This window comes from Burkholderia territorii (genome assembly GCF_001718335.1).
Taxonomy (GTDB): Bacteria; Pseudomonadota; Gammaproteobacteria; order Burkholderiales; family Burkholderiaceae; genus Burkholderia; species Burkholderia territorii.
The window spans coordinates 1,709,204-1,824,546 of record NZ_CP013366.1 but is presented as its reverse complement, the minus strand read 5'-3'; the positions used below and the strand labels follow the sequence as shown (position 1 = coordinate 1,824,546).

The window sequence follows — 115,343 nt, the reverse complement described above, 5'->3', positions numbered from 1 at the left end:
CACCGTCATGTCGCGCGTGCCTTCGCCGAGCTCCTTCATCACCGCCGACGTGCCGCCCGGGTAGTACGGCACGCACTCGTTGAGCTGTTTCAGGAACGCCCAGGTCTTGTCCCAGCCGTTGATCGGGTCCTGCGGGTTCTTGTCGCCGAGCACGTACGGCAGCCCCATCAGGAACGTGCGGCCGGGGCCCGAGTTCGCCGGGCGCGCGTAGATCAGCTTGTTCGGATGCGCCTTGCACCACGCGAGCAATTGTTCGAGCGTCTTCGGCGGGTCGCTGACCTTGGCCGGGTTGTATTCGAGCAGCGGGCCGGCCGGCATGTAGGTCACTTCGAGACCGAAGCCCTGCGCGAGGTCCTGCATCTTGCGCGGGCCGGGCGCGTATCTGTCGAGCACGCCGGGAAACGCGCCCGCGCTGTCGGGCAGCAGCTTGAGCCAGAGGTTCTGCTCGATGCCGGCGGCCAGCGCGTCGGTGCCCGTCAGCACCAGGTCGATGTCGGCGCGCCCTGCCGCCTGCATCGCCTTGATCTTGCCCGGCAACTGAGGCGCGGGTGCGTTCGTGAACGTGACGTTCGAGACCAGATTCGGGTTCTTCTCCCTGAACGCCTCGATGGCCTTCTGCGTGAGCTGGAGATTGCCCGCGACATCGACGACATTCAACGACACGGGGGCCGCGACGGCGGCCGTGGCCGTGAGCGTCAGGCCCAGCGCCAGTGCGATCCGGTGGACACGGCGCGCGATCGTGGTGGTGTTCATGTCTCCTCGCTTCGGTCGGTGGATGAGGACCTTTCTTTCGGGAAATCATGACGGCGTTATACGATGTCGGTCAACAAAAAACCAACCTGCACGGGGCGGGAATTTCCCTAACAAAAACCTTCCGTAGGATTCGCACCATTCCATGGAGCCGGTATTCCGGTCATTGGTGAATGTGTTAGGACGTCGTATGTCAACGGAAGGAAAATTAAAGCGGGTCCCCAGGCGGAGGGGCAAATCGCAACATCACCATGGCCTCAGGCCAGGATGGGAAGCGAATCAATGCGCTCCCTCGAGCGATCAAGGTGTGGCAAAAAAGCGAGCGGCTCGATGCGACGTCGTTAGCGGGACAAGGACAATTCCCACACTGCACTGAAATACTCGGCCAGTTCCTCACTGCTTACGCTGCCGTCCGCCACGTCGACCATAAGATCTTCGAGATCGGCGAGGCGAGGAATCGTGATTCCCTGCCGTTCCATATACGTCAATGCGCAGGTGAGACCAGTGCGCTTGTTGGCATCATTGAAGACGTGCCCGCGCGCGATGGCAATCGCGTAGGTCGCGGCAATACCAAACACGTCGTCGAGACCCGCATAGTGAGCGTGATTGGCGACCCGATGCAGGGCGGCTTCGACGCCGCCCCGGCCAGCATGAGCAAATCCGCTCAAGCCGCCAAGGTCCCGGATGATCTCGTCATGAATCGTGATGACGTAATCAAGGTCCAGCAAATCAACGATCCTTCAACGCGATCAGCACATCCCGGTGTTCGGAAATGACTTTTCGGGCAGCGCGAAGCACATCACCTTTTTCGGTTTCCGTTGAAGCCTTCACCTCGTTGGTGGGCCGGATGATCGTACGGGGTTTCAATTCCACCCCGTACAGCGTCTTTCTTTTGGGGGCCATGATAGCTTTCCGACTTAAAAATCATTAGCAATCAGCCACTTGCCTGCACTTGCGGCAAGCGGCCGCGTGTCGATAATCATAGCACCCGAAGCGCCCGAACGAAGGCGGTAATGTCAGCTCGTCAAGCTTTGCCGGTTTTTGCCAAGCGCCGTCACCTCCGCGACCAACCGCTCCGCATCCCGCCACTCACCATACCCCGACGCCGGATTCATATGCCCCACCTCGCCCAGATCGACCAACCGGCTGCCCCACCCTGCCGCCAGCGCTTGTGCGCGCTCGAAGCGCGCGAGCGGATCGTTGCGGCTGGCCGCGACGATGCTCGGAAACGGCAGGCGTTCGCGCGGAACCGGCAGCCAGCCATTGGCCCGGATTGCGTCGATCGGCGGATATGGCGCGGGCATCGGCGTCTCGAGATCGGCGGGCGTGACGAGCAGCGCGCCCTCGATCGCTCGCGTCGTTTGCCGGGCCCAATGCACGGTGATCATCACGCCCGCGCTGTGCGCGACGAGGATCACGGGGCCATCGATCGCGGCCAGCGCCGCATCGAGCGCCGCGACGCGCGCGGCGCGGCTCAGCTTGTCGGCTTCGAGCGGCGCGACGGCGCGTGCGTTCGGCAGGCGCCGTTGCAGATGCGTCTGCCAGTGATCTTCGACGTGATCGCGCAAGCCGGGCACGATCAGGATGGTGGGCGCGGTCGCCAGGGTCATGCTGCCTCCGGGAGGAATCGGTTCAGGAAAGGTGTGACGCGCGCCGTTCGCGTTCGACGCGCGCGAGATCGGCCGCGTAGCTCGCGCGGCCGATCGCGAACAGCACGGCGGCCGCGAGCGGCACGGCGGGAATCCATTGCAGTGCGCCGACGAGGCCGGCGCGATCGGCAACCCACCCCGTCAGCAGCGGGCCCGGCGCCATGCCGAGCAGGTTGTTGGCGAGCGTGAGCGTCGCGAACGCCGATGCGTGGATCGCGGCCGGCGTCAGGTTCGCGACCATCGCGCCCGATGCACCCGATGCACCCGCGCCCACCAGCATGCCCGCGCAGATCAGCGCGAGCTGCAGCGGCCCGGGCGGCAGCCGGAACGCGACCGCGAGACACACGCCCGTCAGCACGCAATACGTGATCGCGGTCAGCCATTTGTGCGCGCCGTCGGCGCGCCCGACGCGGTCGGTGACGATCCCGCAGCCGACCATCCCGACGCCCGACAGCAGCACGAAGCCGGCCGCAAGCACGGCCGCACGGTCCGGCGCCATCGCGTAATAGCGGTTCAGGTAGCTCGGCAACCACGCGAACAGCGCGCCGGGCACGAACAGGTGCAGCCCGCTGCCGACATACGCGCAGATCACCGAACGCGATGCGAACAGCCCGGACATCAGCGCACGCATGTTGCCGCGCAGGCCGCGCGGCGCATCGGCATGCGGCCGGCACGGTTCGAGGCGGCATGCGGCGAGCCGCCGTTCGGTGACCACGCCGCGGTACGCGACGAGCAGCACGATGCCAAGCGCGGCCATCACGCCGAACGACCAGCGCCAGCCGAGATGTGCGCCGACGAGACCGCCGAGCGCCATCCCGAACACGGAGCCGAACGCGCCGCCGGCCATGAACGCGCCGGTCAGCGTCGCGCGCAGGCGCGCCGGAAAGATGCTGAGGATCAGGGCGACGCCGACGCTGCCGTACGCGGCTTCGCCGAGTCCGACAAGCCCGCGCGCCACGAGCATTTCGACGTAGTTGGTCGACAGCGCGCAGCCGAGCGTCGCGACGCTCCACAACGCGGCCATCAACACGATGCTGCGCACGCGGCCGAAGCGGTCGGCGAGCACCGACAGCGGAAACGTCAGCAGCCCGACCAGCAACGCGACGACGCCGGACAGCGAGCCGAGCTGCGTGTCCGACAGCCCCCACGCGTGCTTGAGCAGCGGAAACACGGCATTGAGGACCTGCCGCGACATGTAGTCCGACAGCAGCAGCCCGACGGTCAGCCCGAACACGAGCCAGGCATAGGCCGGCGCGCGCCGCCCGGTGGCCGCCACGGCCTGCAGCGACGGCTCGACGTGATGAATCAGCATGCGTGTCTCCTCCGGCACCGGTGCGGCAACGCGCCGGCGCGGCTTGCGCGGCCCCGCTCCGTTCGTCGGAGCTTGCCTCGCGCACCGCGCGAGGGTGGGTGCCGCGCCACATCGATCGGCAGGCGGCGCCTGTATGCCGCCCGGATGCGCGGTGCGTCAGGCCGCGCGCAGCGGCACGTTCGACTGGCCCGGCCGGCGGTTCGGCGCCATCCCGAGTCGCGCGAGCGTTTCGTCGACGCCGTCGTACTGCACACCGATCCGGTAGATCGCCTTCGCCTCCTTGCCGGTCGCGATGTCGCGGCCGAGTTCGCGGGCGATCCGCACGCACTGCTCGACCTGCTGCACCGACGTCATCCGGTTGCCCTTCTGGTCGATGATCGTGTCCTCGATCCCGCAGCGCGGATGCAATCCCAGCGCCATCGCGACGGTGTTGATCGGCAGCACGTTCTTCATCAGCGATTCGAGCGTGATGCACGCGCCGTCGGGGCAGCGCCGGATGAACTCCATGAAGTTGTACGGATTCGGGCCGTCGAAGCCACCGCCGATGCCGACCCACGTGACGTTCAGCGGCCCGCGATAGACGCCGCGGCGGATGATCCGCTCGAGCGTCTCGAGCGCGTGCATGCCGGTGAGCTGGAAATGCGGCTGGATCCCGGCCGCCTGCAGCCGGCGCAGGTGTTCGTCGACCCAGCCGGGGCCGGCCGGCACGGTCATCTCGCGATACGCGTCCCAGAGCGCGGCCTCGTTGAGCGACGTGCCGGCGATGTCCTTGCGGTTCATCAGCTCGGTGATGTTCATTTGCACGGTGTTGATCGCCACCGTCACCTGATCGGGCTTCGGCGTCAGCTCGGCGAGCATGTGGCGCGTGTCGTCGGACAGCCATTTCGCTTCCGCGCCGTCGCCTTCCGGCGCGAACGAGATCGAGCCGCCGACCTGCAGGATCATGTCGGGCACGGCGTCGCGCAGCCGGCCGAGCAGCTCGTTGAATTTCGACAGCCGCTTGCTGCCCTTGCCGTCGAGCTCGCGCACGTGCAGGTGCAGCACCGTCGCGCCCGCGTTGTAGCAGTCGACGGCCTTCTGCACGTGCTCGTCCATCGTCACGGGAATGTCTTCCGGAAAATCGGCGGGCATCCATTCGGGGCCGTACGGCGCGACCGTGATGACCACCTTGTCCTGGTTTTCCGGGTGCAGCGAATCGTCGAGAAATTGCATGTCGTCCTCCAGATGGAATCGTTGTGTTCGGGGCGTACGGGCGTGCGTCTCCCGTCGCGCCGGGCGGCTCGCCCGGTGCGTCGTGCGTTGTTGCGAATGCGTTACGGCGCGGCCGCGTTCAGAACGGCACGTCGCCGACGATGCCCGCGCGCTCCATCCTGCGCACGCACGGCGGATAGTCCATCACCGCGTAATGCTGCGTGCTGCGGTTGTCCCAGATCGCGACGCTGTTCTTCTTCCAGCGCCAGCGCACCTGGTATTCGGGGATGTACGCCTGGCTGATCAGGTATTGCAGCAACTGGCCGGCGCCGGGATTCGCGTCCTGCCCGAAGCGCACGCGCCCGGGCGTGTGGAAATTCGTGAAATGCGTCGTGAACGCGTTCACGTACAGCACCTTTTCGCCCGTTTCGGGATGCGTGCGCACGACCGGATGCTCGGCGTCCGGATACTGCGCCTTCAACGCAAGGCGCTTGTCGAGCGGCATCGCGGCGCCGAAGCTCGCCTCGATGCTGTGACGCGCGCGCAAGTCCGCGATCTGCTGCTTCACGTGTTCCGGCAGTTGCTCGTACGCGAGCACCATGTTCGCCCACATCGTGTCGCCGCCGACCGCCGGCCCTTCGACACAGCGCAGCACGCACCCGAGCGGCGGCGCCACGCGCCAGCTCGCGTCGCTGTGCCACGCGTTCTCGTAGCGGTCGTTCGGCTGCTCGGGCGACTTGTAGATCCGCACGAGCCCGGGATGCTCGGGATCGCTGCCGGCGACCGGATGATCCTCGAGCTCGCCGAAGCGGCGCGCGAACGCGACGTGCTCGGCACGCGTGATGTCCTGGTCGCGCAGGAACAACACGCGATGGCGCAGCAGCTGCGCGCGGATCTCGGCGAACAGGCCGTCGTCGTGCACGGCGTCGGCGAGGCTCACGTCCAGCAGCTCCGCGCCGATTGCACAGGTCAGGGGTTCGACTCGCATGCGCGTCTCCTCAGACGATGAACACCGACGAGCCGGTGGTCTTGCGCGATTCCAGGTCTCGGTGCGCCTGCGCCGCGTCCTGAAGCGCATAACGCTGGTTGATCTCGATCCGGATGCGGCCGGCCGCGACGTGCGCGAACAGTTCGCCGGCCAGATCGTTCTTCTCGGCCGGATCGGCGATGTAGTCGGCCAGCGCCGGGCGCGTCAGGTACAGCGAGCCCTTCATCGCGAGGCGCTGCGGGTCGAACGGCGGGATCGGGCCCGACGCGGTGCCGACGCAGACCATCAGCCCGCGCCGCTTCAGCGAATCGAGCGAGCCTTCGAAGGTGTCCTTGCCGACACTGTCGAACACGACGTCGACGCCCGCGCCGTCCGTCAGTTCGCGCACGCGCTTCGCGACGTCCTCGCGGCTGTAGTCGATCGTATGGTCGCAGCCGTGCGCGCGGGCGACCTCGGCCTTGTGCTCGCTCGACACGGTGCCGATCACGGTGAGCCCGAGCAGCTTCGCCCATTGCGACACGATGAGCCCGACGCCGCCCGCGGCCGCATGCAGCAGGATCGTGTCGCCCGGCGCGAAGTCGTGGATGCGGCGCAGCAGGTACGCCGACGTCAGTCCGCGCATCGTCATCGCGGCGGCCGTGTCGCATGCGATGCCGGCCGGCAGCTTCACGAGCGGCGCGGCCGGAATCAGCCGTTCCGTGCTGTACGCGCCGAGCGTGTTAAGGAAGCCGGTGTAGGTCACGCGGTCGCCGACGGCGACGTTCGTCACGCCGGGGCCGACGGCCTCGACCACGCCGGCCGCCTCGACGCCGATGCCGGCCGGCAGCGGCACCGGGTACAGGCCGCTGCGGAAGTACGTGTCGGCGAAGTTCAGGCCGACGGCCTCGTGCCGCAGGCGAACCTGCCCGGCGCCCGGCTCGCCGACTTCGACCGCTTCCCAGCGCAGCACGTCGGGGCCGCCGGTTTCGTGGAATCGCACTGCATGTGCCATCTTGTTCTCCGTAAGTATTCAGTCGGATGCGTGTCGCGCATCGTCGGATTCGTCCGCGTCCGGCTTCGCCGCATCTGCGCCGCTCGCCGCGGACGTATCCAGTTCGTTCCAGTCGGCGTCGCTCAAGTAGCGCCGCGCGGCCGGGAAAATCACGCCTTCCATGCGTCCCATCTGCTCGAACGCGCTGCGCGCATACGCGGCGAGCGCGGCATCGAATGCGCCCGACGGCAATCCGTCGGCGGCGAGCCGCGCCAGCGCGTCGAGCGCATGCGCATCGCGGCGCCGCTGGCGCTCGAGTTCGTCCAGTTCGGCCACGGCGCTCTCCGCCCGCATGCGCAACGCGGCGCACAGGCGGGCCTCGGCGGACGCGCCGAAGCGCGCGTTCTGCAGCGCGGCGAGCGACGCCAGCACCGCCAGCGCACCGCCCGCGTCGGCGGTCGGCCGCGTTGCCGCGTCCGGGTCCTTGCTTGCCATCGTCAGCGCCTGCAGCCGCTCGCCGAGCGCGCGGTGCGCCGCGAGACAGCGCGCCATCACGCGTGCCTCGGCCGGTGCACGCCGCGCCGGGCACACGAGCACCGGCACACGACTCGTCGCCAGCAACGAGCGCCGTTGCGCGGCCACGGCGGCATCGGCATCGTGCGGCAGCGCCGCGACGCCGATCAGGTCGCAGCCGAGCTCGCCGGCGAGCTTGGCGGGCGACGTCTCGTTCGCCCCCGGTTGGCCTGCCCCCGGTTGGCCTGCCCCCGGATGGCCGGCCCCCGGATGGCCGGCCCCCGCGATCGCATGGGACAGGCCCTGCGCCCGTGCGGCGGCTTCCACTTTCGCACCGTGTTCCGGCGTCCGCGCTCCGGATAAACGCGAGTTCGGCGCGGCGTCGGACAGCACGAACGTGACCCGCGCGCCGACCGCACGCGCCAGTTCGAGCGCATGGCCGATCGCGTCGATGCCGCCGGGCGCGCCGTCGACCGTCACGAGCAGATGGCGATACATCGCGCCGCTCCGTTTATCCGGCACGCGGTGCGCTGCGTCGCGCGCCGGTCGATACGATGTTCATGGTTCCTCCTCGTGGCATTCGTCGATTGCGTTCGTCACGCATCGGAACCCATGCTATCGACCGGGTGGCGGTGCTGCCCCACTCGTCGCGGGGGGGATTGACGCGCGAACGTGGTTCGGCCGATCCTGTCCCCCACGCTCATCCCGGACGCTGGCCAGCACGGCATCGCCGGACTCCGACTGCTGCCCCGATGGCCCACCCACCCGATCGCGCCGACGCGCCCCCCACCGAACTCGTGCTGAAGACGACCGCGCCGCGCGTGCCGGCGCAGTTGCTCGCGCGTGCGCGGCTGAGCCTCGCCGCGCCGGCGTTCGACGCGCGGCCCGTCACGCTCGTGCAGGCGCCGGCCGGCTACGGCAAGACCTCGCTGCTCGCGCAATGGCGCCGCGAATCCCTGGCGCTCGGCAGCGCGGTCGTATGGCTGTCCGCCGACGAGCGCGACGACGCACCGCGCCTGCTGCAGGGGCTCGTGCAGGCGGTGCGCACCGGGTGCGCGCGGCCCGGCTTCGGGCGCCTGATTCCGGATGGCGCCGCCCGCGCGCTGGAAGGCATGACCGCCTGGCTGGCCGAAGTCGCGCAACTGTCGCTCGACGCGCTGCTGATCGTCGACGATGCGGAGCGCTTGCCGCCCGCCGGCCTCGACGCGCTGACCTACGTGCTGCACAACGCGCCGCAGAACCTGCGCGTGGTCGTCGCGGCCCGGCGCGGCCTCGATCACGCGGCCGGCGATCTGCTCGCCGGCGGCCAGTGCACGCTCGCGGGCCCCGACTGGCTGCGCTTCACGCTCGACGAGACGATCGCGCTGGTCGGCGCGCGCTTCGCGCAGCGAGTCGACGCCGACGCATGCGCGCGGCTGTTCGAGCGCGTCGACGGCTGGCCGCTCGGGCTGCAGCTCGCGATGGCCGCGATGGCGCGCTCGGCCGATCCGCGGCAGGCCGTCGATGCACTCGCCGCGCGGATGGACGGCACCCGCGACCGGCTCGTCGAGCTGCTGCTCGCGAACCTGTCGGCCGACGACACCGCGTTCCTCACGCGCACGAGCGTCGCCGACCGCCTGCATCCGTCGCTGTGCGCCGCCTTGCTCGACGACGCGAGCGCCCCCGCCACGCTCGCGCGGCTCGCGCGCGACACGCCGCTGTTCATCGCATCCGACGATTCCGACTGGTGCCGGCTGCACCCGCTCGTGCGCGATACGTTGCGCGACCGCCTCGCGGCGCGCCCGGACGCCGAGCGCAGCGCGCTGCACGCACGCGCGGCCGCGTGGCTCGACGCGCACGGGATGACGGAAGAAGCCGCGCGCCACGCGTACGCGGCCGGCCAGTTCGACACGGCCTACGCGCTGGCGCAGCGCTGCCTGGAGGACGCGATCAAGCAGGGCCGCATCAACGACGTGCTCGACTGGCTCGCGCTGCTGCCCGATGCCGAGCTCGACAAGCGTCCGACGCTGCGGATCGCGGTCGCGTGGGCGCTGGCGCTCGGCGAGCGCCATGTCGAGGCGCAGCGACAGATCGCCGGCATCCTCGCCGAGCCCGGCACGCCGGCCGCGATGCGCTACGAATGCGCGCTGATCCTCAGCGCGGCGGCCTATTACGCGGATGAAATCGACCGATTCGTCGAGCTGTTCGAACCGTGGGCCGGCTTTACGCCGCCCGCGGCGACATGGCTCGCGCAGATGCACGCGAACCGTCTGGCGGCGCGCGCGATCATCGTCGGCGAACCGGCGCAGGCACGCCGCTTCCAGCAGGCGGCGCCGCGCGGCGAGACGGCGGCCGGATTCGGCTACGTCGCGCGCTGGGGCGAACTGATCACGGGCCTGAGCTATCTGCGCGAAGGCCAGATCCGGCTCGCGGACGACGCGTTGTCGCCCGCGCTCGCCCGCGCGGAAACCGACCTCGGGCGCCGCCATCCGCTGACCTGCATGCTCGCGGCGATGTGCGCGGCGATCGCCTACGAGGCCGACCGCGTCGACCAGGCCGCCGCGCTGCTCGCGAACCGGCTCGACGTGCTCGAGCACGCGGGCACGCCGGACACCGTGCTGCTCGGCTACCGGACGGCCGCGCGCATCGCGCTGCTGCGCGGCGTCGAGCATCGCGCGATCGACCTGCTCGAGGCGCTCGACGCGATGGGTGTCGCGCGCCGGCTGCCGCGCCTGTCGGTCGCGAGTCTCGCCGAGCAGGTGCGCATTCATGCGGCGCGCTATCGCGAGGCGACCTGCCATGCGCTGGTCGAGCGGATCGATGCGATCGCCGCGGCCGAGTTTCCGTCGCACGGGCCGCTGTGGCGGCGCCCCGTCGTGCTGCTGCAGGCGACGGCGCACGCGGGCGCCGCGCTTGCCGCGCGCCGCTGGGACGATGCATGCGCGGCGCTCGACGAGGCAGCGGTGCTGGCACGCGAGATGAGCATGGGACGCGAGCGCATCGAGATCATGGCGCTCAGCGCGTTCGCGCTCGAACAGTCCCGGCACGGCGGCCGGGCGCTGCTCGACGAGGCGATCAACCTGGCCGACATGTTCGGCCTCATGCGCACGCTCGCCGACGCGCATCCGGCCGTCGCCGACTGGGCGCGCCGCATCGGCGACGAGGCACCCGCGGGCGACGGCGCCGTGCGGCCCGCGCAGCCGCAGCCGCGCATCGTGCCGCCCGCGCCGCGCAACCCGGCCAGCCCGCGCGCGGTGCCGAGCGTCGTGCTGACGCCCAAGGAACGCGCGATTCTCGAACTGCTCGCGCGCAACCTGTCGAACAAGGAAATCGCGGTGGCGCTCGCCGTGGGCGAGGAAACCGTGAAGTGGCACCTGAAGAACCTGTTCGGCAAGCTCGACGCCAGCTCGCGCAAGCACGCGGTGCGTCGCGCGCTCGTGCTCGGGCTGCTCGAAAGCGCGCCGTGACCGCTGCCTGCGCGCATCCGTAGCGGCGTTGCGCGTGCCGTTGACGTCGACCTCGTCTTCGCTCCCCGTTCGATTCTCCGCAACCCTGCCCCCCGCGCTTGGGGGGGAGCGGCCGCGCGCCGTTGCGTAACCTTTCCGCACGGCTCGCCCCGGCGTCGCATCGCGCCTTCCTGCCTGCCCGCTGCTTCCCCCGCTTCACCCGCCCGGGCTCGATCCCGTGCGGTCCATTACGATCCTGGAGACTTCGATGAAGACGAAACTGGCCGCGCTCGCGGCGCTTGCCGGCTGTTCGGCGCTCGCGCACGCGCAATCCTCCGTCACGCTGTACGGCGTGGTCGATACGGGCCTGTTGTACCAGAGCACGTCGGCTGCATCGTTCAGCCCGAGCGCGCCGAACACCGGCAAGGTGTTCCGGATGAAGGACGGCGGCATCTATTCGAGTTTCTGGGGCATCAAGGGCAGCGAGGACCTGGGCGGCGGCTACAAGGTCAACTTCAAGCTGCAGGGTTCGTTCGACAGCGGCACCGGCAAGATGCAGCTGAGCGACACGCCGGGCGCCGCGGCGATCTTCAACCAGGTCGCGTCGCTCGGCGTGTCGGGGCCGTTCGGCACGTTCACGGCCGGCCGCCAGATCGTGCCGATGATCTATGCGATGGCCGACACCGACGTGCGCAACGCGCAGTTCTTCGGCAGCGTGCTGACCGCGTGGCTCGGCCTGAACACCGCGGCCGGCTGGCCGGGCACGAGCACCAACGGCGCGATTGGCGCGCTGTACGACAGCAACGCGCTCGTCTATCAGTCGCCGACGTTCGCGGGCGCGTCGATCGCGCTCGAATACGCGCCCGGCGGCGTCGCCGGGCAGTTCCAGGGCGGCACGCGCGAGTCGGTCGTGCTGCGGTATTCGAACTACGGGCTCAATGCGTCGGCCGTCTACTACAACGGCCACGACACGAACCCGGCGCCGGGTGTCGCGCCGACCGGCGTCGACAACAACCGCTTCGTGTACGTCGGCGCGAAATACACGATCCGCGACTTCTCGGTGTCGGCGTCGTACGGCAACGGCCGCAATCCGTCGCATGCGGACAAGGTGAACCTCGACATGCTGTCAGCCGGCATCGGCTATCGCTTCACGCCGGCGCTGCAGATCGCGTCGGCCGTGTACTACCTGAAGGACCGCAACCGCGCCGAGAACCGGTCGACGGCCGTCGTCCTCACCGCCGACTACAGCCTGTCGAAGCGGACGATGGTGTATGCGCAGGTCGGCCACGTGAACAACCGCGGCACGATGGACCAGATGCTCGTGTACGGGCAGCCGGTCGCGCCCGGCGTCGGCACGACCGCCGCGATGCTCGGGCTGCGGCACAACTTCTGACGACACGGCGACGCAGCGGCGCAGCGGCGCAGCGGGCGCGCGGCCGCCGTCTGCAGCGATTGCGGGGATCGGCTACAGTGGGCGTTTTCGGTGCGCTCCGCGCGCCTGTCGACGTGTTCGTCCCGTTCCTGCCGCGGTGTCGGCGGCGCCGGGCGACGCGCGGCAGGACGACGGAGCGCGGATCCTCCACATTGACGAGCGAACCTCCATGCCCGATCTGTCCGCCTTCCCGATCACGAAAAAATGGCCTGCCCGGCATCCCGACCGTCTGCAGTTGTACTCGCTGCCGACGCCCAACGGCGTCAAGGTGTCGATCATGCTCGAGGAAACCGGCCTGCCGTACGAGCCGCACCTCGTGCGCTTCGACACCAATGACCAGCTGTCGCCCGAATTCCTGTCGCTGAACCCGAACAACAAGATCCCGGCGATCATCGATCCGAACGGCCCCGACGGCCGGCCGCTGCCGCTGTTCGAATCCGGCGCGATCCTGATCTATCTCGCGGACAAGACGGGCCAGCTGATTCCGAAGGATCCCGCCGGCCGCTACGAGACGATCCAGTGGGTGATGTTCCAGATGGGCGGCATCGGGCCGATGTTCGGCCAGGTCGGCTTCTTCCACAAGTTCGCGGGCCGCGATTACGAGGACAAGCGTCCGCGCGACCGCTACGTCGCGGAATCGAAGCGCCTGCTCGCCGTGCTCGACGCGCATCTCGCGAATCGCACGTGGATGATGGGCGACACGTACACGATCGCCGACATCGCGATCTTCCCGTGGGTGCGCAACCTCGTCGGCTTCTATGAAGCGGGCGACCTGGTCGGCTTCGGCGAATTCAAGCATGTCGCGCGCGCGCTCGACGCGTTCGTCGCGCGTCCGGCCGTCGCGCGCGGGCTCAACATCCCGGCACGCGACTGAGACGCGCGGCGCGGGGGCGCCCGCTGCCCGGCCCGCCGCGTTGAGCGGCGGGCGATTCTCCCGCTTCCTTCAGGCGGTTCGTTTCTTGTTCGTCGCGTTCGTTCGACGTGACGATTCGGCGTCGCTATTTGTCGGCCGGCGCCGATGCCGCTTTGCCCAACCCCGCCAGCAGCTTTTCCAGCAACGCCGAAAGTTGCGCCTGCTCGTCGTCCGACAGCGCGGCCAGCATCGCGCGCTGATTGTCGACGTGCGCGACCACCGCCTCGTCGATCAGCGCGCGGCCGGCGTCGGTCAACGCGACGAGCGTGCCGCGGCCGTCGGCCGGGTTCGGCCGGCGCTCGACCCACCCGGCCTTCTGCAGCCGGTCGATGCGCGCGGTCATCCCGCCCGACGACATCATCAGCGCGTCGTACAGCGCAGTCGGCGTCAGCGCGAACGGCGCGCCGCTGCGCCGCAGCGTCGCCAGCACGTCGAATTCGCCCGGCTGCATCCCGTAGCGCGCGAACAACGGATTAAGACCGTCGCGTGCGATCACCAGCGCGGCCTCCTGCAGCCGGCCCATCACGAGCATCGACGACGCATCCAGATCCGGACGCTCGACGCGCCATTGCGCGAGCGCATGCGCGGCTCGATCCATTAACCCTCCTCGGTTCACCAGTTATCTTGACGTCGAGATAAATCAGCATTTATCTTGATGTCGAGATACTTTACATGAAAACGCGCGCCACCCCTGACGGAGGTGCCGCGCACCGATACCGAGGGCCGTTCCATGAATCGCTTCACTTCCCCCGGGTGGCGGCTTGCCGCCATCGTGCTGGTCGGACTGAACCTGCGGCCGGCGCTGGCCGCGATCGGTCCGCTGCTCGACATGATCCAGCGCGCGACCGGCATCGGCGACGGCGCGGCGAGCCTGCTGACCACGATCCCGATCCTGCTGATGGGCGTGGGCGCGCTGAACGCGCGGCGGCTGCAACGGATGACGGGCATCGCGGGCGGCGTGTGGCTCGGCGTCGCACTGATCGGCTTCGCCTGCGCGTCGCGCATCGGCGCGCGCCACGCGTGGCTGCTGCTCGCGAGCGCCTGCTGCGCGGGCGTCGGGATCGCGATGGTGCAGGCGTTGCTGCCGGGCTTCGTGAAGGCGCATTTCGCGACGCGGATCGGCGGCGCGATGGGCGTCTATTCGACGGCGATCATGGGTGGTGCGGTGCTCGCGAGTGTCGTCGCGCCGTTCGCCGCAGCCCGCTGGGGCTGGCTGGTCGCGCTCGCGGGCTGGGCGCTGCCGGCCGCGCTCGCGGCGCTCGCGTGGCCGCTGGCGAGCCGTGGCGGCGACGCGCTGGCGTCCGGGCCGACGTCGGGCTCGACGGTGCAGGCGCGGCCTTCGCGCTCGCCGCGCGCGTGGCGGCTCGCGATGTTCTTCGGGATCGCGACGGGCGCCTACACCCTCGTGCTGGCATGGCTGCCGCCGTACTACATGCGGCTCGGCTGGTCGCCGACCGCGGCCGGCGGCTTGCTCGGCGGCGTGACGCTTGCCGAAGTCGTCGCGGGGCTGGCGGTCTCGGCGACGATCGACCGCCTGCCCGATCGCCGGCCGGCGCTGCACGCAGCGATCGCGTCGCTGCTCGCGGGGCTGCTGGTGATGCTGGCCGCACCGCAGGCTCTGGCGTTGCCGGCCGCGCTGCTGCTGGGTGCCGGTATTGGCGCGCTGTTTCCGTTGTCGCTGATCGTCACCGTCGACCATGCGGCGACGCCGGCCGAAGCGGCGTCGTTGACCGGGTTCGTGCAGGGCATCGGCTATCTGATCGCGGGGCTGTTTCCGTTCGCGGCGGGCATCGTGCGCCAGCGCCTGGCCGATCTGTCGCCCGCGTGGGTCGCGATGGCCTGCCTGTGCGTCGTGCTGTTCGTGCTGGCGGCGGGGTTCGCGCCGCGGTTTGCGCGGCACGTGGCGCGCGCGTAGAGCCGGTCAGACGCGGTGCGTAAAGGCGGCGAGGCGTTGACCGGGTCGCGGCCGGCGCGTGGTGCTCCGGTGTTGCCCAGTCACGCCCGATGTCACGGTTGGAGCCGTTCGGCCAACGGTGTTGCCCGGCGGGCTGGTCGGCTCACGACACCATCCGTCGTCCCAAGCAAGGCCTCGAAACGCCACGTGCATTGCGTTTTCCGTGTACGCGCGCTCAGCTCGCGCTCGCATACAGCGTCGAATCCGCGAATCCTTCTGCATCGAGCACGCGGCCGATCAGGATCAGCGCGGTGCGCTCGATCCGCGTGCCCTGCACCTTGTCCACGATGTCGGCCAGCGTGCCGGTCACGCGCTCCTCGTCGGGCCAGCTCGCACGGTAGATCACCGCGACCGGGCATGCGGCCCCGTAGTGCGGCAGCACTTCGTCGACGATTCTCGCGAGATGCCGCACGCCAAGATGGATCGCGAGCGTTGCGCGATGCGCGGCCAGCGCGCCGAGCGCTTCGCCTTCCGGCATGGTCGTCTTGCCGGCGAAGCGCGTGAGGATCACCGTCTGCGCGATACCGGGCAGCGTCAGCTCGACGCCGAGCGTTGCCGCGCAAGCAGCCGTGGCCGTCACCCCCGGCACGATTTCATAGGGAATCCCGAGGGCTTTCAGTCGGCGAATCTGTTCGCCGATCGCGCCGTACAGCGACGGATCGCCTGAATGCACGCGCGCGACGTCCTGGCCTTTCGCATGCGCATCGGCGAGCAGCGCGACGATCGCGTCGAGGTCGAGCTCGGCCGTGTTGACGACCTGCTCCGCGCGATGGCCGTCGAGCACGGCGGGCGGCACGAGCGAACCCGCGTACAGGATCACCGGGCACGTGCGCACGAGACGCTGGCCCTTCACCGTGATCAGCTCGGGGTCGCCGGGGCCCGCGCCGATGAAATACACCGTCATCGAAAAATCTCCGTCAATTCATTGGGCAGCGGCTCGCGCGCCATCACGCGCGCGCGGCCGGGTCGAGCGCATCGAGCAGCGCGGCGGTCGAATCGAACGCGCGATCGACGTCGGGCAACGTCGGCCGGCGCAGCATCACGACCGGCAGCCTGCGTTCGCGCGCGACGTCGAGCTTTGCCTCGGTCGCGGCGCCGCCGCTGTTCTTGCTGACGACGACGTCGATGCCGGCGAGCGCGAACAGTGCGCGCTCGCCGTCGAGCGTGAACGGCCCGCGCGCGGCGATGATCTGCGCGCGCGCGTTGCCGGGATGCGCGTCGAGGCAGCGCACCAGCCAGAACTGGTGCGGCGGGATCTCGTCGAGATGCGCGAACGGTTCGCGGCCGAGCGTGAACAGCGGCCGCCGGAACGGCGCGAGCGCGGCCTCGATGCCGGCCCAGTCGTCGACCATGCGCCAGTCATCGCCGGGCTGCGGCGCCCACGGCGCGCGACGCAGCGCCCACAGCGGCACGCCCGCGTCGCGCGCGGCGGCCGCCGCATTCGCGCTGATTCGCGCGGCATACGGATGTGTCGCATCGATCACGAGGCCGATGCCGGCGCTACGCAGATACGCGGCGAGCCCCGCCGCTCCGCCGAAGCCGCCGACGCGCACTTCGCAGCGCAAGTCGTCGGGCACCTTGCCGAGGCCCGCGAGGCTGTAGACGTGCCGCGGGCCGAGCGCGCGTGCGATCTTCAGCGCGTCTGCGGTGCCGCCGAGCAGCAGGATGCGCGCGCTCATCGTGCGCTCCCGACGAAGCCGCCCTGCCGGTCGATCGCGAACATTTCGACCGCGACCGACGACGGTACGATGTCGCGCGCGACGCGCAGCGCATGCGTGCAGACGATGTCGCCAAGCGGCACGCCGTCGTGCTGCGCGAGCTTCAGCGCTTCCTGGCTGGTATTCGCCGCGCGCATCGCGGCCTGCAGCGCCGCGCTCGCGCCCGCCTCGGCCGCCCACTGCGCAAGCAGCGGCAGGTCGATGCTCGAATGGCGGCTGTGCAGGTCGAGATGGCCTGCCGCGAGCTTGCTCAGCTTGCCGAAGCCGCCGCACATCGACAGGCGGGCGACCGGCGCGCGGCGCAGATGCTTGAGCACCGCGCCGGCGAAATCGCCCATTTCGATCAGCGCCATGTCGGGCAGGCCGTAGTGCGCGCGCATCGCATCCTCGCTCGCGTTGCCGGTGCATGCGGCGATGTGCGAAATCCCGTTCGCGCGCGCGACGTCGATGCCCTGGTGGATCGACGCGATGTACGCCGAGCACGAGAACGGCCGCACGATGCCGGTCGTGCCGAGGATCGACAATCCGCCGACGATGCCCAGACGCGGGTTCATCGTCTTCAACGCGAGCGCCTCGCCACCTTCGACGCCGATCGTCACGTCGAAGCCGCCCGCGTAGCCGAATTCGGCCGCGAGCGCGTCGAGGTGCGTGGTCATCATCTGGCGCGGCACCGGATTGATCGCCGGTTCGCCGACCGGCAGCGTGAGTCCGGCGCGCGTGACGGTGCCGACACCGGGCCCCGCGTGAAAGCGCACGCCGGGCATCGCCGCGAGCGCCACGCGCGCAAAGACGAGCGCGCCGTGCGTGACGTCCGGATCGTCGCCGGCATCCTTGATCGTGCCGGCTTCCGCGCCGTCAGCCGTCGTCCGGCAGAACGCGAGCCGCATCATCACGCGCTGTCCCTTCGGCAGCACGATCTCGACCGCGTCGGCCGCGACGCCCGCGAGCAGCAGGCGCGCGGCCGCAAGCGACGTCGCGGTCGCGCAGCTGCCGGTCGTATAGCCGAAGCGCAGCGGTGCAGGTTGTTCGGGCGTTTCGTCTCGCATCATGCGCAGGCCGCGAGGCCGGTTGCCGTGGCATGCGGCTTGTGCACGTCGTACAGCGTGACGGGCAGCGGCTGCCGCCACGTGTCGAAGCGGCCGAGCGGCTCGGCGTGCGCGAGCGACACGCGCGTGAGCGTGCCGCCGTGCAGGTCGCGCCACGCGGCGAGCGCGAGCTCGCCCTGCAACGTGACGGCGTTCGCGACGAGCCGTCCGCCAGGCTTCAGCGCCGACCAGCACGCGTCGAGCACGCCGGGCGCGGTTGCACCGCCACCTATGAAGATCGCGTCGGGCGTCGCGAGCCCGGCGAGCGCCTCGGGCGCGTGCCCCGCGACGAGTTGCAGCGCCGGCACGCCGAGCGCGTCGCGGTTGTGCTCGATGAAGCGCTGCCGCTCCGCATGCGATTCGATCGCGATCGCCTGGCATGACGGATGCGCGCGCATCCACTCGATGCCGATCGAGCCGCTGCCCGCGCCGACGTCCCACAGCAGTTCGCCGGGCGCGGGCGCGAGGCGTCCGAGCGTCAGCGCGCGCATGTCGCGTTTGGTGAGCTGGCCGTCGTGGCGGTATGCGTCGTCGGGCAGGCCGGGCGTGAGTGCGCGGCGTGGCGCGTCGGGGCCGGCCTGGCAATCGAGCGCAACGAGATTGAGCGCGGCGGTTTCGTCGATGTTCCAGTCCTGCGCGAGGCCGTCGATGCGCCGCTCCAGCGGGCCGCCGAGGTGTTCGAACACGCTGATGCGCGTCGGGCCGAAGCCGCGCGCGGCGAGTTCGGCGGCGACCGTGGCCGGCGTGCGGCCGTCGGCGCTCAGCACGAACAGGCGCCGGCCCGGCAGCAGATGACGCGCGAGCGTCGCGAGCGGCCGGCCGACGAGCGACACCGCACCGACGTCCTGCAACGCCCAGCCGAGCCGCGCGGCCGCGAGCGACAGCGACGACGGCGCGGGCAGCACGCGCCATTCGTCGGGCGATAGTTCACGCACGAGAGTCGCGCCGACGCCGAACAGCATCGGGTCGCCGCTTGCCAGCACGCAGACGGGCGAACCGCGCCGCGCGAGCAGGCCCGACACGTCGAACGGCGAAGGCCATGCTGCGCGTTCGGCCCGCAGCCGTGCGGGCAGCATGTCGAGGTGCCGCTTCGCGCCGACGACACGCGTCGCCTCGAGCAGCGCGCGCCGCGCGCTGCGTCCGAGCCCCGCGTAGCCGTCGTCGCCGATGCCCACTACCGTCAGCCACGCCGTCATGCACCCTTCCCCATCGTCCGGTTCCATCGAGTCGGCGCACGGCGGCCGTGAAAGCGCCGGTGCGGCCGTCCGCATTGCGAAAGTCGGCATGGTACCGTGTTCCTCCACGCGTTTCATCTGCGGGGCCGCCGATGCCCGGCCGCGTAGCGCTTCGGCCGCGGTGCCCGTTCGGCGGTCGCGAAGCGCCGGTGAAATCGGGTATGCTACGGCCGTTCGTTCGCCGGTGCCCTTCGGGGCCGAAGAGGGAACACAGGGCGCGCACCGCGCCGCTGTGGCTGCCCCCGCAACTGTAGACAGCGAGCCGATCTCCCCCTCGTGCCACTGGTTTCACCGGGAAGGCCGGGAGCCGGCGCCGACCTGTCAGCCAGGAGACCTGCCGGCATGAAAGTGCGTGCGTGCCAGTCGGCGTCGGGCGGGGTGTACCGATGCGTTGGCCGCGGCGCGACACTGTCCCCGGTATCCCGTTGAGCTCCGCCCCCGATTCCATTCCTGCGTCGTCGCCCGTCGTGCGCCCGTCGGCTTGCCCGGGGCTCGTGCGCATCGTCGCGGCCGCCGACGGCGGGCTGTGCCGGATCAAGCTGCCCGGCGGCCGGCTCGACGCACGGCAGGCGCGTGCAATTGCCGACGCGGCCCGCGCCTGCGGCTCGGGCGCGATCGACGCGACCAATCGCGCGAATCTGCAACTGCGCGGCATTCGCGACGGCGCGGCCGAGACGCTGGCCGACGCATTGCTCGCCGCGGGCCTGGGCCCGCACGCGAGCACGGGCGATGCCGCCGACGACCGGGCCGCGCTCGCCGCCAGCGACGATATCCGCAACCTGATGCTCAGCCCGCTCGCGGGGCGCGATCCCGACGCACTCGTCGACAGCCGCGCGCTCGCGCTGCCGTTGCTCGACATGCTCACGCACGAGCCGCGTCGCGGCGAGGTGTCGCCGAAGTTCTCGATCCAGCTCGATGGCGGCGAATCGGTCGCGGCGCTCGATCATCCGCACGACATCTGGCTTGCCGCGCGACGCCGCGAAGACGGCGCAATCCGCATCGCCGCGGGCCTCGCCGGCTGCCCGCCGGTCGCGCCCGGCGATCCGCCCGCCTGGTTCGACGTCGCGCCCGACCAGACCGTCGCGCTCGTTCGCGCGCTGCTGCTCGCGTTCCTCGATCTCGCACCGGCCGATGTCACGCGCATGCGTGCGTTGCTCGCAGCCGGCGCCGCACGCGCGCTGCGCGAGCGCGCGCAGCATTACGCGCCCTTCCCGCTCGAGGCCGATCCGGGCTTGTCCGGCTGGCGGCGCAAGCATGCGGACGCGGCGCTGCGTTTCGGCGTACGGCCGTCGCGCGATGCGGATCGCTGCAGCGTCGGCGCGCAGTTCGTGCTCGGCCGGCTCGACGCAATCCAGCTCGAACGGCTCGCGGCACTCGCCGAAGCACACGGCGACGGCACGCTGTCGATGACCCCGTGGCAAGGCGTGTTCGTGCACGGCGTGCGGCACGAGCGCACGCGCGCCGTGCTCGACGCGCTCGCGGCGCTCGGCCTCGTGTGCTCGACCTCCGACCCGCTGGCGGCGCTGGTCGCCTGCACCGGCAGCGCAGGCTGCGCGAAGTCGCGCGCCGATACGAAACACGATGCGCTCGCGCTGGCCGCACGTATCGGCCATCCGGTCGACGTGCACCTGACCGGCTGCGAGCGCCACTGCGCGCTGCCGCACCCCGCCGCGCACACGCTCGTCGCGGTCGCGCCGGCACGCTACGACCTTTACCGGCGCGACGCCGCCGCGGGCCTCGGCGCCCCGCTCGCGCGCCATCTGACGATTGACCAGGCCGCGGCCCGACTGGCGGGCGCGCGGCACAGCCAGGACACCACCGATGCTTGACTACATTCGCGACGGGCAGGAAATCTACCGCCAGTCGTTCGCGACGATCCGCGCCGAGGCCGACCTGTCGCACGTTCCGCCCGATCTCGAGAAGCTCGCGGTGCGCGTGATCCACGCGTGCGGGATGGTCGATGTTGCCTACGACCTGCGCTTCTCGGCCGGCGCGGGCGCGGCGGGCCGCGCGGCGCTCGCGGCCGGCGCGCCGATCCTCTGCGACGCGCGGATGGTCGCCGAAGGCATCACGCGCGCGCGGCTGCCGGCCGGCAATCGCGTGATCTGCACGCTCGGCGAACCGGAAGTGCCCGACCTCGCCCGGCATCTCGGCAACACGCGCTCGGCCGCGGCGCTCGAACTGTGGCGCCCGCATCTGGCCGGCAGCGTCGTCGTGATCGGCAACGCGCCGACCGCGCTGTTCCACCTGCTCGACATGATCGACGCAGGTGCGCCGCGCCCCGCGCTGATCCTCGGTTTTCCGGTCGGCTTCATCGGCGCGGCCGAATCCAAGGCGGCGCTCGACGCCGACAGTCGCGGCGTGCCGTACGTCGCGCTGCTCGGCCGGCGCGGCGGCAGCGCGATGGCCGCGGCCGCCGTCAACGCACTCGCGACGGAGGCGGAATGACGGCCCCGCGCGGACGCCTGTTCGGCGTCGGCGTCGGCCCCGGCGACCCCGAACTGATGACGATCAAGGCGCTGCGCGTACTGCAGGCGGCGCCGGTGGTCGCGTATTTCGTCGCGAAGGGCAAGAAGGGCAATGCGTACGGAATCGTCGAGGCGCACCTGCTCGATGCACAGACGCAACTGCCGCTCGTCTATCCGGTGACGACCGAGGCGCTGCCGCCGCCGCTCTGCTACGAGACCGTGATCGCCGATTTCTACGATACGGCCGCCGAAATCGTCGCGTCACATCTCGACGCCGGGCGCGACGTCGCGGTGATCTGCGAAGGCGATCCGTTCTTCTACGGGTCGTACATGTATCTGCACGATCGCCTCGCGCCGCGCTACGACACCGAGGTGATCCCGGGCGTGTGCGCGATGCTCGGCGGCACCGCCGTGCTCGGCCAGCCGCTCGTCTATCGCAACCAGAGCCTGTCGGTTCTGTCCGGCGTGCTGCCGGAGGACGAATTGCGCACGCGGCTCGCGCAGGCCGACGCGGCCGTCGTGATGAAGCTGGGCCGCAATTTCGACAAGGTGCGCCGCGTGCTCGACGAGCTCGGGCTCGCGAAGCGCGCGCTGTACGTCGAGCGCGCGACGATGGCGGCGCAGCGCATCGTGCCGCTCGACGAAGTCGATCCGATGGCGTCGCCGTACTTCTCATTGCTGGTCGTGCCGGGGGAAAAATGGCAAGGATGACGACTCCGCCCGCGATCGTGATTCTCGGCGCGGGCGCGCTCGATACCGCGCGGCGCATCCAGGCGCGCTATCCGGGCGCCTCGGTGCACGGGCTCGCGTCGCGCGTGGAGGCCGACGTGCCGTTCGACGAACTCGGCGCGCACCTGCGTGAACTGTACGCGCGCGGCCTGCCGATCGTCGCGCTGTGCGCGGCCGGCATCGTGATCCGTTGCGTCGCGCCGGCGCTGGCCGACAAGGGCATCGAGCCGCCCGTGCTCGCGGTCGCGGAAGACGGCTCGGCCGTCGTGCCGCTGCTCGGCGGGCTGACCGGCGTCAACCTGATCGCGCGCGAAATCGCCGAATGCCTCGGCGTCGCACCGGCGATCACGACGAGCGGCGAGCTGCGCTTCGGCGCGTGCGTGCTCAACCCGCCCGACGGCTATGCGCTCGCCGATCTCCAGCAAGGCAAGCGTTTCGTGTCCGACCTGCTCGCGGGCGCGGCCACGCGCATCGACGGCGCGGCGCCGTGGCTCGACGACGTCGCGTTGCCGCGCGACGATGCGGCCGCGCATGCGATCCGCGTGACGCCCGATGCATGGCGCGGCGCGCGCGACGAACTCGTGATCCACCCGCGTAGCGTGGTGGTCGGCATCGACGCGCACGGCGTGCGGGCCGATGCGTCGCCGTCGCTTGCCGAGCGTATCGACGCGCTGCTCGAGATGCACGGTCTCGCTCGACTGGCGCTTGCCGCACTCGTCGCATCGGTTACGTTGCAGGGCGATGCGCGCGTCGAAGCGGCGGCACGGACGCTGGGCGTGCCGCTGCGCTTCGCCGATGTCGGCGGCGATGTCGCCGGCGACCGGGATGTCGATGCCGCTGCCCTGCTGGGCGCTACGCTGCGCGTTGCGCACACGCTGCGCGCAGTATCCGACGGCCTCGCGTGCGCGGTGGCGGCGCAGCCCGTCGACCCGGCGTCGCTCGGCCGTGCACGCGGCCGCCTGACGGTGCTCGGCCTCGGCCCGGGCGATGCGGCGTGGCTCACGCCCGCCGCCCGCACCGCGCTCGCGCAAGCCACCGACATCCTCGGCTACACGACCTACGTGACGATGGCCGGCCCGTTCCGCGCGAACCAGCGCGTGCACGGCACGGACAATCGCGAGGAAATGCAGCGCGCGCGCCATGCGTTCGAACTCGCGGCCGAAGGCCGGCACGTCGCGGTCGTGTCGTCGGGGGATCCCGGGGTGTTCGCGATGGCCGCGGCCGTGCTCGAAGCGCTCGACGAAGCGCGCGACCCGCGATGGGCCGCGGTCGAACTGCGTATCGAACCCGGCGTATCGGCATCGCTCGCAACCGCCGCGCAGGCCGGCGCGCCGCTCGGTCACGATTTCTGCGCGATCTCGCTGTCGGACAACCTGAAGCCGTGGAACGTGATCGAGACACGCCTGCGGCACGCGGCGCAAGCCGATCTCGTGATGGCGTTCTACAACCCGATTTCGCGTGCCCGGCCGTGGCAGCTCGACCGTGCGCTCGACGCGGTGCGCGCGTATCGAGCGGCAGACACCATCGTCGTGCTCGGCCGCGATATCGGCCGGCCCGGCGCGACGCTCGCGACGACGACGCTCGGCGCGCTGCGCAGCGATCAGGTGGACATGCGCACGATGGTGATCGTCGGCTCGTCGACGACGCGGCGTTTCGCGATCGGCGACGGGCGTGAGTGGGTCTACACGCCGCGCTGGTATCGCTGAAGGCGCGTCTCCCGCTATTCGCGTGCCGCGCGGGCCGGCCCGGCGTGGCCCGTTCGCCGGAAGCGGTCCATCGACATGGTGGACCGCTTCAGTGCGCATCGCTTCATCGCCCTGACAGACCACACGCGTCACGCAAGCGGAAAAATCTGCCGCCTCGCGTTTCGATATGCGATCGAATCGGCAAGATCGTTACGTATCGGGAATCGAATAACGAAAAGAACACCTAAGTATTCACGATTCGGCGCGAATCCTCCAAGATGAGCACGCCGCCAGGCGGGCATACCCGATCGCCCGCGAGGCGGCGATACGCAGGCCAGCGTATCCCTCTTCCACTTGGAGAACACAATGAACAACAACGTGTTGCCGCGATTCAACCCGCGCGCGCTCGCCGCGGGCTGCCTGCTCGCCATGGCGAGCGTGTCCCACGGCGCCGGCGTGTATGCGCCGTTCGTCGACGTGACGCTCTACCCGACGCCGCTCGTCGACCGGATCGGCATCCAGCAAGGCATCCAGCAGTTCACGCTGGCGTTCGTGGTCGCGGGCAGCGGCTGCGCGCCATCCTGGGGCGGCGTGCAGCCGATCGGAAACGGCGCGAGCGGCGACCTGCTCGCATCGCTGTCGACGTCGATCGCGAGTTATCGCGCGAAAGGCGGCGAAGTCGCCGTCTCGTTCGGTGGCGCGAACGGCACGCCGCTGATGCAGGCATGCTCGAGCGTCCCCGCGCTGAAGACGGCCTACCAGACCGTGATCGATACCTACGGCCTCACGCATGTCGATTTCGACATCGAAGGCGCATCGCAGCAGGACAGCGCCGCGATTGCCCGCAACTTCCAGGCCGTCGCGCAACTGCAGTCCGACTACGCGGCGAAGGGCAAGCCGCTGCACGTCACGCTGACGCTGCCGACGATGCCGACCGGGCTCACGCAGGATGGCGTGAACGTCGTCAACGCGGCAATCTCGAACAAGGTCGCGTTCGACGCCGTGAACCTGATGACGATGGATTACGGCCCCGCGAACATCGACATGGGCGCGGCCGCGATCAGCGCCGCGCAGGCGCTCTATACGCAACTCGATACGGCGTTCAAGTCGGCGGGCCAGCCGAAAACGGGCACGCAACTGTGGCAGATGGTGGGCGTCACGCCGATGATCGGGATGAACGACGTACAGGGCGAAACCTTCACGCTCGCGAATGCGCAGAGCGTATTGAATGCGGCGGTCGGCAACGGTTACGGATTCTTCGGCAACTGGTCGGTCGGCCGCGATCAGCCGTGCCCGAACAACGGCGCGTATGTCGCGCCGACCTGCTCCGGTGTCGCGCAGCAGCCGTACGCGTTCGCGTCGATCTTCCGCAAGCTCGACGGCAAATGGGGGGCGGGCGTCACGCAGGACCCGAACTACGGCGGCGGCTCGAGCGGCGGCACGCCGCAACCGGGCGCGCCCTGGTCGGCCGGCCAGGTCTATACGGCAGGCGCAACGGTGACTTACCAGGGGACGACGTACCAGGCGCAATGGTGGACGCAGGGCGACGTGCCCGGCCAGGCGGCGGTGTGGAAGCCGGTCGGCGGCGGCACGCCCGTGTGGTCGGCAACGACCGCGTATCAGGGCGGCACGTGCGTCACGTACCAGGGCGCGAAATACTGCGCGAAATGGTGGACGCAGGGCGATAACCCGAGCGCGGGCGGCGTGTGGGTGAAGTCGTGACGTCGCGACGCATCGGCGCGTGACGCGCGGCGGCCGTTCCCGGATGCCGTCGGGCATCGCGGCGAACGGCCGCCGAAGCAGCGGCACCGCGGGCCACGGCCCTGCCCGCCCATCCTGCCGGGAATGCGGCCGCCGGCAAGTGGGGAGGACACCGAACGCAGGCCGGTTGCGGCGCCCGGCCGCGGTTCGCTAAGCTGGCGGAAGGCGCTCATCCGAAAAAGGCGGATCTTTCATGAAACACATGCTGCTCGCGGTCATCGTGCTGGTGTCGACGCTGGGTGTCGCCCGCGCGCAAACCCAGACCTTCCATTTTGGCGAGGGACAATCGCAGCCGCGGGCTGCCGCGCCGACGGCACGACCCGCACCCGCGCGCCCGCACGTGACACCGCCACCGCATCAGCACCGGCGTGCGATCCACAAGCGGCGCCACGGCCGTTCCGGAAAACCGGCGCGCGCGGGGCTGTACACGCACGCGTGATGCGGTGCGCGTTGCGCGCGGCAACGCACGGAACTGTCACGAACGCCCGGTAAGATCGGCGCGGCGGCCTGCATGCCGCCGTGCCCGACGATCGGTCGACAGGCCGGCAGCCCCGGTGAACGCGCATTTCCCTCCACGACTCAGCATTTGTTTTGCCGAACATGAATACCGGGCCGGATACCGTCGTCAGCATCAAGGAACGCGCCACGATCGTGTGCCGCCAGCGCAGCAGCGTGCTGCTGGTCGCCCGTACCGCCGCGCGCTGGTCGCTGCCGGGCGGCACGATCAGGCGCGGCGAGACGCCGCTCGAGGCCGCGCAGCGGGAGCTGGCGGAGGAAACGCGACTGGAGGGGCTCGCGCTCGACTATGCGGTGCAGTTCGGCGGACTCACGAAGCTTCATCACGTGTTCGTGGCCGACGTGCCGCGACACCTGACGCCGCGCGCGAGCAACGAGATCGCGCGTTGCAAGTGGTTCGACGTCGAACGGCTCGAGACGCTGCGCGCGAGCGTGCCGACCCGCAAGATCATCGAACTGCTGCACCTCGACCGCTTTTCCGCGCTGGCGGACGGGCCGCCGCGCTCACGCTGATCCGACCCGGACCGGTCACGCGCGCAGCCACGGACCGGCCTTACGCTCGAGCAAGGCGATCAATTCCGGCTGCATGTACGCGTAGCGGTCCGGAATGTCGAGACAGACGATCTTCTTGTGCTTCAGCCGAGTGCTGTATCTAGCCAGAAGCTTCGCCTTGTGTGTGCGCTCCATCACGAACACGATCTCGGCCCACTCGAGTTGCTCGGCGGACAAACGCGTGTTCGCATCGGGCGCGAGGCCCGCGGAGTCGGCTTCGACACCCGGCCACGCGGCGAACACCGCCTCGGCCGTCGGGCTGCGCAGCCGGTTGCGGCTGCAGATGAACAGCGCCCGTGTCATGCCGGCGCATGGCGGCCGGAACGCCCGCTCAACCGTTCAACCCCGAGGAATCGTGCCGGGCCGCACGTAGGCCAGCATGTGCGGCACGTAGTCGGCCTTGCCGAGCTCGACGCCGTGATGCCGCAGGATCGCGTACGCGGCGATCGCGTGAAAGTAGAACTGCGGCAGCGCCCAGTCGCGCACGTATTGCTCGCCCGTCATGTCGAACGCGGTGCCGTTCGGCAGTTCGAGCGCGATCGGCAGCGCGGCGCCGCCATCGAGCGCGTCGGGCGCGAGTTCGCCGAGAAAGGCGATCGTGCCGGCGACGATCGCCTGCGCGTCGCTCAGCGTGCCGGGCTGCGCGTCGGCATGCCAGCCGGCTTCCCGCAACGCCAGCAGCGCGTCCGGCAGCGGCTCGGCGCGCAGCCGATAGACCGGTTCCATCGCCTGGAAACACGAAAACCGCACCTGGGCGGCAAGCGGATACATATCGGGCGCGAGCTTCAGCGTCAGCAACGCATCGGGCGCGTTGCCGTCGGCCTGCCCGTGCGCGGCGGCCTTGTCGGGCCACGCGGACTGCGCGCGCAGCATCTGCGTGAAGGTCGGAACGAGAAGTTGGGTCGGTGACATGCATGCTCTCCGATGAAGCGTTCGCGCCACGATATCGATGTCGGGGCGAATCCGTATTCTGCCGTAGCCGACGTTTCGACGCGAAACCGGTGACGTATCGCAAGACCGATGCCCGGTGTCACGGTTTGCCGTGGCGTGCCAGGAACCGATCGAATTGCGACGCGAACGCCTTGCCGTCGCGCGCGCTGAACGGGGCAGGCCCTCCCGTATCGATGCCCGCGCTGCGCAGTTGTTCCATCATCGCGCGCGTCGACAGCCGTTCCTCGATGTTCTCGCGGCTGAACCAGTTGCCGCGCGGGTCGAGCGCATGCGCGCCCTTGTCGAGCACGGCGGCGGCCAGCGGGATGTCGGCGGTGATCACGAGATCGCCGGCTTGCGCGAGCTCGACGATGCGCGCATCGGCCACGTCGAAGCCGGCCGGCACCTGCACCGCCTTGATGAACGGCGACGGCGGCGTGCGCAGGAACTGGTTCGCGACGAGCGTCACGCAGATCTCGGCACGACGCGCGGCGCGAAACAGCATGTCCTTGATGACGGCCGGACACGCGTCGGCATCGACGAGTATTTGCATGGCAATCGTTCCGGTAAGCAGAAACGGCGATCATAGCGCGGCACCGCCGATCGCCGCGCACGGGCGGTCAGTCGGGCAGCCCCGGGCACAGTAACGCGGCCGTCGTCCATTGCGCGCCCCATGCGTCGGCTAGCCGCCTGCCCTGCCCGATTCGCACGGCCGCGTCGTCGAAGTCGACGAACGTGACGTGATCGGCGGCAGCCGGTCTCGGCGGCGTTTCGCGGGTGCAACCGTCGGACAGCACCCAAAGCCAGCGCTGTTGATCCGGCGTGCGGCGCGCGGCGCCCGCGAGCAATTGCGCGGCCGCCGCGATGCCGTCCGCGAGCGGTGTGCCGCCGCCGCCGTCCACCGGTTCGAGCCAGCGCGCGTTCCACCAGCGCGGCACGGCCGGGCCGAAGCGCCGCGCGGCACCGTTGCCGCCGAAGCAAATCAGCGCGGTTTCCACGCGGTTGCGCGCGGCCTGATCGAAGTACGCGACGATCAGGCCTTTCGCGAGCGCGAGCCGGTCGTGCGACAGCATCGACGCCGAGCAGTCCAGCACGAAGCAATGCAGTGCGCGCGGTGTGCCGGCTCGCTTGCGGAAGCGCAGATGGCTGGCGTGCAGCGTGCCGCCGCGCTTCGCGGCGAGTGTCGCCGGCCATGCCACGGCCGTGCCGGCACGCACCGTCCCGGGTACGCGCGCGACAGCGCCTGGCTGCCATCGAGGACCGCGAATGGCATTCGCGGCGGCGGCGGCTCGATGGCTCAGCGTTTTTTTAGCGGCAGCGGCACCACGCTCTTCACGTCACGCAATCCGGCCGGCTCGGGCGGCAGGTAGCCCCAGTCGCCTTGCGACGCCGCCGCATCGCCACGTGCGGCGTCCGGCGAACGATCGGGCTGCGGGCTGATGTCCGGCGGCGTTCGGCCGTCGCGGTTGCCGACGCCTTCGGCATTCGACTGCGACGCCCCTGACGGCGGCGGCGCACCGGCATGACGCCGATGCCGCAAAACCGCGTCCGCCACGCGCTCGACGTGCGACACCGTCACCGCTTCGGCTTGCTCCAGCGCCGCGAGCGCGCGCGCGGCGCGCAGCATCACGAGGTCGGCGCGCAGGCCGTCGACTGCCGCGGCGATGCACAGCGCGCTGACGCGCGCGTGAACCGCGTCGTCGAAATCCAGCGCCGGCAACCGTGCCCGCGCCGCGTGGATCGCATCGCCGAGTGCGCGTTGTGCGCTCGCGTGGCGTGCGCGAAACGCGTCCGGGTCGAGATCGAACGCGAGGCGCGCCTTCACGATCTGCTCGCGCTGCGCGGCGTCGAAACAGTTCTCGAGCTCGACCATCAGCCCGAAGCGGTCGAGCAGTTGCGGGCGCAGTTCGCCTTCCTCGGGATTCATCGTGCCGACCAGCACGAAACGCGCGTCGTGCGCATGCGACACGCCATCGCGCTCGACCACGTTCACGCCGCTCGCGGCAACGTCGAGCAGCGTATCGACGAGACCGTCGGCAAGCAGGTTCACCTCGTCGACGTACAGCACGCCGCGATGCGCGCGCGCAAGCAGGCCGGGCCGGAAGCGCACGCCGTTTTCGGCGAGCGCATGGGCGAGATCGAGCGTGCCGGTGACCTGCTCGTCGCTCGCCGACAGCGGCAGCGTGACGAATGCGCCTTCGGGCAGCAGTTCGGCGAGCGCGCGCGCGGCGGTCGATTTCGCGGTGCCGCGCGGCCCGCTGACGAGCACGCCGCCGAGCGACGGGTCGATCGCCGCGAGCAGCAGCGCCTGCTGCAGCGGCTGTTGCGCGACGAGCGCCGCGAACGGGAACACCGCGCGCGCGCGATGCGTCGTCGGATCGGTCATCGCCGTCCTCCTTCCTGAAATTGTTCGCTGTCGAGCCAGACCGCTTCGATGCGCTCGCGATACTCGCCCGGCTGCTGCCAAAGCCCACGCTGAATCGCTTCGACGAAGCGCTCGCAGATGCCGTGCAGCGCCTTCGGGTTGTGTCGTTCGAGGAACGCGCGCGTGTCGTCGTCGAACAGATACGCGTCGGCGACGAGCGCGTACTGGTGATCCGACAGCACGCGCGCGGTCGCGTCATAGCCGTACAGATAGTCGACGGTCGCGGCCATTTCCGCCGCGCCCTTGTAGCCGTGGCGCTTTACGCCGTCGAGCCACTTCGGGTTGACGACGCGCGAGCGGATCACGCGCGCGATTTCCTCGCGCAGCGTGCGCATCTTCGGCGCGACCGGGTTCGCATGGTCGCCGTGGTAGATGCTCGGCTGCTGCCCGGACAGGTGGCGCACGGCAGCCGTCATCCCGCCCTGGAACTGGTAGTAGTCGTTCGAATCGAGGATGTCGTGTTCGCGGCTGTCCTGGTTCTGCACGACGACGTCGATCGTCGCGAGCCGTTCGCCGAACACGTCGGGCGCGGCGTCGCCGGCGCTGTTCTGCGCGTACGCGTGGCCGCCCCACTGGCGGTACGCATCGGCGAGATCGGCGTCGGTCTGCCAGCGGCGCTGGTCGATCAGGTCCTGCAGGCCCGCGCCGTAGCTGCCCGGCCGCGCGCCGAACACGCGCCAGCCGGCACGACGCCGCGCCTCGTCCGGCGCCACGCCCTGCTCGATCCATTTCGCGCGTTCGCGCTCGACGCGCGCGCGGATCGGGTTCAGCGCCTCGGGTTCGTCCAGCGCGGCAACGGCCTGCACGGCCGCGTCGAACAGGTGCATCAGGTTCGGGAAGGCATCGCGGAAGAAGCCCGACACGCGCAGCGTCACGTCGATGCGCGGCCGGTCGAAGATCTCGATCGGCAGGATCTCGAAGTCGGTCACGCGATGGCTGCCGTGCGCCCATTTCGGCCGCACGCCGAGCAGCGCGAACGCCTGCGCGATATCGTCGCCGCCGGTGCGCATCGTGGCCGTCCCCCACACCGACAGCCCGATCGCGCGCGGATAGTCGCCGTGATCCTGCAGATGGCGTTCGATCAGCTGCTGCGCGGATTTCAGCCCGAGCGACCACGCGGCCTGCGTCGGCACCGCGCGCGTATCGACCGAATAGAAGTTGCGGCCCGTCGGCAGCACGTCGGGCCGGCCGCGCGACGGCGAGCCGCTCGGCCCCGGCGGCACGAAACGGCCGTCGAGCCCGCGCAGCAGCTGGCGCAGTTCCTCGCCGCCGCATGCGTCGAGCGCCGGCAGAAGTGTCGAGCGCACGCGTTCGAGCACCGCGAGCGTGCGCGGCCAGTGGCCCGGCGGCGTTGGGCCCGCATCGGCGCCGGTCGCGCCGGAAGCAGCCGCGCACAGCCCGTCGAGCCAGTCCTGGGCGAGTCGTTCGAGCCGCTCGCGCGTGTCGCCGGCATGGCGCCACGGCGACGCGTCGAGCGCCTGCAGAACGGCCGGCCGCGGGCCCGTCCACGGCGCGGCCCAGTCGGCCGCGAGCGGATCGAAATCGTCGCCGAGCGCGAGATCGCGCGCAAGCGCGCCGATCAGTCCAGCGCGTTCGCCCTTGCCGTCGCCGACCGGAAAACGCGCGAGCGCGAGCAGCGTGTCACGCCGCTGACGGTCGGTGGGCGACACGCCGAATACGTGCAGCCCGTCGCGAATCTGCGCTTCCTTCAATTCGCACAGCCACGCGTCGACGCGCGTGAGCAGCGCATCCTCGTCGCCGGCATCGCGCGGCGGCGACACGCTCAGTTCGTCGTGCAGACGGTGTTCGGCGATCGTCGCGAGGATCGTCTTGCGCAGCAGCTTCGCGCGCCGCGCATCGACCATCAGCGCTTCGTAGTATTCGTCGACCTGCCGTTCGAGATCCTGCAGCGGGCCGTAGTTTTCCGCACGCGTGAGCGGCGGCATCAGGTGATCGACGATCACCGCCTGCGCGCGGCGCTTCGCCTGGCTGCCCTCGCCCGGATCGTTGACGATGAACGGATACAGATGCGGCAGCGGCCCGAGCGTCAGGTCCGGCCAGCACGCATCGGACAGCGCGACACTCTTGCCCGGCAGCCATTCGAGGTTGCCGTGCTTGCCGAGGTGAATGACCGCGTCGATGCCGAACGCATCGCGCAGCCAGAAATAGAACGCGAGATACGCGTGCGGCGGCACGAGCTCGGCATCGTGGTAGCTCGCGTAGTCGTTTTCGCCGCGCGAGCGCGACGGCTGGATGCCGACGAACACGTTGCCCGCACGCCAGCCGGCGATCGTGAAGCGCCCCTGCCGCAGCGTCGGGTCCGCTTCGGGCGGGCCCCAGCGCGCGTTCAGCGCGTCGCGCACGGCGGCCGGCAGCCGCGCGAAACGTGCGACGTAATCGGCCAGCGCGAAGCTCTGGAACGCGGGGCGTAACGCGCGCACGGCCGGATCGTTGGTCACGCCTTCGGTGAGCCGCGCGATCAGCGCGTCGCCGTCGGCCGGCAGGTCGGCCACGGCATAGCCGGCATCGCGCAGCGCGGCCAGCACGCGCAGCGCGGACGCCGGCGTGTCGAGCCCGACGCCGTTGCCGATCCGCCCTTCGCTTTGCGGATAGTTCGCGAGGATCAGCGCGATGCGCTTGTCGGCGTTGTCGAGCGTGCGCAGCCGGCACCAGCCGCGCGCGAGCGCCGCGACGAACGCGATCCGCTCGGCATCCGGCTGATAGCGCACGACGTCGACTTCGGTGTGTGGACAACGATACGCGAGCCCCTTGAAACTGACCGCGCGCGTGACGATGCGCCCGTCGACCTCGGGCAACGCGATGTGCATTGCGATGTCGCGCGCGTGCAGCCCCTGGTTGTCGGCCACCCACGCGTCGCGATTGCCGCCGGACAGGATCACCTGCAGCACCGGTGCATCGCCGGCGAGCACGTCGGGCTCCGGGCTGTCGATCGCGCCGGCCGCGAACGCGGTGGTGTTCAGCACGAGCGCGACGCGGTGCGTGTCGCACAGCTGCGTGATGACCTCGCGGCTCACCGCATCCTTCAACGACGTGACCGCGATCGGCAGCGGATTGAGCCCTTCGCGCACGAGCGCATCGGCCAGCGCGTCGAACACGGCGGTGTTCGCGGCTTGCCAGTGCGCGCGATAGAACAGGATCGCGACGACAGGTGCGCCGGGCGTCCAGCGCGAACGCCAGTCGTCGATGCTCGCCGGGTCGCGCACCGGGTGATACAGCGCAGCGGCCGGCAGCGGGCGCGGCGGCTCGGGTTCATCGCCGAAACCGAGCGTATGAAACGCGATGCTGCGCAGCAGCGCTTCGGCGTTGTGCATCCCGCCTTCGCGCAGATAGCGCCACCACAGCCGGCACAGATCCGGCGCGACCGTGCTTTTCGCGACGAGGTTCGGGTCTTCCTGCAGGTCGCCCGAGAACATCGCGAGCTGCTGCCTGCGCTTCGACGCGAGCGACACGGCCTGCTCGATCCCGTACGGCCAGTATGCTTCGCCGCCGAGATGGTCGATCACGACCGTCTTCGCGTGACGCAGCACGTCGTCGACGTAGAAGTCGACCGACGCCGGCTGCCGCAGGAACGTGACGTTCGCAAGCCGCACGCTCGGGAAGCCGGCAGGCAGTTTCGGCACGACGCTGGCCAGCAGCGACAGCGTCGTGTCGGCCGAGCTCAGAATCACGATGTCGGCCGGCTGCTGGTCGATCCGGACGACGCCCTGCGTATCGTCGACGAAGCCGCCCGGCGTGGTGCGCAACAGATGCATCGCGCGTTACGCCTGTTGCAGGTCGGCCGCGCACGCGGCGTCGAACGCGCGCTGCAGCGCGGCCGCGTCGAGGTCCTCGCCGATCAGCACGAAGCGGCTCTCACGCGCCTCGCCGTCCTGCCAGCGGCGGTCGAAGTAGCTGTCGAAGCGCCGGCCGACGCCCTGGATCACCAGACGCATCGGCGCATCGGGCAGCGCGGCGAAGCCTTTCGCGCGGTAGATCGTGTGCGTCTCGACGACACGCTGCAGCGCGGCGATCGTCGCCTCGCGCGTGCCTGCATCGCCCGACACCACCACCGAGTCGAAATCGTCGTGATGATGGTCGTGATCGCCGTCGTCGGCCGAGCCGTGATGGTCGTGCCGCAGATGGATCGTTTCCTCCGACGCCGATTCGAGCCCGAGCAGCATCGCGACGTCCAGTTCGCCGCGGGTGGCGCGCACGATCTTCACCTGCGGCGGGATTTCCTCGCGGATCGCGGCTTCGATTTCGGCAAACTGCGCGTCGGCGACGAGGTCGGCCTTGTTCACGATCACCAGATCGGCGGACGACAGCTGGTCGGCGAACAGTTCGTGCAGCGGCGATTCGTGGTCGAGGTTCGGATCGGCGCGGCGCTGCGCGTCGACGGCCTGCGGGTTCTCGGCGAACTGGCCGCTCGCGGCGGCCGGAGCGTCGACGACGGTCACGACCGCGTCGACCGTGAAGCTGTTGCGGATCGACGGCCAGTTGAACGCCTGCACGAGCGGCTTCGGCAGCGCGAGGCCGGACGTCTCGATCAGCACGTGGTCGATGTCGGCGCGGCGCTCGACGAGCGCTTCCATCACCGGATAGAACTCCTCCTGCACGGTGCAGCACAGGCAGCCGTTCGCGAGCTCGTACAGCTGGCCCGATGCCTCGCCCTGCGCGCCGTCCGTGTCCTCGCAGCCGATGCCGCAGCCCTTGAGGATTTCGCCGTCGATGCCGAGCTCGCCGAATTCGTTGACGATCACCGCGATTCGGCGGCCTGCGGCGTGCTGCAGGATGTGGCGCATCAGCGTGGTCTTGCCGCTGCCGAGAAAGCCCGTGACGATCGTGACGGGAAGCTTGCGTAAGGTCATGGTGGATCCTGTGTCGAATTGGAAGTCAGGCCGAGAGCGTCACGTCGATCTCGTCATAGCGTTTGAGGCGGTAGATCGCGGCCGACACGATCCAGCACGCGAGAAACAGGCCGATCACGACATAGCCGAGCATCCCGAAATGCGATGCGACCATCGTCGAGAAATCCCACACGGGCCCCTGCAGCGACAGCTTGTCCGCGAGCAGCGCGAGCACCTCGATGCCGCCGATCAGCGCGGCCACCAGCACCGACACGAACGTGATCGTCATGTTGTAGTAGATCTTGCGGATCGGCCGCACATACGCCCAGCGGTACGCGCCCATCATCAGGATGCCGTCGGTCGTGTCGACGAGCGTCATGCCCGCGGTGAACAGCACGGGCAGCGCCATCACCGACCAGAACGACAGGCCGCCCTGCACCTGCGTGGCCGAGATGCCGAACAACGCGATTTCGGTCGCGGTATCGAAGCCGAAGCCGAACAGGAAGCCGACCGGATACAGGTGCCAGCTGCGCGACACGAGACGGAACAACGGCCGGAACAGGCGGGCCAGCACGCCGCGCTGGTTCATCAGCATGTCGAGGTCGGCGTCGACAATCGTCTCGCCGCGGCGCGCCGCGCGAAACGTCCGGTAGACGGAAATCAGGATCAGCAGGTTGGCGGCCGCGAGCACGAGCAGGAAGAATGCCGATACGCTCGTGCTGATCACGCCGCCCCAGGTCTTCATGCTCTCGAAGCGCGCGAGCGACGCCGCGGTCAGCGCGACGGCCACCGACATCACGATCACCACCGTCGAATGGCCGAGCGAGAAGAACAGGCCCGCGCCGAGCGGGCTGCGGCCCTCCTGCATCAGCTTGCGCGTGACGTTGTCGATCGCGGCGATGTGGTCGGCGTCGACTGCATGGCGCAGGCCGAACACGTAGGCGAGCAGCGCGGTGCCCAGCAGCACGGGCTGGTCGCGAAACGCGACGAAGGCCCAGATCCACGCGCCGACGTTGAATGCGACGAGCAATGAATAGATCGCGACGATTTTGCCGCGCAGCCCGGATGAGCTGTCGTTGAACAGACGGAAGAACGAGTCGAGCATGATGCTCCTTTGCGAACGGTCGACATGATGAATGCCAACACGGCCGTCGCCGGCCCCGCCTGCACCGCTGGCCGTTCCTTGCCCCCGCCCGCGCACGTGCTGCGGCTGGCGGGTCGGCGGAGGAAGCGGGCAGCGTTCGGGCGTCGGGCGTGGTGCGGCCGTGGACGATGCGCCGCCTCCCCGCGGCGCTGAACCCCACGTTCTGGCCGGTATCCGGGCTGACGAACACGCCGCTTCGCCTTCCCGGATGCGCGGCATCCAGTGGCGGTCGTCCGCATGCGGCAGGCATGCGGCGAAGCGGCGCTGCATCGCGCTGGGCGATGCGTTCGCTTACCGTTGCGGGGGCAGCACAGGTTGGCTCGACTGCGGTGCAGGCAGGCTCCCTGTTTCCCGTTTAACTGCACGCGCCGGAACAGCGCGCGCGAGCACCAAAACGCGTGCGAGTGTAGGCGGCGGTGCGGGGAGCGTCAAGGCAAAACGGGCCGCCGCGGCGCGTGCGGCACGGCCGCGGCATCGTGCCTGGCGTGCTTGCGACGCCCGCGTGGCGGGTTCGCGCGGGCCGGGCGCTGTGCTATCGTATGCGCCGCGTTCGGTGCTCGCATGCGCATTGCGCGCACGCAGTTAAACGGGAAACAGGAGGCGGAAGTCCGCCCGGCCTGTGCTGTCCCCGCAACGGTACGCCGCCCGCGCGCGCGGTTCCCCCCGCACGCGCCCAGGCCGCCCGCGATGCCACTGCCCTTCAACGGGCGGGAAGGCTGCGGCCTGGCAAGCGGCCAGCCCGGATACCGGCCGACGCAAGGGGCGAGCCCGCCGCTCGCCGAAACGCCCGATCCGCGGGGGACGGATGAGGTGCGCTTGCCGCCCGCGTTCGCGCGGGCTTCGCCCGATCCATCATGCCTTGCCTGTCCACCGGCCGCCGCTGCGCCGCTCGCCCTCTCCTTTCCACTGCCACGACACGGTGCGCGCCGTGCCGCGTCCGATGAGCCGCGCGTGGCTCGTCGGCGCCGGCCCCGGCGACGCCGAACTGCTGACGCTGAAGGCCGTGCGCGCGATCGCCGCGGCCGACGTGCTGCTCGTCGACGACCTCGTGAATCCCGACGTGTTGCGCCATGCGCGCGCCGACGCGCGCATCGAGCACGTCGGCAAGCGCGGCGGCCATGCGTCGACGCCGCAGGAAGTGATCGTCGCCGCGATGCTCGCGCACCTGCGCGCGGGCCGCAGCGTCGCACGGCTCAAGGGCGGCGATCCGTTCGTGTTCGGCCGCGGCGGCGAGGAACTGCTTGCGCTCGGCGCGGCGGGTTTCCCGGTCGAGGTCGTGAACGGCATCACGGCCGGCATCGCGGCCCCGGCCGCGCTCGGCATTCCGGTCACGCATCGCGGCGACGCGCAGGGCGTGATCTTCGTCACCGGTCACGGCGCGGGGGCCGACGAGCCCGACTGGCGCGCGCTGGCCGCGACGCGGATGACGATCGTGATCTACATGGGCATACGCCGGCTCGACGCGATCGTTGCCGCGCTGCGCGACGGCGGCGTGCCCGGCGACATGCCGTGCGCGGCGATCGAGAACGCGACGCGTGACGGGCAGCGGCACGTGCTCGCGACGCTCGACACCGTCGTCGAGCGCGTGGGCGCGACCGGTATCGGTTCGCCCGCGATCGTCGTGATCGGCCGCGTCGCGGCGCTCGCCGACGATCTGGCCGTGCGCGCGGCGCTCGGCGGTCGCGCATGATGCGCGTCGCGCTCGGCATCGGTTTTCGCGCGGGCGTGACGGCCGCGCAACTCGATGCCGCGATCCGCGCGGCGCTGGCGCATTACCCGGGCGCCGAACCGGCCGTCGTCGCGACCCTCGCCGACAAGGCGCGGGCCCGGCCGCTGCGCACGCTGTGCGCACGGCGCGGCTGGCCGCTCGTCGCGTTCGACGCGGCGCGGCTCGCGCAATGTGCCGACGCGGCATTGAGCGGCCCGTCGGCTGCCGCGCTCGCGCGTTTCGGCGTCGCGGGCGTGGCCGAGCCGTGCGCGCGGCTCGCGGCGCCGCAGGGCCGGCTGCTTGGTCCCAAATCCATCCTGGGCGGCGTGACGGTCGCGCTCGCCGGCCCGCTCTGAACCCATTGTTTCCCTTTCGACAGGACGATTCCCGATGAAGACCGATGCCGAATCCCATCAGCGGATGGCCGAACGCCGCCGCGCCGGCCATGAAAAGAAGCAGGCTGCCGCCACGCAGGAAAAGGGCCTGCTGATCGTCAACACGGGCAACGGCAAGGGCAAGAGCACGGCCGCGTTCGGCATGGCCGTGCGCGTGCTCGGCCACGGCATGCGGCTCGGCGTGGTGCAGTTCATCAAGGGCGCGCTGCACACGTCCGAGCGCGACTTCCTCGGCGCGGTCGCGCAGTGCGACTTCGTGACGATGGGCGACGGCTATACGTGGAACACGCAGAACCGCGACGCCGACATCGCGACCGCCCGCAAGGGCTGGGACGCGGCACGCCGGATGATCGAGAGCGGCGAGTACCGGATGGTGATCCTCGACGAGCTGAACACCGTGCTGAAGTACGAATACCTGCCGCTCGACGAAGTGCTTGCGACGCTCGTTGGCCGGCCGGATGCGGTGCACGTCGTCGTCACCGGCCGGCATGCGCCCGATGCACTGATCGATGCGGCCGATCTCGTCACCGAAATGCGGCTCGTCAAGCATCCGTACAAGGAGCAAGGCGTGAAGGCGCAGCCGGGCGTGGAGTTCTGAGCGATGCCGGCCTGCCCCGCGCTGTTCGTCAGCGCGCCCGCATCCGGCCAGGGCAAGACGTCGGTGACGGCCGGGCTTGCGCGGCTGCACCGGCGGCTCGGCCGGCGCGTGCGCGTGTTCAAGACCGGGCCCGATTTTCTCGATCCGATGTTGCTCGAACGCGCGAGCGGCGCGCCCGTGCACGCGCTCGATCTCGGCATGGTCGGCGAAGCCGGCTGCCGTGAACTGCTCGCCGATGCCGCGCGCGACGCGGACCTGATCCTGATCGAAGGCGTGATGGGATTGTTCGACGGCACGCCGAGCAGTGCCGATCTCGCAGTCGCGTTCGGCGTGCCGGTCGTCGCGGTGATTGCCGCGAAGTCGATGGCGCAGACGTTCGCGGCGATCGCGTTCGGCCTCGCGCGGTTCCGTCCTGCGGTGCCGTTTCACGGCGTGCTGGCGAACCGCGTCGGGTCGGCACGGCACGCGGAACTGCTGCGGCAGGCGTTGCCCAACGACTTGCGCTGGCTCGGGCACGTGCCGGCCGATGCGGGCATCGCATTGCCGGAGCGCCATCTCGGCCTGCACCAGCCGGCCGACATCGACGACCTCGATGCGCGGCTCGAGCGTGCGGCCGACGTGCTCGCGCAGACGGCGCTCGCCGAATTGCCGCCCGTCGTTTCGTTCGCGGCACCGGACGTGCGCGCCCCGCTGCCGCGTGCGCTCGCCGGCAAGCGGATCGCGATCGCGCGCGATGCGGCGTTCTCGTTCATCTACCCGGCGAATCTGGCGCTGCTCGATGCGCTCGGCGCGCAGCTTCGGTACTTTTCGCCGCTTGCCGACGAATCCGTGCCCGCCGATTGCGATGCGCTGTTCCTGCCGGGCGGCTATCCGGAGCTGCATGCGGCGACGCTCGCGGCGAATGCCGTGACCGCGCGCGCGATTCGCGCGCACGCGGCAGCCGGCCGGCCGATCGTCGCGGAATGCGGCGGAATGGTGTATCTGTGCGAATCGCTGACCGATGTGGACGGTACGACGACGCCGATGCTCGGGCTGCTGTCAGGCCATGCGACGATGCAGCGCCGGTTCGCGGCGCTCGGGATGCAGGCGCTGGACACGCGCACCGGGCCGATGCGCGGTCATACGTTTCACTATTCGCGGCTGGATACGCCGCTGGCGCCGGTGGCGACCGCTGCGCGGCCCGACGGCGCGCGAGGCAGCGGTGAAGCCGTTTATCGCGCGGGCCCGATCGTCGCGACGTACATGCACATGTACTGGCCGTCGAATCCGGAGATGGCGGCCGCGTTGTTCGGCGGCACGGCATTCTGACGACCACCCGCCGGTTGCGGCGATGTCAGGGCTTTTCGCGGCCCGGCGCTTCCGAGCGTGAAGTCCGGATCACGGTGCCATCGGGCGAGAAATGCGCGTTGAACATCGCGTCGCCCGATACGCCGCCCTCGGCCCAGTGCCAGCTCCACACTTCTTCATGACTCAGCGCGTATTGCGCAACCTCGGTCGGCTTGCCGAGCAGTTGGCGCACATCGTCCTTCGACATTCCCGGCACGACCTTCGCGATGTTCGCCGCCGTCAGTGCCTGCGTGATCGACACGAGCCGGCCGTCCGGCCCGAAATCGAGCATGTACGTGCTCGTGCCGTACGGGCCGCGCGGGTACTCGAACCGCTGCGAGCCGTCCTCGCCCTGCCTGACCATCTCGGGCTTGCCAGCCTGACGCAGCACGTCCTCGGTCGTCGAGATGCCCGGCTGCAGATTGCCGAACGCCATCGGATCAGGCTTGATCGCGTTCACCGCGTCGGCCACTTTCTGGTCGTCGCACCCGGCCACCAGAACGCCGACCGCGCAGGCCGTCAGCACGGTCAGAAACTGTTTTCGCATGTCGTCCACACCTGTATTCATCGAGCCGATTCGGCGTCGCGCGCAGCGTAGCACGCGGGTCGTCCCGTCGATGTCAAGGAGCGTCAAATTCGCGTGCATCCTGCGCGCCCGGTTTCACGGCCTGGTTGGCGCGTACCGGGCGGCGACCGCGCCGATGCGCGGCGACGTCACACGAGGAACGTTTCGGCCAGCTTGACCCAGTACGATGCGCCGGTCGGCAATGCGGCGTCGTTGAAGTCGTAACCGGGGTTGTGCACCATGCAGCCGCCCTCCCCGTCGCCGTTGCCGATGATCAGGTAGCAACCGGGCCGTTTCTCGAGCAGGAACGCGAAATCCTCGCTGCCGGTGAGCGGCACCATCCCGTCGATGAGATTCGCTTCGCCGACCCACTCGCGCGCGACGTCGCGTGCGAACGCGGTCATCGCCGCATCGTTGACGAGCACCGGGTAGCGGCGCTGGTAGTCGATCGTCGCGGTCGCGCCGAACACCGCCGCCTGCGCATGGACGACTTCCTTGATACGCGTCTCGAGCAGGTCGCGCACCTCCGGCTTCAGCGCGCGCACGGACAGGCGCATCTGCGCGCGGTCGGGAATCACGTTCGGCGCCTCGCCCGCGTGGATCGCGCCCACCGTGACGATCGCCATGTCGAGCGGCGACACGTTGCGCGACACGATCGTCTGCAGCGCGACGACGATCTGCGCGCACACGACGACCGGGTCGATCGCCCGGTGCGGCACCGCGCCGTGGCCGCCGCGCCCCTGCACGTCGACGATCACGGTGTCCGACGACGCCATGAACGGCCCCGGCAGAAAGCCGAACTTGCCCGTCGGGAAACCCGGCATGTTGTGCATCGCGAAGATCGCGTCACACGGAAACTGCTCGAACAGGCCGTCGTCGAGCATTTTCTTCGCGCCGCCGAGCCCCTCCTCGGCCGGCTGGAAAATCAGGTTCAGCGTGCCGGAAAAGCGGCGCTCGCGCGCCAGGTGCTTCGCGGCCGCGAGCAGCATCGCGGTGTGGCCGTCGTGGCCGCACGCGTGCATCTTGCCGGGGATCGTGCTCTGGTACGGCAGGCCGGTCGATTCGTGGATCGGCAGCGCGTCCATGTCGGCGCGCAGGCCGAGGCGCTGCTTGCCGTCGCCCACCTTCAGCTGCGCAACGACGCCCGTGCCGCCGAGCCCGCGATGCACCGTGTAGCCCCATGCCTGCAATTGCCCGGCGACGAGATCGCTCGTCGCGAATTCCTCGAAACCCAGCTCCGGGTGGGCATGGATGCGATGCCGGATCTCGATCATTTCGTCGGCGAGGCCTGCGGGGATCACGCTGTGCGTCACGGTGTCGTCTCCTGGGTTCCGCGGGGAATGTGCAGGCAAGGATAGTCGGTGGATCGGCAACCGAACAGACAGAAAGTCGTCATGGTGACAACCTCGGGTTGCCGGACGATCGTCGGGCCTACGATGAAGCGTGCTGCGGAGGCAACCAGCCATTCGGCCGACTGCCGGCCGCGCTCGGGATTCGCGACACTCACCTTATGTTCAGTCTCGATTTTTCAGACGGGAGTACCCGTTGATCGCCGTTCGTCATTCCGGAATAATTCCGTCACATCAATGGGTTGAGAGCTCATGTTCATTTTTTGACGCGTGTACATTTTTTGTGTACGCTAACAAAAAAGTGAACAAACCCTCCTCATCGATGCCCAAGAACGCGCCCCTGCCGATGTCCGAACAGCACGTGCTCGACGAAGCCTGTGCCGCGTTCGAACGCACAACCCGCCGCTTCAACGCGCGGCCCGTGCGCATGCCGGCCGCATACAGCGCGCATGCCGACGCGATGATCCGCTTCGGCATAGCCGGGCAGACCGTCGAGATGCCGGCGGTCGTGAGCGTCGGCGTCGAGTCGCTGCAGGGCGCACTCGCCGCGTTACGCCGACGCGCGCGTCCGGCGCGCGCCGAGCGGCCGCTGATGCTGGTCGCACCGTATTTTTCGGCCGAGCTGGCCGCCCGCCTGATCGAGCACGACATCCCGTTCATCGATACTGCCGGCAACGCGTGCCTGATCCAGCCGGAGGCAACGGTGATGATCACCGGCCGGCCCAAACCCGCACGCCCGCCGCGCCGGCAGACATCGCGCGCGACGACGCCCAAGGGGCTCGCCGTGATGTTCGCGCTCGCGACGCAGCCGAGCCTCGTCGCGCAACCGCTGCGGGCGATCGCCGCCGCATCGGGCGTCGCGCTCGGCACGGTCAATCTCGCGATGGACGACCTGATCGCACGCGGTCTCATCGCGCAGCGGCGCAACGGCGAGCGCTCGTTTCCCGACTGGCCGCGCTTCGTGCAGGAATGGGTCGCGCTGTACCCGAGCCGCCTGCGTGCGAAATTGCCGAGCCGGCGGTTTGCCGCGCTCGCGCCCGACTGGTGGCACGGCTTCGATTTCGCGGCCTTCGACGCGCGGCTCGGTGGCGAACCCGCGGCCGACCTGCTCACGCACGACCTGAAGCCGGCCGCGATCACCGTCTATACGCACGGCGCCGCGACGAACCGCCTGCTGCTCCAGGCGCGCCTGCGCCCGGACGAGCGCGGCGACGTCGAGCTGCTCGAAGCATTCTGGCCGCCGTCGGCGGTGCTCGACTGGCGCGAGCAGGACGTGCCGCTCGTGCCGCCGCTGCTGATCTACGCGGATCTCGTCTCGTCCGGAGACAGCCGCAACCTTGCCGCCGCCGAACACATCCATGACCGATACCTCACCCACCCGCCCGCTTGAAGTCGACGCGCGCCGGCCGATCGAGCCGGCAGCGATCGCGTTGCTGCAGGCGGTGCGGGCGGCCTGCGCGCAGCTCGACGCTGCATTCGTCGTCGCCGGCGCGACCGCGCGCGACATCCTGATGTGGCATGTCCACGGCATCCGGCCGGTGCGTGCGACGCGGGACGTCGACGTCGCGGTATGCGCGGTGAGCTGGCCGTTTCACGAACGGCTCGTCGACGCGCTCGTCGCGACCGGGCAATTCGCGCGCGCGCCGAAGCATCGGCAGAAGCTGCTGTTCGACAGCGGGACGCAAGGCTTTCGGACCGAGCTCGACCTCGTGCCGTTCGGGCCGCTCGAGGCGCCGCCGGGCGAAATCGCGTGGCCGCCGGGCGGTGATTTCGTGCTGAACGTGCTCGGCTTTCAGGAGGCGGTCGATTCGGCGCTGGTCGTGTCGATCGCAGCCGACATCGCGGTGCCGGTGGCGAGCCTGCCGGCCCTTGCGCTGTTGAAGTTGCTCGCGTGGAAGGACCGGCGTGCGCGCCAGAACAGCGACGCGTACGACTTGCTGTTCCTGCTCACGCATTTTCATGACGCGGGCAATCGCGAGCGTATCTGGGACGTCGCCCCCGACCTGCTCGAGCAGCACGGCTTCCAGCCCGAGCTGGCCGCGGCCGCGCTGCTGGCGCGCGATGCAACGCGAATTGCGTCGCCGCCAACGCGCGATGCGATTCGCGCGCTGCTATCCGACGCCACGATCTACGCGACGCTCGGGCAGGATCTGCAGGCGCGTGCGTTCGCGCTGCTGCCGGGCGAATTCAGCGATGACGTCGACCGGTATCTCGACGCGTTCCGCGACGCCTTTCTCGCGGATTCGCCCGCTCCTCGCGCGTGACGTGTAGCGCTTGCGAGCGCAACGCCATCGCGTGTTCACGGCCCTAAGCCGAAGCCGTCCAGTCTTCGAGCGACAACCCCGCGACGCGGCTGAATTCGCGTCCATTGTTCGTGACGAGCACGGCACCGGCCGCGATCGCATGGCCGGCGATCGATGCATCGTTCGCGCCGATCGGCGTCCCGCGTGCGGCAAGGTCGGCGCGAATCGCGGCCGTTGCATCGACCGCCGCGGTATCCCACGACAACACGCCGTCCAGTCGTGCGACGAACGCCGCCACGAGATCCGCATGCTTCGGCGACGCCTTTCTGCCGACCGCGCCGAACCGCATTTCGGCATAGGTGATCGACGACACGACGATCCGGTGCTGCGCGTTGACGCACGACTGCAGCCGGGACAACACCGCGGGCGGCCGCTCGCGCATGATGAACGAGCAGATGTTCGTATCGAGCATGTAGAGCGTGGTCACCGGCCCGACTCCGTCGGTGCGTCGCCATCCGTGCCGGACAGGTCGAAACGCCCCGCTTCGACGACAGCAGGGCGCTCGGCGAGGAAGTCGGCATCGGCCAGCGGTTCGCTCGCCAGCGACAGCCATGTCGGCCGCACCGGACGCAGCAGCAGCGTGTCGCCCTCGCGGCGGATTTCGAGTTCCGTCACACCCTCGAACTCCATGTCCTTCGGGATGCGGATTGCCTGGTTACGGGCGTTCTTGAAAATGGAAACGGTGCGCATGAGCCACTCCACGGGAGTACGATGCGCCCATTCTAGGCATATGCTGGCATATGTCAATATCGAGGCATGCGAGCCGGGGACCGCGCTCGATGCCGTGGCGGATTTGCTTGCCATGTCGTCACGACCTGTGTGCGTTGAGGGAGCGGTCCATTCTTCCTCATGCCGCCCGCCCGATCCATATCCCGAACGGCCGATGCGTGCCCCCTTCCCGTCGCGCGAAACACCGACGCCGGCGAATCGACGCATCGACGCTTCGCGCCCGCATCCCGTCACGGCAACCGGAAAGTGTCGAAGAATGTCTCGCGCTCCATCACGGTGAGCGCAGCCCGCTTGTGCGGGAAGTCGAACTCCTTCAGCGTGTAGAACCCGAGCCGGTGCATGTACGCGATATGCCGCACGTGATCGATGCGCGGCTCGCCGACGAGGCGCTGCGTGCGCGGCTCGTCGACGAACATGTAGTGCAGCACCCCGCTCCACCATGCATGCAGCTTGCCCGCGCTCTGGAAGCGTGAATCGCCGATCAGCAGATGCAGCCCGCGGTCGTAGTCGTGCGCGTCGTAGAACGGCGCGAGGCGGTCCTCCTTCGCCCAGTAGAACTCGAAATAGCCGAACGGCGTGTCGTCGAAATAGCCGATCATCGGATGCATGTGCGGATCGGCGAGCCGCTCCGCCAGATAGGCGGCGTGCTCGTCGAGCGTGCCGCGCTGATCCCAGAAATGCGCGACGCGATCGAGGTTCATCCAGTCGCTGAACAGCTGCGCATGCGTATCGATATCGACGGTGCGCAGGCTGAACGTCATCCCGACCTGCGGCATGTAGCGCGCATAGATCTCGCCGGCCGGCGACGGCGGCCGCACCGGATGCCGATGGCCGTTCGTGAGCGTGTAGCGCAGCGGCATCCCGCCCGATGCGGGCGCCTTCAGCCACGGCCGCGGGTTCTGCCAGAACGTCGCGCGCGATGCGGTGAGGCGCAGCCGCTCGCCCGCGATTCGCGCATCGTCGATCACGCCCTCGCGCACCGCCCGCGCGACGTAGGACGCGACAGCCGCCGGATCGGCGTCGCCGAGCGGCACCGACACCGTCGCCGCCTCGTGCCGCGTGTCCGTGTTGAATAGCGCGACGAACGCCTCGAGCAGCGCGGCCGGCGCATCGTCGGGCCGCCACGTGTCGCATGCGTGCTCGATGGCGGGCGTCGACTGCACCTGCGCCCGAGCGGCGCCGTCGAGGGCCGCGGCCACCTCGCCTTCGACGGCGTCCGCCGTGCCGGCCGGTTTCGTGAGCGTGTCGTCCATCACAGTGCTCCCGCGTCGTGGCGGTCGGCGAGGATGTGCAGCCCTCGCTCGAGCGCCGGAAACAGGCTGCGCTGGAAGTTGTTCCAGCGCAGTTCGAGAATCGTGTCGTCCGGTGCGATCGGCGTGTCGAGCACGTCGCAGATCACTTCGCCGGAGTCGATGCCGTTGTCGACGTAGTGGAACGAAGCGCCCGTCATTGTCACGGCTTCGACGCGCGAGGCCGTGCCGGTCGCCCAGTCGATCCGTTCGCCGCGCGCGCCGTGCAGTGCGTCGAGCGTCGCCCATGCACCGCGCCGCTGGTACGGCGAGTCGTCGGCCGTGATGCCGGGGTGGATGTTCGCGATGCGGCGATGAAAGCGTGCGCCGGGGCGCACCAGTTCGTCGAGGATCACGAGCAGGCCGTCGAGCACGACCACGTCGGCGTCGAGTTCGAGCAGGCGTTCGAGCAGGCGGCGTTCGAACGCCTGCTTGCCCGTCACGCGCTCGCGCGCATCGCGCGGCAGGCGGCGATACGTCGACGCAATCGTGCAGAACAGTTCGTCGACGGGCCGCCCCTGCACGGTCAGCCCGTCGGGCAGGATCCACGGGCGGCCGGGCGTGCGCGCGAAGCCGTAGTCGGCGAGCTTCGCGCGGTCGGCCGGCGAGCCTTCGTCGTCGTCGACGATCACGCCCTGGAGCGTATAGCGCTCGCCCAGTGGCGAGTCGTTCAGGCGCTCGACGAGGAATTCGAGCGGCGCCTTCATGTAGCGCGTGCCGCCCTGGTAAGCGACCGGCTGGCCGGCGCGATCGGCCGCACCGTTGCGCAGCGACTGGATGTAGACGAGATTTTTCTTCGGCATGGAGGAGGCGTCGTGAAAGAAGCGGACGGCGGCACCGCGGCCCGCCCGGGCCGGCCCGAAGGCCGGCCGGCGCGCCGCGGCGCGCGGCGTCACCAGTTGTATTTCGCGGTGGCGATCACTGTGCGGTCGGTACCGAAAATGCACACGCTCGTCGACTGGCAACCGCTGATGTAGTGGCGGTTGAACAGGTTCGTCCCGTTCACGGCAAAGCGCCAGTTACGCGTGTCGTAATGCACGCCCGCGTCGAACAGCGTGTAGCTCGATACCGTCAGCGAGTTGTCCGCCGCACCGGCCGACGCACTCTGATAGCGCACGCCGCCGCCCAGGCCGAAGCCGGTCAGCGGCCCGGTGTGCCACGTCCAGTCCGCCCACAGCGACGCCATCTGGCGCGGCCGCGGAATGTCGACCGGCCAGTTGTTCAGCGACGCGTCGTTCGCCTTCACGTTCTTCACGTCCTGGTAGACGTACGACGCGATCAACGACAGGTTGCGCGTGAGCTTGCCGGTCGCGTTCAGCTCGATCCCGCGCGAACGCACTTCGCCGGTCTGCACCGACGTCGTGCCCGACGGATCGAGATTGAGCGGCGTCGACGTGAGCACGTTGGTCTGGTTGATCTGGTAGATCGCCGCGCTCAGCATCAGGTTCTTGCCGGGCGGCTGCCAGCGCAGGCCGGCCTCGATCTGCTTGCCGCGCGTCGGCTGCGGCAGCCCGCCGCCGTACAGGTTCACGCCGATCAGCGGGTTGAACGACGTCGCGTAGCTGACGTACGGCGACAGCCCGTAATCGCCCTGGTACGTGAGGCCCACGCGGCCGGTGAACGCGGTGATGTCGGCCTTCGACTGCGTGCCGCCCTCGCGGTCGTCCATCCGCTGGTTGACCCAGTCCTCGCGCCCGCCGAGCGTCAGCGTCCAGCGGTTCCACTTGACCTGGTCCTGCACGTACAGCCCGAACGTGTTCATCGTCGTGTACGTGTTGGTGCGGTACGTCGTGTTCGGCGGCGAGAACACCGACAGCGTGACCGGCGTGTAGACCGGGTTGTAGATGTTCAGCGTCGGCGCGGCGGCCAGCCATTCGCTGTCGGTCGCGGTCTGCCGGTTGTACTGGAAGCCGAGCAGCAGCGTGTGCTCGAGCGGCCCCGTGCCGAAGCGGCCCTGCAGGTTGTTGTCGATGTCGAAGCGGCTGTAGTTCGTCTGGAACACGCCGGCCCAGCGGTTGATGTCGGTGAGGCTGCCGTCGGCGAAGCCCGCGCCGAACACCGAGCCGTTGTCGAGCGACAGGTGCATCCAGCGCACGTTCTGCCGGAACGTCCACATCGAATTCAGGTTGCGCTCGAACTGGTAGCCGAGCGACCACTGCTTCTTGCGGTAGTAGTTGAAGTTCGGGTCGCCGCCGTAGACGTCCTTGTCGAGCTGCCCGTTCGGATTCGGCAGCACCGTGCCTTGCGCCGGCAGGAAGTTCGACGAGATGTCGCCCCAGTCCTGCAGGTACGTGGCAGACAGCGTCAGCGACGTGTCCGCGTCCGGGCGCCAGCGGAACGACGGCGCGAGCGCGACGCGCTGGTCGTTGTTCGGGCCCGTCAGCGCGTTGCCGTCGCGCGCGACGCCGACGAACCGGTACGCATACTTGCCGTCCGCATCGAGCTTGTCGCCGACGTCGATCATGAACTGCTTGCGCGCGTAGTTGCCGAACTGCACGCCGGCTTCGCGCACGCGCTCGCCGTCGGCCGTCTTGGTCTGCACGTCGATGATCGCGCCCGGGTCGCCGGCGCCGTACAGCACCGACGTCGGCCCGCGCAGCACGGTGATGCTGTCGATCATGTACGGATCGACTCGCCAGCTCGACAGGTTCAGCGTGTTCGGCACCTGCAGGCCGTTTACGTACGCGGTCGGCGTGAAGCCGCGCAACGCCGCGTACCAGTCGGACCGGTTGTCCGAGCCGTACGACGAGAAACCGGGCACGTAGCGCAGTGCCGCGTTCACGTCGGTCGCGCCGGTCATCTCGATCTGCTGCGCGGTGACGACGTTGATCGTCTGCGGGATTTCATTGATCGACGTATCGGTCTTGGTGCCGGTACGGCTGCGCTTCGCGACGAGCCCGACCGTGCCGTCGCCTTCCGAGCCCGCGTTGACGTTGATCGCCGGCAGCGTGCCGACGGCCGGGCCGTTCTGCGCGCCGGCCGGCGCACTGGCCGCCGCGCCGTTGCGCGCATTGTCGGCCGACACCGCGCCCGCGTTCACGGCAGGCGCCGTCTGGGCGTATGCGTGCCCTGCCGCCATCCCGAACGCCACGCTCGCCGCAGCCGCGATCGCACGCACCCGCGTGCCTGTTGCCCACTCCATCTTTCTCTGCTCCACTTTTTCGATGCGGTCTCCGACCGCCTTTTGTCAAAGAGCGAAAGCCATGCGGCCCGCGCTCGCCCCGTGTTGATGTCGTCGTTCATGCAGTGCGCGGGCCGCGTCGTCGGCGGCGGCAGGCGCGATCCCTTCCTCGAGCGACGCGCAGATCTCGTCCGCGCGCCGCGCGAGGACCGACAGCAGCGTGTCGGACAGGCCGTGGCTGTCTTCGCAGCAGCCTTGCAGGTAGATGCGCGGCGCGAAGTGCTCGGGCGTCGCGAGCAGGTAGTCGCGCGTGACTTCGCCGCGCGCGAGCGCATCGCCCAGATGCGGCGCGAGCCCTTCGAGCAGCGCCGAGTGCGTGTCGCGCCGGTAGCCGGTCGCGAGCACGAGCGCATCGAACCGTTCGACGCGTGTCGCGCCGTTCATCCGGTCGCGCAGCGTCAGCTCGATGCGCCCGTCGGCGGCGCGCACCGCGGCCTCGATCGCGCTGTTCGCGAGCAGCGCATGGCGCGGCGTGCCGTCGATGCGCTGCAGGTACAGCATTTCGTAGATCTGCTCGATCAGCGGCCGGTCGACCACCGCGTAGTTGGTGTCGCGATAGCGCTCGAGCAGCGCGCGGCGCGCGTCGTGCGGCTGCGCGTAGACGACGTCGGTGAACTCGGGGCTGAAGATCTCGTTGACGAACGGACTGTCGTCGGCCGGTTTCAATGCGCCCGCGCGCATCACGAGGCTCGCGGCGACGTGCGGGAAGCGGCGCGCGAGGTCGATGAACACCTCGGCCGCGCTCTGCCCCGCGCCGATCACCGCGATACGGCGACGCTCGCCGTGCGGCGCCGCGACCAGCCGGTCGATGTCGGCCAGGTAGGAGGACGAATGGATCACGCGATCGCGGCCGAGCGCGGCGAACGCGTCCGGCACCGCCGGCGTGCCGCCGACGCCGATCGACAGCGCGCGCGTCACCCGCTGGCGCTCGTGGCCACCCGCATCGCGCGACAGCACGCGCAGCGCGTCGATCCGCGCGCCGTCGCCGCGCACGGGCTCGATCGCCGTGACGGTTTCGCTGTAATGGACCTGCTCGGCGAACGCGTCGGCGACCCAGCTCAGATAGTCGTGGAACTCGACGCGGGTCGGATAGAAGTTCTTCAGGTTCACGAATTCGTTCAGCCGACCGCGTTCGAACAGGTAGTTGATGAACGTGTAGCGGCTCTTGGGATCGCGCATCGTGACGAGATCCTTCAGAAACGAGATCTGCATCCGGCAGTCGTCGAGCAGCATGCCGCGATGCCAGCCGAATTCCGGCTGGCGTTCGACGAAGCAATGCGTGAGCGGACGCGTGCCGTTGCGTTCGGCGAGGCGCACGGCCAGCGCCAGGTTCGACGGCCCGAAGCCGACGCCGATCAGGTCGAATACGGTTTCTCTCTGCATGTCTCTCAGCTCCCTTGTCGGTGAAACCGGCCCGTCAGACGTGACGGCCGGAGAAGAAGGTCTCGCGCAACGTGCGCATCCACAGCGGTTGCCCGTCGGCGAGCGGCAGCCGCCGCTGCCGCGCGAAGCCGTGCCGCGCGAGGGTGTCGACGACCCGCGCGCGGCCGGCCGGGACCGCGCAGCCGACCGTTTCGGTGCGCGGATCGTCGAGAAACAGGTAATGCACGACCGACGGCAGCCAGCCCGCCACGCAATGCGGGCCGCGCCAGCGCGATTCGCCGACGAGCATCCGCAGCCCGCGGTCGTAATCGCTCGCGCCGACGTGCGGCGCGAGCGGGTCTTCCTTCAGCCAGAACGCCTCGACGTACACGAACGGTTCGCCGTCGAAGCAGCCGACGAGCGGGCTCACGTGCGGATCGGCATCGGGCGACGTGCCGTCGGCGCCGGGCTGCGTGCCCGGCCAGCCGTCGCGCACGCGCGGCGCGTCGAACCAGTGCGCGACGCGCGCGGCGTCCTCGCCCGGCTGCCAGCCGCGCAGCGTGAAACGCACGCCGAGTGCCGGCAGGTCGCGCGCATACACGTCGCCGCGCGGCGCGGGCGGCCGCCGCGGATGCCGCCGGCCGTCGGTCAGCATCGGCAGCGTCGCGCACGGCAACGGTGTGCCGACGCGCCACAGATCGGCCTGCTGCGCCCAGCCTTCGCGCATGCACAGGCCGCCGTCGGCGAGCACGCCGCTTGCGCGCAGCGCGTCGAGCGCGACCGCCGGCCACGCGGCCGGGTCGAGCCGGATCGCCGCACGGCGCGCGTCGTCGGAAAACGCGGCGGCGAGCGCGGCCAGCACTGCGCGGCGCTGGTCGCCCGGCGCCGCGCGATGGTTGTACGCGACGAGGCGCAGCGTGCCGTCGTCCGCAAGCTGCGCGCGCAGCAGCTGCGCGCCGATGCCGTCGCCCTGCGCGACGCGGATTTCCGCGTCGTCGCGCACGGCGAACAGGCCGTCCGCGAACGCGAGACGGCAGGTGTCCGGCATCGTGAATCCGTCCGGACGCACCTCAGCCAGCATCGCGCACCTCCTCCGTCTCGGCCGACGCATCGAGTCGCGCACCGAGCGCCGCAAGCGTCGGCGACGCGAACACGTCGGCCACCGTCAGCGCATGCCCGGCGCGACAGGCGGCATCGACGAAGCGCACGACGTCGAATGAAGTCGCGCCGGCTTCGAACAAGTCGGCGTCGGCTGCCGGCGCGGCGGTGGCGAACGTGTCGGACCACAGCGCGGCGAGCGCGGCTGCCGCTTGCGGCGCGCGCGATGCCGCCGGGACGTGCGCCGCCGCGCGGCCGGATGCGTCGACTGCGACTTCGACCGCCGCCGACGCCGCGTACCGCGCATCGGGCGCGCCGAGCGCCGCTTCCTGCGCACCGGCGAAACGCGCGACTTCGTCGTGGTAAAGGTCGACGAGCGCGTCGACGAAATCGCCGTCGAGCAATTCATCCGCAAATGAAAATGCGGCGCTCACGCGGCCGTCCGGATGCTCGACCACGTCCAGCTCCAGCGTGAAAACGACGCGATGACGCACGTCGTCGAACTCGGCAAGCGACAGGCCGGCCCAGTCGCGCGCGGCAGCACCCGTCGGGCGCAGGTAGTTGAACATCACCTGGAACAACGGATTGGCGTGCGCGACACGCGGCGCACGCAGCGCGGCGACGACGTCGGCGAACGGCACGTCGGCATGCGCATACGCGGCGAGCGCCGTATCGCGCACCTGTGCGAGCACGTCCGCGCGGCATGCCGCCGCGTCGAGCCGCGTGCGCACGACGACCGAATTGATGAACAGGCCAAGCGCGTCGCGCGCCGCGTCGCCCGTCAGCTCGCGCGTCGATGCCAGCACGCCGACCGGCTGGTCGGCCGCACCGGTCAGACGGAACAGCGCGGTGTTGAGCGCCGCGTGCAGCAGCATCGGCAGCGTCGCGTGCGCGGCCGACGCGGCGTCGCGCGCGGCACGGATCAGCGATGCGTCGAACTCGAACGCGATGCGCGCCGCGCGCCATTGCGGGACGGCCGGTGCATTTGCGCGCAGCGGCAGCACGGGCGGCGGCAGGTCGGCGAGCGCGTCGCGCCAGTACGCGACGCGGGCCGGATGGCACGGCGCGGGCAGCACGAGCGACGTGTTTTCTACCGTCGCCGGGATCGACGCCGAACTGGCTGACGCCGCTTCGCCGCGCACGAACGCGACATAGCGTGCACGCACCGCGTCGAGCCACAGTTCGATCGATTCGCCGTCCGACACGATGTGATGAATCGTCACCGACAGCACGTGCTCGTCGTCGCCGACGCGCAGCACGCGTGCCCGCCACAGCGGCGCATCGGCGGCGAGATCGAACGGCGCGAGCGCATCGGCGTCGGTGAGCGCCGTCGCGCGGGCGAGCGCATCGGGCCGTGCCGACAAGTCGACGAGCGGCAGCGCGACGGGCGCCGCGGCGGCGATCCGCTGGCCCGGCAGCATGCCGTCGCGCGCGACGATCCGTGCACGCAGCGCCGGGTGCGCGGCCGCCACGGCCGAGAACGCCGCGCGCAGCGCATCGACGTCGAGCCGACCGCGCACGCGCAGCGCGACCGGAATGTTGTACGCGGCGCTGTCCGGCTGCGCGCGCCACAGGAACCACAGGCCGAGTTGCGCGGGCGACAGCGGCCATACGCCGTGCGCGTCGGGTTTGACCGTCGCGACGCCCGGAGCCGACGCACCGGCGTGCACGGCGCGCGACGCGTCGGCCACCTGGCGCGCGTATTGCGCGAGCACCGGCGCTTCGAACAGCGCACGCACGGGCACGTCGCGGCCGAGCCGCTCGGCGACGCGCGTGGCGACGCGCACCGCCGCCAGCGAATGGCCGCCGAGTTCGAAGAAGTGATCGCCGCGGCCGACGCGTTCGACGTTCAGCACGTCGCGCCAGATTGCCGCGAGCACGGTTTCATCGCCGTCGTGCGGCGCTTCATATGCGCGTTCGACGCGCGCCGGCGCCGGCAGCCGCGCCCGGTCGACCTTGCTGTTCGCGTTGCGCGGCAGCGCGTCGAGCACGATCAGTTGCGCGGGAACCATGTAGTCCGGCAACGTGCGACGCAGATGCGCATCGAGCGTCGCGGCCTCGACGGGCCGCGCGGCCGACTGCGCGTCGGCGGTCAGTTCGACGTAGGCGACGAGCTGCGCGTGCGCGCCCTGCCCGTGCACGACCGCGCATGCTTCGCGCACCGCATCGTGCGCGGCCAGCTGCGCCTCGATCTCGCCGAGCTCGATGCGCAGCCCGCGCAGCTTCACCTGATGATCGACGCGGCCGATGAAGTCGAACACGCCGTCCGCACGGCGCCGCACGAGGTCACCCGTCCGGTACAGGCGCGCGCCAGGGGCGCCGTACGGATCGGGCACGAAGCGCTCGGCCGTCAGCGCGGGACGATCGAGATAGCCGCGCGCGACGCCGATTCCCTCGCCGCCCAGGTACAGCTCGCCGATCACGCCGACCGGCAGCGGATGCAGCCGTGCGTCGAGCACGTGCGCGGTGCGCGCACCGACCAGTGTGCCGATCGGCAGATACGCGGCGTCGCCGAGCTTCGCGAGATCGTCGCCGGGGCGGAACATCCAGAGCGTCGGCGTGATCACGGTTTCGGTCGGGCCGTAGCCGTTGACCACGCGTACGTTCGGCATCGCGCGGCGCAGCATGGCGAACGCTTCGCGCGACGTCGCCTCGCCGCCGACGGTCAGCGAGCGCAGCGTCGGCGGCGCGCCGTGTGCAAGCGCCCATTCGGCGAGCTGCGCGGCGCACCCGGGCGGCACGTAGGTCATCGTCACGCCGTCGCGGATCATCATCGCGCAGGTCTGCGCGGGCGGCCACAGCACGTCGGCCGTCACCGACACGGCGGCGCCCGACAGGTATTGCGAAAACCAGCCTTCGTGCGCACCGTCGAAGTTGACCGACTGGAACAGCAGGAACACGTCGTTCTCGCCCGCGCCGTAGCGCTCGGCGATCGCCACGCAATGGCGCGCGAACGCCGCGTGATCGACGACCACGCCCTTCGGCTTGCCGGTCGAGCCCGACGTGTAGATCACGTAGGCCGCATGGCCGGGCAGCACGTCCGGCAGCGCGACGTCCGCGGCCTCGCCGAGTGCATCGACTTCGTCCGCGCGCCAGATGCGCAATGCCGGCAGCTGCGGCAGCGATGCGACGCTCGCGCCGTCGGTCAGCACGTGCGCGATGCCGGCATCGCCGACGATTTGCGCGAGGCGCTCGCGCGGATGGGCCGGGTCAAGCGGCACGAACGCGGCGCCGGATTTCAGCACCGCGATCAGCGCAACCAGCAGGTCGACCGAGCGCTGCAGCGCGACGCCAACGCGCATTTCAGGCCGCACACCGGCCGCGACGAGGTTGCGCGCGATGCGTGCCGCGCGCGCGTCGACCTCGCCGCGCGTGAGCGCGCGATCGATGTCGGCGACACCGCGTGCGGCGGGCCGTGCCTGCGCATGCGCGGTGATCCGTGCGTGCACGGGAACGAACGGTTCGGCTTCGGCCGCGCCTGCCGGCGCGTTCCACGCGAACAGTTGCGCGCGTTCGTCGGCCGGCAGCCAGTCGAGATCGCCGACCGGCACATGCGGGCGTACGAGCGCATCGCCGAGCAGCGTGACGAGACGCGCGGCCAGCCGCGCGATCGCGTCGGCATCGAACAGGTCGAGCGCGTAGATGAACGCGGCGTCGAACGTGCCGTCGGGCGTCGCCTCGACGGAAAGCGTCAGGTCGAATTTCGCGGACGGTGTGCCGGACGGCAGCAGCGTCGCCGATGCTGCGCCGAACGCGGGCAGCGCGTGGCGTTCGCCATACGCGGCCATTACCTGGAACAGCGGATGATGACTCGCGCTGCGCGGCACGCCGAGCGCGTCGACGACCTGTTCGAACGGCACGTCCTGATGCATCTGCGCATCGACGAGCGCGCGCTGCGTGCGTGCGACCAGCGACGCGAAGTCGCCGTGCGCGGGCACGTCGACATCGATCGCGAGCGTGTTGACGAAGAAGCCGATCAGCCCGGCCGTTTCCGCGCGTTCGCGGTTCGCGGCGGGCACGCCGACGCAGATCCGCGCATCGCCGGTCGCGCGTGCGAGCAGCGTGTCGAGCGCCGCGAGCAGCACCGCGAATGGCGTCGCGCCCGATGCGGCCGCGAACGCCCGCAGCTGCGCGCCGATGCGTGCGTCGAGCGCAAACACGTGACGCCCGCCGCGTGCGCTGCGGCGGGCGGGTCGTGCAGTCGCACCGGGCAGCGTCAGCACGCCGCGCTGCGGATCGAGCCGCTCGCGCCAGAACGCCAGCTGCCGGTCGCGCTCGCCGGCATCGAGCCAGCGGCGCTGCCACAGCGCATAGTCCGCGTACTGGATCGGCAGCGGCGCGAGCGGCACCGGCGCGCCCGTCGCATACGCGCGATAGAACGCCGCCAGCTCGTCCAGCATCACGCCCGACGACCAGCCGTCCGACACGATGTGGTGAACGGTCAGCGCGAGCCAGTGATGCGTCGCGTCGAAGCGGATCAGGTGCGCCCGCACGAGCGGTGCCACGCCTAGATCGAACGCGTCGGCTTCATCGGCCATTGCGACGCTTTCGGCGCGCGCGACGCGCTGCGCGTCAGGCAGCGCTTCGAGATCGGTCTCCCGCCACGGGCAACGCAACGGCGGATGGATCGTCTGCGCGACGCCGTCGTCCGCTTCGTCGAAGGTCGTGCGCAGTGCTTCGTGGCGCGCGATCAGCGCATCGCACGCGAGCCGCAGCGCATGCGCGTCGAGCGCGCCCGTCAGCGCGAGCCGCTCGGTGATGTGATACGCGTGCGGCGCATCGATCAGCCGCGCATGCAGCCACAGCCGCGTCTGCGCGAACGAGGCCGGCACGCGATTGCTGCGCGGCGTGCGCGGCGGGATCGGCAGCACGCGGAAGTCGATGCCGGCCGCGCCGAGCTTGTCGATGAACACCGCGCGCTGCGCGTCCGGCAGTTGCGCGAAGCGCGTTGCAAGCGCGAGCCAGTCGGGTTGAGCCTTCGTCATCCGGGGTCCTTATTGGGTTTCCAGTTCGCCGAGCAGCGCATCGATCGCGCTCGCCGCGTCGGTCTCGCCGCGTGCCGCGCAGGCGGCGTCGATCGCCTCCGCGCAGCGGGCGAGCGTGCGGGTGTCGAACAGCGTGCGCAGCGGCAGCGCGAGGCCCCAGTGCAGGTTCGCCTGCGCATGCGCCTGCGTCGCGAGCAGCGAGTGGCCGCCGAGCTGGAAGAAATCGTCGTCGCGGCCGATCGCGTCCACGTGCAGCACGCGCTGCCAGATCGCCGCGAGCGCGCGCTGCGTGTCGGTCGCGAGTTCGACGGCCGTCGCCGCGGCGCGCACCGGCGCGGGCAGCGCATGGCGATCGCATTTGCCGTTCGGCGTGACCGGCAGCGCGTCGAGCTCGATCAGCTGCGACGGCACCATGTAGGCCGGCAAGTGCGCGCGCAACGAATCCAGCAACGCGGCGCGGTCGAGCGGCCCCGCGTCGCCACATGCGACATAGCCGACCAGTTGCTCGTCGCGCACGATCACGACGGCGTCATGCACGCCGGGCGCGGCGCGCAGCAGCGCCTCGATCTCGCCCGGTTCGATCCGCTGGCCGCGCAGCTTCACCTGCGTGTCGACGCGGCCGAGGTAGTCGAGCGCGCCGTCGGCGCGACGCCGCGCGAGGTCGCCGGTGCGATACATGCGTGCGCCCGGCACGAACGGATCAGGCACGAAACGCTCGGCGGTCAGCCCCGGGCGGCCGAGATAGCCGCGCGCGAGGCCCGCGCCGGCCAGGTACAGTTCGCCGGTCGCGCCGGCCGGCACGGGCTGCCAGGCCGCGTCGAGCACGTGCAGTTGCAGGTTCGCGATCGGATGGCCGATCGGCACCGCGACGGCGCTCGCGTCGTCGGGGCCGCAGGTCCAGTGCGACACGTCGATCGCGGCTTCGGTCGGCCCGTACAGGTTCACGAGCGTCGCGTTCGGCAGGAGGCGCGCGACCTTCGCGACGAGTTCGGGCGCGAGCGCCTCGCCACTCGCGACGATCAGGCGCACGCTGTCGCATTGCGCGGCGGCCGAAAAATCGTCGAGATACGCGGCGAACGCGGCCAGCATCGACGGCACGAAGTGCAGCACCGTCACGCCATGCGCATGGATCGCGGCCGCGAGGCGGGCCGGATCGCGGTGGTCGCCCGGCGCGGCGATCGCGAGCTTCGCGCCGGTCGCGAGCGGCCACACGAATTCCCACACCGACACGTCGAAGCCGAACGGCGTCTTGTGCAGCACGACGTCGTCGCGCGTCAGCCCGTATGCGTGCTGCATCCACGCGATCCGGTTCGCGAGCGCGCCGTGCGAGTTGCCGGCGCCCTTCGGCTTGCCGGTCGAGCCGGACGTGTAGATCAGGTATGCGAGCTGTGCATCGTGGATGTCGGTTGCAATGTCGATGGCGGTGTCACCCGATTCGTCCGCGAGCAGATCGGCCACTGTCAGAAGCGCGGCCGACGCGTCGTTGCCGAGCGCGGCCTCGACCTGCTCGCGCAGATGCGCGTGCGTAATGACAACCGCGGGCCGCGCATCGCGCAGCAGGTACGCGATGCGCTCGGCCGGATAGTCGGGATCGACCGGCAGATACGCGGCACCGGCCTTCAGCACGCCGACGAGCGCGGTCACCATGTCGAACGAACGCTCGACGCACAGTGCAACCGGCGTGTCGGGCTGCACGCCGCGCCGGCGCAATGCGGCGGCCACGCGTGTCGTGTCCAGGTCGAGCTCGCGATAGGTCGCCCGCTGCACGCAGCCGTCGGCATCCGCGTATTCGAGCGCGATCGCGTCGGGCGTCGTGCGTGCGGCGGCCGCGAATTGCAGGTGCAGCGGCTGCCGTTGCGCATCGGGCCACGTCCGTGCGGTGTCCTGTGCGCGCGCCAGTGCGGCGCGCGTCTCGTCGTCGGCGATCGACAGCTTGCCGAGCAGCGCGTCCGGCATGCGCGCCAACGCGTCGAGCGCACATGCGAACGCGCGGTGCCAGCGTTCGACCTGCTGCGTATCGATACGCGCGGTGTCGTAGCCGTAATCAATCGTGAGTTCGGCACCGCTTTCGATCACGAGCGTCAGCGCGAAGTCCGTGGATTCGATGCTGCGCACGCCGCTCAGTGCGAGTGCGCGCGGATCGGCATCGCGCGCCGTGTCGTCGACCGGATAGTTCTCGAACACGACCAGCGTGTCGAACAGCGCACCGCCGGCGCCGCGCGCCCAGCGCTGGATGTCGGCGAGCGGCGTATGCGCGTGCTCGGCGGCAGCCGCGTTGTCGCGCTGCAGCGCCTGCAGCCAGTCGGACGCGCGCTGATGCGGCGCGGGTGCCGTGATGACCGGCAGCGTATTGATGAAGAGACCGAGCACCGAGTCGGCGTCCGCGAGTGCGTCGGGACGGCCCGCGACGGTCGCACCGAACGCAACGGCCGATTGGTGCGTCATGCGCTGCAACGCGAGCGCCCATGCGCCCTGCACGAGCGTGTTGACGGTCAGCTTCAGCGCGCGCGCCGTCTGCGCGACACGCGTCGTCGCCGCCGTATCGATCGTCGCGCGCCACGTGAGCATTTCCCCCTCCGCACGATCGGCGACGCGCTCGGCGATCAGCGTCGGCGCGTCGAGACGCGCGAGCCGCGCGGTCCAGAAGCGCTCGTCGGCCGCGCGGTCGCGCGTGCCGAGCCATGCGATGAAGTCGCGATAGCGCAGTGCCGGGCGCCGCTCGAACGGCGATACCGCATCGGGATCGCGATAATCGCGCAACACGTCCGCGAGCAGGCGCGCGGTGCTCCAGCCGTCGAGCAGCACGTGGTGACGTGTCCACACGACGCGCCACGCATCGTCGGCGACGCGGATCAGCGTGAGCCGCATCAGCGGCGGCTCGCGCCAGTCGAAGCCGCGCGTGCGGTCGGCCGCGAGCCACGCGTCGAAATCGGCGTCCAGCGTGTCGCCGCGCGTGCGCCAGTCGAACTGTTCGACCGGCATCCGTGCATGACGATGCACGCATTGCAGCGGTGCGGCCTCGTCGGGCATCACGCTGGTGCGCAGGATGTCGTGGCGTGCGACGGATGCGGCGAACGCGGCCGCGAGCCGGTCGGCATCGAGCGCCGTTGCGGTCGCGACGAGCTGGTTCACGTAGCTTGCATGACCAGGCGCGAACAGCGCATGGAACAGGATGCCCTGCTGCATCGGCGACAGCGGATACACGTCGTCGATCGTGCGCCAGTCGAGCGGCGCGCGCTCGATCGCGGCCTGCGTGAGGCCGGCGGCCTGCGCGAGCGGGAAGTCGCCCGGCGTCGCACCGCCGCCGCGATGCGCGATGCGCGACGCGCAGGCGTCGGCGAGTTCGCGCAGTGCGGCGGCGAAGCGATTCGCGAACGCATCGATCGTCGCACGCTCGAACTGCGGCGCGCCGTAGACCCAGTGAACCTTCAGCGTGCGGGCGCCGTCGCGGTCGGTATCGAGGTACGCGTGAATCGCGAGCGTGTTGCCGAGCGGCCCTTGCGGGTCGCGCTCGATGCCGGTGCCGCCGAAGCGCGGCACGAGCACGGCGTCGCGCGGTGCATCGAACTGGCCGAGATAGTTGAACGTGACACGCGGACGCGGCACGGCGGCCAGCGCCGCACGCGTCGCCGCGTCGCCGTGGTGCGCGAGCACGCCGAAGCCGAGGCCCTTGTGCGGGACTGCGCGCAGCGTGTCCTTGATCGCGCACAGCGTGTCGCGCGCGGTGGCTTCGACCGGCAGCGTGACCGGATAATGGCTCGTCAGCCAGCCGACCGTGCGGCTCGCATCCGCATCGTCGAACAGCGCCTCGCGGCCATGCCCCTCGAGTTCGACGCGGCACGATGCGGCACCATCGGCGCCGGCCAGCGCCAGTGCGAGCGCCGCAACCAGCAGTTCGACCGTCTGCGTGCGATAGGCGGCGTGCGCATCGGTCAGTGCGGCGCGAGTCAGCGCCGCGTCGATCGTCTGCACGACGACTGCCGCATCGGCGTTCGTCGCCGGTGCGTCGGGATGATCGGGCACGAGGTCGTCGCCCTGTGCCATCCGCGCCCAGTAAGCCGTTTCGGCGGCGAACGGCGACGCTGGCTCCGTCGCGGCACGCGCGAGGCGTGCGGCCCATGCATCCGCACGCAAGCCCGGCTGCGACAGGCGCACGGGGGCGCGTTCGCATGCGGCACGATATGCGGCGTCCAGGTCGTCGAGCAGGATGCGCCACGACACGCCGTCGACGATCACGTGATGAATCGCCAGATACAACCGTGTCGCACCGTCCGGCAGCCGCGCGGCGCATGCGCACGCGAGCGGCCCGCGACCGAGATCGAGACGGCGCTGCAACGCGTCGAAGCGTGCCAGCGCGTCGGCTTCGTCGTGCGCGGCGACTTCGACGAACGGCAGTGCATCGTACGGTTTCGCCGCGTCGCTCGCGTGCCAGTGGCCGTCCGCGCCGCGTGCGAAGCGCTGGCGGAACGCGTCGTGATGCGTGAGCAACGCGTCGAATGCGTGCGCGAATGCATCGGCGTCGAACGGGCCGCGCACGTCGAACGCGACCGACTGGTTCCAGTGGCCCGGATGCGGCACGTCGAGCGAGAAGAAGCGCTGCTGCGCGGGCGTCAGGATCGCCGCCACGGCAGCCGTTGCGGCCTGAACCGGCACCTGCGCTGCCGGTGTCGTCGCGGGCGTTGCTGCGGCGACGTCTTCGCCCTTCGCGACGCGCGCGAGCTCGGCGACCGTCGGGCCGTCGAACAGTTGCTTCGGCGTGAAGCGCACACCGCGCTTGCGCGCGCGTGCGATCACCTGCAGCACCAGAATCGAGTCGCCGCCGAGCTCGAAGAAGTTGTCGCCGCGGCCGACGTGCGGCGCCTTCAGCACCGCCTGCCACACTTCGGCGAGCGTCGTTTCGACCGGCCCCTGCGGCGCATCGCCGGAAGCTGTCGCCACCGGTGCGGCGGCCAGCTCGCGCAGCGCCGCGCGATCGATCTTGCCGTTCGCGGTCACGGGCAGGCGCGCGAGCGCGACGAACTGCGCGGGCATCATGTAGTCGGGCAGCGTCGTGCCGAGCGCCTTGCGCATGGCTGCCTCGTCGAATGCCGCGCCGTCGCGCATCACGACGAACGTCGCGAGCCGCAGGCGGCCGTCATGCTCGATCGCGAGCGTCTCGGCCTGCGCGACCGGGCCGGCCGCGCGCACCGCCGCGCTCACCTCGCCCGGCTCAACGCGATAGCCGCGGATCTTCACCTGGTCGTCGATGCGGCCGAGGAACGCGATGCGGCCGTCCGCGCGCAGGCGCACGCGGTCGCCCGTGCGATACAGGCGCGCACCGGCCGAGAACGGATCGGGCACGAAGCGCTCGGCGGTCTGCGCCGGCCGGTTCAGGTAGCCGCGCGCCACGCCCGGCCCGCCCAGATACAGCTCGCCCGTCGCACCGGCCGGCACGCACGCGCCGAACGCGTCGAGCACCAGCGCGCGCGCATTCGGCAGCGGTCCGCCAAGCGGCACGCCGCTCGCGGGATCGCGCGCGTCGGCGGCGATCGCTGCGGTGTCGCACACGAGCGCGCCGACGGTTGCTTCGGTCGGCCCGTAATGGTTGATCACGCGGCAGGCCGGTGCGAGCGCGGCCACGCGCGCGACGAGCGCCCACGTGAGCGTTTCGCCGCCGGTCACGAGCGCATGGCGCGGCAATACGTCGGCCGGCACGCGCGCGTCGAGCAACGCCTGCAGGTGGCTCGGCACGATCTTCAACACGCCGACGTCGCGCCGGCGCATTTCATTCGCGAAGAGGTCCGGATCGAACGCGCATGCGGCCGGCAGCAGGTGCAGCGTGCGGCCCGCGCACAGCGCGCCGAACAGCGTCGTGTGGCCGAGGTCGGCGGCGACAGTCGATACCATCGCGAACGACGCGTCCGGAGCGAACGCCAGCTCGTCGAGCATTCCCTGCACGTAGTCGGCCAATGCGCCGTGCGACACGACGACGCCCTTCGGCGTGCCGGTCGAACCCGACGTATAGATCAGATAGGCGCCCTGTTCGCGATGCGGCGCGACGCGTACGCCGGCCGCATGCGCGAGCGTCGCGTCCTGCGCAAGCGCGTCGACGTCGAGCGGCTGCGCCGTGCTGCCGGCCGGCCACGCGGCAACATCGCGGCCATGCGCGACGAGCGCCCAGCGCGCGCCGCAATCGGCGGCCGCGGCCGCGATGCGCGCGGCCGGCTGCGCCGGGTCGAGCAGCACGGCCAGCGCGCCGGCCTTCAGTGCGCCGAGCAGGCCGACGACGAAGCGGGCCGAGCGCTCGATGCAGACGATGACGGGTGCTTCGGCGGCCACGCCGCGCAGCGTCAACGCATGTGCGACGCGGTTCGACGCATCGTCGAGTTCGGCGAACGTCAGCGACGCCGACGCGTCGGCAAGCGCGACGCGATGCGGATACGCGGCAGCCTGCCGCGCGAAGGCGGCGACGACGTCCGCGTGTTCGACGCTCAGCGCACGCCCGTCGCGCGGCTGGCGCAGCGCCGGCGAGGCATCGCACGGCAGCGCGGCCGTCGTGCGGTGCGGTTCATGAGCGGCGGCCGCGACGAGCGCCGCATAGCTGTCGAGCCACGCGCGCGCGGTGCCGGCATCGATGCAGTCGGTCGCATAGGCGGCGACCAGTTCGATTCCGTGCGCATCGTCGGTGAAATCCAGCGCGAAGTCGAAGCGCGCGGCGAGATCGGGGCCCGGCGTCGCGACCGCGGTCGCGCCCGGCAGCACGCTGTCGTGCCGTGCATCGAACTGTTGCGCGAATTTCACGCGCAGCCATTCGTCGCCGCGCTTGACGGGCGGCTTCACAGCATCGACGACGCGCTCGAACGGCACGTCCTGGTGCGCGACCGCATCGAGCGCCGCCGTGCGCGCCGCGTCGACCAGCGCGCGGAACGGCAGCGTCGGCGCCACCCGCACGCGCAATGCGACCGTATTCAGGAACAATCCCAGCAACGCGCGCGTTTCCGGGCGCTGGCGGTGCGCGACCGGCACCGCGACGACCACGTCGGTCTCGCCGGTCAGGCGCGACAGCCACGCGTCCAGTGCGGCCAGCAGCACCGTGAAGACGGTGGCCTGCGCATCGCGCGCGAGACGCCGGATGTCGGCGGCCGCCGCGTCGGGCAGGCGGACCGATACGCGTGCGCCGTGCAGCGTGCGCGTCGCGCCCGGTTGACGGTCGACCGGCAGCGCGAGCGGGCCCGGCACGTCGCGCAATGCATCGCGCCAGTAGTCGAGCTGACGCTCGCCCTCGCCGTCGGCGAGCATGTCGCGCTGCCAGTCCGCATAGTCGGCGTACTGGATCGGCAGTGCCGGCAACGACGGATCGCGGCCTTGCGCATACGCGCTGTAAGCGGCCGCCAGTTCGTCGAACGCGCAGCGCGAGCTCCAGCCGTCGGTGATCGCGTGGTGCGCGGTCAGCAGCAGCCGGTGACGATCGTCCGCGAGCGCGATGAGCGTCGCGCGCAGCAGCGGCCCGCTCGACAGATCGAACGGCGTGCCTGCGTCGCGCTCGGCGATGCGCGCGGCTTGCGCGTCGCGCGCGGCCGGCGATTCGCCGCGCAAGTCGAGCGTCGCGATCGTAACGGGCAGACGGGCATGGATGCGCTGCATCACGATGCCTTCGCCGTTGTCGACGAGCGTCGTGCGCCACGCGTCGTGCCGCTCGATCACGTGATCGAGCGCACGCTGCAATGCGGCGCGGTCGAGCGCGCCGTCGATCGTCCAGTGCGCGGCGATGTGATACGCGGCGCCTGCGTCGCGCGTTTGCGCGAGCACCCAGAAACGTTGCTGGGCGAGCGAAGCGGCGCGATCGACGTACGGGGCATCCGATCCAGCCGCGTCGGCCGGCGCGCGGCGTGCGGCAATCGCGGCCAGCGGCTCGCCCGTTTCGCGTTCCGCGCGATCGACGTGCGCGGCCAACGCTGCCAGCGCCGGATCGGAGAACAGCGTGTCGAGCCGCAGGTTCACGCGCAACGCGGCGCGGATCGCGGCCTGCAGTTGCATCGCCGCGAGCGAGTCGGCGCCCAGCATGAAGAAGCGGTCGTCGCGCGACGGCGTCGTGTCGAGCCCGAGCAGCGTTTGCCAGAGGCCGGCGATCTGCTGTTCGGTCGGAGTGCAGGGCGCGTCGCCCGCGGCGCGTTCGGTGTCGCGGGCGGCCGCGATGCGCTCGCGTAGCGCGGCACGATCGATCTTGCCGTTCAGCGTGTACGGCAGCGCATCGCAGCGCACGAAGCGATGCGGCTGCCACGCGGCGGGCAACTGCGCGCCCACGTGCGCCTTCAGCACGGCATCGTCGGCCGCCGCGCGCAGCGCGACACACGCGATCAGCCGCGTCGGCCCGTGGCCGGTTTCGGCGATTACGGCGGCATCGGCCACTGCCGGATGCGCGCGCAGGCACGCGGCGATTTCCGCCGGTTCCACACGCACGCCACGCACCTGGACCTGGTCGTCGAGGCGGCCGAGATAGTCGAACGTGCCGTCGGCGCGCAGACGCGCGAGGTCGCCCGTTCGGTACACGCGAGCCCCGGGTTCGCCGTGCGCATCGGGAATGAAGCGTTCGGCCGTCAGCGCCGGGCGGCCGTGATAGCCGCGCGCGACGCATACGCCGCCCAGCAGCAGTTCGCCGCCCTCGTCCGGTCCGCCCTGCTCGCCTGTCTCGTCGCCAGCGATGCGCGCGACGCGCGGGCCGATCGCGCGACCGATCGGCAGCGCCGCATACGCATCGCCCGTCGCCAGCACCGGCGTTTCGCCCGGCTCGACCGGCCACAGCATCGGCGAGATCACGGCCTCGGTGGGCCCGTAGCCGTTGATCAGGCGAACCGACGGGAACGTGCGGCGCACGAATTCGAATGCCTGCTGCGGCAGCGCTTCGCCACCGAACGCGAGCACGCGCAACGCCGGCGGCACGCCGTCGCGCGCGGCGACGGCCGCGAATTCGCGCAGATACGCAGGCGGAAACGCGGCGACGCTGACCGATTCCCGCACCATCAGCGCATGGGCGGCGTCCGGCGCGAATGGCTGCGGCGGCGCAATCGTCACGCTCGCGCCGATCGCGAGCGGCGCGAGCCAGCACTCGTGCGCGGCATCGAAATTGACCGACGCGAAATGCAGCAGGCGGTCGCCGCTCTCGATCGGCAGCGCGGCCGCGAGCGCGTCGCAATGCGCGGCGAGCGGCCCGTGCTCGACGACCACCGCCTTTGGCGTGCCCGTCGAGCCCGACGTGTAGATCATGTACGCCGCCGAGCGCGGATGCACGGGCACGTCCTCGTCGTCGACGCTGGCGGCGGCACCCGTACCCGCATCCGCGGACATCGCGTCGAACGCATGTTCGAACGGCGCGCCGAGCGCCGCGCGGCCTGCCGCGTCGACGATTCCGTGGCGCAGTTGCGCATCGCGCACGATCCAGTCCAGCCTCGCGGCCGGATGACGCGGATCGAGCGGCACGAATACGCCGCCCGCCTTCAGCACGGCGAGCAGCGCGACGAACAGCTCGCACGAGCGTTCGACGCAGACGCCCACCCGCACTTCCGCGCCGACACCGGCCGCGCGCAGTTGGCGGGCAAGATGCGACGCACGCGCGTCGAGCGCGCCGCGCGACAGGCGCAGGTCGCTCTGGAAAGGCGCGGCGAGCGCGGGCGCGTCGGGCGCACGGCGCGCCAGTTCGCGAATTCGGTGATGCAGCGCAGTCGGGAAACTCGTCATGTGCGTGAAGTCCTTCGGTCCGGCCGCTTCGGCCAAGTCTCGGGGCCGCATGGGGCGGCTTCACTGGTGTGACGAACGGCGCGGCCGATTTTTTACCGTTTTGCGCGCAAAGTCGGAACGAATGCATTTTTCGAAGGCAGCGCTAAATATTTGCGCGGCCCGTTCGTCTATCAGGAAGGAACGCCGCGACCGGGCCCGCCCGCGCGCCGCTTTCGCATCGATCCTGCCGTTTCCGCAAGGTTTGCCTGCCCTTCATTTACCGACGTTGCCGATGACCGCTGCCCACGAGCCTTCTTTCCCGCCGTCCCTCGACGCCTCCCCCGGCCGCCCCGCGGCCCGCCTGATCCTCGCGCTGCTGCGCGAAAGCCGCGCGTCGCTCGCGCTGGCGCTCGTCGCGTGCGTGCTCAACGGCGTCGCGAGCGTGCTGCTCGTCGCGACGTTGAACCGCGCGCTCGCGACGCCCGGCGCGGCCGATGCGTCGCTCGCGTGGCGCTTCGCGCTGTGCGCGGTGATCGCGCTCGTCACGCGCATCGTGTCGGGCACGCTGTTCGCCCGGCTGTCGCAGGACACGATGGCGCGGCTGCGCGTGCATCTCGCGCGGCGCGTCGGCGCGGCCGAGCTGCGCGACATCGAGCGGATCGGCGCGGCACCCGTGCAGTCGGTGCTCACCGACGACGCGACCAACGTGTCGATGCTGTTCTTCGCGCTGCCGAACCTGGTGATGCACGGCTCGATCGTGTTCGGCTGCCTCGGCTATCTCGCGTGGCTGTCGTGGCCCGTGTGCGTGCTCGCGCTGACCGCGATCGTCGCGGGCTCGCTCGGCTACCACACCGGCGATCGCCGCGCGATCGCGTCGCTCGAGGCGGCCGGCCACGCGCAGGACCGCCTGTTCGGCTATCTCGGCGCGCTGTTCTCGGGCGCGAAGGAACTGAAGCTGCACGACGCGCGCGCACGCCAGTTCGTCGACGGCCAGCTCGGCGCCGCGATCGGCGAGGTGCGCGACCACCGCCGCCGCGCGTTCAGCGCGTATGCGGTCGGCGTCGGCTGGATCATCTTCCTGTTCTATGCGTTCCTCGGCGCGGCCGCGTTCTGGCCGCAGCTCGGCGTGCATGCCGATGCGGGCACCGCGGCCGGCTATGTCGTCGTGTTCCTGTTCATGCTGGTGCCGCTCGACGGACTGCTGAACAACCTGCCGACCGTCAACGCCGCGCGCGTATCGCTCGCGCGCATCGAAGGCGTGATGGCCGAATTCGGCGCGCTGCGCACGGTGCCGCCCGCCAGCGATGCACCGGACGTGCCGCCGGCCGGCGCGATCACGCTGCGCGGCGTCACGCACGCGTATTTCCACGAACGCGACGAACGCATGTTCCGGATCGGGCCGATCGACCTGACGATCCGGCCGGGCGAGCTCGTGTTCATCGTCGGCGGCAACGGCAGCGGCAAGACGACGCTCGCGAAGGTGCTGACAGGGCTCTACGAGCCAGAGGAAGGCGCGATCGAGGTCGACGGCCGCACCATCGGCTGGCGCGAGCGTGCCGCCTACCGGCAGCGCTTCAGCGCGGTGTTCAACGATTTCCATCTGTTCGATGCGCTGCTCGGCATCGTCGATCCCGACGATCCGGCGCGTGCGCAGGCCGATGCGCGCGCGAACGCGCTGGTGGCAAAGCTCGCGCTCGATCACAAGGTGAAAGTCGTCGACGGTGCGTTCTCGAACCGTGCGCTGTCGACCGGGCAACGCAAGCGGCTCGCGCTCGTCGTCGCATACCTGGAGGACCGGCCGTTCTACCTGTTCGACGAATGGGCGGCCGACCAGGATCCGTCGTTCAAGGCGGTGTTCTACGAGCAGTTGCTGCCGGAACTGCGCGCACGCGGCAAGGCCGTGATCGTGATCACGCACGACGACCGCTATTTCGATCTCGCCGATCGCCTGCTGAAGCTCGACAACGGGCAGATCGTCAGCGACACGACGCCCGAGCGGTCACGCGCACGGGACGGCGCGGACGCGCTGAGCGCGTAAGCATGCGTAAGCACGCGTGAACGCCGGCCGCCTTCATCCGCCGATCGCGGTGCGCAGGCGGCCGGTTTTCGGCTCCGCCGCGCGTAAAGGATCCGCAATGGACGCAAATATCGTTCGAGACACCGATGGATGCGTGACACCATCGACGCGAAGACTCGCGAATGCCCGTGCGACGCGCGTTTCCCTGCCCCCGAACGACGATCCGCTCGTTCAGCGCGCGGCCGGCAGCGCGAGCAGCGTGTCGGTCATCACGTCGGCCAGCTTCAACGCCGACATCGGCCCGCCGAACCCCCAGATGTTCCGTTCGACGAGTGCGATCCTGCGTTCCTGCAGCGCGGGCACGAAACGCCACACCGGCGAGTCGAGTTTCGACGACAGCGGCACGTCCATCCCCGTCGCGGTGACGAACAGCACGGCGAGATCGCGTTGCCGGAGCAGATCGGCGGACGTCACGTAAAGCGTGCCTTCCCGCGTCGGCTTCTTCGGCCACGGGTCGAGCCCGAGCGCGCGCGCGAGGCCCGCGGACGTGCTGTTGCCCGTATAGGCCCAGTAGCGATCGGGCAGCCCGAGATCCTGAAGGAGCGCGATGCGTTCGCCGCGACGGCCGGCGGCCGCGAGCCGCGCCGCATTGCGCGCGATCCCTGCGTCGAGCTTCCCTTCGATCGCCTTCGCACGCGCATCGCGGCCGGTCACCGCACCGATCGTCCGGAAGATCTGCCGCATCCAGTCGAGCTGCGTGACGGGCACGCCGTCTTCCGACACGTTCGGGCTGAACTGGAACAGGATCGTCGGCGCGATCCGGTCGAGCGCGGCAAAGATCGGCGCATGCCGGAAACCGACACCGATGATGAGGTCGGGCTTCACCGCGGCGATCGCCTCGAGCCCCGGCTCCTGACGCGAGCCGATGTCGGTCACGTGCGCGAGCCGCTCGCTTTCGTAGCCGAGCCAGCCCGGATAGAACGCGGTATCGGCCATGCCGACCGGCACGATGTCGAGCGCGATCGCGCTTTCGGCGAACATGAAGTCGAGCGCGACCACGCGTTGCGGCCGCACGGGCATCGTCGCACTCGCCTGCGAGACGACAGGGTTGCCGGCAAGCGAGCGGCCCGCTTGCGCCGACGTGCCGCCCTGCCCGCCGCGCGCGACATCCGCGACCGCGGCGGGCGGCGCAGCCAGCGCACCGCAGCATGCGGCGCCGAGCGCGGCCAGTGCGCCGAGCGCCTGGCGGCGGCCGGCGTGCGGCCTCCCCGTCACCGGATCGCGTCCTGCTCGGCCAGCGCCGCGTCGTCCATCGTCAATAGCAGCGGGCAGCTTCCACACAGTTGCGTTTCTCCAGGAATTTCATAGCGCAGGCAGCACACGCGGCGCGCGCGAAACGGCGTCGGCAGCAGCGGCGAACGCGGTACCGCGTCGCGCACCGGCAGGCGCAGCGGATTCGGCTCGCCTTCGACGCGACACGCACCGAACAGCCACGCGGCATCGCGCGCGGAATCGGCCGCGCACGGCAGCGAACGATACGTGCCGAACAGATGGTCGAGCAGGTTGCCCGCGTTGCTCCACAGCACGCGCGGCGTGACGCGGCCCATCGCCGCGAGCAGCGCGATCACCGCGCCAAGATGCGCGAGCAACCCGGCATAGCGCGGTGCGGGTGCGTCGCACGGTTCGCCGAGCGCGTCCGGCGCGACATACAGCGCGGCCGGCATCCCGTCGTCGAGTGCGACGAACGTGCGGCCAGGCGCCATGTCGAGCGGCCGGCCGAGCGTCAGCGCGGCGACCACGCCGGCGAGCACTGCACGGCCGAAGTAATACTTGCTCCATTGCGACATCAGCGCACGCGCATGCAGCGCCGGATCGCCGCCGTAGTGGCGGACCATCGCATCGAGCAGCGCATCGCGATGATCGGGCAGCGCGTCGACCGGCACGACGATCCGGCCCGGCGCGAGCGCATCGTCGGGCATGCCGAGCCACACCGTGTCGAGATGCTCGGCGAACGGCTCGGGCGCGAACGCGGAGAAGCGCGTGGCGCGTGCACCGTCGAGCGCCTGCGTCATCGCCCCGCGCGCCGGGCGCGGCGCCCCTCGAGAACCAGCAGCCCGAGCAGATACGGCGCGCCGATCAGCGCGGTCAACACGCCGGCCGGCACTTCGCGCGGCGCGACGACCGTGCGGGCCGCCAGGTCGGCGCATCCGAGAATCAGCGCGCCGCATGCGGCCGCCAGCCACAGCCGCGTGCGATGCCGACGCGCGCCGAGCATCGTCGCGACGTGCGGCGCCATCAGTCCGATGAAGCCGACCGGCCCGACCGCCGCGACGGCCGCGCAGGCGGCGAGCGTCGCGATCGTCAGCGCGAGCGGGCGCAGCGCGGCGACCGGCAGGCCGAGCGCGGCCGCCTGGTCGTCGCCGAGCGCGAGCATGTCGAGCGGCCGGGCAAGCCATGCGAATACGGGAATCGCCAGCACGCACCACGGCAGCAGCATCGACACCTCGCCCCAGCTGCGGCCGTAGGTGCCGCCGACGAGCCACACGACGAAGCGCGCGGGCTGCACGCTTTCCTGCGTGATCAGCCATTGCGCGAGCGTGGTCCATAGCGCGCCGATCACGATGCCGGTCAGCGCGACCGCGAGCGGTGCGTAACGGTGCCGGTGATTCAGCGCGAGCGTGATCGCGAGCGACAGCGCGCCGCCGATCAACGCGGACACGGCGAGTGTCACGTGCCCCATCAGCGGCCACGTCGACAGCGCGAAAAGCGTCACGAGCCCCGCGCCCTGCGTGACGCCGAGCACTTCGGGGCCCGCGAGCGGGTTGCGCACGACGCTCTGCATCGCGACGCCGCTCACGGCCAGCAGCGCACCCGCGAGAAGCGCGCACAGCAGTCGCGGCATGCGCAGGTCGATCAGCATCCGTGCGACGGCATCGTGACCGGACAGCGCGGCGGACCAGCGTGCCGGCGACACCCACTCCGGGCCGGCTGACACGCCGGCAAACACGACGAGGACGCCGGCCGCGACGAACAGCGCGGCAAGCAACGGCCAGCCGCGCTGTTCGAGCCAGGCGACCACCCGTGTCGAGCCGCTGCCGGCCGCGCGCTCGGCTTGCGCGTGCAGCACGCCCGACCATGCGGCGCCGCGCCGGATCATCGCGAGCATCAGCGGCGTGCCGACGAGCGCGATCGCGACGCCGGTCGACAATGTCGCATCGAGGCCCGACGCGAGCACCGCGCTGTCGGTGACGAGCACGAGCGCACCGCCCGCCAGCGCCGACAGCGGCACCAGCACGCCGAGCCGGGCCGCGCGCGCGCCGCGCACCTGGCGCAGCAGGTTCGGCGCGACGAGCCCGACGTACGACAGCGGGCCGGCGATGCTGACGGCCACGCTCGTGAACGCGACCGCGACGATCGTCGCGGCGAGCCGCGACGCGTCGACGCGCACGCCTGCGGCGGCCGCCGCCTCGTCGCCGAGCGCGAGCGGGTTCAGCGGCCGGATCACGAACGGCAATGCCAGCAGCGGCAAGACGAGCCAGCGCGCGGCGAGCGCGAGCCCGGTCGCGCCCGGCTGATAGAGACTTCCGTTGGTCCACAACGCGGCGCCCGCGATGTTCTGCTCGAAGAACGCGAGCACGAGCGTCGACAGTGCCGCGAACAGCAGCATGCAGACGCTGCCGGCAAGCACCAGCCGCAGCGGCGTCGCGCGCCAGCCGCCGGCCGCGACGATCGCGCACGCGGCGGCCGCGAGCCCGCACACGAACAGCAGCGGCACCGACGCGACTCCGGCGAGCGCCGGCACCAGCATCGCCGCGAGCAGGCCAAGCTGGGCGCCGCCCGTCACGCCGAGCAGATCGGGCGATGCGAGCGGGTTGCGCGTGAGCGACTGGAACAACGCGCCCGCGACGCCGAGGCAGCCGCCGGCGACCAGCGCGGCCGCGACGCGCGGCAGCTGTAGGTCGAACAGGAACACGCCCGCCAGCGCGGCAGCGTCGCTGCCGGGCGCCGCGTTCCACCATGCGAGCAAGTCCGGCGCGATGCGCAGCACCGCCAGCAACACGATCAGCACGACGAGGCCGAGCGCGAGCGCGCCGGCACGGCGGCCGGATGCCGCGCGCTGCCCGCTTGCCGCAAGCCGCTTGCGCATCGCGAACGTCGTCATACGGCGATATCCCGATGAACCGCGCGATCGAACGCGACCGCCGTGCCGGATGCCGGCGGCCCGTACGCCGGCACGCACATCGGCGCGCCCGTCTGCGGATGCGCGAGCTTCAGCATGTCGACGCCGAACGCCGCGCGCAGCCGCGCGGGCTCCAGCATCGCGTCCGGCGAGCCTTGCGCGACGAGGCGGCCGGCACGCATCAGCACGATCTCGTCGCTGTACGCCGCCGCCTGGTTCAGGTCGTGCAAAACCCACACGATCGTCAGCCCGCGTGCGCGGTTCAGCGCGCGCAGCGCATCGAGGATGTCGAGCTGGTGATGAATGTCGAGATAGGTCGTCGGCTCGTCGAGCAGCACGATCGGCGCCTGCTGCGCAAGCGCCATCGCGATCCACGCGCGCTGCCGCTCGCCGCCGGACAGCGCGCCGACGTCGCGCTCGGCGTCGCCCGCGAGACCGCTCGTGTCGAGTGCCTCGTCGATCGCCGCATGGTCGGCGCGCGACAGCCCGCGCAGGAACCCGCCATACGCGTAGCGCCCATACGCGACGAGCTCGCGCACGGTGAGCCCCGACGGAATCTGGTTGAACTGCGCGAGCATCGTCAGCTCGCGCGCGAGCGCGCGACGGCGAAACGACGCGAGCGGCTTGCCGTTCACGTCGACATGGCCCGAGCGCGCCGGCTGCAGGCCCGCGAGCGTGCGCAGCAGCGTGCTCTTGCCGCAGCCGTTCGGGCCGCACAGCGCGGTGACGCGGCCGGCCGCGATCGACAGGTCCAGCCCGTCGATCACGACATGGTCGCGATAACCCACCGTCAATCCGCGCGCGGCAAGCGCGGCGATACTACGCGCCATCGGCCCTCCGTTCGGTTGCGCGCGCAACCGTATGGCTCTGCGCCATCGCGACGACCACCTTGCGCGGCCCTTCGAACGGGTCGCGTGCATGCGCGCTCAGCATGTTGTCGAGCATTAGCACGTCGCCCGTCCGCCACGGAAACACGATGCGCTGGCGGTCGAGCACGCCGCGAATTTCCGCGAGCGCGTCGGCCTCGAGCGGCTCGCCGTCGCCGTAATACACGTTGCGCGGCACATTCTCGAGCCCGACCGCGTCGACGAGCGCTTCCTGCATGTCTTCGTCGAGCGCGGACAGATGAAACAGGTTCGCCTGGTTGAACCACACGCGCTCCCCCGTGCGCGGATGGCGCGCCACGGCCTGGCAGCGTTCGCGCGTGCGCAACAGCAGCTCGCCGTCGTCGCCGGTGCGCCATGCGCATTCGATGCCGCGTGCCGCGCACATCCGCTCGACCTCCGCCGGCTCGTCCGTGCCGAACGACTGCTGCCACGGCAAGTCGAGCCCCTGGCCGAAGTTGCGCACGTACAGCAGCTCGCGCTGCTCGAAGCGTGCGACCAGCGCCGGATCGAGCGCGCGATACACGGCGCGGCTGTCCGCGATCGGCGTCGCGCCGCCCTTCGGCGCCGCGAGCGCGCAATGGAACCAGATCCGCAACGGCCACTCGCGCGTGTACGACTGCTCGTTGTGCAGCGGAATCGCACGGTGCGGCGGGTATTCGGTCGACGTGTAGACGGCGCCTTCGACCTGGCTGCGCGGCGTCGACGCATATTCATAGCCGATCAGCGGATCGCCGAACGACGCCGCGAACCGCTGGAACGCGTCGATCGACGGCACGTGAAAGCCCGTAAACAGCACACCGCCCGCCCGTTCGAGCGTGTCGGCCGCAATCGCATGCGCGAGCGGCGCGATCTCGTCGATCGACATGCCGTCGGCGCCGCGCGGCGACACGACGGTGGGCAGCCCCGGCTCGATACGCAGATCGTCGAGCGTCGGCAACGAAAGCAGGGTCATGCAACGTCCTCTTCAGGTGGCGCGCGCCGCGCACGCGGCGCAGCGGGTCACGACGCGCGCGTCGCGCGGTCGCCATCCATCGCGCGGCGCAGGCTCGCGGGGCGCATGTCGGTCCAGACGGTCTCGATGTGCGCAAGGCAGTCGGCCTTCGGGCCGCGCACGCCGACTTCGCGCCAGCCGGCCGGCACGGGCCGGAACGTCGGCCAGATCGAATACTGTTCTTCGTCGTTGATGACGACCGTGTAGACGAGGTCGTCGATGTCGGCGGAAGGCGTCGTGGCTTGCGTCATGATCGAATCGGAAAATCGGGAGACGGTTGAAGGAAGCGAAGCGGCGAAGTGTCGAATCGGCCGCTTCTGTGTTGAAGACGATTGGCCGGCGCGATTTTTTACCGCCGCCGCGCGCGGCCGCCGAGGAACGCCGGGCATGCGTCACCGCGATGGCAAGCGTCGAGACATTCCGCGCAGTGCCGCTGCGCGTCGCGCACCATGAAATGCACGAGGGTTTGCGACACGTTCAACGCGCGCGCCGCCGTCTGCAGCGTCTCCTCGCGCAGCCGCACCATCTCGAACGCCGCGCGGCTGCGCGCCGGCAGGTCGTCGAGCGCGGCCCACACGCGGCGCAACGTGTCGCGTGTCATCAGCGCGGCCTCCGGCGTGGGCTCCGGCGACGGCACGTCGAGGCCGTCGTCCTCTTCCGTGTGATAAACGTTCTCGAGGCTTTGCCGGCGGCACGCGTCGATCGATGCATTGCGCACCATCCGCGTCACGTACGCGATCGGCTGGCGCACCGCGTCCTGGTTCGGGAATTCGACCAGTTTCACGAACACGTCGTGCACGACGTCCTCGGCCCGGCTCGCACAGCCGACGAAGCCGCGCGCGACGTTGACGAGCATCGCGCGGTGGGAAACCAGCACGTCGAGCAGCGCGCCCTGCGCATGCGCCTCCGCGGTACGGCGCACACGCGGCGCGGGGCGCGACCGCCGATCCGGAACCTTGCCGAGGAACGGGTTTGCCGTTGCCGCCGCCGGCCGTTCGAGCACTTCCGCCATAGCCATCGATCTGCTCCGTCAGATTTCGAGATAGCGCAATTTAACGTAAACGCAAATCATTCTCAATCAGATTACGAGATGACCCTTCGGATCGTCAGGATTTGTCTGATCAATGGGTCGGATCGGCGACGAATGGCACGGTGACGGCGGATCGGTGTCGAGCCGGGCGCTGTGCGGATGTGACGCAAGCGTGCGAAACGGCACGGCTGGCGCGCCGTTGTATCGATCGACGGGCGAATCCGCCGAGCGTGCGCGGCATGCATCACGCCGACGCCGCCCTTCGCCAGCATGCCGACACGCGAGCGGCCGTTATTTGCGGTAGCAACTTCTTACCGCATGAAATTTTGGGGGCTCGTACGATGGCCCCTGCCGTTTCCAAGGGAGAACAACATGAAATCCATCGTGTTATCCGCCGTCATGGTGGGCGCGCTGTCGAGCGCGATGCTGACGGGCTGCGTGGCCTACCCCGGCCCGGCTGAAATCACGGTCGGCTGGCATGGCGATCGCTACTGGGACGGACACCGCTACTGGGAGCGCCGCGACTGGGAAGCCCGGCATTCCGGCGGTTATGACGACCGCCGGGACGACCGGCGCGACAATCGCCCGGACGACCGGCGACCGCAGTGGTAAACGCTCCTTCCCGTGAACCGCAATCGAACGACAGGACCTCGATATGAAGACGCTACTGAAAACGCTGATCGCCGCCGCCGTTGCCGCCGCCGTGCTCGTGCCGGCCATTGCCGAAGCGCATCCGCATCGCGTGTGCCACTTCGAGCATCATCACCACAAGGTGTGCCGCTGGGTGCGTTGAGCCGCGCGCCGCGCGTCTGAAAACAAGCGCCGGCATGCCGGCGCTCGTTTCATCGGATGCGTGCGGCGAATGCGCGGCCGACCGCGTCAGTAGATGAACAACCGGATCGTCGCCGTGCCGTTGAACGGGCCGGTCTTCGGCGGCCCGAACGCCTTCAGCACCGCGTCGAGCATCACGCTCTGGTAGTTCACGTTACCGGGCATCTGCGCAAGCACGAACTGCTGGTTGAACGGGATGGCCGTGCCATTTCTGTCCTCGATGCCGATCCCGAAATTGCTCTTCGCGTCCGGCACGAGCAGCCCGTTCTGCACGGTCTGCGACGTCTCGAAGTAACCGTCCACGCGTACCGGCACGCTGCACTGCTTGGTCAGCGCGAGACTGAACGACTTGCGCGGCACCGCCGGCGAGAAGCCGTTCCCCGTCGCCTGAACCTGGCCGAATTTCACGATGCCCGGCTCCGGCGTTACCTTCACGTCGACCATGCACGGCGTCGGCTTCAGGTTCTGCAGGCCGCTCAGCTTGTAGCGGAAACTTCCCTTGCTGTTCAGGCCGCGCTCGCCGTCGAACTGGAACACCGCGTAGATATCCGACGGTGGCCGCACCCACGTGCCCTTCTTGCGAACGACGACTTGATACGTAATGCTGATCGGCCATTTCGGACACATCCCGGCATTGACCTGGCGGTCGCTCATCTCGCAGATCTGCACGTAGCGATGCGTGCCGATGCCATTGCCCGGCTGGCTGCTGCGCCCGTAGTAGTCGGTGCCCTCGAAGCGGATGCCGATTTCAAGACCCCACGCGGCCGGATTCTGCCGTTCCGGGTTCGCGTAGAAATAGATCTGCTCGGGGAAATTCTGCAGCCCGCCGATATCCTTGTAGCAATAGCCGGTCGTCGTGCGCGGCGGCGACACCCAGATCACGTAGCCGTCCGGTGCGTCGGTCGGATACGACGCGACGTTGCCGATTGCTTCGGTCAACGACATGCCGCCGTTGTCCGCGATGCATTTGAGCGCCCACGCCGGCTGCGCCAATGCGACGAACAGCGCGAACATGCTCCACCGGAGCCACGCAGGCAGCCGCGCCGCGATGGCATTGCGTCGCACGCCGCTCATTTCTTCACGCTCTTGCACGCACCGGCTTCGCATGCGTACTCGACCGCCACCTGGCCGCCGTAATCGTCGATGTGCGTGACGAACAGCGTCGACGGCGTCGCGGCCTTGAACGGCACGTCGGCCGTGCTCATCGGGCTCACCATCACCGGCTCGATCGGTACCGGCGTCTTCTGCGCGCCTGCCGTCACCTCGACCACCGTCACGTGATACGGCGTCGGATTGTCGAACACGAGCTTGTGCGCCGCCGCGTCGACGCGCAGCGTCATCGGCAGCGTCCAGTCCTCGTCGCGCGCCGGCTGCACGGCCTTCGGCCGGTAAAACAGCTTCATCTGCGTATGCAGCGCGATCTGCAACGTGTTCGGCGTATCGGATTTCGGCGGCACTTCGCGGATGTTCAGGTAGAACACCGATTCGCGATCGGCCGGCAGCGCCGTGCCCGGCAGCTTCGCGATCCGCAGCACGTTGCGCTCGTTCGCCTCCACGCGCTGCAGCGGCGGCACGACCATCAGCGGCGTCGTCACCCTGTTGCCCTTCGTGTCCTCCAGCCACGACTGCACGAGATACGGATACGTCGTGCTCTTGTTCGTGATGGTGACGATCGCGGCCTGTTCGCCTTCGTTGAAGATCACGCGCGTGCGGTCGGGCACGATCGCCGCATGCGCGGCACCGGCGAGCAGCACGCCGGCCGCGGCCAGCGCGCACGATGCGCGTCGCGGGAAGGAATGAGAGAAAGCAGTAGTCATCGCTGGATCCGTGAAATCATCGTTCGGCCCGCGCGGCCGCTGCGTGCGACTCGCCGGGCGTCTGGCACGTCACCGGAATCGGCGTGCCTTCGAGTTGAAGCTGATTGGGCAGTGCGTCCACCGTGCACAGCGTGCGTTCGCCCGCGCGAACCGCGAGCGCGGATTTCGGCTGAACCTGGGTCAGGAACGCCGCCCCGCCCTCGCCGACGATACCGAGCTCCTTGCCGTTGGCCGCGTCCTGCACCGACGCGCCGAACGGCAGCGGCTTGCCGGCCGTGTCGGTCAGCGTCAGGTACAGGTTGCTGCCGCGCGCGGCGGAAAACTTCGCGAAACCGATCGCACCGTCGGTGAGCACCATGCGCTGGATCGGGTTCGTCACCTGCACTTCGAGCGGCAGCTTCTCGACGTTGACGGTCGCGTCGTACACGTTGTACGGCGAGATCCCGTCGAGCACCGCATAGCCGCGCGAGTCGGTATGCGTGAGCGTGCCGGACAGCGGCACGTCGGGCACGCCGTCGGTCGATACCAGCAGGCGCGTATCGCCGGCGTTGCCGTTCGCGTGCGCGGACACGCCATAGCGCGTCGCGACGAACGAGCCGTCCACCTCGAGCGACGCGGCCGCATACGCGTTGGCGAGCGTCGACGCCTGCGCGGTCAGCTGATACGTCGACGTGCGCTGGCGGAAGCTCGCGTTCGCCGCCGCGCGGCCGTCGGTCGCGCCTGCATTGACCTGGTAGGTGCGGCCGTCCGGATCGTCGTAGATGTATCCCGCGTTCACGCTCGTGCTGCCGCTGCCCGTCGTCAGGTTCGACGTGACGGTGTGGCGGCCGCCGATCGGCAGCGTCGCGGTCACCGAAAGCTGATTGCCGCTCGCGCCCGCGCTTTGCGTGCGGAAGGCCGACACGCTGACGTTCAGGTTGCGCAGCGCGCCGACCGAGAACGCGCGCGTCAGCGTGAGGCCCACGCGCTGCTCGGAAGAGCGCGCCCAGTAGGTCGTCTGGTCGTACGAGAAATAGGTCGACGTGTCGCCGAAACGCTTCGACAACGTCGCCGAGTAGCGCTGCTTGCTGTTGGCGAGACCGTACGCGGTCGGGTCGCCGGAGAACTGCGCGAAGTTGGTGTAATCGCGCTCAGAGAAGCGATAGCCGAAGAAGCGCACGTCCGCATCGAGCCCGTCGAAGTGCTTCGAATAGTTGATGCGGTACGAGTTGCCGTTGCGCGTCGCGCCGTTCCACCACAGCCGCGCCCGTGCGTGCGTGACGTCGGCCGACACCGCGCCGAACGTGCCGAAATCGCGGCCGACGCCGAGCGCGATCGACGTATAGCCCGAAGCCGCGATGAAGCCGCCGTACACCGTGATGTCGAGCGGCAGGCCATAGGCGGCTTCGCCGAAGCCGAAGAACGGCGTGATGCCCGCGCCGCCGAACTGCCGCGGCTTGCCGACGGCGGCTTTGTAGCGCAGTTGTCCGGCGCGCGCGAGGAACGGCACGGCGGCCGTCGTCACCTGGAAGCGCTGCACGCTGCCGTCCTCCTCCTCGACCGCGACGTCGAGCGTGCCCTGCACGCTCGTGTTGATGTTCTGCAGCGCGAACGCGCCCGGCGACACGCGCGTCACGTACAGCACGCGGCCCGCCTGCGACACGGTCACCGTCGCATTGGTGCGCGCGACGCCCGAGATCAGCGGCGCATAGCCGCGCAGCGAAGGCGGCAGCATGCGGTCGTCGCTGCGGATCGACGCACCGGTCAGCGCGAACGTGTCGAAGATGTCCGAGCTCAGGTAGTCGTCGCCGAACGTCACCGTCGACTGGATCGACGGCAGCGCGCGAAATGCATAGAGCCGGCTGAAGCGGAACGTCCGGTCCGCGTACGCCGTGTTGCCCACGTTCGACTGCGCCTGGTAGTCGCCGCGAAAGCGCCATGCATCCCAGTTCGCGCCGATCGTGCCGTAGGCCTGGATCGAATTCGTCTGTGCGCCGCCCGAGCCGAAGCTGCGGTTCGTATTCGCGATCACGCGATAGTCGAGCATCGCGCCCGGAATGCCTTCCGACCAGCGCGCCGGCGGCAGGTAGGTCGAATCGGTGAACTCGAGCGCGGCCTGCGGAATCGTGATCTTGAGCCGTCCGTCGCTCTTCAGGTAACGCACGGTCGCCCCTTCGATCGCACCGAGATCGACGCACCGTCCGCCCTCGAAGCGCGGCAGATCCTTCGCGAGCGACGGCTTCAACCCGAACTGGGCGACGAGTTCCGGCGGCAGGCACGGCTTGCCGGTGCCGGACCCGTCGAGCGCGATGAACCGGATCGCCTGCAGTCCGTAGAACAGGTCGTTGACCTGCACGTCGAGCATGTATTCGCCGGGCAGCGTGAAGTCGGCCTGAGAGAACTGCGACAGGTCGACGTTGTTCGTGCCGTCGATGTCGAGAAACGACGAATTGAATTCCGTCGCATGGCTCTGGCTGCCGACCACCAGCACGGAGACGCAAAGGAAGGAATGTCTGATTCGCACGCGGTGCTACCGGAAGTCCAGGGAAGAAGAAACGGGAAATGAAGCGAGGATGGAGAAAGGGTGCGCACACCCCTTCTCCGGTACGGACGCTTACTGGTAGCGAACCGTGAAGTTCGCGACGCCGTCGGCGGTACCCGGCGTCACGCCGGCTGCCGTCGCTTCGTACATGGCCGCGAAGCGTGCGATGTTCGTGCCGTTCTGCAGCACGGTCGGCGCCTTTTGCTCCGCGCCGTTGTCGAGGTATTCACCCGACGCTGACTGCAGGCGGATGCCGACGTTGGTGGCCGAGCCGATCGTGGCGAGCAGCTTCGGCTGGCCGGCGCTCGACGTGCCCGTGAACGTGAAGTACGCGTTCTGCGCGATGCTCGTGTCGCAGTCGGTCAGCTTGATGTCGAAGTTGGTCGGCGTGGACTTGTCGCCGGCCTGCTTGAACGTGTGGGTCGGCACCTTGCCGAGGTTCACGGTCTGGTTGACCGAGCCCGAATCGATGCCGCATGCGCCTGCGACGATCTCGCCCGTGAAGTTGATCGTGCCGGTGCCGTCTGCGAAAGCCGAGGTGGACAGGGCTGCGAGTGCGACAGCGGTCAGGAGGAATTTTTTCATGACGTTTCCGTGTGAATTGCAAAGGGAATGGACGACGTGGCGGATACAAAAGGCAGCATGTGGTTGGCTCCCGTCCGTCACGAGGCGGCATTATCGAGATACGAGTGAAAGAATTCTGTAAAGCATTGTTAAATCACCAATGACAATCTTATTTTTACGCACTTTCAGGCGCACTCTTTCGCTGCAATTCTCAATACGGAAATTTTTATACGAAGTCCTTTTTAATTCTCCGGAACCGCTTGAAAACTAAAGAAGTTTCCCTTTCTGAATTTCCACGACGCCGCCTTTCCTTGCTGCACAAGGCTTTCCGATATAACCACCCGGAAAAGACAAAATTCTGTCCAATACCGCCATCGTTGTCCGATCGCAACGGAAACGATCACCGATTTTCAACTGACAGGAAATTAACGAGCGATTTTCTTCAGCTGAAATTTCCCGCGCAAACGATTGCGCAATCATCACAAACGTTTCGCCGCGACATTTTGTCGCCCGCATTATTCGCGATACCAGAATTAATCGAACCGTCAATCGCGGATTAAATTCCGCGTGCCGCGACTTCATCCGGCGCACGTTCGCGACGATGCATACGCGGCGTTTCGGCGCACTGGATGGAATCGAAAAGAAGGAAGTCCCGCCCGAGCGGGAGCCGGGATGCGTGCCGAGCGAAGGGTGCCCTTCAAGCTCGACAGCCAGGGGAAGAACTCGGACGACGACGCGCGAACGGACGCGTCGCCAATCGCGGTCGATGCGCGACGGTAGCGATGCCGACCGCAAGCGACGGCGCCTCGCCGTGCGCCATCGCCACGCGGCACGGCCAGCGCATCACACGGCCGACGCCTCGGCCGATGCAGGCGCCCACCCGCCGCCCAATGCGCGATACAGCGCAATCGCGTTCGCGAGCCTGCGTTCCTTGAGCCGGATCAGCTCCTGCCCCGACTCGTACGTGCTGCGCTGCGCATCGAGCAGTTCGAGATACGTCGCGACACCGCCCGCATAGCGGCGTTCGGCGAGCTTCAGCCGCGCGCCGTCCGCCGCATGGACGTCCTGCTGCGCGGCGAGCTGGCGATCGATCCAGTCGCGCGCCGCGAACGCATCGGCCACTTCGCGGAATGCGGTCTGCACCGCCTTCTCGTACTCGGCGACCGCGATGTGCTTGCGTGCGTTCGCGACGTCGAGATTCGCGCGATTGCGGCCGCCCGCGAAAATCGGCAGCGTGATGCGCGGCGCGAACGTCCACACGCTCGTGCCGCCCGCGAACAGGCTCGAGAACGCATCGCTGACCGAACCGTAGTCGGTCGTCAGCGCGATGCGCGGAAAGAACGCCGCGCGCGCGGCGCCGATCTGCGCGTTCGCGGCCTTGAGCCGCGACTCGGCCTGCCGGATGTCGGGCCGCCGTTCGAGCAGCTCGCTCGGCGCGCCGGGCGCCACCGGCGCGATCGCGAGCGTGTCGAACGCGGTGCCGTCGGCCGGCACGGTGCGTGCAAAGTCGCCGGCGAGCAATTGCAGCGCGCGCACCGACTGCGCGTGTTCGCGCTGCAGCGCGGCCTGCGACGCACGCGCGGACGCAACCAGCATCTCGGCCGAGCGCAACTCGATCGCGTCGCTCGTGCCGGCCGCGTAGCGGCGCTGCGTGAGCGCGGCGATGCGCTCGCGCGCATCGAGCGTGCGCTGCGCCAGCGCCAGTTGCTCGCGCAACGACCGCTCGGAAACGTACGCGCCCGCGACTTCGGCGATCACGCCGATGAGCACCGTGCGCTGCGCGTCGGCCGTTGCGAAATACTCGGCGAGCGCTGCATCGGACAGGTTGCGCACGCGGCCGAACAGGTCGAGCTCGTATGCACTGATGCCCACGCCCGCACGATACAACCCGCTCACGGCGCTCTCGCGCACGACCGGGTCGTACTGGCGCGTACGCTCGTAGCCGAGATTCGCGTCGACCGACGGCATCAGGTCCGCGCGCTGCACGCCGTACAGCGCGCGCGCTTCGTCGAGCCGGCCGGCCGCGATCCGCAGGTCGCGGTTGTTCGCGAGCGCGGCGTCGATCCACGCCTGCAGCCCCGGATCGGTGAAATACGCGCGCCAGTCGTCGAGCAGCGCGGCATCGGCGGACGCGGACGCAGCCGCCTCGACGGCCTGCCGCGTATCGCCATCGACCGATGTGTAACTGGCCGGCACCGGCGCCGCCGGCCGCTCGTAGCGCGGTGCGAGCGAGCATCCGGCAAGCACGAACGCGAGCGCGGCAGCCAGCGCGAGCCGGGCCTGCGGCGGTGCGCACGCTTTCAGATGAAACGTCATTGAGAACCCTCCATCGTGGCCGGCTGGACGCCGCCGCGCCGGCGCGGGCCGACGTCGAACAGGCGGCCGACGATCACGAAAAACAGCGGGACGAGGAACACCGCGAGCACCGTCGCCGTGATCACGCCGCCGAGCACGCCGGTGCCGATCGCCATCTGCGCGCCGGACGCGGCGCCCGATGCGAATGCGAGCGGCAGCACGCCGACGCCGAACGCGAGCGACGTCATCACGATCGGCCTCAGCCGCAGGCGCGCGGCCTCGAGCGCGGCGTCGACGAGCGACATGCGCTGCGCGACCAGATCCTTCGCGACTTCGACGATCAGGATCGCGTTCTTCGCGGACAACCCGATCGTCGCGATCAGTCCCACCTTGAAATAGATGTCGTTCGGCATCGCGCGCAGCGTGACGCCGAGCACCGCGCCGATCACGCCGAGCGGCACGACCAGCATCACCGCGAACGGGATCGACCAGCTCTCGTACAGCGCCGCCAGCGCGAGGAACACGACGAGCACCGACAGCGCGAACAGCATCGGCGCCTGCGAGCCCGACAGCCGCTCCTCGAACGACTGCCCCGACCATGCATGACCGATGCCGGCCGGCAGCTTCGCGGCGAGCCGCTCGATCGCGGCCATCGCCTCGCCGCTGCTGTGCCCCGGCGCGGCCGAGCCGTTGATCGTGAACGACGGGTAGCCGTTGTAGCGCGTGAGCTGCGGCGGCCCGAGCGTCCAGTGCAACGTCGCGAACGCCGCGAGCGGCACCATCTCGCCGCGCGCGTTGCGCACGCGCAGCTTCTTCACGTCGTCCGGATCGAGCCGGTGCAGCCCGTCGGCCTGCACGATCACGCGGCGCACCTGCGTGCCGTGCATGAAGTCGCCGATGTAGTCGGAGCCGAACATCACCGCGAGCGTCGTGTTGATCTCGTCCATCGACACCCCGAGCGCCGACGCCTTCGCGCGATCGATATCGAGCTTCAGTTGCGGCGCGTCCTGCGTGCCGGCGAACATCAGGTCGGTGAGCGCCGGGTCCTTGCCGCCCGCCGCGAGCAGTTGCTCGCGCGCGGCGCTGAACGCCGCGTAGTCGAGCCCGCTGCGGTTCTGCAACCGGAAGTCGAAGCCGCTCGTCGAGCCGAGATCGGGCAGCGCCGGCGAGTTCATCGCGAACACCGTGGTATTCGCGGCACCCGCGAAGCGCTCGTTGATGCGCGCGACGATCGCCTGCACGTGATCGCGCGCGGCCTTGCGTTCCTTCCAGTTCTTCAGCGTGACGAAGATCATCCCGCCGTTCGGCCCTTCGCCGTACAGGTTGAAGCCGCCGAGCGCGAACGTGTACGCGGCCGGCTCGTCATGACGAATGTACGACTCGACCTCGCGCACGCTCTGCATCGTTTCCGCGAGCGGCGTGCCCTGCGGCCGGATCACCATCACCATGAAGTTGCCCTGGTCCTCGTCGGGCAGGAACGCGGTCGGCAGTTGCGTGAGCATCAGCGCGGCCGCCGCGCTCAGCGCGCCGTACACGACGAGCCAGCGCACCGGCTTCTTCAGCATCGCGCCGACGCGCGTCGCGTAACGCTGCGTCGCGCGTGCGACGAAGCGGTTGAACCAGCCGAAGAAGCCGCGCTTCCCGTGATGGTCGCCCGCCACCGGCTTGAGCAGCGTCGCGCACAGCGCGGGCGTAAGCGACAGCGCGAGAAACGCGGAGAAGCCGATCGACACCGCGAGCGCGAGCGCGAACTGCCGGTAGATGTTGCCCACCGCGCCGCCGAAGAACGCCATCGGCACGAACACCGACGTGAGCACGACCGTGATGCCGACGATCGCGCCGCTGATCTGCTTCATCGCCTTCACGGTCGCGTCGTACGGCCCGAGCCCCTCCTCGACCATCAGCCGCTCGACGTTCTCGACGACGACGATCGCATCGTCGACCAGAATGCCGATCGCGAGCACCATGCCGAACATCGTCAGCACGTTGATCGAGAAGCCGGCCGCATACATCACGCCGAAGGTGCCCGCGAGCGCGACCGGCACGACGAGCGTCGGGATCAGCGTCGCGCGCAGGTTCTGCATGAACAGGAACATCACGAGGAATACCAGCACGCCGGCCTCGATCAGCGTCGTGACGACCTTGTTCATCGACACGCGCACGAACGACGACGTCTCGTACGGGATCTGGTATTTCACGCCGGGCGGGAAGTATGCGGACAGTGCGTCCATCGTCGCGCGCACGCGCTTCTCGGTGGCCACCGCGTTCGAGCCCGGCGCGAGCTTGATGCCCATCCCGGTCGCGACCTTGCCGTTCACGTACGACGGATAGTTGTAGTCGTTGCCGCCGAATTCGATGCGCGCGACATCGCGCAGCGTCAGCGCGGAGCCGTCCGGCAGCGTGCGCAGCGCGATCGCGCCGAAGTCGGCCGGCGTCTTCAGCGGCGCGTCGGCGAACACCGTCGCGGCGATCGGCGCGGTGTCCGGCACCGCGCTGCGCCCGATGTCGCCGACCGTCACGCGCGCGTTGTGCGCGCGCACGGCCGACGAGATGTCCGACGCGGTGAGGCCGTGCCCGGCCATCTTCACCGGGTCGGGCCAGATTCGCATCGCGTATTCGGCGCCCCAGAACTGCACGCGGCCGACGCCGTCGACGCGGCGCAGCGCCTGTACGACGTTCGCCGATGCGTATTCGCCGAGCTGCACGTCGGTCATCCGGCCGTCGTCCGACGTCAGCGACACGACGAGCTGGATGTTGTCGGCGGCCTTCTCGACCTGGATGCCGTCACGCCGCACCGGCTCGGGCAGCCGCGCCTCGACCGTCTTCAGCCGGTTCTGCACTTCGACGGCCGCGAGATCGGCGTTGACGCCCTGCTTGAACGTCAGGTACAGCGACGCCGCGCCGGCGCTGCTCGTCGCGGACGTATACAGCAGCCCCGGGGCGCCGTTCATCTCGCGCTCGATCAGCGCGGTCACCGATTCCTCGACGACCTGCGCGGATGCGCCCGGGTACGTCGCATAAATGCTGACGACGGGCGGCGCGATGTCCGGATACTGCGCGACGGGCAGCGCGCGTATCGCGAACGCGCCGCCGAGCATGATGAAGAGTGCGATCACCCACGCGAAGACGGGGCGATCGATGAAGAAACGTGCCATGTTGGTCTATGTGAACCGGTCAGGTTTGACGGGCGGCCGCCTGCGACGCGGCCTTCGTCGGCGTCGACTGCTCGACGGGCTTGACGGCGCTATCGGGCGCGAACTGCGCGGCGTTCTCGACGATCACGCGCTCGCCGCCGGCGAGGCCGCGCGTGATGCGCCAGTCGCGTCCGCTCATCCGGTCGGCGACGACCTCGACGTCCTTCACCTTGCCGTTCGCGTCGACCACGCGCACCGACGTGCGCTCGGCGGTGCGCAGCAACGCATCGCGCGGCACGAGGATCGCGCGCTGATCGACGGCCGCGTCGAGCGCGATCCGCACGTACGCGCCCGGCAGCAGTTCGCGCTCCGGATTCGGGAACAGCGCGCGCATCGCGACGGTATCGGTGGTCGGGTCGACCGCGAGATCGCTGAACAGCAGCTTGCCCTTGAGCGGATACGCGGTCCCGTCGGCACGCAGCAGCGTCACCGCGACGTCGTGCTGCGCGATGCCCGTCGCGCGGCCGCTCTTCACCGCGCGGCGCAATGCATCGACGTCGGCCGCCGGCTGCGAGAAATTCACGTAGATCGGATCGAGCTGCTCGACGGTCGTGAGCGGCGTGGCCTGGTCCTGGCCGACGAGCGCGCCCTCGGTGACGAGCGCACGTCGTGCACGGCCGGAAATCGGCGCGGTGACGGTCGCGTAGTCGAGCTGCAACTGCGCGCGGGCGAGTTCGGCCTTCGCCGAAGCGACGGCGGCCTTCGCCTGCGCGTCGTCGGCAACGGCCTCCGTGTGATCGCGCTCGCTGACCGCGCGATCGCGCACCAGGTCGTCGTAACGGCGACGCTTGTCGCTCGCCGCGAGCGCGGCGGCCTGCGCCTTCGCGAGCGCACCCTGCGCGGCGTCGCGTGCGGCCTTCAGCGGTGCCGGGTCGATGCGGAACAGCACCGCGCCCTGCTTCACTTCCTGGCCTTCTTCGTAGGTGCGCGCCGTAACGATGCCCGCGACCCGCGCACGCACTTCCGCTTGCCGATACGCATCGAGCCGGCCGGGCAATTCGACGGTCATCGGCACGGCCGTCGGACGTACCGTCACGACGGTCGCGCGTTGAACGGCCTCGGGCGCGTTGCCCTGTTCACCCTTTCCGCATCCGCCCACGAGCAGCATGGCCGCGAGCGCGAACGGCGCCAGCCGAAGGCGGCGCCCCAGGGAGCGTTTGTTGTTCATGTATGACCTCGGATCGTTCGCCGCCGATACAATGCGGCGGCTCAGGGTGGCCGATTATAATCAGTCACGACTGATTAAATACAGGCCGTTTCAATCCGGCCGCCACACTGTCTCAATAAAACGACAGCGAACTGTAAGGAAATTCACGACATGGCCCGCAAGACCCGGGAAGAATCTCTTGCCATCAAGCACCGGATCCTCGATGCCGCCGAGCTCGTCCTGCTCGAAAAAGGCGTCGCGCAAACCGCGATGGCGGACCTCGCCGAGGCCGCCGGCATGTCGCGGGGCGCCGTGTACGGCCACTACCGCAACAAGATGGAAGTGTGTCTCGCGATGTGCGACCGCGCGTTCGCGCGCACGTCCGAAGGTTTCGACGCGGTCGACGGCCTGCCCGCGTTCGCCACGCTGCGCCGCGCGGCGTCGCACTACCTGCGGCAATGCGGCGAGCCGGGCGCGATGCAGCGCGTGCTCGTGATCCTCTATACGAAGTGCGAACAGAGCGAGGAGAACGGCGCGCTGCAGCGGCGCCGCATGCTGCTCGAGCTGCAGATGCTGCGTATCACCAAGGCGCTGCTGCGCCGTGCGATCGCGGCCGGCGAACTCGCCGCCGATCTCGACGTGCATCTCGCGGCCGTCTATCTCGTGTCGCTGCTCGAAGGCGTGTTCGCGTCGATGATCTGGACCAACCGGTTGCGCGGCAATCTGTGGAACGACGCGGAAGCGATGCTCGACGCCGGCTTCGACGCAGTGCGCACGTCCGCCGCGCTGCGCATGCGTGCGCAAAAATTGCCTGTCTGACGAAAAGCGGCGCAATAAATGCTGATTTAACCCGATTTACCGCACTGCGAAACGAGTGAGCCGACCCTCTTTAAAATTTTTAACGTTTCGCGGAACATCGGTAGACTGACGCTGTCATCTTTCTTTAGCGTCTTCGTGATAATCCGGGTGCGACCCGGAAAGCTCACGCCGCCGTTCGAAGCGGGCCTGCCCGCAAGTTGGGTCGAACGGAAACGACACAGGCCCCTGGCGGGGCCTGTTTTGTTGCACGCCCGTCGTCCGCCCCGTCGTCACCCGACGGACATGCCGCCGATGGCTCCCGCCCACACCTCTTTGAACCGCTTTTCTGGATGTGGACACCCTTGGTCAAGCCTGCCGCAACCCCTGATGCTTTCGCGCCCGGCCGCGCGCAGCGCCTCGTGCGCGCGCTCGTGCCGGCCGCCGTGCTCGGCGCCCTCGCCGCCTTCGGTCTCGCCGCCGCGCTGCCGGCCGTCTCGCAACTGCCGGGCGCCGTCGATTCCGGCACGGCCGCGCTGCCGCAGCGCGTGCTGTCCGACACGCCGTTTCCCACCGCGCAGCATTTCGTGACGAGCGAGCTCGCGCGCACGATCGGCGAGCGCAACGCACTCGACGAACATGGCGAGCGCAGCGTGCAGCCGGGCCTGTTCGCGCCGCTCAGCGCCCATCGCAAGGACATGCTCGGCTATACGAGCCTGTTCCAGTTCGCGCCGCCCGAACAGCAGCACGGGATGCGCGCGGGCGACATCGAACTCACGCTCTCCGACACGCTGAACCGTCTCGACGTGCCGCCCGAGGTGCGCATCCAGCTCGGCGATCTCGTCAGCGGCAAGGTCGCGATGCGCGCCAGCGCACAGCGCGGCGACTACTATCGCCTCGCTTACGACACCAACAACGGCACGCCGCACATCACCGCGCTCGAGCTGCGCGTCGCCGGCCGCACGTTCGGCGCGATCTGGTTCCGCGCGCCCGGCGCCGACCACGGTGCGTACTACACGCTCGACGGCGCACCGCTCGAAGCGGCCGCATTCACGATGCCCGTCAAGTGGACACGCATCAGCTCGTTCTTCGGCGAGCGCATCCACCCGCTGTCGCAGGCGATGGCGTTCCACACCGGCGTCGACCTCGCCGCGCCGTCCGGCACGCCCGTCAATGCGGCGGCCGACGGCGTCGTGTCGTTCGTCGGCACCGATCCGGGCGGCTATGGCCGCTATGTGATCGTCGATCATGCGGACGGCTATTCGACCTACTACGCGCATTTGTCCGCCTTCGCGCACGGGCTCAAGACCGGCGAAACCGTGAAGCAGGGCCAGCGCCTCGGCTCGGTCGGGATGACCGGCGCCGCCACCGGCCCGCACCTGCACTTCGAGGTACGCGTCGCGAACGATCCGGTCGATCCGCTCGTCACGCTCGCAAGCGCGCAGACGGGGCTGTCCGACATGCAGCTCACCGCGTTCCGCCAGGAAGCGGCGCAATGGCGCTTCCGCCTCGCGTCGATCAGCACGGCGCCGTTCGCATTCGCGCAAACCGACGGCCCGTTGTGGGGCGACTTCGCGACCGGTCCGTCGACGCTGCGCGCGGTCTTCGACACGCACTACAGCGCGTCCTGACGCCGACGCACCGAGGCGCCCGCCGCCGCTGGCGCGGGCGCACACTCTCCATCACCGGCAACGCGCCGCATGCATCGCACGCGGCCCGCCGTCACCGCGCCGGCTCCGTGCGCTCGGCCGCCTGCGCCACGCGCTCCGCACGCGGGCGACGCGACAACAGCCAGCGCGCCGCGCCGTCGAGCGACGTGCACAGCACGAGATAGATCGCCGCGACGAACAGGAAGATCGGCGCCGGATACACCATCAGCCGGTTGTTCACCTGCGTCGCGACGAACGACAGCTCCGGCACGCCGACGACATACGCGAGCGACGTGTCCTTCACGAGCGCGACCCACTGGTTGACGAACGACGGCGTCATGATCCGGATCGCCTGCGGCAGCAGCACGTAGCGCACCGTCTGCCACCGCGTGAGCCCGAGCGAAAGCCCTGCCTGCCACTGCCCGTCGCCGGCCGCGACGATGCCCGCGTGCACCGCATGCGCGAGATACGCGCCGCCGATCAGCGCCAGCGCGCACACGACCGTCGCGAGCCCCGGCACGTCCACGTGCAGCAGCATCGGCATCAGGAAATACGTCCAGAAGATCAGCATCAGCACCGGAATCGCGCGGAAGAAGCCGATGAACGCGAGCAGCAGCACGCGCAGCGGGCCGCGCGCGAGCGCCATCGCGACGCCAAGCGCGACGCCCAGCACGGCGGACGCGAGCGCCGATGCGATCGCGAGCACGAGCGACAGCGCGGCGCCGCCGAGCGGGCCGTCCGGGAACGCGCCGACGAGCAGGTACGGCAGGTTGTCGAGCAGCAGCGAGATGTCCATCGTCAGCGCCCCGCCCCGAGCCGGTCGCGCCATTGCGCGGCCGCGTATGCGGCGGCCTCGATCGCCGCGACCGCGACGATGTACAGCACGGTCGCGACACCGAACGCGGCGAAGGTCCTGAACGTCTCCGTCTCGACCTGCCGCGACGCATACGACAGCTCGGCGACGCCGATCGCCATCGCGAGCGACGAGTTCTTCACGAGATTCATGTATTGGCCGAACAACGGCGGCAGCGCGATGCGCACGGCCTGCGGCAGCACGACGTAGCGCAGCGACTGCATCGGCGTGAGGCCGAGCGCCGCGGCCGCCTCATGCTGCGCGCGGCGCACGCCGCGCAGTCCGGCTTCGCATTCCTCGGCGACGAACGCGGCCGTATACGCGCTCAACCCGAACCAGCCCGCGACGAACTCGAACGACGGCCACGCGAGCGTGACGATGCCCGCGCTCAGTTGATGGCGCGCGTTCAGCCATGCGACCCACGTATCGGGCAGCAACGACGCGACGCCGAAATACCAGAACAACAATTGCACGAGCAGCGGCGTGTTGCGCAACGCAACGACGTAACCGGAAGCCAGCATGCGCGGCACCGTGCCGCGTGCATGTCGCATGACGGCGAGCAGCAGCCCGCCCGCGGTCGCGGCGAGCGCCGCTGCGGCCGCGAGGCCGAGCGTCAGCAGGAAGCCCTGCCAGAGCCAGGACAGATATTTGGGAGCCAGGCCGAGCATGCGGTGGTGCGTGCGCAAAGCGCGCGATCGAAAAGAAACGGAAAGCGCCGCGCTCCGTGCGCACCGGCGCGGCCGGCGGCGGAACGCGGCACACGTGGCCCGCGGCTCAGGTCTTGTCGCCGATGCGGAAGATGCGCGTGAGCGGCGTCTTCGTCGTCGGCCCGAACCACGCGTCGTAGATCTGCCCCGCGCGGCCATTCGCCTCGAGGCCCTTCAGCGTGTCGTTGACGAAGCCGAGCAGGCGCGTCTCGCCCTTCGGCACGCCGACGCCCATGTAGTCGTTCGAGATCGTAAACGCCGGGATCTCGTAGTTCTGCTTGTCGGGCACGTTCGCGAGCAGGCCGATCAGTTTCGGCCCGTCCTGCGTGATCGCCTGCACGTTGCCGGCGCGCAGTGCGGCGAACGCGAACGGCGTGTCGTCGTACGCGACGATCGTCGCCTTCGGGAATTTCTCGCGCAGCGTGATCTCGTTGGTCGTGCCCTTGTCGGCGCCGACGCGCAAGCCGTTCAACTGGTCGGCCGATTTGAGCACGCCCTTCTTCGCGAGAAACTGCTGGCCCGACGAGAAATACGGGATGCTGAAGTCGACCTGCTTCGCGCGCTCGTCGGTGATCGTGAAGTTCGCGAGCACCAGGTCGACCTTGCCGGACGTCAGGAACGGAATGCGGTTCGCGGGATTGGTCGGCTGCAGCTGCAGCTTCACGCCGAGCTTGTCGGCCAGCGCCTTCGCATAGTCGACGTCGAGGCCGACGATGCGATTGCTTTTGGCGTCGACGTAACCGAACGGCGGATTGCTGTCGAAAGTCGCGACGCGCAGCACGCCGGCCTTGCGGATGTCGTCGAGGCGGTCCGCGTGCGCGAGCGTGCCGGACGTGACGAGCGCGGCCCCGACGAGCCACGTGGCGAGAGTGTGGATTTTCATGAGCACGACCTGATTTGTTATCAAGGCCGCCGCGGATCGCGCGGCGGCCGGTTCGAGGAACATCGCGACGCCGTGTATCGTCGCGAAGCCGCTAACGTATCAGCGCGTGCCGCGATTCCGAACCAACAAATGCTGCTTTGCTCTGCCGGATTCGTGATGACGCTCGCAGGCGGCGGGCGCGATGGCGTGCGTGGAAAAAAAGACGCCCGCTGCACGCAGCGGGCGCGAATCCCAGTCAAGGAGGTGTCACACGAACTACGCGCTCAGAATAAGAGCTTCACCGGCGGCCGACAACGAAGCGATTCCGATATCGATATCGCGCGTCCCGCGATGAGCTTGCCTGCGCTCGTGCGCACACGGCGCGCATGAAAAAACGGCGCGCCGCCTGTGTGGCGGAGCGCCGTCCCGTTGCCCGTTGCCGGTCGATGCAGGCAGCCTCGCGAGGCTGCCCCGGTCGATCACGGTTCGTGACGCAGATACCCTTCCTTGCTCGGATCGCGCATCCGCCAGGACACGATCAACGAGATCGCGCACAGCGCCGTCACGTACCAGTAGAAGGTTTCCTCGCTGCCGATCGACTTGAACCACAGCGCGACGTACTCGGCCGAGCCGCCGAAGATCGCGTTCGCGACCGCATACGACAGGCCGACGCCCATCGCGCGCACTTCGGGCGGGAACATCTCGGCCTTGATGAGGCCGCTGATCGACGTATAGAAGCTGACGATCGCGAGCGCGATCGTGACCAGCGCGAACGCGGCCGTCGGGCTCGTCACGGTCTTCAGCGCGTGCATCAGCGGCACCGTGCCGATCACCGCGAACGTGCCGAACAGGATCATCGACGTGCGCCGGCCGATCTTGTCGGACAGCGCGCCGAACACCGGCTGGATCAGCATGTAGACGAGCAGCGCGACGGTCATCACGTTGCTGGCCGTCTTCGCGTGCATGCCGGCCGTGTTGACCAGGTACTTCTGCATGTACGTGGTGAACGTGTAGAAGATCAGCGAGCCGCCGGCCGTGAAGCCGACCACCGTGAAGAACGCGCCCTTGTGCTGCCACACGCCGCGGATCGTGCCCGCATCCTTCTTGTCGCGCGATGCGCTCGTCGAGGTCTCGTCGAGCGATTTGCGCAGATACAGCGAGATCAGCGCGGCCGCCGCGCCACAGACGAACGGAATGCGCCAGCCCCAGGCCTTCAGCTCGTCGTTCGACAGCGCCTGCTGCAGGATCACGAGCACCAGCAGCGCGCACAGCTGGCCGCCGATCAGCGTCACGTACTGGAACGACGCGAAGAAGCCGCGCCGGCCCTTGAGCGCGACCTCGCTCATGTAGGTGGCGCTCGTCCCGTATTCGCCGCCGACCGACAGGCCCTGGAACAGACGCGCGACCAGCAGCAGCGCCGGCGCGAGCGCGCCGATCTGCGCATAGGTCGGCAGCACCGCGATCACGAGCGAGCCGCCGCACATCATCAGCACCGAGATCATCATCGCCGTGCGGCGGCCATGACGGTCGGCGATGCGGCCGAACAGCCAGCCGCCGATCGGACGCATCAGGAAGCCGGCCGCGAACACGCCGGCCGTGTTCAGCAGCTGCGTCGTCGTGTTGCCGCTCGGGAAGAACGCCGGTGCGAAGTACAGCGCGCAGAACGAGTAGATGTAGAAGTCGAACCACTCGACAAGGTTGCCCGACGAGGCGCCGACGATGGCGAACACGCGCCGCCGGGTGTCATGCGCGGACAGCGCAGCTTGGTCGGTCTGGACGTCCATGGGTTGGTCTGTTCCTTTTAGTGCTTTCTGGGCGAGACGGCTGGGGGCCGCCGCGTGCGGTCGCACGTGGCACCGGTTCCGGCGCACGGCGCTACGGGATTTTAGCGAAATGTAAAGTAACAGGCTTTCCGGGTTCGTCCGGATGTAGAAAAATTTTCTCCGGCCGCGCGTTCGCCATATGAAAACGCCAGCCGCGAGGCTGGCGTCAGATGCAAACTATTTCCGGCACGACGCTCAGACCCGCACCTCCGGCGGCACGTAGCGGCACTCGTAGCGCTTGCGCACGGTACCGGCCTCGTCGACGCTTTCCAGGAACACGTCGAACTGCCAGAGCCGCGCCATGTGCTTGAGCACCTCCTCGCTGTCGTTCGACAGATGGCGGTTGTCGGTCATGAAGTGGCGCAGCGTGAGGCTGCGGTCGCCGCGCGTGTTCACCGCCCACACCTGGATGTTCGGCTCGCGGTGATGGATGTCGTACTGCCGCGACAGCGCCTGCCGCACGTACTGGTAGCCGGACTCGTCGTGGATCGCCGATACCTCGAGCGAGTCGCGCATGTCGTCGTCGAGCACGGAGAACAGCCGCATCTCGCGAATCAGATTCGGCGACAGATATTGCGCGATGAAGCTCTCGTCCTTGAAGTTGCGCATCGCGTAGTGCATCGCCGGCAGCCACGGGGTGCCCGCGATCTCCGGGAACCACTTGTAGTCTTCCTCCGTCGGCGCCTCGCAGATGCGCCGAATGTCGCTCATCATCGAGAAGCCGAGCGCGTACGGATTGATCCCGCTGTAGTACGGCTTCGTGACGGGCGGCTGGTAGACCACGTTGCTGTGCGAATGCAGGAACTCCATCATGAAGCCGTCTTCCAGCTTGCCCTGGTTGTACAGCGTATTGAGCAGCGTGTAGTGCCAGAACGTCGCCCAGCCTTCGTTCATGACCTGCGTCTGCCGCTGCGGATAGAAGTACTGGCCGATCTTGCGCACGATGCGGATCACCTCGCGCTCCCACGGCTCGAGCAGCGGCGCGTTCTTCTCCGCGAAATACAGCAGGTTTTCCTGCGGCTCCGGCGGATAGCGTTCCTCCTGCTCCTCCATCAGCTCGGGCTTCTTGCCCGGCAGCGTGCGCCACAGCTCATTGACCTGCGACTGCAGATACGCCTCGCGCTCGCGCCGCAGCGCGGCCTCCTTCGACAACGACGGCTTCTGCGGCCGCTTGTAGCGGTCGACGCCGTAGTTCATCAGCGCATGGCATGAATCGAGCAGTTCCTCGACGCGATCGAGACCGTAGCGCTCCTCGCATTCGGCGACGTAGTTCTTCGCGTACACGAGATAGTCGATGATCGCGTGCGCGTCGGTCCACAGCCGGAACAGGTAGTTGCCCTTGAAGAACGAGTTGTGCCCGTACGCCGCGTGCGCGATGACGAGCGCCTGCATCGTCATCGTGTTTTCTTCCATCAGATACGCGATGCACGGATTCGAGTTGATGACGATTTCGTACGCGAGGCCCATCTGGCCGCGGCGATAACTCTTCTCGGTCGCGAGGAAGTGCTTGCCGAACGACCAGTGGCGGTAGTTGACCGGCATCCCGACCGACGCGTACGCGTCCATCATCTGCTCGGCGCTGATCAGTTCGAGCTGGATCGGATAGATGTCGAGCTCGTATTGCTCCGCGACCTGCGAGATGTGCGTGTCGTATTCCTCGAGCAGTTCGAACGTCCAGTCGGACGGGCACGGCAGCGGCTTGCGTTCGGCAACGTTCATACGCGCTTCCTTCTGCCCGGCAGCGGGCAAGTCGGCGGCCGGCGACGCCGGCTCGGCCCGGCCGCTTTGCTGCGATGCGGCAGGGCCGGCGGCGGTGTCGCCGGATGGGCGCGGCGCGTAGCCGCGCGACTCGTTGTGCAGATGGCGGGTCGTCATGACATTTCCACCTGCTTTTCGAACAATTCGCGAAACACCGGGTAAATGTCGGCAGCCGATTCGACTTTCTTCATCGCCAGATGTGGTTGCGACAGCGCGAGCTGCGCGTATTCCAGCCACAGGTTCTGCTCTTCGGGCGCGACCTGGATATACGCGAAGTAACGCGTCTTGGTGAGGATATCCTCTTCCAGGATTTTGCGACACTTCGGCGAATCGTCGGTCCAGTTGTCGCCGTCGGATGCCTGCGCACCGTAGATGTTCCATTCCGTCGGCGAGTAGCGCTCGTTCATCACCTTGCGCATCAGTTCGAGCGCGCTCGACACGACGGTGCCGCCGCTTTCGGTCGAATGGAAGAAGGTGTCCTCGTCGACCTCCTCCGCGCGCGTGTGGTGGCGGATGAACACGACCTCGATGCGCTCGTAGTTGCGCTTCAGGAACAGGTACAGGAGGATGAAGAAGCGCTTCGCGAGATCCTTGCGCTGCTCGTCCATCGAGCCGGACACGTCCATCAGGCAGAACATCACGGCCTGGCTCGACGGCTGCGGCTGCTTCACGCGGTTGATGTAGCGCAGGTCGAACGGATCGATGAACGGGATTCGCCAGATGCGCCCTTTCAGGTGATGGATCTCGGCCTCGAGCGTCGCGATTTCCGCGCGGCGGTCTTCCGGATCGCTCTTCAACGCCTCGAGCTGCGCTTCGAGTTCGCGCAACTCGTTGACGAGCGGCGAGCCGAGCGCGATGCGCCGGCCGAGCGCGCTGCGCAGCGAGCGCACGACGTCGATGTTGTTCGGCGTGCCTTCCGCCGACCAGCCCGCGCGCACGTTCTTCCAGCTCGGCACCGTCAGCAGGTGCGTCTTCACGAGGCGCGGCAGCTCGAGATCGTCGAAGAAATACTGCATGAATTCGTCGCGCGACAGCTCGAACACGAAGTCGTCCTGCCCTTCGCCCTCGTTGCTCGCCTGACTGCCGCCGCCGCCCGAGCCGCCCTGCGGGCGCGGGATCTTGTCGCCGCGCACGTAGTCTTCGTTGCCCGGGTGCACGTATTCACGGCGCCCGCCAGGCGCGTGCCGGAAATTCGGCTCGGCGATGTCCTTGCGCGGAATCGTGATGCTTTGCGTGCTCTGGATATCCTTGATGCTACGGTCGCGCACCGCGTCGGACACGGCACGACGAATGTAGTTCTTGACGCGACGCAGAAAGCGTTCGCGGTTGGCGATGCTCTTGTTCTTGCCGGCCAGCCTGCGGTCGATGATTTGATGAAGCACTCCCGGTCTCCCGCTCGAAAGTCGATCTGCCGGGGCACTCGCCGCGCATGCCGTGTGCCGTCATGCGGGCGGCGCCTCTGAAGGTGCCCGTACGGACTCGCCGTACGGGCGCGGTACCGCGCGCGTCATGACGACTTGCGCACGCGCAGGTACCAGTCGCAAAGCAGCCTCACCTGCTTCGGCGTATAGCCCTTCGCGACCATCCGGTTCACAAAGTCCTCATGCTTGCGTTGCTCCTCCGCCGAACCCTTCGCGTTGAACGAAATGACCGGCAACAGTTCCTCGGTATTCGAGAACATCTTCTTCTCGATCACGACGCGCAACTTCTCGTAGCTCGTCCACACGGGGTTCTTGCCGGCATTCGCCGCCCGTGCGCGCAACACGAAGTTCACGATCTCGTTGCGGAAATCCTTCGGATTGCTGATTCCGGCAGGCTTCTCGATCTTCTCGAGTTCCGCATTCAGCGCCGCGCGGTCGAAACTCTCGCCCGTGTCGTGATCGCGGAATTCCTGATCCTGGATCCAGAAGTCCGCATACGTGACGTAGCGGTCGAAGATGTTCTGCCCGTACTCCGAATACGACTCGAGATATGCCGTCTGGATCTCCTTGCCGATGAACTCCGCGTAACGCGACGCGAGCACGTCCTTCACGAACGACAGGTACTTCTGCTCCGTTTCCGGCGGGAACTGCTCGCGTTCGATCTGCTGCTCGAGCACGTACATCAAATGCACGGGGTTCGCCGCGACCTCGCTCGTGTCGAAGTTGAACACGCGCGACAGGATCTTGAACGCGAAGCGTGTCGACACGCCGGTCATCCCTTCGTCGACGCCCGCGTAGTCGCGATACTCCTGGTACGACTTCGCCTTCGGATCGGTGTCCTTCAGGTTTTCGCCGTCGTACACCTGCATCTTCGAGAACAGGCTCGAATTCTCCGGCTCATGCAGACGCGACAGCACCGAGAATTGCGACATCATCTTCAGCGTGCCCGGCGCGCACACGGCTTCGGCGAGCGACGAATTGCGAATCAGCTTCTCGTAGATCTTGATTTCTTCCGACACGCGCAGGCAATACGGCACCTTCACGACGAAGATCCGGTCGAGCAGTGCCTCGTTGTTGCGGTTGTTGCGGAACGCCTTCCACTCCGACTCGTTCGAGTGCGCAAGAATCACGCCGTCGAACGGAATCGCGCCGAATCCTTCGGTGCCCTTGAAGTTGCCTTCCTGCGTCGCGGTCAACAGCGGGTGCAGCACCTTGATCGGCGCCTTGAACATTTCGACGAATTCGAGCAGGCCCTGGTTCGCGAGACACAGGCCGCCCGAATAGCTGTACGCATCGGCGTCGTCCTGCGCGTACTGTTCGAGCTTGCGGATGTCGACCTTGCCGACGAGCGACGAGATGTCCTGATTGTTCTCGTCGCCGGGTTCGGTCTTCGCGATGCCGATCTGCCGAAGGATCGACGGATAGCGGCGCACCACGCGGAACTGACGGATGTCGCCGTTGTATTCGTGCAGGCGCTTGACCGCCCACGGACTCAGGATGCTCTTCAGGTAGCGGCGCGGTATCCCGTATTGCTCTTCGAGGATCGGGCCATCCTCGTCGTAGTCGAACAGCCCGAGCGGCGATTCGTTGACGGGCGAACCCTTCAGTGCATAGAACGGCACGCGCTCCATCAACTGCTTCAGGCGCTCGGCGATCGACGACTTGCCGCCGCCCACAGGGCCCAGCAAGTAGAGGATCTGCTTCTTCTCTTCGAGCCCCTGCGCCGCATGGCGGAAGTACGCGACCACCTGCTCGATCACTTCCTCCATTCCGTAGAACTCACGGAACGCGGGATAAACCTTGATAACCTTGTTCGCGAAGATCCGCGACAGGCGCGGGTCGTTGCGGGTATCGATTTGTTCTGGTTCCCCGATTGCAGCCAGCATGCGTTCGCCTGCCGTGGCGTACGCTGACGGATCGTTCTTGCAGAGCGCGAGATACTCCTCCAGCGAGAACTCTTCCTCTCGCGTTTTTTCGAAGCGGTTCGCGAAGCTGCTGTAAATATCCATGCTACCTCCTCGCCTGAGTCTGAAGACGTGCCTGCCTTCTATGACTGCGCAGAAGCAAGCGCGTTCGAATTCATCCTAAACCCTTTCTTATTTTTTTTCACGAACTCTTCGTATGAAGTTCGTCATTCTCGACAACACGGGCTGCGCAACGCATTTCGACGCTTTACAATCGATCTCCCGAGCCGCAGAAACTGCATCCGCCGCATCTTGTCGAGCATCGGAACATCTCGTGCGCCGGACACCTTCTCCGTCATCGCCGCGCCCTTCGTTCTCCCCTTCCTCCCTATACGTTCGAACAGGCGTTTCCGACGACACTTCGCGCGCACCGTTACAAATTTTTTTTGCATCGTCGGGAGATACCCGTAGCGCGGATGCGCACGCGCGATGCGCGGCCACGCGCGAACGCTCACGCGCGCCGTCACATTCGATCGGTCGTCGAAGCGACGACGCCCGCATGCCGCGGGCGTCGCGTGCTGCCAAATGGGGATAGATGCGGGGATCGATGCGCGGCGCGCGCGTATCAGAACGTTTCCCAGTCGTCGGCGCCGGCAGACGCAAGCGCCGGTGCGGGTGTGGCGGCCGCCGGCTTGCGTGCCGGCGCGGCGTGCCTGGGCGCACCGTCGCGCTCATTGCGCTCATTGCGCTCGTTGCGCTCGTTGCGCGCCGCGACGGCGGGCGCCGGCGGCGAAACCGGCACGACAGCCGGTGCGACCACTGCGCGCGGCACCGGGCGTGCAGCGGCGGCAACCGGCGCGGCCGCGTCGTCGTCGATCCGGAATACCGACGCCGTTTCGCGCAGGCGCGCGGCCTGCTCATCGAGCGATTGCGCGGCCGCCGCCGCTTCCTCGACGAGCGCGGCGTTCTGCTGCGTGACCTCGTCCATCTGCGCGACCGCGCGCGCGACCTGGTCGATGCCGCCGCTCTGCTCCTCGGATGCCGCCGCGATCTCGCCCATGATGTCGGTCACGCGCTGCACCGCACTGATCACGTCGCTCATCGTGCGGCCGGCTTCGTCGACGAGCGTCGAGCCGGTCCGGATCCGCTCCACCGATGCATCGATCAGCGCCTTGATCTCCTTGGCCGCGCTCGACGACCGCTGCGCGAGGCTGCGCACCTCGCCCGCGACGACCGCGAAGCCGCGGCCTTCCTCGCCGGCACGCGCGGCTTCGACGGCCGCGTTCAGCGCCAGGATGTTGGTCTGGAACGCGATTCCCTCGATGATTGCGATGATGTCCGCGATCTTCGCCGAACTGTCGTTGATCTCTCCCATCGTGCCGACCACCTGGCCAACCACCGTGTTGCCCTTGTTTGCAATCTCCGACGCGTTCGCCGCCAGCGAGCTTGCCTGCCGCGCATTCTCCGCATTCTGCTTCACGGTGCCGGTCAACTGCTCCATGCTCGACGCGGTTTCCTGCAGCGCGGACGCCTGCTCTTCCGTGCGCGACGACAGGTCGATATTGCCGGCGGCGATCTCGCGGGCCGCGGTCGCGATCGACTCGCTGCCGCCGCGCACGGTGCGCACCGTGTCGACCAGCCCGCGCTGCATCTTCGCAAGACCCTCGAGGAGCTGGCCCATTTCGTCGCGCCGATGCACCACGATCGAGCGGCGCAGGTCGCCCGCGGCGATCGCGTCGAAATGCGCGAGCGCGTCCGCGAGCGGACGGCCGATCGCCCGGCTGAGCGTCAGCCACGACAGCACCGCCGCAATCAGGCCCGCCGCCAGCAGCGCGATCGACAGCATGCGCAGCGTCTCGAACAACGATTCCGCGCGGTCGAAGCCCGCCTGCCCGTCGGTGAACTGGAAATTGCGCAGCGCTTCGCCGGCAGTCGCGAGGTCGTTGTAAAGCGCCTGCAACTGCTTGGCGCCCTCGCCGATGCGCTCGTGGTCGCCTGCCGCGACCATGTTCCCGAACGCATCGCAGCTGCGCTGCAGTGCCAGCCGCTTAGCGGCGACGTCCTGCGCCAGCCGGTCTTCCTCCGGGCCGCGCGGCAGCGCAAGATACTTTTGCCACCACGCGTCGGACTGCGCGCGCATCCCGCGGCTGCGCTCCACCGCGGCAGCCGAGTCCGGCGTGCCGGCCAGCAGTGCGGCGCGATCGAGCGCCAGGCGCTCGCGCGCCGCGTACATTTCGGCAACGGCCACGTCGACCGCGCTCGGCATCTGGTTCGTGAAAATCTCGCGCGTTGCGTCGTTCGAGCGCGTCATCCCATACACGCCCAACATGCCGATCACCGCCAGCAGGACCGCGAGAAACGCCATCGTCAGACCGATGCGTGCACGTATCGTCAGGTTTCCGATCACCATCATTCTTCCTGTATTGCGTCGTCATGGCAGGCAACGCCCGCTTTTCGAAACAGTGTTTCGTCCTGATGTATTTACGACCGGATGTTGCGCAGCTTGATGGTATTCACATCATTTTTTTCACCAATTCGTTAGTTCATTACATATCGATGAATAATGGGGGCGAAGCATCGCAGCTCGTCACGCGACGGCGCGTGGCGAGCATTGCGGTCAGGCATCGGGGGAAAGACGGTCGGCCGCGTGCGTCGCACGCGCCGGCCGGGATGCGCGATCTAGCCCTGTTCGGCCAGGTCGGCGAGGGTGGGAATCGACGGTTGCGCGCCCGCGCGCGTGACCGACAACGCCGCCGCGCGTTGCGCGAAGCGGATGGCCGCATCGACGGCCTCGCCCGCAGCGACGCGGGCCGCGAAACCGCCGATGAAGGTATCGCCAGCCGCGGTCGTGTCGACGGCCTTGACGACGGGTGCCGGATAGTGGCGCGCCGCGCCGTCGGCCGTCAGCGCGAGCACGCCGCGCGCGCCGAGCGTGATCAGCACGTTGCGCGCGCCGCCCGCCTGCAGCACACGCGCCGCAGCTTCCGCGTCGGCCGGGTTGCGCACGGGCAGCCCGGTCAGCGCGGCCGCTTCCACTTCGTTCGGAATCAGGTAATCGACCAGCGGCAGCCAGCCGCCCGGCAGCGGCGCGACGGCCGGCGCCGGATTGAGCACGACGATGCGACCGAGCCGCCGCCCGGCCGACAGCGCCGCGAACACGGCGTCCGGCGGCGTCTCGAGCTGGCAGATCAGCACGTCGGTCGCGGCCAGCGCGGCCTCGTTGCGCGCCACCGTTTCGCTCGTCACTTCGCCATTGCTGCCCGCGACGATCACGATCGCGTTCTGGCTCGCGTCGTCGACGACGATCAGCGCGACACCGGTCGATGCCGTCGTGCTCGTCGCGAGCCGCGAGCAGTCGATGCGTTCTGCCTCGAGGCCGGCCCGCAGTGCGGTACCGTGCGCATCCGCGCCGACGCAGCCGATCATCGCGACCTGCGCGCCAAGCCGCGCCGCCGCGACGGCCTGGTTGCCGCCCTTGCCGCCCGCGGCCTGCGCGTACGCGTGGCCGGCCAGCGTTTCTCCAGGCAGCGGCAACCGCGGCGCCCGCACGACGAGATCCATATTGAGGCTGCCGACCACCGTCACGCGGCCGGTGCCTGCCGCACGCGCCGTCATGCGCGAGCGCCCGGCGCGGCCGGCTCGCGATAGATCGCCGTCGATTCGCGCAGCACGAGACGCGGCGACACGACGCGACGACGGCTCGGCGCGGCCGTCGAACCGCCGCCGATCCGCTCGATCAGCGTTTGCGCGGCCATTTCGCCGAGCGCGCGCACCGACTGGCCGACCGTCGACAGCGCCGGATACGTGTAACGGGAGAATTCGATGTCGTCGAAGCCGATGATCGAGCAGTCGTCCGGCACGCGCAGGCCGCGTTCGGCCGCCGCGCGCAGCGCGCCGACGCCCATCAGGTCGTTGCCCGCGAAAATCGCGCTGGGATGCACCGACTCGAACAGCCGCGAGGCAGCGTGATAGCCGCCGAGGCATGAGAAATCGCTTTCCGCGATCGCCCCCGGCACGATGTCGATCCCGCGCTCGGCCATCGCACGGATGAAGCCGTGCACGCGCATCGCGCTGACGGCCGTGTCGGTCGGCCCGGTGATGCAGCCGATCTTCGCGTGCCCGAGCTCGAGCAGGTGACGCGTCGCCAGGTAGGCGCCGCGTTCGTGGTCGATCTGCACGAGGTCGGCCGCGAGCCCCTCGATGTTGCGGTCGACGACGACGAGCGGCGCATGCGCGTCCGCCAGCGTCTGCGCGAGCACCGCGTCCTCGCCGGCCGACGCGACGATCAGCCCGTCGATGCGCTTTTCCTGCAGCACGCGCAGGTAGTTGCGCTGCTTCACGGGATCGTCGTCCGAGTTGCAGAAGAACACGCAATAGCCGTTGGCCGCGCACTGGTCCTCGATGCCGCGCGCCAGCTCCGCGAAGTACGGATTCGTGCTGTTCGGCACGACGAGGCCGATGGTCGCCGTCGCGCGCGCCTTCAGCGACCGCGCCACGGCCGATGGCACGTAATTCAGCTCGCGGATCGCGCCCTCGACCTTCGCACGCACATCCGCGGACACCGGCCGCGAATTGTTCACCACGTGCGAGACGGTCGTAAACGACACGCCCGCCATGGCCGCCACATCCTTGATCGTCGCCATTTCCCGTTTCTCTCTGGTCTGCTTTCCGTATAGTTCTACCGGGCGCGCGCGCGCCGGCTGCGATAAGTGTCGAGCACGACCGCGACCACGATCACCGCCCCGGTGATGATCCGTTTGGTCGGCTCGTTCGCGCCGATCTGAGCGAGCCCTGCGGCCAGCACGGAGATGATCAACACGCCGAAGAACGTGCTGATCACCGAGCCGCGCCCGCCCATCAGGCTCGTGCCGCCGATCACGACGGCTGCGATCACCTGCAGTTCGACACCCGCGCCCGCGTTCGGATCGGCGGCCTCGAGCCGCGAGATCTGAAACAGCGACGCGAGCCCCGCGAGCGCGCCCATCAATGCGAATACGAGGATTTTATACGGACGCGGGTTAACCCCGGCAAGCCGTACCGCCTCCTCGTTCGTGCCGATCCCGACGAGATAGCGTCCGAAGACGGTGCGCGTGAGCACGAACTGTGCCGCGACCATCACCGCCACCGCGATCAGGAACGCCGGCGAAATGCCGAGCGCGATCGGGTTCGACAGGAAGTCGAACGCGTCGCCGATGTAGGCCGTGCGCGAATTCGTCAGCTGGTATGCGACGCCGCGCGCGGCCTCGAGCACGCCGAGCGACACGATGAACGACGGAATCCGCCAGCCGACCGTGATCGCGCCCGTCAGCGAGCCCGTCGCGGTCGCGACCGCGATCCCGATCAGCGCGGCCGGCAACGGCCCCCACTGCCACTTCAGCGAAGCCACGCTGACCATCGACGCGGCCAGCGCGAGCACCGAGCCGACCGACAGGTCGATGCCGGCGATGATCAGCACGAAGGTCATCCCGACCGACATCACGACGAGATCGGGGATCTGGTTCGCGATCGTACTGAACGTATCGTAGGTCAGGAAATGCGAACTCAGCGCCGAAAACAGCGCGATCATCGCGACGAGCGCGCCGGCGAGCCCGAGATAGTTCGACACGCCGAGCCGCGTGCCGGACAGCGTGCGCGCGCGGCGCCCCGTCACGGTCTGCTGCGCGCCTGCGTCGCTCGGGGATACGGGAGGCTGGGTCATTGCTGTCGTCCTGTCGTCGAAGTGCCGGAAGCCGGGCGCGGCGCGCCTTGCGCATCCGGATGCCGCGCGCCGTCCGGCAGCGCTTCGCGGCCGAAGCCGGCGAACGCCGCCGCCAGCAGCGCATCCTGGGTCCAGTTGCCGCGTTCGAACACGGCGGTCATGCGGCCTGCCGACATCACGCCGATCCGGTCGCAGATCAGCATCAGCTCGCGCAGGTCGCTCGATACCACCACCAGCGCGCGGCCTTCGCGCGCGAGCGCGCCCATCAGCGTGTAGATCTCGAACTTGGCGCCGACGTCGATTCCGCGGGTCGGCTCGTCGAACAGCAGCACGCCCATGTCGCGCGCGAGCCAGCGGCCGATCACGACCTTCTGCTGGTTGCCGCCCGACAGTTCGCCGACCGCCTGCGCGGCGCCGTGCGTGCGAATCCGCAGCGCGTCGATCTGCTGTTCGGCGAGCGCCGTCTCGCGCGTCGCGTCGACGATGCCGCCGCGCGCCAGACGGTCGAGCTGGCCGAGCGACACGTTCGACGTGACCGACTGCGACAGCAGCAGCCCTTCACCCTTGCGGTCCTCGGTGATCAGCGCGATGCCGTGCTTCACCGCGTCGACGGGCGAGCCGATGCGCGCCGGCTTCAGCGGATCGCCGACCGCGATCATCCCGGCATCCGGCGTATCCGCGCCGTAGATCAGCCGCAGCAACTCGGTGCGCCCCGCGCCGATCAGCCCCGAGATGCCGAAGATCTCGCCCGAGCGCACCTCGAGCGACACGTCCCGCACGGCCGTGCCGCGCATCATGCCCGACACGACGAGCCGCGGCGCGCCGATATGGCGCGCGCCGAGATCGATGTGCTCGCCGAGCTCGCGCCCGACCATCAGCGTGACGAGCCCGTCGGACGTCGTCGCGGCCATGTCGCCGACATGCACGAGCCGGCCGTCGCGCAGCACCGCGACGCGCTCGGCTACGCGGGCGAGCTCCTCGAGCCGGTGCGAGATGTAGATGATCGCGACGCCGCGCGCCTTCAGCCGGTCGATCTGCTCGAACAGCAGTTCGACCTCGCGCGCGGTCAGCATCGCGGTCGGTTCGTCGAGGATCAGCACGCGGCAGTCGCCGATCAGGTTGCGCGCGATCTCCACCATCTGCTGGTGGCCGATCCCGAGCGCGCCGACCGGCGTATCGGGATCGACCGCATCGAGCCCGACCTGCGCCATCGCGGCACGCGCATCGTCGCGCAGCCGCGCGCGATCGATGATGCCGAAGCGCCGCGGCAGACGATTCAGAAACAGGTTTTCGGCGACCGTCAGCGTCGGCAGCAGGTTCAGCTCCTGCATCACCATGCGCACGCCGAGCGCCTCGGCCTGCGTGCGGCTTGCCGGCGCATAGGCCTGGCCGCCGAGCTGCATCGTGCCGGCCGTCGGGTCGACGAGCCCGCCGATGATCTTCGACAGCGTGCTCTTTCCCGCGCCATTCTCGCCCGTCAGCGCGAGCGCCTCGCCCTGCGCGAGCGTCAGCGTGACGTCGGCGAGCACGGGTTCGGCGTAGGTCTTGCCCACACCGGAGACGGACAGCACGGGAACAGCTGAACGGGAGGGTTGGAAGGTCGGTTCCATCGCGATCCTGGTTGCGGCCGCGCGCACGCGGCGCGCGGGTATGACGCTCACAAGTGCTTGCAGTGGCCGTGATCGCGCTCACTCCGTATAACGGCCGCTGTCCCCGATTCTTGAGCGCGGCGGCCGTGGCGGAGCGGCGTTACTTCGTCACGAGATCCACCGGCGTCTCGACCACGCCGGTCATGTCGGCCTGCTTGCGATGCTCGGCGATCGCCTTGAGCGCCGTGTCGATGCCGAACACGGCCTGCTTCGCCGCGTACTGGTCGGCGGTCGCGACGACGCGGCCATCCTTCAGCATCGGCTTGATCGCGTTGATGTTGTCGTAGCCGACCACGAGCACCTTGCCCTGCTTGCCCGCCGCCCGCACGGCCGACACGGCGCCGATCGCCATGTTGTCGTTGCCGCACAGCAGCGCGCGCAGGTTCGGGTACTCGTTGAGCATCGCGGACGCGACCGCGTTGCCCTTGTCGATCTCCCACTCGCCCGACTGTACCGACACGACCTTCATCCCGCCCGCCTTCATCGCATCCTGGAAGCCGGCCGTGCGCTGCTGCGCATTGGTCGTCGTCGACACGCCTTCGATGATGCCGACCTGGTCGCCCGCCTTCAGCCGCTTTGCGAGGTAATCGCCGATCTTGCGCGCGCCCTTGCGGTTGTCGGGGCCGACGAACGGCACGTTCAGGTTCTTCGACTTCAGCACGTCGGGATCGAGCCGGTTGTCGATGTTCACGACGATGATGCCCGCGTCGACCGCCTTCTTCACGACCGGCACGAGCGCCTTCGAATCGGCCGGCGCGAGCACGATCGCATCGACCTTCGACACGATCATCTGCTCGACGATGCGGATCTGGTTCGCGGTGTCGGTCTCGTCCTTGATGCCGTTCGTGATCAGGTCGAACTGGCCGGCGTTGTGCTTCTGGTATTCCTTCGCGCCGTTTTCCATCGTCAGGAAGAACTCGTTGGCGAGCGACTTCATCACGAGCGCGACTTTCGGCTTGCCCGCCGATTGGGCATGGACGACCGGTGCGGCAGCGACCGCGACGGCGGCAAGCGCGGCGGTCAGGAAGCGACGGCGAAAGCGGACATTCATACACATCTCCTGGCGACTGGCCCGACGGGCCGGACTGTTGTTTTAATGTGAGCAAACGTTTGCGCCACACTACCCGGGCATTGGCCATCGATGCTGCTTGTCGGTACCACGGAATGGAAGCGAGGCAGACGGCCGACTGCCTGGCGCGTGCTGTCGTCGACGCGCCACCGCCGGCGGGGACGCCGGCGGAGTGAGGGCTATGCTGTACCGTTTCGCGGCGACGCGCAACCCGTCTGATCAATATTTAAGGGTTTATTCGGAGCGCATCGCGACGCGCGAAGGCAACACCTCGTGCGTCAGGCCCGATCCTGTTGCGCGGGCTCGTCGCGATCGTTCGACGGCGGCTCGCCGAAGCGGTTCGCATGCGGCGTGCCGGCGATGAAGCCGTTCATCACGAGCAACGCGAGCGCACCGACGATCGGCACGCACATCAGCAGCATCCACCACCCCGACTTGTCGATGTCGTGCAGCCGCTTCACGCCGACGGCAAGTGTCGACCAGAACGCGACGACGGCGATCGCGACGAACAGCAGCACGACCGACAGCGGCAGATCGTCGTTCGACGAACCGCGGCTGCCCGCATCGAAGATCGCGCTGATCACGCCGGACACCACCGCGTAAATCCACCACGGCATGCGACCGATCCGGCCTTCGAACGAAAAAAGAAACCATTTGAGATTCATTGTTCACCTCTTGTTCGTGCATCGTCGAATGGCGGACGGCGATCGCGGCAGCGCCGGCCTCGGGCATGCGGCCGCCGGCTTGCGCCGGGCCGCCGCTGCCGGCAGGCCGTGCATCCGCCGGTTCCGTCGCGCGTCGCGCAAGAAAGTCCGGCCCGGGCCTTCTCGCGTCCGCGCGCATTAAATCATATCTTTGGCGCCATGACTTGCATGAGATGAACGGAATGCAGCGTTTCACGTGCGTATTCCATGAGCGTCGATGCATGCGGATTGGGCGCGGCGCGGGTATGCGATCCGCCGTCGCTCGAGCGGCAAAAGAAACGCCGCGCGCGCCGGGCGCTTGCCCGGACCGCGCGCGGCGTGTGCAGCACGCGCGTAACCGTCAGGCCACTTCGCGCAGTTGCGACGCGATTTCGGTTTCGTTCAGATGCGGCGCGAACATCTCGATCAGCCGGTATGCATACGCGCGCAGGAACGCGCCCTTGCGCAAGCCGACGCGCGTCGTGCTCGCCTCGAACAGGTGCTGCGTGTCGAGCGCGACGAGCCCGGTGTCGCGCTGCGGATCGAAGGCCATCGCCGCGACGACGCCAATCCCCATGCCGAGCTCGACGTAGGTCTTGATCACGTCCGCGTCGATCGCGGTCAGCACGACATCGGGCACCGCGCCGGCCTGCGCGAATGCCTGGTCGATGTGCGAGCGGCCCGTGAAGTCCTGGTCGTACGTGATGATCGGGTACTCGGCGATTTCGTCGAGCGTCAGGTTCTCGCGGCCGACGAGCGGATGGCCCTTCGGCACGACGACCGTGTGGTGCCACGAATAGCACGGGAACGTGACGATGTCGGGGTAGCGGTCGAGCGCCTCGGTCGAGATGCCCAGATCGGCTTCGCCGTTCAGGATCATCTGTGCGATCTGCTGCGGGCTGCCCTGCCGCAGCGCGAGATGCACCTTCGGGAACACCTCGGTGAACTGGCGGATCACCTTCGGCAGCGCGTAGCGCGCCTGCGTGTGCGTCGTCGCGACGACGAGGTGGCCGCTGTCCTGGTCCGCGAACTGGCGCGCGACCCGGCGCAGGTTTTCCGCGTCGAGCAGCATCCGCTCGATCAGCTGGTGCACGGCCTTGCCGGGCTCGGTGAGCCCGGTGAGCCGCTTGCCGCGACGGATGAAGATGTCCACGCCCAGTTCATCCTCGAGATCCTTGATCTGCTTCGACACGCCTGACTGCGACGTGTACAGCACGTTCGCGACTTCCGTCAGGTTCATGTTCTGGCGCACGGCTTCGCGCACGAAACGCAATTGCTGAAAGTTCATGGGTATGCCTCTTGGGCTGTCGTTGTTCGAATGTCGATCCGGAGCGGTATCCGCCCTCTTCTCTTTGACGGGCTCGGGCGTCAGTGTGCGGGAAATACGCGCACCGCGCGCGGCACGGCGGTTGCGCCGTCGCCGACCTGCAGCGCGAGCGCGCGCCACGCGTCGCGATCGAGTTCCGCTTCGAGTGCACCGCCCGTGCGCGCCTCGAGCTCGACGCGCACCGAGCCGCCGAGCGGGATCACGCGGCGCACGTCGACCGCGATGCCGTCGCGATGGCCGTCGCCGGCCGGCCACAGCTGCAGGTCGTGCGGGCGCACATAGGCATTCGCGGGCCCCGCGAAATCGGCGTCGACGGCGATCGGCGCGGCCGCGCCCTCGGCGACGAAGCCGCGCCCGGCAACCGTGCCCGGCAGCCGGTTCGCCGCGCCGAGAAACTCGTAGACGAACGCGCTTTCCGGATGATCGTAGACGTCCTGCGGGCTGCCCACCTGCTCCACGTGGCCGCGGTTCAGCACGACGATCCGGTCGGCCACTTCCAGCGCTTCTTCCTGGTCGTGCGTGACGAAGATCGTCGAGATGTGAAGGTCGTCGTGCAGGCGCCGCAACCAGCCGCGCAGTTCCTTGCGCACCTTCGCGTCGAGCGCGCCGAACGGCTCGTCGAGCAGCAGTACCTTCGGCTCGACCGCGAGCGCGCGGGCCAGCGCGATCCGCTGGCGCTGGCCGCCCGACAGCTCGGACGGGTAACGCTGCGCGAGCCAGTCGAGCTGCACGAGCTTCAGCAGCTCATGCACCTTGTCGCGAATCACGGCTTCCGACGGCCGCTCGCGACGCGGCTTCACGCGCAGCCCGAACGCGACGTTCTCGAACACGGTCATGTGGCGGAACAGCGCGTAATGCTGGAACACGAAGCCGACCTGGCGATCGCGCGCGCCGACCGACGCGACGTCGAGCCCCTGCAGCACGACCTGGCCGGCGTCCGCGTGCTCGAGGCCCGCGATCACGCGCAGCAGCGTGGTCTTGCCGCAGCCCGACGGCCCGAGCAGTGCGACGAGCTCGCCCGCCGGAAAGTCGAGCGACACATCGTCGAGGGCGGTGAAATCGCCGAAGCGCTTCTGAAGATGACGGACGGTGATACCCATTCTGGTTGCCTCTTTACGATTTCGACGAAACGGCCGCGACGGGGCCGGCATGAGTGGGAACGTCATCGCGTGCGCCGGCCAGTTCGGCGGCGAGATGACGCTCGGCGAGCAGCTTCAGCGCGAGCGTGACGAGCGCGAGCAGCGCGAGCACCGACGCCACCGCGAACGCCGCCGCGAAGTTGTATTCGTTGTACAGGATCTCGACGTGCAGCGGCATCGTGTCGGTCACGCCGCGAATATGGCCGGACACGACCGACACCGCACCGAACTCGCCCATCGCGCGCGCATTGCACAGGATCACGCCGTACAGCAGGCCCCACTTCACGTTCGGCAGCGTCACGCGCCGGAAGATCTGCCATCCCGATGCGCCGAGCACGCGCGCGGCCTCTTCCTCGTCGGTGCCTTGCGCCTGCATCAGCGGAATCAGCTCGCGCGCGACGAACGGGAACGTGACGAAGATCGTCGCGAGCACGATGCCCGGCACCGCGAAGATGATCTGCACGTCGTGATCCTGCAGCCACGGGCCGAGCCAGCCTTGCGCGCCGAACAGCAGCACGTAGACGAGGCCGGAGATCACCGGCGACACCGAGAACGGCAGGTCGATCAGCGTGGTCAGCAACGCCTTGCCGCGGAATTCGAACTTCGCGATCGCCCACGACGCGCACACGCCGAACACGAGGTTCAACGGCACCGCGATCACGGCGACGGTCAGCGTCAGCTTGATCGCCGACCACGCGTCGGGATCGGCGAGCGATTCGACATAGAAGCCGACGCCCTTGCGCAGCGCCTCGAAGAACACCGCGGCGAGCGGCACGACGAGGAAGAACGCCAGGAACGCCAGCGCGACGCCGATCAGCAGCCACCGCACGGCGCGCGGCTCGCCGACGGGGTCGAGCCGCTTCGCCGCGCGCCCGCGCGCGACGGATGGGTCGTTCAGTACGGCACCGGACTTGCGGGTCATTGCTGGCCTCCTGCTGCTGCGGCAACGGTGCCGGTCGCCGGCGCGGGGCCGCTTGCGCCCTTGCTCGTGCGGCGCTGCAGATACCATTGCAGCGTATTGATCAACAGCAGCATCACGAACGACACGACCAGCATCACGACGGCCAGCGCGGTCGCGCCCGCATAGTCGTACTGCTCGAGCTTCGTGATGATCAGCAGCGACGTGATCTCGGATTTCATCGGCACGTTGCCGGCAATGAAGATGACCGAACCGTACTCGCCGAGCGCGCGTGCGAACGCGAGCGCGAAGCCGGTGAGCAGCGCCGGCAGCACGGCCGGCAGCACGACGCGGCGGAAGGTCAGCCAGCGCGATGCGCCGAGGCATGCGGCGGCCTCTTCCTGCTCGCGCTCGAAATCCTCGAGCACCGGCTGCACGGTGCGCACGACGAACGGCAGCCCGATGAAGGTCAGCGCCACCAGCACGCCGACCGGCGTGAACGCGATCTTGATGCCGAACGGCGCGAGATACTGGCCGACCCAGCCGTTGGCCGCATAGACGGCGGCAAGCGAGATGCCCGCGACCGACGTCGGCAGCGCGAACGGCAGGTCGACGATCGCATCGACCAGGCGCTTGAACGGGAACGTGTAGCGCACCAGCACCCACGCGACGAGAAAGCCGAATACGGCGTTGATCAATGCGCCGCCGAGCGCGGCGGAGAACGTCAGCCGGTACGACGCGAGCACGCGCGGCGAGGTGACGGCAGTGACGAACTGGTCCCACGACAGCGTCGCGGTCTTCAGGAACGTGGCGGCGAGCGGAATCAGCACCACGAGGCTCAAATAGGCCACCGTGATGCCGAGCGTCACGCCGAAGCCGGGCAGCGCGCTCGGCTTGCGAAAGGTGTACGTCGTCATCGGATGCTCTTGCTGGGTCGTTGCTGCTCATGGGTCCGACGCAAACGCCGACGCGGGAATCGCGCCGGCGGGCCGTCGGGGATGCGGCGCGCTCTCGTGGCGCGCCGCTGTCGTTATGGCTTGCTGCGTGGCGTTATTGCGGCTTGTAGATCGAATCGAACACGCCGCCGTCCGCAAAATGCGTCTTCTGCGCCTTCGTCCAGCCGCCGAACGTGTCGTCGACCGTGTACAGCTTCAGCTTCGGGAACTGCTTCGTCAGCTCCGCCGGCACGTTCTTCGAACGCGGGCGGTAATAGTTGCGCGCCGCGATTTCCTGGCCCTGCGGGCTGTACAGGAAATTCAGGTAGGCCTCGGCCAGCTTGCGCGTGCCCTTCTTGTCGACCACCTTGTCGACCACGGCGACGGGCGGCTCGGCCAGGATGCTCACCGACGGCACGACGATCTCGAACTTGTCGGTGCCGAATTCCTTGATCGACAGGAATGCCTCGTTCTCCCACGCGATCAGCACGTCGCCGAGCCCGCGCTGCACGAAGCTCGTCGTCGCACCGCGCGCGCCCGAGTCGAGCACACCGGCATTCTTGTAGAGCTTCGTCACGAAATCCTTCGCGCTCTGCTCGCTGCCGCCCGGCTTGTGGACGGCATAGGCCCACGCGGCGAGGTAGTTCCAGCGCGCGCCGCCCGAGGTCTTCGGGTTCGGCGTGACGATCGAGATGCCCGGCTTCGTCAGATCGTCCCAGTCCTTGATTCCTTTCGGGTTGCCCTTGCGCACCAGGAACACGATCGTCGACGTGTACGGCGACGCATTGTCCGGCAGGCGCTTCTGCCAGTCCTTGTCGACGAGGCCCTTGTTGGCGAGCGCGTCGATGTCGTAGGCAAGCGCGAGCGTCACGACGTCGGCCTGCAGGCCGTCGAGCACCGAGCGCGCCTGCGCGCCCGAGCCGCCGTGCGACTGCTTGAAGTTGACCGTCTCGCCCGTCTTCGCCTTCCACTCCTTGCCGAACGCCTGGTTGAAGTCCTGGTACAACTCGCGCGTCGGGTCGTAGGACACGTTCAGGAACGTCGTATCGGCCTGGGCATGCGTCACGACGCCCAGCGCCGCCGCCGCGCCCAGCGCGAGTGTTGCGATCAGGCGGCCCGCTCCGCCCACCAGCCCCGTATTGCGCTTCGCCATCCTTGGTTCTCCAGTGTTGTCGGTATTGCGATGTCGGGCCAGTCTATCGAACGGGTTACATGATTAAAAATAATCGTTCTTCATTTTTTAATACTCAAAAGTGCTAACGCATACTGGACGGACGGTTGCGGCGGACGATCCGGCGTTCGGACGTCGCGAAATCGCGCCGGAATCGACGCGATCGCGTCGAACCTCAAGTAACACTTGAAATTCGCGAAGTACTGTATAAAAATACAGCTCACTGTCTATCCATACAGTTCAGCCATGACCAAACTCACCGCCCGTCAGCAGCAAGTGTTCGACTTGATCCGCCGCGCGATCGAGCGCTCCGGTTTTCCGCCCACGCGCGCCGAGATCGCTGCAGAGCTGGGTTTCAGCTCGCCGAACGCGGCCGAGGAACACCTTCGTGCGCTGGCGCGCAAGGGCGTGATCGAGCTGGCCGCCGGCGCGTCGCGCGGCATCCGCCTGCTCGGCATCGACGACGCCCCGCACCAGTTCACGCTGCCGCACGCCGGCCTGATGCAACTGTCGCTGCCGCTCGTCGGCCGCGTGGCGGCCGGTAGCCCGATCCTTGCGCAGGAGCACATCTCGCAGCATTACGCGTGCGATCCCGCGCTGTTCACCAGCAAGCCCGATTACCTGCTGAAGGTGCGCGGCCTGTCGATGCGCGACGCCGGCATTCTCGACGGCGACCTCCTCGCCGTGCAGAAGCGCACGGAAGCGAAGGACGGCCAGATCATCGTCGCGCGCCTCGGCGACGACGTCACGGTCAA

91 protein-coding genes and 3 riboswitches (2 of these 94 running past the window's edge) are annotated in these 115,343 nt (G+C 69.1%); of the genes, 24 read left to right on the top strand and 67 right to left on the bottom strand.

Features of this window, described 5'->3' with window-relative positions; translation table 11 throughout:
• The 9 genes from WS51_RS18980 to WS51_RS18945 all read right to left on the bottom strand — a co-directional run.
• On the bottom strand, positions 1-753 hold the 5' portion of the coding sequence (locus WS51_RS18980) for an ABC transporter substrate-binding protein (RefSeq protein ID WP_069229644.1). 414 nt of this gene lie to the left of the window's left edge; the window shows 753 of its 1,167 coding nt (coding positions 1-753); the start codon lies at positions 751-753; the stop codon falls past the left edge of the window.
• 338 nt (positions 754-1,091) lie between these two features.
• Positions 1,092-1,478, bottom strand: a complete 387-nt coding sequence (locus WS51_RS18975) for a type II toxin-antitoxin system death-on-curing family toxin (protein ID WP_059502066.1) — start codon at positions 1,476-1,478, stop codon at positions 1,092-1,094.
• A 1-nt stretch (position 1,479) separates the two neighbouring features.
• Positions 1,480-1,653: a hypothetical protein gene (locus tag WS51_RS32580; protein ID WP_167357995.1), complete on the bottom strand. Its 174-nt coding sequence runs from the start codon at positions 1,651-1,653 to the stop codon at positions 1,480-1,482.
• A gap of 113 nt (positions 1,654-1,766) precedes the next feature.
• Positions 1,767-2,360, bottom strand: coding sequence for an RBBP9/YdeN family alpha/beta hydrolase (locus tag WS51_RS18970; protein WP_060338687.1), 594 nt, complete (start codon positions 2,358-2,360; stop codon positions 1,767-1,769).
• A gap of 22 nt (positions 2,361-2,382) precedes the next feature.
• Positions 2,383-3,711 (bottom strand): MFS transporter, encoded by a 1,329-nt coding sequence (locus WS51_RS18965; RefSeq protein WP_069229643.1) that lies wholly within the window; start codon positions 3,709-3,711, stop codon positions 2,383-2,385.
• Positions 3,712-3,867: 156 nt separating this feature from the next.
• Positions 3,868-4,923, bottom strand: a complete 1,056-nt coding sequence (locus WS51_RS18960; RefSeq protein ID WP_059449710.1) for a beta-keto acid cleavage family enzyme — start codon at positions 4,921-4,923, stop codon at positions 3,868-3,870.
• A 118-nt stretch (positions 4,924-5,041) separates the two neighbouring features.
• Entirely contained in the window at positions 5,042-5,890 is an 849-nt protein-coding gene (locus WS51_RS18955) for a TauD/TfdA dioxygenase family protein (RefSeq protein ID WP_059449709.1), read from the bottom strand.
• 10 nt (positions 5,891-5,900) lie between these two features.
• The gene (locus WS51_RS18950) at positions 5,901-6,881 is read right to left on the bottom strand and encodes a quinone oxidoreductase family protein (RefSeq protein ID WP_059771017.1); all 981 of its coding nucleotides are present in this window, start codon (positions 6,879-6,881) and stop codon (positions 5,901-5,903) included.
• Between the two features lie 18 nt (positions 6,882-6,899).
• Positions 6,900-7,871 (bottom strand): universal stress protein, encoded by a 972-nt coding sequence (locus WS51_RS18945; protein ID WP_069230011.1) that lies wholly within the window; start codon positions 7,869-7,871, stop codon positions 6,900-6,902.
• Positions 7,872-8,125: 254 nt separating this feature from the next.
• Here WS51_RS18945 and WS51_RS18940 point away from each other — a divergent pair, with 254 nt between their 5' ends.
• The 3 genes from WS51_RS18940 to WS51_RS18930 all read left to right on the top strand — a co-directional run bounded on the left by WS51_RS18940 (position 8,126) and on the right by WS51_RS18930 (position 13,104).
• The gene (locus tag WS51_RS18940) at positions 8,126-10,819 is read left to right on the top strand and encodes a winged helix-turn-helix domain-containing protein (protein ID WP_069229642.1); all 2,694 of its coding nucleotides are present in this window, start codon (positions 8,126-8,128) and stop codon (positions 10,817-10,819) included.
• Positions 10,820-11,066: 247 nt separating this feature from the next.
• Positions 11,067-12,191 carry a porin gene (locus WS51_RS18935; RefSeq protein ID WP_069229641.1) on the top strand — a complete coding sequence of 375 codons (1,125 nt, stop codon included), beginning with the start codon at positions 11,067-11,069 and terminating at the stop codon, positions 12,189-12,191.
• 208 nt (positions 12,192-12,399) lie between these two features.
• Entirely contained in the window at positions 12,400-13,104 is a 705-nt protein-coding gene (locus WS51_RS18930) for a glutathione S-transferase N-terminal domain-containing protein (protein WP_059502050.1), read from the top strand.
• A 124-nt stretch (positions 13,105-13,228) separates the two neighbouring features.
• Here WS51_RS18930 and WS51_RS18925 read toward each other — a convergent pair whose 3' ends face one another.
• Positions 13,229-13,741: a MarR family winged helix-turn-helix transcriptional regulator gene (locus tag WS51_RS18925; protein ID WP_059502047.1), complete on the bottom strand. Its 513-nt coding sequence runs from the start codon at positions 13,739-13,741 to the stop codon at positions 13,229-13,231.
• A 132-nt stretch (positions 13,742-13,873) separates the two neighbouring features.
• Between WS51_RS18925 and WS51_RS18920 the strand changes: the two genes are divergently transcribed.
• Entirely contained in the window at positions 13,874-15,058 is a 1,185-nt protein-coding gene (locus tag WS51_RS18920) for an MFS transporter (RefSeq protein WP_069229640.1), read from the top strand.
• A gap of 214 nt (positions 15,059-15,272) precedes the next feature.
• Here WS51_RS18920 and cobM read toward each other — a convergent pair whose 3' ends face one another.
• From cobM to WS51_RS18900, 4 genes are read right to left on the bottom strand one after another with little or no spacing between them, the layout of a single operon-like run.
• A complete protein-coding gene (cobM, locus tag WS51_RS18915) occupies positions 15,273-16,001 on the bottom strand; it encodes a precorrin-4 C(11)-methyltransferase (protein ID WP_059502045.1) in 729 nt (242 codons plus the stop codon).
• Between the two features lie 43 nt (positions 16,002-16,044).
• Positions 16,045-16,776: a cobalt-precorrin-6A reductase gene (locus WS51_RS18910; RefSeq protein WP_069229639.1), complete on the bottom strand. Its 732-nt coding sequence runs from the start codon at positions 16,774-16,776 to the stop codon at positions 16,045-16,047.
• Positions 16,773-17,861, bottom strand: a complete 1,089-nt coding sequence (locus tag WS51_RS18905; protein ID WP_059449728.1) for a cobalt-precorrin-5B (C(1))-methyltransferase — start codon at positions 17,859-17,861, stop codon at positions 16,773-16,775. The genes WS51_RS18910 and WS51_RS18905 overlap by 4 nt, the downstream gene beginning before the upstream one ends.
• Positions 17,861-19,096 carry a bifunctional cobalt-precorrin-7 (C(5))-methyltransferase/cobalt-precorrin-6B (C(15))-methyltransferase gene (locus tag WS51_RS18900; protein ID WP_069230010.1) on the bottom strand — a complete coding sequence of 412 codons (1,236 nt, stop codon included), beginning with the start codon at positions 19,094-19,096 and terminating at the stop codon, positions 17,861-17,863. The genes WS51_RS18905 and WS51_RS18900 overlap by 1 nt, the downstream gene beginning before the upstream one ends.
• Positions 19,097-19,300: 204 nt before the next feature.
• Positions 19,301-19,491: riboswitch (cobalamin riboswitch) on the top strand.
• 30 nt (positions 19,492-19,521) lie between these two features.
• Here WS51_RS18900 and cobG point away from each other — a divergent pair.
• From cobG to WS51_RS18865, 7 genes are all read left to right on the top strand, one after another.
• Complete coding sequence (gene cobG / locus WS51_RS18895) at positions 19,522-20,964, top strand: precorrin-3B synthase (protein ID WP_418219693.1); 1,443 nt, start codon at positions 19,522-19,524, stop codon at positions 20,962-20,964.
• On the top strand, positions 20,957-21,583 hold the full coding sequence (locus WS51_RS18890) for a precorrin-8X methylmutase (protein ID WP_059449698.1): 627 nt from the start codon (positions 20,957-20,959) through the stop codon (positions 21,581-21,583). The genes cobG and WS51_RS18890 overlap by 8 nt, the downstream gene beginning before the upstream one ends.
• Positions 21,580-22,314, top strand: coding sequence for a precorrin-2 C(20)-methyltransferase (locus tag WS51_RS18885; RefSeq protein WP_059502040.1), 735 nt, complete (start codon positions 21,580-21,582; stop codon positions 22,312-22,314). Before WS51_RS18890 ends, WS51_RS18885 begins: the two co-directional genes overlap by 4 nt.
• Complete coding sequence (gene cobJ, locus WS51_RS18880; protein WP_069229637.1) at positions 22,311-24,038, top strand: precorrin-3B C(17)-methyltransferase; 1,728 nt, start codon at positions 22,311-22,313, stop codon at positions 24,036-24,038. The genes WS51_RS18885 and cobJ overlap by 4 nt, the downstream gene beginning before the upstream one ends.
• 345 nt (positions 24,039-24,383) lie before the next feature.
• The gene (locus WS51_RS18875) at positions 24,384-25,739 is read left to right on the top strand and encodes a chitinase (RefSeq protein WP_059449695.1); all 1,356 of its coding nucleotides are present in this window, start codon (positions 24,384-24,386) and stop codon (positions 25,737-25,739) included.
• 232 nt (positions 25,740-25,971) lie between these two features.
• Positions 25,972-26,217, top strand: coding sequence for a hypothetical protein (locus WS51_RS18870; protein WP_059806492.1), 246 nt, complete (start codon positions 25,972-25,974; stop codon positions 26,215-26,217).
• Positions 26,218-26,378: 161 nt separating this feature from the next.
• Complete coding sequence (locus WS51_RS18865) at positions 26,379-26,807, top strand: NUDIX hydrolase (protein ID WP_059544660.1); 429 nt, start codon at positions 26,379-26,381, stop codon at positions 26,805-26,807.
• Positions 26,808-26,822: 15 nt separating this feature from the next.
• Here the strand turns inward: WS51_RS18865 and WS51_RS18860 are convergent, their stop codons facing one another.
• The 8 genes from WS51_RS18860 to WS51_RS18825 all read right to left on the bottom strand — a co-directional run bounded on the left by WS51_RS18860 (position 26,823) and on the right by WS51_RS18825 (position 36,153).
• Positions 26,823-27,149, bottom strand: coding sequence for a low molecular weight protein tyrosine phosphatase family protein (locus WS51_RS18860; RefSeq protein WP_059868621.1), 327 nt, complete (start codon positions 27,147-27,149; stop codon positions 26,823-26,825).
• Positions 27,150-27,185: 36 nt separating this feature from the next.
• A complete protein-coding gene (locus tag WS51_RS18855) occupies positions 27,186-27,758 on the bottom strand; it encodes a DUF1993 domain-containing protein (RefSeq protein WP_069229636.1) in 573 nt (190 codons plus the stop codon).
• Positions 27,759-27,876: 118 nt separating this feature from the next.
• Positions 27,877-28,329, bottom strand: coding sequence for a YaiI/YqxD family protein (locus WS51_RS18850; RefSeq protein WP_059502027.1), 453 nt, complete (start codon positions 28,327-28,329; stop codon positions 27,877-27,879).
• A 67-nt stretch (positions 28,330-28,396) separates the two neighbouring features.
• The gene (locus tag WS51_RS18845; protein WP_236872370.1) at positions 28,397-28,975 is read right to left on the bottom strand and encodes a vWA domain-containing protein; all 579 of its coding nucleotides are present in this window, start codon (positions 28,973-28,975) and stop codon (positions 28,397-28,399) included.
• A 98-nt stretch (positions 28,976-29,073) separates the two neighbouring features.
• Positions 29,074-30,162 carry a magnesium chelatase ATPase subunit I gene (locus WS51_RS18840; protein WP_069229634.1) on the bottom strand — a complete coding sequence of 363 codons (1,089 nt, stop codon included), beginning with the start codon at positions 30,160-30,162 and terminating at the stop codon, positions 29,074-29,076.
• A complete protein-coding gene (gene cobN / locus WS51_RS18835) occupies positions 30,159-33,974 on the bottom strand; it encodes a cobaltochelatase subunit CobN (protein WP_069229633.1) in 3,816 nt (1,271 codons plus the stop codon). Before cobN ends, WS51_RS18840 begins: the two co-directional genes overlap by 4 nt.
• A 6-nt stretch (positions 33,975-33,980) precedes the next feature.
• The gene (gene cobW, locus WS51_RS18830) at positions 33,981-35,069 is read right to left on the bottom strand and encodes a cobalamin biosynthesis protein CobW (protein ID WP_060136621.1); all 1,089 of its coding nucleotides are present in this window, start codon (positions 35,067-35,069) and stop codon (positions 33,981-33,983) included.
• Positions 35,070-35,094: 25 nt separating this feature from the next.
• On the bottom strand, positions 35,095-36,153 hold the full coding sequence (locus WS51_RS18825) for a HoxN/HupN/NixA family nickel/cobalt transporter (protein ID WP_059449685.1): 1,059 nt from the start codon (positions 36,151-36,153) through the stop codon (positions 35,095-35,097).
• Positions 36,154-36,340: 187 nt separating this feature from the next.
• Positions 36,341-36,601: riboswitch (cobalamin riboswitch) on the bottom strand.
• A 124-nt stretch (positions 36,602-36,725) separates the two neighbouring features.
• A riboswitch (cobalamin riboswitch) is annotated at positions 36,726-36,961 on the top strand.
• A 171-nt stretch (positions 36,962-37,132) separates the two neighbouring features.
• On the opposite strand from WS51_RS18825, the gene cobA reads away from it, so the two are divergent.
• From cobA to WS51_RS18805, 4 genes are read left to right on the top strand one after another with little or no spacing between them, the layout of a single operon-like run.
• Complete coding sequence (gene cobA / locus WS51_RS18820) at positions 37,133-37,882, top strand: uroporphyrinogen-III C-methyltransferase (protein WP_069230009.1); 750 nt, start codon at positions 37,133-37,135, stop codon at positions 37,880-37,882.
• On the top strand, positions 37,879-38,256 hold the full coding sequence (locus WS51_RS18815; RefSeq protein ID WP_059449683.1) for a cobalamin biosynthesis protein: 378 nt from the start codon (positions 37,879-37,881) through the stop codon (positions 38,254-38,256). The genes cobA and WS51_RS18815 overlap by 4 nt, the downstream gene beginning before the upstream one ends.
• Before the next feature lie 34 nt (positions 38,257-38,290).
• The gene (gene cobO / locus WS51_RS18810) at positions 38,291-38,893 is read left to right on the top strand and encodes a cob(I)yrinic acid a,c-diamide adenosyltransferase (protein WP_059449682.1); all 603 of its coding nucleotides are present in this window, start codon (positions 38,291-38,293) and stop codon (positions 38,891-38,893) included.
• A 3-nt stretch (positions 38,894-38,896) separates the two neighbouring features.
• Positions 38,897-40,201, top strand: coding sequence for a cobyrinate a,c-diamide synthase (locus tag WS51_RS18805; RefSeq protein ID WP_069229632.1), 1,305 nt, complete (start codon positions 38,897-38,899; stop codon positions 40,199-40,201).
• Positions 40,202-40,226: 25 nt separating this feature from the next.
• On the opposite strand, the gene bamE is transcribed toward WS51_RS18805, so the two are convergent.
• Together bamE and WS51_RS18795 are read right to left on the bottom strand one after the other, a co-directional pair.
• Positions 40,227-40,766 carry an outer membrane protein assembly factor BamE domain-containing protein gene (gene bamE, locus WS51_RS18800; protein WP_059502183.1) on the bottom strand — a complete coding sequence of 180 codons (540 nt, stop codon included), beginning with the start codon at positions 40,764-40,766 and terminating at the stop codon, positions 40,227-40,229.
• A 167-nt stretch (positions 40,767-40,933) separates the two neighbouring features.
• Positions 40,934-42,097 carry a M20 aminoacylase family protein gene (locus tag WS51_RS18795; RefSeq protein WP_059502012.1) on the bottom strand — a complete coding sequence of 388 codons (1,164 nt, stop codon included), beginning with the start codon at positions 42,095-42,097 and terminating at the stop codon, positions 40,934-40,936.
• 358 nt (positions 42,098-42,455) lie between these two features.
• Here WS51_RS18795 and WS51_RS18790 point away from each other — a divergent pair, with 358 nt between their 5' ends.
• Both WS51_RS18790 and WS51_RS18785 read left to right on the top strand, forming a co-directional pair.
• Positions 42,456-43,523 carry a type IV toxin-antitoxin system AbiEi family antitoxin gene (locus WS51_RS18790; RefSeq protein ID WP_059771045.1) on the top strand — a complete coding sequence of 356 codons (1,068 nt, stop codon included), beginning with the start codon at positions 42,456-42,458 and terminating at the stop codon, positions 43,521-43,523.
• Positions 43,492-44,397: a nucleotidyl transferase AbiEii/AbiGii toxin family protein gene (locus tag WS51_RS18785; RefSeq protein WP_069229631.1), complete on the top strand. Its 906-nt coding sequence runs from the start codon at positions 43,492-43,494 to the stop codon at positions 44,395-44,397. The genes WS51_RS18790 and WS51_RS18785 overlap by 32 nt, the downstream gene beginning before the upstream one ends.
• A 43-nt stretch (positions 44,398-44,440) precedes the next feature.
• Here the strand turns inward: WS51_RS18785 and WS51_RS18780 are convergent, their stop codons facing one another.
• The 9 genes from WS51_RS18780 to WS51_RS18740 form a co-directional block, all read right to left on the bottom strand.
• Complete coding sequence (locus WS51_RS18780) at positions 44,441-44,863, bottom strand: PIN domain-containing protein (RefSeq protein WP_059502005.1); 423 nt, start codon at positions 44,861-44,863, stop codon at positions 44,441-44,443.
• Positions 44,860-45,126: a type II toxin-antitoxin system VapB family antitoxin gene (gene vapB, locus WS51_RS18775; RefSeq protein WP_059502004.1), complete on the bottom strand. Its 267-nt coding sequence runs from the start codon at positions 45,124-45,126 to the stop codon at positions 44,860-44,862. The genes WS51_RS18780 and vapB overlap by 4 nt, the downstream gene beginning before the upstream one ends.
• A 269-nt stretch (positions 45,127-45,395) precedes the next feature.
• Positions 45,396-46,418, bottom strand: a complete 1,023-nt coding sequence (locus tag WS51_RS18770) for a GNAT family N-acetyltransferase (protein WP_069229630.1) — start codon at positions 46,416-46,418, stop codon at positions 45,396-45,398.
• The gene (locus WS51_RS18765; RefSeq protein ID WP_060330126.1) at positions 46,418-47,257 is read right to left on the bottom strand and encodes a formyltransferase family protein; all 840 of its coding nucleotides are present in this window, start codon (positions 47,255-47,257) and stop codon (positions 46,418-46,420) included. Before WS51_RS18765 ends, WS51_RS18770 begins: the two co-directional genes overlap by 1 nt.
• A gap of 89 nt (positions 47,258-47,346) precedes the next feature.
• On the bottom strand, positions 47,347-49,596 hold the full coding sequence (locus tag WS51_RS18760) for a TonB-dependent siderophore receptor (RefSeq protein WP_069229629.1): 2,250 nt from the start codon (positions 49,594-49,596) through the stop codon (positions 47,347-47,349).
• Between the two features lie 45 nt (positions 49,597-49,641).
• A complete protein-coding gene (locus WS51_RS18755) occupies positions 49,642-51,018 on the bottom strand; it encodes a lysine N(6)-hydroxylase/L-ornithine N(5)-oxygenase family protein (protein WP_069229628.1) in 1,377 nt (458 codons plus the stop codon).
• Positions 51,019-51,052: 34 nt separating this feature from the next.
• The gene (locus WS51_RS18750; protein WP_069229627.1) at positions 51,053-52,078 is read right to left on the bottom strand and encodes a GNAT family N-acetyltransferase; all 1,026 of its coding nucleotides are present in this window, start codon (positions 52,076-52,078) and stop codon (positions 51,053-51,055) included.
• Entirely contained in the window at positions 52,068-57,080 is a 5,013-nt protein-coding gene (locus tag WS51_RS18745; protein WP_069229626.1) for a non-ribosomal peptide synthetase, read from the bottom strand. The genes WS51_RS18750 and WS51_RS18745 overlap by 11 nt, the downstream gene beginning before the upstream one ends.
• Positions 57,081-57,089: 9 nt before the next feature.
• Positions 57,090-66,794 (bottom strand): non-ribosomal peptide synthetase, encoded by a 9,705-nt coding sequence (locus tag WS51_RS18740; RefSeq protein WP_069230008.1) that lies wholly within the window; start codon positions 66,792-66,794, stop codon positions 57,090-57,092.
• Positions 66,795-67,065: 271 nt separating this feature from the next.
• Between WS51_RS18740 and WS51_RS18735 the strand changes: the two genes are divergently transcribed.
• A complete protein-coding gene (locus WS51_RS18735; RefSeq protein WP_069229625.1) occupies positions 67,066-68,811 on the top strand; it encodes a cyclic peptide export ABC transporter in 1,746 nt (581 codons plus the stop codon).
• 210 nt (positions 68,812-69,021) lie between these two features.
• On the opposite strand, the gene WS51_RS18730 is transcribed toward WS51_RS18735, so the two are convergent.
• The 7 genes from WS51_RS18730 to WS51_RS18700 all read right to left on the bottom strand — a co-directional run bounded on the left by WS51_RS18730 (position 69,022) and on the right by WS51_RS18700 (position 75,866).
• Positions 69,022-70,065 (bottom strand): ABC transporter substrate-binding protein, encoded by a 1,044-nt coding sequence (locus WS51_RS18730; protein ID WP_069229624.1) that lies wholly within the window; start codon positions 70,063-70,065, stop codon positions 69,022-69,024.
• Positions 70,062-70,862, bottom strand: coding sequence for a siderophore-iron reductase FhuF (fhuF, locus tag WS51_RS18725; protein WP_069229623.1), 801 nt, complete (start codon positions 70,860-70,862; stop codon positions 70,062-70,064). The genes WS51_RS18730 and fhuF overlap by 4 nt, the downstream gene beginning before the upstream one ends.
• Complete coding sequence (gene fhuB, locus WS51_RS18720) at positions 70,859-72,952, bottom strand: Fe(3+)-hydroxamate ABC transporter permease FhuB (RefSeq protein WP_069229622.1); 2,094 nt, start codon at positions 72,950-72,952, stop codon at positions 70,859-70,861. Before fhuB ends, fhuF begins: the two co-directional genes overlap by 4 nt.
• Positions 72,949-73,800, bottom strand: coding sequence for an ABC transporter ATP-binding protein (locus WS51_RS18715; RefSeq protein ID WP_060136630.1), 852 nt, complete (start codon positions 73,798-73,800; stop codon positions 72,949-72,951). Before WS51_RS18715 ends, fhuB begins: the two co-directional genes overlap by 4 nt.
• On the bottom strand, positions 73,790-74,809 hold the full coding sequence (locus WS51_RS18710; RefSeq protein WP_059790686.1) for a TauD/TfdA family dioxygenase: 1,020 nt from the start codon (positions 74,807-74,809) through the stop codon (positions 73,790-73,792). Before WS51_RS18710 ends, WS51_RS18715 begins: the two co-directional genes overlap by 11 nt.
• Positions 74,810-74,856: 47 nt before the next feature.
• Entirely contained in the window at positions 74,857-75,099 is a 243-nt protein-coding gene (locus WS51_RS18705; RefSeq protein ID WP_059449665.1) for an MbtH family protein, read from the bottom strand.
• 98 nt (positions 75,100-75,197) lie between these two features.
• The gene (locus WS51_RS18700) at positions 75,198-75,866 is read right to left on the bottom strand and encodes an RNA polymerase factor sigma-70 (protein ID WP_059501977.1); all 669 of its coding nucleotides are present in this window, start codon (positions 75,864-75,866) and stop codon (positions 75,198-75,200) included.
• 384 nt (positions 75,867-76,250) lie between these two features.
• Here WS51_RS18700 and WS51_RS18695 point away from each other — a divergent pair, with 384 nt between their 5' ends.
• Positions 76,251-76,490, top strand: a complete 240-nt coding sequence (locus WS51_RS18695) for a hypothetical protein (RefSeq protein ID WP_069229621.1) — start codon at positions 76,251-76,253, stop codon at positions 76,488-76,490.
• 43 nt (positions 76,491-76,533) lie between these two features.
• Positions 76,534-76,671 (top strand): HHHH-motif protein, encoded by a 138-nt coding sequence (locus WS51_RS32575; RefSeq protein WP_167357994.1) that lies wholly within the window; start codon positions 76,534-76,536, stop codon positions 76,669-76,671.
• 86 nt (positions 76,672-76,757) lie between these two features.
• Here the strand turns inward: WS51_RS32575 and WS51_RS18690 are convergent, their stop codons facing one another.
• The 8 genes from WS51_RS18690 to WS51_RS18660 form a co-directional block, all read right to left on the bottom strand.
• Positions 76,758-77,783 (bottom strand): fimbrial protein, encoded by a 1,026-nt coding sequence (locus WS51_RS18690; protein ID WP_059501974.1) that lies wholly within the window; start codon positions 77,781-77,783, stop codon positions 76,758-76,760.
• Complete coding sequence (locus WS51_RS18685) at positions 77,780-78,526, bottom strand: fimbrial biogenesis chaperone (RefSeq protein WP_059771069.1); 747 nt, start codon at positions 78,524-78,526, stop codon at positions 77,780-77,782. Before WS51_RS18685 ends, WS51_RS18690 begins: the two co-directional genes overlap by 4 nt.
• 16 nt (positions 78,527-78,542) lie before the next feature.
• Entirely contained in the window at positions 78,543-81,029 is a 2,487-nt protein-coding gene (locus WS51_RS18680) for a fimbria/pilus outer membrane usher protein (protein ID WP_462138291.1), read from the bottom strand.
• A gap of 90 nt (positions 81,030-81,119) precedes the next feature.
• Entirely contained in the window at positions 81,120-81,632 is a 513-nt protein-coding gene (locus tag WS51_RS18675; protein WP_069229620.1) for a fimbrial protein, read from the bottom strand.
• Positions 81,633-81,878: 246 nt separating this feature from the next.
• Positions 81,879-82,406: a hypothetical protein gene (locus WS51_RS32160; protein WP_155773605.1), complete on the bottom strand. Its 528-nt coding sequence runs from the start codon at positions 82,404-82,406 to the stop codon at positions 81,879-81,881.
• A gap of 48 nt (positions 82,407-82,454) precedes the next feature.
• Positions 82,455-83,927, bottom strand: a complete 1,473-nt coding sequence (locus WS51_RS18670; protein ID WP_069229619.1) for an efflux transporter outer membrane subunit — start codon at positions 83,925-83,927, stop codon at positions 82,455-82,457.
• Complete coding sequence (locus WS51_RS18665) at positions 83,924-87,061, bottom strand: multidrug efflux RND transporter permease subunit (protein ID WP_069229618.1); 3,138 nt, start codon at positions 87,059-87,061, stop codon at positions 83,924-83,926. The genes WS51_RS18670 and WS51_RS18665 overlap by 4 nt, the downstream gene beginning before the upstream one ends.
• A 19-nt stretch (positions 87,062-87,080) precedes the next feature.
• The gene (locus tag WS51_RS18660; RefSeq protein WP_059771075.1) at positions 87,081-88,268 is read right to left on the bottom strand and encodes a MexX/AxyX family multidrug efflux RND transporter periplasmic adaptor subunit; all 1,188 of its coding nucleotides are present in this window, start codon (positions 88,266-88,268) and stop codon (positions 87,081-87,083) included.
• A gap of 150 nt (positions 88,269-88,418) precedes the next feature.
• Here WS51_RS18660 and WS51_RS18655 point away from each other — a divergent pair, with 150 nt between their 5' ends.
• Entirely contained in the window at positions 88,419-89,066 is a 648-nt protein-coding gene (locus WS51_RS18655) for a TetR family transcriptional regulator (protein WP_059544608.1), read from the top strand.
• 341 nt (positions 89,067-89,407) lie between these two features.
• On the top strand, positions 89,408-90,673 hold the full coding sequence (locus WS51_RS18650; RefSeq protein WP_167358008.1) for a M23 family metallopeptidase: 1,266 nt from the start codon (positions 89,408-89,410) through the stop codon (positions 90,671-90,673).
• A gap of 91 nt (positions 90,674-90,764) precedes the next feature.
• Here WS51_RS18650 and WS51_RS18645 read toward each other — a convergent pair whose 3' ends face one another.
• The 3 genes from WS51_RS18645 to WS51_RS18635 all read right to left on the bottom strand — a co-directional run bounded on the left by WS51_RS18645 (position 90,765) and on the right by WS51_RS18635 (position 93,134).
• Positions 90,765-91,487 (bottom strand): amino acid ABC transporter permease, encoded by a 723-nt coding sequence (locus WS51_RS18645; protein WP_059502179.1) that lies wholly within the window; start codon positions 91,485-91,487, stop codon positions 90,765-90,767.
• Positions 91,488-91,489: 2 nt separating this feature from the next.
• On the bottom strand, positions 91,490-92,212 hold the full coding sequence (locus tag WS51_RS18640; RefSeq protein WP_060298854.1) for an amino acid ABC transporter permease: 723 nt from the start codon (positions 92,210-92,212) through the stop codon (positions 91,490-91,492).
• Positions 92,213-92,318: 106 nt separating this feature from the next.
• Positions 92,319-93,134, bottom strand: coding sequence for an ABC transporter substrate-binding protein (locus WS51_RS18635; RefSeq protein ID WP_059502177.1), 816 nt, complete (start codon positions 93,132-93,134; stop codon positions 92,319-92,321).
• Here WS51_RS18635 and WS51_RS32155 point away from each other — a divergent pair.
• Positions 93,123-93,503 carry a hypothetical protein gene (locus tag WS51_RS32155; RefSeq protein WP_155623706.1) on the top strand — a complete coding sequence of 127 codons (381 nt, stop codon included), beginning with the start codon at positions 93,123-93,125 and terminating at the stop codon, positions 93,501-93,503. The genes WS51_RS18635 and WS51_RS32155 overlap by 12 nt on opposite strands.
• Before the next feature lie 89 nt (positions 93,504-93,592).
• On the opposite strand, the gene WS51_RS18630 is transcribed toward WS51_RS32155, so the two are convergent.
• The 16 genes from WS51_RS18630 to WS51_RS18555 all read right to left on the bottom strand — a co-directional run bounded on the left by WS51_RS18630 (position 93,593) and on the right by WS51_RS18555 (position 114,570).
• Positions 93,593-94,897: an MFS family transporter gene (locus tag WS51_RS18630; RefSeq protein ID WP_059449651.1), complete on the bottom strand. Its 1,305-nt coding sequence runs from the start codon at positions 94,895-94,897 to the stop codon at positions 93,593-93,595.
• Between the two features lie 234 nt (positions 94,898-95,131).
• Entirely contained in the window at positions 95,132-96,811 is a 1,680-nt protein-coding gene (locus WS51_RS18625) for a SpoVR family protein (RefSeq protein WP_069229616.1), read from the bottom strand.
• Positions 96,808-98,076, bottom strand: coding sequence for a YeaH/YhbH family protein (locus tag WS51_RS18620; RefSeq protein ID WP_059449649.1), 1,269 nt, complete (start codon positions 98,074-98,076; stop codon positions 96,808-96,810). Before WS51_RS18620 ends, WS51_RS18625 begins: the two co-directional genes overlap by 4 nt.
• Before the next feature lie 125 nt (positions 98,077-98,201).
• Positions 98,202-100,124, bottom strand: a complete 1,923-nt coding sequence (locus tag WS51_RS18615) for a PrkA family serine protein kinase (protein ID WP_059449648.1) — start codon at positions 100,122-100,124, stop codon at positions 98,202-98,204.
• Between the two features lie 520 nt (positions 100,125-100,644).
• Entirely contained in the window at positions 100,645-102,429 is a 1,785-nt protein-coding gene (locus WS51_RS18610; protein WP_069229615.1) for a methyl-accepting chemotaxis protein, read from the bottom strand.
• Positions 102,430-102,698: 269 nt separating this feature from the next.
• Positions 102,699-103,634, bottom strand: coding sequence for a ribokinase (gene rbsK, locus WS51_RS18605; protein ID WP_069229614.1), 936 nt, complete (start codon positions 103,632-103,634; stop codon positions 102,699-102,701).
• Complete coding sequence (locus tag WS51_RS18600) at positions 103,631-104,662, bottom strand: LacI family DNA-binding transcriptional regulator (RefSeq protein WP_059449645.1); 1,032 nt, start codon at positions 104,660-104,662, stop codon at positions 103,631-103,633. The genes rbsK and WS51_RS18600 overlap by 4 nt, the downstream gene beginning before the upstream one ends.
• Before the next feature lie 35 nt (positions 104,663-104,697).
• Positions 104,698-105,717: an ABC transporter permease gene (locus WS51_RS18595; protein WP_059449644.1), complete on the bottom strand. Its 1,020-nt coding sequence runs from the start codon at positions 105,715-105,717 to the stop codon at positions 104,698-104,700.
• Entirely contained in the window at positions 105,714-107,327 is a 1,614-nt protein-coding gene (locus WS51_RS18590) for a sugar ABC transporter ATP-binding protein (RefSeq protein ID WP_060271804.1), read from the bottom strand. The genes WS51_RS18595 and WS51_RS18590 overlap by 4 nt, the downstream gene beginning before the upstream one ends.
• Positions 107,328-107,466: 139 nt before the next feature.
• Positions 107,467-108,417, bottom strand: coding sequence for a sugar ABC transporter substrate-binding protein (locus tag WS51_RS18585; protein ID WP_059449643.1), 951 nt, complete (start codon positions 108,415-108,417; stop codon positions 107,467-107,469).
• Positions 108,418-108,713: 296 nt separating this feature from the next.
• A complete protein-coding gene (locus WS51_RS18580; protein WP_167357993.1) occupies positions 108,714-109,052 on the bottom strand; it encodes a DUF805 domain-containing protein in 339 nt (112 codons plus the stop codon).
• Positions 109,053-109,479: 427 nt separating this feature from the next.
• Entirely contained in the window at positions 109,480-110,406 is a 927-nt protein-coding gene (locus tag WS51_RS18575) for a CysB family HTH-type transcriptional regulator (RefSeq protein ID WP_059449641.1), read from the bottom strand.
• Positions 110,407-110,486: 80 nt separating this feature from the next.
• Positions 110,487-111,545 carry a sulfate/molybdate ABC transporter ATP-binding protein gene (locus WS51_RS18570; protein WP_059449640.1) on the bottom strand — a complete coding sequence of 353 codons (1,059 nt, stop codon included), beginning with the start codon at positions 111,543-111,545 and terminating at the stop codon, positions 110,487-110,489.
• A 13-nt stretch (positions 111,546-111,558) separates the two neighbouring features.
• The gene (gene cysW, locus WS51_RS18565; RefSeq protein ID WP_069229613.1) at positions 111,559-112,506 is read right to left on the bottom strand and encodes a sulfate ABC transporter permease subunit CysW; all 948 of its coding nucleotides are present in this window, start codon (positions 112,504-112,506) and stop codon (positions 111,559-111,561) included.
• Complete coding sequence (cysT, locus tag WS51_RS18560) at positions 112,503-113,399, bottom strand: sulfate ABC transporter permease subunit CysT (protein WP_059501947.1); 897 nt, start codon at positions 113,397-113,399, stop codon at positions 112,503-112,505. Before cysT ends, cysW begins: the two co-directional genes overlap by 4 nt.
• 133 nt (positions 113,400-113,532) lie before the next feature.
• The gene (locus WS51_RS18555) at positions 113,533-114,570 is read right to left on the bottom strand and encodes a sulfate ABC transporter substrate-binding protein (RefSeq protein ID WP_059449637.1); all 1,038 of its coding nucleotides are present in this window, start codon (positions 114,568-114,570) and stop codon (positions 113,533-113,535) included.
• Positions 114,571-114,834: 264 nt separating this feature from the next.
• On the opposite strand from WS51_RS18555, the gene lexA reads away from it, so the two are divergent.
• Positions 114,835-115,343, top strand: the 5' portion of a protein-coding gene (gene lexA, locus WS51_RS18550; protein ID WP_059449636.1) for a transcriptional repressor LexA. It continues 139 nt past the right edge of the window; 509 of the gene's 648 nt are visible here — the first part of the coding sequence; its start codon is at positions 114,835-114,837; its stop codon lies off the right edge, out of view.

Bases quoted from the DNA above. Each gene is read 5' to 3' on its own strand.
- cobN (WP_069229633.1), bottom strand. From the start codon at position 33,974: ATGCATCTGTTGCGCACCACGCCGGGCGGCTTCGTCGACGATACGCAG.
- WS51_RS18660 (WP_059771075.1), bottom strand. From the start codon at position 88,268: ATGAACAACAAACGCTCCCTGGGGCGCCGCCTTCGGCTGGCGCCGTTC.
- WS51_RS18900 (WP_069230010.1), bottom strand. From the start codon at position 19,096: ATGACGGCGTGGCTGACGGTAGTGGGCATCGGCGACGACGGCTACGCG.
- cobM (WP_059502045.1), bottom strand. From the start codon at position 16,001: ATGACGGTGTATTTCATCGGCGCGGGCCCCGGCGACCCCGAGCTGATC.
- WS51_RS18940 (WP_069229642.1), top strand. From the start codon at position 8,126: ATGGCCCACCCACCCGATCGCGCCGACGCGCCCCCCACCGAACTCGTG.
- WS51_RS18635 (WP_059502177.1), bottom strand. From the start codon at position 93,134: ATGAAAATCCACACTCTCGCCACGTGGCTCGTCGGGGCCGCGCTCGTC.
- WS51_RS18960 (WP_059449710.1), bottom strand. From the start codon at position 4,923: ATGCAATTTCTCGACGATTCGCTGCACCCGGAAAACCAGGACAAGGTG.
- WS51_RS18905 (WP_059449728.1), bottom strand. From the start codon at position 17,861: ATGCGAGACGAAACGCCCGAACAACCTGCACCGCTGCGCTTCGGCTAT.
- WS51_RS18930 (WP_059502050.1), top strand. From the start codon at position 12,400: ATGCCCGATCTGTCCGCCTTCCCGATCACGAAAAAATGGCCTGCCCGG.
- fhuF (WP_069229623.1), bottom strand. From the start codon at position 70,862: ATGACGCAGGCGCTCGACGGTGCACGCGCCACGCGCTTCTCCGCGTTC.
- WS51_RS18600 (WP_059449645.1), bottom strand. From the start codon at position 104,662: ATGGCGACGATCAAGGATGTGGCGGCCATGGCGGGCGTGTCGTTTACG.
- cobO (WP_059449682.1), top strand. From the start codon at position 38,291: ATGAAGACCGATGCCGAATCCCATCAGCGGATGGCCGAACGCCGCCGC.
- WS51_RS18955 (WP_059449709.1), bottom strand. From the start codon at position 5,890: ATGCGAGTCGAACCCCTGACCTGTGCAATCGGCGCGGAGCTGCTGGAC.
- WS51_RS18945 (WP_069230011.1), bottom strand. From the start codon at position 7,871: ATGTATCGCCATCTGCTCGTGACGGTCGACGGCGCGCCCGGCGGCATC.
- WS51_RS18630 (WP_059449651.1), bottom strand. From the start codon at position 94,897: ATGGACGTCCAGACCGACCAAGCTGCGCTGTCCGCGCATGACACCCGG.
- WS51_RS18750 (WP_069229627.1), bottom strand. From the start codon at position 52,078: ATGCTGGCTGAGGTGCGTCCGGACGGATTCACGATGCCGGACACCTGC.
- WS51_RS18690 (WP_059501974.1), bottom strand. From the start codon at position 77,783: ATGAGCGGCGTGCGACGCAATGCCATCGCGGCGCGGCTGCCTGCGTGG.
- WS51_RS18935 (WP_069229641.1), top strand. From the start codon at position 11,067: ATGAAGACGAAACTGGCCGCGCTCGCGGCGCTTGCCGGCTGTTCGGCG.
- WS51_RS18885 (WP_059502040.1), top strand. From the start codon at position 21,580: ATGACGGCCCCGCGCGGACGCCTGTTCGGCGTCGGCGTCGGCCCCGGC.
- WS51_RS18695 (WP_069229621.1), top strand. From the start codon at position 76,251: ATGAAATCCATCGTGTTATCCGCCGTCATGGTGGGCGCGCTGTCGAGC.
- WS51_RS18610 (WP_069229615.1), bottom strand. From the start codon at position 102,429: ATGGTGATCGGAAACCTGACGATACGTGCACGCATCGGTCTGACGATG.
- cobW (WP_060136621.1), bottom strand. From the start codon at position 35,069: ATGACCTTACGCAAGCTTCCCGTCACGATCGTCACGGGCTTTCTCGGC.
- WS51_RS18860 (WP_059868621.1), bottom strand. From the start codon at position 27,149: ATGACACGGGCGCTGTTCATCTGCAGCCGCAACCGGCTGCGCAGCCCG.
- cobA (WP_069230009.1), top strand. From the start codon at position 37,133: ATGAGCCGCGCGTGGCTCGTCGGCGCCGGCCCCGGCGACGCCGAACTG.
- WS51_RS32580 (WP_167357995.1), bottom strand. From the start codon at position 1,653: ATGGCCCCCAAAAGAAAGACGCTGTACGGGGTGGAATTGAAACCCCGT.
- WS51_RS18850 (WP_059502027.1), bottom strand. From the start codon at position 28,329: ATGCAAATACTCGTCGATGCCGACGCGTGTCCGGCCGTCATCAAGGAC.
- vapB (WP_059502004.1), bottom strand. From the start codon at position 45,126: ATGCGCACCGTTTCCATTTTCAAGAACGCCCGTAACCAGGCAATCCGC.
- WS51_RS18645 (WP_059502179.1), bottom strand. From the start codon at position 91,487: ATGGACATCTCGCTGCTGCTCGACAACCTGCCGTACCTGCTCGTCGGC.
- WS51_RS18755 (WP_069229628.1), bottom strand. From the start codon at position 51,018: ATGCAGAGAGAAACCGTATTCGACCTGATCGGCGTCGGCTTCGGGCCG.
- WS51_RS18670 (WP_069229619.1), bottom strand. From the start codon at position 83,927: ATGACGTTTCATCTGAAAGCGTGCGCACCGCCGCAGGCCCGGCTCGCG.
- WS51_RS18595 (WP_059449644.1), bottom strand. From the start codon at position 105,717: ATGACCCAGCCTCCCGTATCCCCGAGCGACGCAGGCGCGCAGCAGACC.
- WS51_RS18640 (WP_060298854.1), bottom strand. From the start codon at position 92,212: ATGCTCGGCCTGGCTCCCAAATATCTGTCCTGGCTCTGGCAGGGCTTC.
- WS51_RS18760 (WP_069229629.1), bottom strand. From the start codon at position 49,596: ATGGAGTGGGCAACAGGCACGCGGGTGCGTGCGATCGCGGCTGCGGCG.
- WS51_RS18570 (WP_059449640.1), bottom strand. From the start codon at position 111,545: ATGGGTATCACCGTCCGTCATCTTCAGAAGCGCTTCGGCGATTTCACC.
- cobG (WP_418219693.1), top strand. From the start codon at position 19,522: ATGCGTTGGCCGCGGCGCGACACTGTCCCCGGTATCCCGTTGAGCTCC.
- WS51_RS18865 (WP_059544660.1), top strand. From the start codon at position 26,379: ATGAATACCGGGCCGGATACCGTCGTCAGCATCAAGGAACGCGCCACG.
- WS51_RS18890 (WP_059449698.1), top strand. From the start codon at position 20,957: ATGCTTGACTACATTCGCGACGGGCAGGAAATCTACCGCCAGTCGTTC.
- WS51_RS18855 (WP_069229636.1), bottom strand. From the start codon at position 27,758: ATGTCACCGACCCAACTTCTCGTTCCGACCTTCACGCAGATGCTGCGC.
- fhuB (WP_069229622.1), bottom strand. From the start codon at position 72,952: ATGACGACGTTCGCGATGCGCAAGCGGCTTGCGGCAAGCGGGCAGCGC.
- WS51_RS18685 (WP_059771069.1), bottom strand. From the start codon at position 78,526: ATGACTACTGCTTTCTCTCATTCCTTCCCGCGACGCGCATCGTGCGCG.
- WS51_RS18805 (WP_069229632.1), top strand. From the start codon at position 38,897: ATGCCGGCCTGCCCCGCGCTGTTCGTCAGCGCGCCCGCATCCGGCCAG.
- WS51_RS18735 (WP_069229625.1), top strand. From the start codon at position 67,066: ATGACCGCTGCCCACGAGCCTTCTTTCCCGCCGTCCCTCGACGCCTCC.
- WS51_RS18700 (WP_059501977.1), bottom strand. From the start codon at position 75,866: ATGGCTATGGCGGAAGTGCTCGAACGGCCGGCGGCGGCAACGGCAAAC.
- WS51_RS18675 (WP_069229620.1), bottom strand. From the start codon at position 81,632: ATGAAAAAATTCCTCCTGACCGCTGTCGCACTCGCAGCCCTGTCCACC.
- WS51_RS18825 (WP_059449685.1), bottom strand. From the start codon at position 36,153: ATGCTCGACTCGTTCTTCCGTCTGTTCAACGACAGCTCATCCGGGCTG.
- WS51_RS18715 (WP_060136630.1), bottom strand. From the start codon at position 73,800: ATGGCGCGTAGTATCGCCGCGCTTGCCGCGCGCGGATTGACGGTGGGT.
- WS51_RS18665 (WP_069229618.1), bottom strand. From the start codon at position 87,061: ATGGCACGTTTCTTCATCGATCGCCCCGTCTTCGCGTGGGTGATCGCA.
- WS51_RS18580 (WP_167357993.1), bottom strand. From the start codon at position 109,052: ATGCCGTGGTGGATTTACGCGGTGGTGTCCGGCGTGATCAGCGCGATC.
- WS51_RS18710 (WP_059790686.1), bottom strand. From the start codon at position 74,809: ATGACCCTGCTTTCGTTGCCGACGCTCGACGATCTGCGTATCGAGCCG.
- rbsK (WP_069229614.1), bottom strand. From the start codon at position 103,634: ATGACGGCGCGTGCGGCAGGCACCGGCCGCGTGACGGTGGTCGGCAGC.
- WS51_RS18770 (WP_069229630.1), bottom strand. From the start codon at position 46,418: ATGGACGACACGCTCACGAAACCGGCCGGCACGGCGGACGCCGTCGAA.
- WS51_RS18655 (WP_059544608.1), top strand. From the start codon at position 88,419: ATGGCCCGCAAGACCCGGGAAGAATCTCTTGCCATCAAGCACCGGATC.
- cysW (WP_069229613.1), bottom strand. From the start codon at position 112,506: ATGACCCGCAAGTCCGGTGCCGTACTGAACGACCCATCCGTCGCGCGC.
- WS51_RS18615 (WP_059449648.1), bottom strand. From the start codon at position 100,124: ATGGATATTTACAGCAGCTTCGCGAACCGCTTCGAAAAAACGCGAGAG.
- WS51_RS18625 (WP_069229616.1), bottom strand. From the start codon at position 96,811: ATGACGACCCGCCATCTGCACAACGAGTCGCGCGGCTACGCGCCGCGC.
- WS51_RS18575 (WP_059449641.1), bottom strand. From the start codon at position 110,406: ATGAACTTTCAGCAATTGCGTTTCGTGCGCGAAGCCGTGCGCCAGAAC.
- WS51_RS18910 (WP_069229639.1), bottom strand. From the start codon at position 16,776: ATGAGCGCGCGCATCCTGCTGCTCGGCGGCACCGCAGACGCGCTGAAG.
- WS51_RS18740 (WP_069230008.1), bottom strand. From the start codon at position 66,794: ATGACGAGTTTCCCGACTGCGCTGCATCACCGAATTCGCGAACTGGCG.
- WS51_RS18785 (WP_069229631.1), top strand. From the start codon at position 43,492: ATGACCGATACCTCACCCACCCGCCCGCTTGAAGTCGACGCGCGCCGG.
- WS51_RS18920 (WP_069229640.1), top strand. From the start codon at position 13,874: ATGAATCGCTTCACTTCCCCCGGGTGGCGGCTTGCCGCCATCGTGCTG.
- WS51_RS18840 (WP_069229634.1), bottom strand. From the start codon at position 30,162: ATGACCGATCCGACGACGCATCGCGCGCGCGCGGTGTTCCCGTTCGCG.
- WS51_RS18925 (WP_059502047.1), bottom strand. From the start codon at position 13,741: ATGGATCGAGCCGCGCATGCGCTCGCGCAATGGCGCGTCGAGCGTCCG.
- WS51_RS18590 (WP_060271804.1), bottom strand. From the start codon at position 107,327: ATGGAACCGACCTTCCAACCCTCCCGTTCAGCTGTTCCCGTGCTGTCC.
- cobJ (WP_069229637.1), top strand. From the start codon at position 22,311: ATGACGACTCCGCCCGCGATCGTGATTCTCGGCGCGGGCGCGCTCGAT.
- WS51_RS18875 (WP_059449695.1), top strand. From the start codon at position 24,384: ATGAACAACAACGTGTTGCCGCGATTCAACCCGCGCGCGCTCGCCGCG.
- WS51_RS18815 (WP_059449683.1), top strand. From the start codon at position 37,879: ATGATGCGCGTCGCGCTCGGCATCGGTTTTCGCGCGGGCGTGACGGCC.
- WS51_RS18790 (WP_059771045.1), top strand. From the start codon at position 42,456: ATGCCCAAGAACGCGCCCCTGCCGATGTCCGAACAGCACGTGCTCGAC.
- WS51_RS18950 (WP_059771017.1), bottom strand. From the start codon at position 6,881: ATGGCACATGCAGTGCGATTCCACGAAACCGGCGGCCCCGACGTGCTG.
- WS51_RS18870 (WP_059806492.1), top strand. From the start codon at position 25,972: ATGAAACACATGCTGCTCGCGGTCATCGTGCTGGTGTCGACGCTGGGT.
- WS51_RS18555 (WP_059449637.1), bottom strand. From the start codon at position 114,570: ATGGCGAAGCGCAATACGGGGCTGGTGGGCGGAGCGGGCCGCCTGATC.
- WS51_RS18970 (WP_060338687.1), bottom strand. From the start codon at position 2,360: ATGACCCTGGCGACCGCGCCCACCATCCTGATCGTGCCCGGCTTGCGC.
- WS51_RS32575 (WP_167357994.1), top strand. From the start codon at position 76,534: ATGAAGACGCTACTGAAAACGCTGATCGCCGCCGCCGTTGCCGCCGCC.
- WS51_RS18745 (WP_069229626.1), bottom strand. From the start codon at position 57,080: ATGACGAAGGCTCAACCCGACTGGCTCGCGCTTGCAACGCGCTTCGCG.
- WS51_RS18705 (WP_059449665.1), bottom strand. From the start codon at position 75,099: ATGACGCAAGCCACGACGCCTTCCGCCGACATCGACGACCTCGTCTAC.
- WS51_RS18585 (WP_059449643.1), bottom strand. From the start codon at position 108,417: ATGAATGTCCGCTTTCGCCGTCGCTTCCTGACCGCCGCGCTTGCCGCC.
- WS51_RS18965 (WP_069229643.1), bottom strand. From the start codon at position 3,711: ATGCTGATTCATCACGTCGAGCCGTCGCTGCAGGCCGTGGCGGCCACC.
- cysT (WP_059501947.1), bottom strand. From the start codon at position 113,399: ATGACGACGTACACCTTTCGCAAGCCGAGCGCGCTGCCCGGCTTCGGC.
- bamE (WP_059502183.1), bottom strand. From the start codon at position 40,766: ATGCGAAAACAGTTTCTGACCGTGCTGACGGCCTGCGCGGTCGGCGTT.
- WS51_RS18765 (WP_060330126.1), bottom strand. From the start codon at position 47,257: ATGCCGAAGAAAAATCTCGTCTACATCCAGTCGCTGCGCAACGGTGCG.